The sequence below is a fragment of the Streptomyces arenae genome, assembly GCF_022343545.1.
In the GTDB taxonomy this organism is placed as follows: Bacteria; Actinomycetota; Actinomycetes; order Streptomycetales; family Streptomycetaceae; genus Streptomyces; species Streptomyces humi.
This window is the reverse complement of the sequence record NZ_JAKQYH010000018.1, coordinates 230,687-346,029: the sequence shown is the minus strand read 5'-3', so window position 1 is coordinate 346,029 and position 115,343 is coordinate 230,687. Positions and strand designations below refer to the sequence as shown.

Annotated in this window: 99 protein-coding genes and 3 tRNA genes (2 of these 102 running past the window's edge); 41 read left to right on the top strand and 61 right to left on the bottom strand. The window is 70.3% G+C overall.

Features of this window, described 5'->3' with window-relative positions:
* A protein-coding gene (locus MB828_RS10795; RefSeq protein ID WP_301647954.1) for a D-alanyl-D-alanine carboxypeptidase family protein crosses the window boundary here: on the top strand, positions 1–285 show its 3' end. The gene continues 615 nt to the left of window position 1, outside the view; the window shows 285 of its 900 coding nt (coding positions 616–900); the start codon falls outside the window, past its left edge; it ends in the stop codon at positions 283–285.
* A 111-nt stretch (positions 286–396) separates the two neighbouring features.
* On the opposite strand, the gene MB828_RS10790 is transcribed toward MB828_RS10795, so the two are convergent.
* From MB828_RS10790 to pdhA (MB828_RS10780), 3 genes are read right to left on the bottom strand one after another with little or no spacing between them, the layout of a single operon-like run.
* On the bottom strand, positions 397–1,809 hold the full coding sequence (locus MB828_RS10790; protein WP_301647953.1) for a dihydrolipoamide acetyltransferase family protein: 1,413 nt from the start codon (positions 1,807–1,809) through the stop codon (positions 397–399).
* Positions 1,810–1,819: 10 nt separating this feature from the next.
* Positions 1,820–2,797, bottom strand: a complete 978-nt coding sequence (locus MB828_RS10785; protein WP_133023643.1) for an alpha-ketoacid dehydrogenase subunit beta — start codon at positions 2,795–2,797, stop codon at positions 1,820–1,822.
* A gap of 2 nt (positions 2,798–2,799) precedes the next feature.
* Positions 2,800–4,014: a pyruvate dehydrogenase (acetyl-transferring) E1 component subunit alpha gene (gene pdhA / locus MB828_RS10780; protein WP_133023644.1), complete on the bottom strand. Its 1,215-nt coding sequence runs from the start codon at positions 4,012–4,014 to the stop codon at positions 2,800–2,802.
* 486 nt (positions 4,015–4,500) lie between these two features.
* On the opposite strand from pdhA (MB828_RS10780), the gene MB828_RS10775 reads away from it, so the two are divergent.
* Complete coding sequence (locus MB828_RS10775) at positions 4,501–5,547, top strand: phosphotransferase (RefSeq protein ID WP_301647952.1); 1,047 nt, start codon at positions 4,501–4,503, stop codon at positions 5,545–5,547.
* Between the two features lie 81 nt (positions 5,548–5,628).
* Here the strand turns inward: MB828_RS10775 and MB828_RS10770 are convergent, their stop codons facing one another.
* The gene (locus MB828_RS10770; RefSeq protein WP_133023645.1) at positions 5,629–7,206 is read right to left on the bottom strand and encodes a protein kinase domain-containing protein; all 1,578 of its coding nucleotides are present in this window, start codon (positions 7,204–7,206) and stop codon (positions 5,629–5,631) included.
* A gap of 319 nt (positions 7,207–7,525) precedes the next feature.
* On the opposite strand from MB828_RS10770, the gene MB828_RS10765 reads away from it, so the two are divergent.
* A complete protein-coding gene (locus tag MB828_RS10765; protein WP_301647951.1) occupies positions 7,526–9,178 on the top strand; it encodes a protein kinase domain-containing protein in 1,653 nt (550 codons plus the stop codon).
* A 174-nt stretch (positions 9,179–9,352) separates the two neighbouring features.
* On the opposite strand, the gene MB828_RS10760 is transcribed toward MB828_RS10765, so the two are convergent.
* The gene (locus MB828_RS10760) at positions 9,353–9,892 is read right to left on the bottom strand and encodes a bacterial proteasome activator family protein (protein WP_133023647.1); all 540 of its coding nucleotides are present in this window, start codon (positions 9,890–9,892) and stop codon (positions 9,353–9,355) included.
* 189 nt (positions 9,893–10,081) lie between these two features.
* Here MB828_RS10760 and MB828_RS10755 point away from each other — a divergent pair, with 189 nt between their 5' ends.
* Positions 10,082–10,657: a hypothetical protein gene (locus MB828_RS10755; protein WP_301647950.1), complete on the top strand. Its 576-nt coding sequence runs from the start codon at positions 10,082–10,084 to the stop codon at positions 10,655–10,657.
* A 41-nt stretch (positions 10,658–10,698) separates the two neighbouring features.
* Here MB828_RS10755 and MB828_RS10750 read toward each other — a convergent pair whose 3' ends face one another.
* The 7 genes from MB828_RS10750 to pdhA (MB828_RS10720) all read right to left on the bottom strand — a co-directional run bounded on the left by MB828_RS10750 (position 10,699) and on the right by pdhA (MB828_RS10720) (position 18,767).
* A complete protein-coding gene (locus MB828_RS10750) occupies positions 10,699–11,679 on the bottom strand; it encodes an NAD(P)H-quinone oxidoreductase (RefSeq protein WP_301647949.1) in 981 nt (326 codons plus the stop codon).
* Positions 11,680–11,742: 63 nt separating this feature from the next.
* Positions 11,743–12,840 (bottom strand): potassium channel family protein, encoded by a 1,098-nt coding sequence (locus MB828_RS10745; RefSeq protein ID WP_301647948.1) that lies wholly within the window; start codon positions 12,838–12,840, stop codon positions 11,743–11,745.
* The gene (locus MB828_RS10740; protein ID WP_301647947.1) at positions 12,837–14,264 is read right to left on the bottom strand and encodes a molybdopterin molybdotransferase MoeA; all 1,428 of its coding nucleotides are present in this window, start codon (positions 14,262–14,264) and stop codon (positions 12,837–12,839) included. Before MB828_RS10740 ends, MB828_RS10745 begins: the two co-directional genes overlap by 4 nt.
* Positions 14,261–15,169 (bottom strand): NTP transferase domain-containing protein, encoded by a 909-nt coding sequence (locus MB828_RS10735; protein ID WP_301647946.1) that lies wholly within the window; start codon positions 15,167–15,169, stop codon positions 14,261–14,263. Before MB828_RS10735 ends, MB828_RS10740 begins: the two co-directional genes overlap by 4 nt.
* Positions 15,170–15,241: 72 nt before the next feature.
* Positions 15,242–16,618, bottom strand: a complete 1,377-nt coding sequence (locus MB828_RS10730; protein WP_301647945.1) for a dihydrolipoamide acetyltransferase family protein — start codon at positions 16,616–16,618, stop codon at positions 15,242–15,244.
* Entirely contained in the window at positions 16,618–17,622 is a 1,005-nt protein-coding gene (locus MB828_RS10725; RefSeq protein ID WP_133023654.1) for an alpha-ketoacid dehydrogenase subunit beta, read from the bottom strand. Before MB828_RS10725 ends, MB828_RS10730 begins: the two co-directional genes overlap by 1 nt.
* On the bottom strand, positions 17,619–18,767 hold the full coding sequence (gene pdhA, locus MB828_RS10720; RefSeq protein ID WP_301647944.1) for a pyruvate dehydrogenase (acetyl-transferring) E1 component subunit alpha: 1,149 nt from the start codon (positions 18,765–18,767) through the stop codon (positions 17,619–17,621). The genes MB828_RS10725 and pdhA (MB828_RS10720) overlap by 4 nt, the downstream gene beginning before the upstream one ends.
* Positions 18,768–18,953: 186 nt before the next feature.
* On the opposite strand from pdhA (MB828_RS10720), the gene MB828_RS10715 reads away from it, so the two are divergent.
* Positions 18,954–19,442 (top strand): Lrp/AsnC family transcriptional regulator, encoded by a 489-nt coding sequence (locus tag MB828_RS10715; protein ID WP_133023953.1) that lies wholly within the window; start codon positions 18,954–18,956, stop codon positions 19,440–19,442.
* Between the two features lie 25 nt (positions 19,443–19,467).
* Here the strand turns inward: MB828_RS10715 and MB828_RS10710 are convergent, their stop codons facing one another.
* Positions 19,468–20,055: a TetR/AcrR family transcriptional regulator gene (locus MB828_RS10710; RefSeq protein ID WP_301647943.1), complete on the bottom strand. Its 588-nt coding sequence runs from the start codon at positions 20,053–20,055 to the stop codon at positions 19,468–19,470.
* Positions 20,052–21,566, bottom strand: a complete 1,515-nt coding sequence (locus MB828_RS10705) for a 3-hydroxyacyl-CoA dehydrogenase (RefSeq protein WP_046727657.1) — start codon at positions 21,564–21,566, stop codon at positions 20,052–20,054. The genes MB828_RS10710 and MB828_RS10705 overlap by 4 nt, the downstream gene beginning before the upstream one ends.
* A gap of 149 nt (positions 21,567–21,715) precedes the next feature.
* Here MB828_RS10705 and paaN point away from each other — a divergent pair, with 149 nt between their 5' ends.
* On the top strand, positions 21,716–23,407 hold the full coding sequence (gene paaN, locus MB828_RS10700; RefSeq protein WP_301647942.1) for a phenylacetic acid degradation protein PaaN: 1,692 nt from the start codon (positions 21,716–21,718) through the stop codon (positions 23,405–23,407).
* Positions 23,408–23,498: 91 nt separating this feature from the next.
* On the opposite strand, the gene MB828_RS10695 is transcribed toward paaN, so the two are convergent.
* From MB828_RS10695 to pepN, 4 genes are all read right to left on the bottom strand, one after another.
* Positions 23,499–24,233: a TrmH family RNA methyltransferase gene (locus MB828_RS10695; protein ID WP_301647941.1), complete on the bottom strand. Its 735-nt coding sequence runs from the start codon at positions 24,231–24,233 to the stop codon at positions 23,499–23,501.
* Complete coding sequence (locus MB828_RS10690) at positions 24,230–25,441, bottom strand: HTTM domain-containing protein (RefSeq protein WP_301647940.1); 1,212 nt, start codon at positions 25,439–25,441, stop codon at positions 24,230–24,232. The genes MB828_RS10695 and MB828_RS10690 overlap by 4 nt, the downstream gene beginning before the upstream one ends.
* The gene (locus MB828_RS10685) at positions 25,438–26,193 is read right to left on the bottom strand and encodes a DUF5819 family protein (protein WP_301647939.1); all 756 of its coding nucleotides are present in this window, start codon (positions 26,191–26,193) and stop codon (positions 25,438–25,440) included. Before MB828_RS10685 ends, MB828_RS10690 begins: the two co-directional genes overlap by 4 nt.
* 216 nt (positions 26,194–26,409) lie before the next feature.
* Positions 26,410–28,842, bottom strand: a complete 2,433-nt coding sequence (gene pepN / locus MB828_RS10680; RefSeq protein ID WP_301647938.1) for an aminopeptidase N — start codon at positions 28,840–28,842, stop codon at positions 26,410–26,412.
* Between the two features lie 160 nt (positions 28,843–29,002).
* Between pepN and MB828_RS10675 the strand changes: the two genes are divergently transcribed.
* Entirely contained in the window at positions 29,003–30,145 is a 1,143-nt protein-coding gene (locus tag MB828_RS10675; RefSeq protein ID WP_301647980.1) for an acyl-CoA dehydrogenase family protein, read from the top strand.
* Positions 30,146–30,325: 180 nt separating this feature from the next.
* On the opposite strand, the gene MB828_RS10670 is transcribed toward MB828_RS10675, so the two are convergent.
* The 3 genes from MB828_RS10670 to MB828_RS10660 form a co-directional block, all read right to left on the bottom strand.
* Positions 30,326–30,655: a rhodanese-like domain-containing protein gene (locus tag MB828_RS10670; protein WP_301647979.1), complete on the bottom strand. Its 330-nt coding sequence runs from the start codon at positions 30,653–30,655 to the stop codon at positions 30,326–30,328.
* Positions 30,656–30,693: 38 nt separating this feature from the next.
* On the bottom strand, positions 30,694–31,506 hold the full coding sequence (locus MB828_RS10665) for a hypothetical protein (protein WP_133023661.1): 813 nt from the start codon (positions 31,504–31,506) through the stop codon (positions 30,694–30,696).
* A gap of 125 nt (positions 31,507–31,631) precedes the next feature.
* Positions 31,632–33,011: a DUF2252 domain-containing protein gene (locus MB828_RS10660; protein WP_301647978.1), complete on the bottom strand. Its 1,380-nt coding sequence runs from the start codon at positions 33,009–33,011 to the stop codon at positions 31,632–31,634.
* A 581-nt stretch (positions 33,012–33,592) separates the two neighbouring features.
* Here MB828_RS10660 and MB828_RS10655 point away from each other — a divergent pair.
* On the top strand, positions 33,593–34,387 hold the full coding sequence (locus MB828_RS10655) for a hypothetical protein (protein WP_301647937.1): 795 nt from the start codon (positions 33,593–33,595) through the stop codon (positions 34,385–34,387).
* A gap of 42 nt (positions 34,388–34,429) precedes the next feature.
* Here MB828_RS10655 and MB828_RS10650 read toward each other — a convergent pair whose 3' ends face one another.
* A complete protein-coding gene (locus tag MB828_RS10650; protein ID WP_301647936.1) occupies positions 34,430–34,765 on the bottom strand; it encodes a helix-turn-helix domain-containing protein in 336 nt (111 codons plus the stop codon).
* A 355-nt stretch (positions 34,766–35,120) separates the two neighbouring features.
* Complete coding sequence (locus MB828_RS10645) at positions 35,121–36,050, bottom strand: NAD(P)H-binding protein (protein ID WP_301647935.1); 930 nt, start codon at positions 36,048–36,050, stop codon at positions 35,121–35,123.
* Between the two features lie 722 nt (positions 36,051–36,772).
* On the opposite strand from MB828_RS10645, the gene MB828_RS10640 reads away from it, so the two are divergent.
* Positions 36,773–38,050: a M23 family metallopeptidase gene (locus MB828_RS10640; protein WP_301647934.1), complete on the top strand. Its 1,278-nt coding sequence runs from the start codon at positions 36,773–36,775 to the stop codon at positions 38,048–38,050.
* 200 nt (positions 38,051–38,250) lie between these two features.
* Here MB828_RS10640 and MB828_RS10635 read toward each other — a convergent pair.
* Positions 38,251–38,334: transfer RNA gene (locus tag MB828_RS10635), tRNA-Leu, on the bottom strand.
* 405 nt (positions 38,335–38,739) lie between these two features.
* Here MB828_RS10635 and MB828_RS10630 point away from each other — a divergent pair.
* From MB828_RS10630 to pknB, 6 genes are all read left to right on the top strand, one after another.
* Entirely contained in the window at positions 38,740–39,627 is an 888-nt protein-coding gene (locus MB828_RS10630; protein ID WP_133023669.1) for an FhaA domain-containing protein, read from the top strand.
* A 10-nt stretch (positions 39,628–39,637) separates the two neighbouring features.
* Complete coding sequence (locus MB828_RS10625; protein ID WP_046727648.1) at positions 39,638–40,159, top strand: FHA domain-containing protein FhaB/FipA; 522 nt, start codon at positions 39,638–39,640, stop codon at positions 40,157–40,159.
* A gap of 98 nt (positions 40,160–40,257) precedes the next feature.
* Positions 40,258–41,817, top strand: a complete 1,560-nt coding sequence (locus tag MB828_RS10620; protein ID WP_207920633.1) for a Stp1/IreP family PP2C-type Ser/Thr phosphatase — start codon at positions 40,258–40,260, stop codon at positions 41,815–41,817.
* Positions 41,818–41,844: 27 nt separating this feature from the next.
* Positions 41,845–43,284: an FtsW/RodA/SpoVE family cell cycle protein gene (locus MB828_RS10615; RefSeq protein ID WP_046727646.1), complete on the top strand. Its 1,440-nt coding sequence runs from the start codon at positions 41,845–41,847 to the stop codon at positions 43,282–43,284.
* Positions 43,281–44,765 carry a peptidoglycan D,D-transpeptidase FtsI family protein gene (locus MB828_RS10610; RefSeq protein ID WP_301647933.1) on the top strand — a complete coding sequence of 495 codons (1,485 nt, stop codon included), beginning with the start codon at positions 43,281–43,283 and terminating at the stop codon, positions 44,763–44,765. The genes MB828_RS10615 and MB828_RS10610 overlap by 4 nt, the downstream gene beginning before the upstream one ends.
* A 169-nt stretch (positions 44,766–44,934) precedes the next feature.
* A complete protein-coding gene (pknB, locus tag MB828_RS10605) occupies positions 44,935–46,917 on the top strand; it encodes a Stk1 family PASTA domain-containing Ser/Thr kinase (RefSeq protein WP_301647932.1) in 1,983 nt (660 codons plus the stop codon).
* A 320-nt stretch (positions 46,918–47,237) separates the two neighbouring features.
* On the opposite strand, the gene MB828_RS10600 is transcribed toward pknB, so the two are convergent.
* Genes MB828_RS10600 through MB828_RS10575 form a run of 6 tightly spaced genes read right to left on the bottom strand, consistent with a single transcriptional unit; the run spans position 47,238 to position 51,407 of the window.
* Entirely contained in the window at positions 47,238–47,987 is a 750-nt protein-coding gene (locus MB828_RS10600; RefSeq protein ID WP_301647931.1) for a class E sortase, read from the bottom strand.
* 28 nt (positions 47,988–48,015) lie between these two features.
* A complete protein-coding gene (locus MB828_RS10595; RefSeq protein WP_301647930.1) occupies positions 48,016–49,065 on the bottom strand; it encodes a class E sortase in 1,050 nt (349 codons plus the stop codon).
* A complete protein-coding gene (locus MB828_RS10590; RefSeq protein ID WP_133023676.1) occupies positions 49,062–49,700 on the bottom strand; it encodes an aminodeoxychorismate/anthranilate synthase component II in 639 nt (212 codons plus the stop codon). Before MB828_RS10590 ends, MB828_RS10595 begins: the two co-directional genes overlap by 4 nt.
* The gene (locus tag MB828_RS10585) at positions 49,697–49,858 is read right to left on the bottom strand and encodes a hypothetical protein (protein WP_046727640.1); all 162 of its coding nucleotides are present in this window, start codon (positions 49,856–49,858) and stop codon (positions 49,697–49,699) included. Before MB828_RS10585 ends, MB828_RS10590 begins: the two co-directional genes overlap by 4 nt.
* A gap of 52 nt (positions 49,859–49,910) precedes the next feature.
* Positions 49,911–50,591, bottom strand: a complete 681-nt coding sequence (locus tag MB828_RS10580) for a class E sortase (protein WP_301647929.1) — start codon at positions 50,589–50,591, stop codon at positions 49,911–49,913.
* 27 nt (positions 50,592–50,618) lie between these two features.
* The gene (locus MB828_RS10575; protein ID WP_301647928.1) at positions 50,619–51,407 is read right to left on the bottom strand and encodes a DUF881 domain-containing protein; all 789 of its coding nucleotides are present in this window, start codon (positions 51,405–51,407) and stop codon (positions 50,619–50,621) included.
* A 152-nt stretch (positions 51,408–51,559) separates the two neighbouring features.
* Between MB828_RS10575 and crgA the strand changes: the two genes are divergently transcribed.
* On the top strand, positions 51,560–51,814 hold the full coding sequence (crgA, locus tag MB828_RS10570; RefSeq protein WP_046727637.1) for a cell division protein CrgA: 255 nt from the start codon (positions 51,560–51,562) through the stop codon (positions 51,812–51,814).
* Positions 51,815–52,112: 298 nt separating this feature from the next.
* Here the strand turns inward: crgA and MB828_RS10565 are convergent, their stop codons facing one another.
* Together MB828_RS10565 and MB828_RS10560 are read right to left on the bottom strand one after the other, a co-directional pair.
* Entirely contained in the window at positions 52,113–53,012 is a 900-nt protein-coding gene (locus tag MB828_RS10565) for a rhomboid family intramembrane serine protease (protein ID WP_301647927.1), read from the bottom strand.
* A gap of 95 nt (positions 53,013–53,107) precedes the next feature.
* Complete coding sequence (locus tag MB828_RS10560) at positions 53,108–53,641, bottom strand: peptidylprolyl isomerase (protein ID WP_133023680.1); 534 nt, start codon at positions 53,639–53,641, stop codon at positions 53,108–53,110.
* Positions 53,642–53,966: 325 nt separating this feature from the next.
* On the opposite strand from MB828_RS10560, the gene MB828_RS10555 reads away from it, so the two are divergent.
* Complete coding sequence (locus tag MB828_RS10555; RefSeq protein ID WP_133023681.1) at positions 53,967–54,659, top strand: DUF5324 family protein; 693 nt, start codon at positions 53,967–53,969, stop codon at positions 54,657–54,659.
* A 100-nt stretch (positions 54,660–54,759) separates the two neighbouring features.
* Here the strand turns inward: MB828_RS10555 and MB828_RS10550 are convergent.
* A tRNA-Ala gene (locus MB828_RS10550) sits at positions 54,760–54,832 on the bottom strand.
* Positions 54,833–55,016: 184 nt separating this feature from the next.
* On the opposite strand from MB828_RS10550, the gene MB828_RS10545 reads away from it, so the two are divergent.
* Positions 55,017–55,565: a helix-turn-helix domain-containing protein gene (locus MB828_RS10545; RefSeq protein ID WP_133023682.1), complete on the top strand. Its 549-nt coding sequence runs from the start codon at positions 55,017–55,019 to the stop codon at positions 55,563–55,565.
* Between the two features lie 163 nt (positions 55,566–55,728).
* Positions 55,729–57,276 (top strand): serine/threonine-protein kinase, encoded by a 1,548-nt coding sequence (locus MB828_RS10540; RefSeq protein WP_301647926.1) that lies wholly within the window; start codon positions 55,729–55,731, stop codon positions 57,274–57,276.
* On the opposite strand, the gene MB828_RS10535 is transcribed toward MB828_RS10540, so the two are convergent.
* On the bottom strand, positions 57,240–58,610 hold the full coding sequence (locus MB828_RS10535) for a hypothetical protein (RefSeq protein WP_301647925.1): 1,371 nt from the start codon (positions 58,608–58,610) through the stop codon (positions 57,240–57,242). The two genes, MB828_RS10540 and MB828_RS10535, sit on opposite strands and share 37 nt — an antisense overlap.
* Before the next feature lie 191 nt (positions 58,611–58,801).
* Positions 58,802–58,930, bottom strand: a complete 129-nt coding sequence (locus tag MB828_RS10530; protein ID WP_003999697.1) for a DLW-39 family protein — start codon at positions 58,928–58,930, stop codon at positions 58,802–58,804.
* A gap of 339 nt (positions 58,931–59,269) precedes the next feature.
* Between MB828_RS10530 and MB828_RS10525 the strand changes: the two genes are divergently transcribed.
* The 3 genes from MB828_RS10525 (at position 59,270) to MB828_RS10515 (ending at position 61,422) form a co-directional block, all read left to right on the top strand.
* Positions 59,270–59,617: a DUF6344 domain-containing protein gene (locus MB828_RS10525; RefSeq protein ID WP_133023684.1), complete on the top strand. Its 348-nt coding sequence runs from the start codon at positions 59,270–59,272 to the stop codon at positions 59,615–59,617.
* Positions 59,618–59,857: 240 nt separating this feature from the next.
* Positions 59,858–60,646, top strand: coding sequence for a GntR family transcriptional regulator (locus tag MB828_RS10520; protein ID WP_301647924.1), 789 nt, complete (start codon positions 59,858–59,860; stop codon positions 60,644–60,646).
* Positions 60,643–61,422 carry a glycosyltransferase family 2 protein gene (locus MB828_RS10515; RefSeq protein ID WP_430381356.1) on the top strand — a complete coding sequence of 260 codons (780 nt, stop codon included), beginning with the start codon at positions 60,643–60,645 and terminating at the stop codon, positions 61,420–61,422. Before MB828_RS10520 ends, MB828_RS10515 begins: the two co-directional genes overlap by 4 nt.
* Before the next feature lie 91 nt (positions 61,423–61,513).
* Here MB828_RS10515 and MB828_RS10510 read toward each other — a convergent pair whose 3' ends face one another.
* From MB828_RS10510 to MB828_RS10500, 3 genes are read right to left on the bottom strand one after another with little or no spacing between them, the layout of a single operon-like run.
* Positions 61,514–62,443 carry an FkbM family methyltransferase gene (locus MB828_RS10510; RefSeq protein WP_301647922.1) on the bottom strand — a complete coding sequence of 310 codons (930 nt, stop codon included), beginning with the start codon at positions 62,441–62,443 and terminating at the stop codon, positions 61,514–61,516.
* Between the two features lie 3 nt (positions 62,444–62,446).
* Positions 62,447–62,668 (bottom strand): ferredoxin, encoded by a 222-nt coding sequence (locus tag MB828_RS10505; RefSeq protein WP_133023688.1) that lies wholly within the window; start codon positions 62,666–62,668, stop codon positions 62,447–62,449.
* A 43-nt stretch (positions 62,669–62,711) separates the two neighbouring features.
* Entirely contained in the window at positions 62,712–63,923 is a 1,212-nt protein-coding gene (locus MB828_RS10500; RefSeq protein WP_301647921.1) for an amidohydrolase family protein, read from the bottom strand.
* Positions 63,924–64,107: 184 nt separating this feature from the next.
* On the opposite strand from MB828_RS10500, the gene MB828_RS10495 reads away from it, so the two are divergent.
* The 3 genes from MB828_RS10495 to MB828_RS10485 all read left to right on the top strand — a co-directional run bounded on the left by MB828_RS10495 (position 64,108) and on the right by MB828_RS10485 (position 69,582).
* Positions 64,108–64,557: a DoxX family membrane protein gene (locus MB828_RS10495; RefSeq protein WP_133023690.1), complete on the top strand. Its 450-nt coding sequence runs from the start codon at positions 64,108–64,110 to the stop codon at positions 64,555–64,557.
* 155 nt (positions 64,558–64,712) lie between these two features.
* Positions 64,713–65,183, top strand: a complete 471-nt coding sequence (locus tag MB828_RS10490; RefSeq protein WP_301647920.1) for a hypothetical protein — start codon at positions 64,713–64,715, stop codon at positions 65,181–65,183.
* 364 nt (positions 65,184–65,547) lie between these two features.
* The gene (locus tag MB828_RS10485) at positions 65,548–69,582 is read left to right on the top strand and encodes a WD40 repeat domain-containing protein (protein WP_301647919.1); all 4,035 of its coding nucleotides are present in this window, start codon (positions 65,548–65,550) and stop codon (positions 69,580–69,582) included.
* Between the two features lie 533 nt (positions 69,583–70,115).
* Here the strand turns inward: MB828_RS10485 and MB828_RS10480 are convergent.
* The 9 genes from MB828_RS10480 to dnaA form a co-directional block, all read right to left on the bottom strand.
* Positions 70,116–70,192: transfer RNA gene (locus MB828_RS10480), tRNA-Ile, on the bottom strand.
* A gap of 111 nt (positions 70,193–70,303) precedes the next feature.
* Entirely contained in the window at positions 70,304–71,092 is a 789-nt protein-coding gene (locus MB828_RS10475) for a DUF3566 domain-containing protein (protein WP_133023693.1), read from the bottom strand.
* A gap of 19 nt (positions 71,093–71,111) precedes the next feature.
* Positions 71,112–73,706, bottom strand: coding sequence for a DNA gyrase subunit A (gyrA, locus tag MB828_RS10470; RefSeq protein ID WP_301647918.1), 2,595 nt, complete (start codon positions 73,704–73,706; stop codon positions 71,112–71,114).
* Positions 73,707–73,748: 42 nt separating this feature from the next.
* Complete coding sequence (gyrB, locus tag MB828_RS10465) at positions 73,749–75,788, bottom strand: DNA topoisomerase (ATP-hydrolyzing) subunit B (RefSeq protein ID WP_133023959.1); 2,040 nt, start codon at positions 75,786–75,788, stop codon at positions 73,749–73,751.
* Between the two features lie 419 nt (positions 75,789–76,207).
* On the bottom strand, positions 76,208–76,741 hold the full coding sequence (locus tag MB828_RS10460; RefSeq protein ID WP_301647917.1) for a DUF721 domain-containing protein: 534 nt from the start codon (positions 76,739–76,741) through the stop codon (positions 76,208–76,210).
* The gene (gene recF / locus MB828_RS10455) at positions 76,738–77,859 is read right to left on the bottom strand and encodes a DNA replication/repair protein RecF (RefSeq protein WP_301647916.1); all 1,122 of its coding nucleotides are present in this window, start codon (positions 77,857–77,859) and stop codon (positions 76,738–76,740) included. The genes MB828_RS10460 and recF overlap by 4 nt, the downstream gene beginning before the upstream one ends.
* A 43-nt stretch (positions 77,860–77,902) precedes the next feature.
* Positions 77,903–78,778 carry a phosphogluconate dehydrogenase (NAD(+)-dependent, decarboxylating) gene (gene gnd / locus MB828_RS10450; protein WP_046727618.1) on the bottom strand — a complete coding sequence of 292 codons (876 nt, stop codon included), beginning with the start codon at positions 78,776–78,778 and terminating at the stop codon, positions 77,903–77,905.
* Positions 78,779–78,964: 186 nt separating this feature from the next.
* The gene (dnaN, locus tag MB828_RS10445) at positions 78,965–80,095 is read right to left on the bottom strand and encodes a DNA polymerase III subunit beta (protein ID WP_046727617.1); all 1,131 of its coding nucleotides are present in this window, start codon (positions 80,093–80,095) and stop codon (positions 78,965–78,967) included.
* Positions 80,096–81,043: 948 nt separating this feature from the next.
* The gene (gene dnaA / locus MB828_RS10440; RefSeq protein WP_301647915.1) at positions 81,044–83,029 is read right to left on the bottom strand and encodes a chromosomal replication initiator protein DnaA; all 1,986 of its coding nucleotides are present in this window, start codon (positions 83,027–83,029) and stop codon (positions 81,044–81,046) included.
* 373 nt (positions 83,030–83,402) lie between these two features.
* Here dnaA and rpmH point away from each other — a divergent pair, with 373 nt between their 5' ends.
* The 9 genes from rpmH to MB828_RS10395 all read left to right on the top strand — a co-directional run bounded on the left by rpmH (position 83,403) and on the right by MB828_RS10395 (position 90,391).
* Complete coding sequence (rpmH, locus tag MB828_RS10435; protein WP_015659252.1) at positions 83,403–83,540, top strand: 50S ribosomal protein L34; 138 nt, start codon at positions 83,403–83,405, stop codon at positions 83,538–83,540.
* Positions 83,541–83,560: 20 nt separating this feature from the next.
* Complete coding sequence (gene rnpA / locus MB828_RS10430; RefSeq protein ID WP_133023698.1) at positions 83,561–83,932, top strand: ribonuclease P protein component; 372 nt, start codon at positions 83,561–83,563, stop codon at positions 83,930–83,932.
* On the top strand, positions 83,929–84,291 hold the full coding sequence (gene yidD, locus MB828_RS10425; protein WP_301647914.1) for a membrane protein insertion efficiency factor YidD: 363 nt from the start codon (positions 83,929–83,931) through the stop codon (positions 84,289–84,291). Before rnpA ends, yidD begins: the two co-directional genes overlap by 4 nt.
* A 3-nt stretch (positions 84,292–84,294) precedes the next feature.
* Positions 84,295–85,587 carry a membrane protein insertase YidC gene (gene yidC, locus MB828_RS10420; protein ID WP_301647913.1) on the top strand — a complete coding sequence of 431 codons (1,293 nt, stop codon included), beginning with the start codon at positions 84,295–84,297 and terminating at the stop codon, positions 85,585–85,587.
* Between the two features lie 15 nt (positions 85,588–85,602).
* Positions 85,603–86,115 carry a protein jag gene (locus tag MB828_RS10415; RefSeq protein WP_133023701.1) on the top strand — a complete coding sequence of 171 codons (513 nt, stop codon included), beginning with the start codon at positions 85,603–85,605 and terminating at the stop codon, positions 86,113–86,115.
* Between the two features lie 117 nt (positions 86,116–86,232).
* Positions 86,233–86,952, top strand: coding sequence for a 16S rRNA (guanine(527)-N(7))-methyltransferase RsmG (gene rsmG, locus MB828_RS10410; protein ID WP_301647912.1), 720 nt, complete (start codon positions 86,233–86,235; stop codon positions 86,950–86,952).
* Positions 86,953–87,240: 288 nt separating this feature from the next.
* Positions 87,241–88,314, top strand: a complete 1,074-nt coding sequence (locus MB828_RS10405) for an AAA family ATPase (RefSeq protein WP_133023960.1) — start codon at positions 87,241–87,243, stop codon at positions 88,312–88,314.
* Entirely contained in the window at positions 88,311–89,426 is a 1,116-nt protein-coding gene (locus MB828_RS10400; RefSeq protein ID WP_301647911.1) for a ParB/RepB/Spo0J family partition protein, read from the top strand. Before MB828_RS10405 ends, MB828_RS10400 begins: the two co-directional genes overlap by 4 nt.
* Before the next feature lie 347 nt (positions 89,427–89,773).
* Entirely contained in the window at positions 89,774–90,391 is a 618-nt protein-coding gene (locus tag MB828_RS10395; protein WP_301647910.1) for a GNAT family N-acetyltransferase, read from the top strand.
* A gap of 66 nt (positions 90,392–90,457) precedes the next feature.
* Here the strand turns inward: MB828_RS10395 and trxA are convergent, their stop codons facing one another.
* The 7 genes from trxA to MB828_RS10360 all read right to left on the bottom strand — a co-directional run bounded on the left by trxA (position 90,458) and on the right by MB828_RS10360 (position 100,263).
* On the bottom strand, positions 90,458–90,790 hold the full coding sequence (gene trxA, locus MB828_RS10390; protein WP_133023705.1) for a thioredoxin: 333 nt from the start codon (positions 90,788–90,790) through the stop codon (positions 90,458–90,460).
* A gap of 47 nt (positions 90,791–90,837) precedes the next feature.
* A complete protein-coding gene (gene trxB / locus MB828_RS10385) occupies positions 90,838–91,806 on the bottom strand; it encodes a thioredoxin-disulfide reductase (protein WP_301647909.1) in 969 nt (322 codons plus the stop codon).
* Between the two features lie 192 nt (positions 91,807–91,998).
* Complete coding sequence (locus tag MB828_RS10380) at positions 91,999–92,919, bottom strand: anti-sigma factor family protein (protein WP_301647908.1); 921 nt, start codon at positions 92,917–92,919, stop codon at positions 91,999–92,001.
* On the bottom strand, positions 92,916–93,641 hold the full coding sequence (gene sigM, locus MB828_RS10375; protein ID WP_301647907.1) for an RNA polymerase sigma factor SigM: 726 nt from the start codon (positions 93,639–93,641) through the stop codon (positions 92,916–92,918). Before sigM ends, MB828_RS10380 begins: the two co-directional genes overlap by 4 nt.
* Before the next feature lie 34 nt (positions 93,642–93,675).
* A complete protein-coding gene (locus tag MB828_RS10370) occupies positions 93,676–95,397 on the bottom strand; it encodes a protein kinase family protein (RefSeq protein ID WP_301647906.1) in 1,722 nt (573 codons plus the stop codon).
* A 119-nt stretch (positions 95,398–95,516) separates the two neighbouring features.
* Positions 95,517–97,817 (bottom strand): murein biosynthesis integral membrane protein MurJ, encoded by a 2,301-nt coding sequence (gene murJ / locus MB828_RS10365; RefSeq protein WP_301647905.1) that lies wholly within the window; start codon positions 97,815–97,817, stop codon positions 95,517–95,519.
* 46 nt (positions 97,818–97,863) lie between these two features.
* Positions 97,864–100,263: a DUF6049 family protein gene (locus MB828_RS10360; protein WP_301647904.1), complete on the bottom strand. Its 2,400-nt coding sequence runs from the start codon at positions 100,261–100,263 to the stop codon at positions 97,864–97,866.
* Positions 100,264–100,550: 287 nt separating this feature from the next.
* Between MB828_RS10360 and MB828_RS10355 the strand changes: the two genes are divergently transcribed.
* A complete protein-coding gene (locus tag MB828_RS10355) occupies positions 100,551–102,017 on the top strand; it encodes a CCA tRNA nucleotidyltransferase (protein WP_301647903.1) in 1,467 nt (488 codons plus the stop codon).
* A gap of 99 nt (positions 102,018–102,116) precedes the next feature.
* On the opposite strand, the gene MB828_RS10350 is transcribed toward MB828_RS10355, so the two are convergent.
* The 3 genes from MB828_RS10350 to MB828_RS10340 all read right to left on the bottom strand — a co-directional run bounded on the left by MB828_RS10350 (position 102,117) and on the right by MB828_RS10340 (position 105,349).
* On the bottom strand, positions 102,117–103,406 hold the full coding sequence (locus MB828_RS10350) for an MFS transporter (protein ID WP_301647902.1): 1,290 nt from the start codon (positions 103,404–103,406) through the stop codon (positions 102,117–102,119).
* A 133-nt stretch (positions 103,407–103,539) separates the two neighbouring features.
* Entirely contained in the window at positions 103,540–104,622 is a 1,083-nt protein-coding gene (locus tag MB828_RS10345) for an inositol-3-phosphate synthase (RefSeq protein WP_133023714.1), read from the bottom strand.
* 43 nt (positions 104,623–104,665) lie between these two features.
* On the bottom strand, positions 104,666–105,349 hold the full coding sequence (locus MB828_RS10340) for a PadR family transcriptional regulator (RefSeq protein WP_133023715.1): 684 nt from the start codon (positions 105,347–105,349) through the stop codon (positions 104,666–104,668).
* A 753-nt stretch (positions 105,350–106,102) separates the two neighbouring features.
* Here MB828_RS10340 and MB828_RS10335 point away from each other — a divergent pair.
* Positions 106,103–108,361 carry a transglycosylase domain-containing protein gene (locus tag MB828_RS10335; protein ID WP_301647901.1) on the top strand — a complete coding sequence of 753 codons (2,259 nt, stop codon included), beginning with the start codon at positions 106,103–106,105 and terminating at the stop codon, positions 108,359–108,361.
* A gap of 131 nt (positions 108,362–108,492) precedes the next feature.
* On the top strand, positions 108,493–109,992 hold the full coding sequence (locus MB828_RS10330) for a glycosyltransferase family 87 protein (RefSeq protein ID WP_301647900.1): 1,500 nt from the start codon (positions 108,493–108,495) through the stop codon (positions 109,990–109,992).
* Between the two features lie 120 nt (positions 109,993–110,112).
* Here MB828_RS10330 and MB828_RS10325 read toward each other — a convergent pair whose 3' ends face one another.
* The 3 genes from MB828_RS10325 to MB828_RS10315 all read right to left on the bottom strand — a co-directional run bounded on the left by MB828_RS10325 (position 110,113) and on the right by MB828_RS10315 (position 112,813).
* On the bottom strand, positions 110,113–111,144 hold the full coding sequence (locus MB828_RS10325; RefSeq protein ID WP_133023718.1) for an alanine racemase: 1,032 nt from the start codon (positions 111,142–111,144) through the stop codon (positions 110,113–110,115).
* An 81-nt stretch (positions 111,145–111,225) separates the two neighbouring features.
* Positions 111,226–112,347: a peptidoglycan bridge formation glycyltransferase FemX gene (gene femX / locus MB828_RS10320; protein ID WP_133023719.1), complete on the bottom strand. Its 1,122-nt coding sequence runs from the start codon at positions 112,345–112,347 to the stop codon at positions 111,226–111,228.
* A gap of 163 nt (positions 112,348–112,510) precedes the next feature.
* A complete protein-coding gene (locus tag MB828_RS10315; protein WP_046727593.1) occupies positions 112,511–112,813 on the bottom strand; it encodes a hypothetical protein in 303 nt (100 codons plus the stop codon).
* A 264-nt stretch (positions 112,814–113,077) separates the two neighbouring features.
* On the opposite strand from MB828_RS10315, the gene rpsF reads away from it, so the two are divergent.
* The 4 genes from rpsF (at position 113,078) to rplI (ending at position 114,800) form a co-directional block, all read left to right on the top strand.
* Positions 113,078–113,368 carry a 30S ribosomal protein S6 gene (gene rpsF, locus MB828_RS10310; RefSeq protein ID WP_005482942.1) on the top strand — a complete coding sequence of 97 codons (291 nt, stop codon included), beginning with the start codon at positions 113,078–113,080 and terminating at the stop codon, positions 113,366–113,368.
* 74 nt (positions 113,369–113,442) lie between these two features.
* Complete coding sequence (locus MB828_RS10305; RefSeq protein ID WP_301647899.1) at positions 113,443–114,039, top strand: single-stranded DNA-binding protein; 597 nt, start codon at positions 113,443–113,445, stop codon at positions 114,037–114,039.
* Between the two features lie 59 nt (positions 114,040–114,098).
* Positions 114,099–114,335 (top strand): 30S ribosomal protein S18, encoded by a 237-nt coding sequence (rpsR, locus tag MB828_RS10300; protein ID WP_006381652.1) that lies wholly within the window; start codon positions 114,099–114,101, stop codon positions 114,333–114,335.
* Between the two features lie 18 nt (positions 114,336–114,353).
* A complete protein-coding gene (rplI, locus tag MB828_RS10295; RefSeq protein WP_046727591.1) occupies positions 114,354–114,800 on the top strand; it encodes a 50S ribosomal protein L9 in 447 nt (148 codons plus the stop codon).
* A 125-nt stretch (positions 114,801–114,925) separates the two neighbouring features.
* On the opposite strand, the gene MB828_RS10290 is transcribed toward rplI, so the two are convergent.
* Positions 114,926–115,343, bottom strand: the 3' end of a protein-coding gene (locus tag MB828_RS10290) for an MATE family efflux transporter (protein ID WP_301647898.1). It continues 920 nt past the right edge of the window; only the last 418 of its 1,338 coding nucleotides appear in the window; its start codon lies beyond the right edge, outside the window — the gene reads right to left on this strand; it ends in the stop codon at positions 114,926–114,928.

Genomic DNA, 115,343 nt, shown 5'->3' with positions numbered 1-115,343 from the left:
TTCCGCACGGTCGTCAAGACGAAGAAGTACACGGCGAAGACGATCACCAAGACCGGTTCCACCCGCACCATGTCGGCGTGGACCAACACCAACACGCTGCTCAGCAGCTACAGCGGTGCGATCGGCATCAAGACCGGCTCCGGCCCCGAGGCCAAGTACTGCCTGGTCTTCGCCGCCACCCGCAACGGCAAGACGGTCATCGGCACCGTCCTCGCCTCCTCGTCGATCACCCAGCGCGCCACGGACGCCACGAAGCTCCTGAACTACGGCTTCGCGACGATCTGACCCACCGGGCACCGAACCGACGAAGGCCCGCCGCAACCCGTGCGGCGGGCGAAAGGGCGAGACCGTGACCTTCAGTCACGGTCTCGCCCTTCTTTCACTTCTCGCCGGCTCTCAGCCCCACGTGATCAACCGCTTCGGCTGCTCCAGGATGGCCGCGATGTCTGCCAGGACCTTCGAGCCGAGCTCTCCGTCCACCAGCCGGTGGTCGAAGCTGAGCGCCAGGGTGGTGACCTGACGGGGCTTCACCTTGCCCTTGTGGACCCACGGCTGGAGCTTGATCGCGCCGACGGCGAGGATCGCCGCCTCGCCCGGGTTGAGGATCGGGGTGCCCGTGTCGATGCCGAAGACGCCGACGTTGGTGATGGTGACCGTGCCGCCCTGCATCGCGGCCGGCGACGTCTTGCCGTCCCGCGCGGTCGTGACCAGTTCGCCCAGCGACTCGGCCAGCTGCGGCAGCGTCTTCGCGTGGGCGTCCTTGATGTTCGGGACGATCAGCCCGCGCGGGGTGGCCGCGGCGATGCCCAGGTTGACGTAGTGCTTGAGCACGATCTCCTGGTTCGCCTCGTCCCAGGACGCGTTGATGTCCGGGTTGCGCTTGACGGCGACCAGCAGGGCCTTGGCGATGAGGAGCAGCGGGTTGACCCGCAGGCCCTGCATCTCCTTGTCCTGCTTCAGCTCCTCGACCAGCTTCATCGTGCGCGTCACGTCCACCGTCACGAACTCCGTGACGTGCGGCGCCGTGAACGCCGAGCCGACCATCGCCGCCGCCGTGGCCTTGCGGACACCCTTGATGGGGACGCGGGTCTCACGACCGGTGTCGTAGGAGGCGACGGGGGCCGCGGGAGCGACGGGGGCCGCCGGGACGGCCGCCTGCTGAGGGGCTTCCGTGGGAACGGCCGCCACCGCCGCGTGCACGTCCTCGCGGGTGATGACGCCGTCCGGACCCGACGGGGTCACCGTGGCCAGGTCCACCCCGAGGTCCTTCGCCAGCTTGCGCACCGGCGGCTTGGCCAGCGGCCGCGGGCGCTCCTGCGGGACGAGGGCGGCGGCGGGCTCGTGGGTGTGCCCGTTCAGTTCGCTCTGGACCGCCGCCTGGACCGCGGCCTCGGCGGCCGTCGGCTCCGGGCCCTTGCGCGGGCGGCGCTTCGTGGAGGAAGCGGCGACGCCGTAGCCGACGAGGACCGGCTGGCGGCCCTCCGGCTTCCGCTCCGGCTCCGGCTCCACGGCGGCGGGTTCCTCTGCCGCGGCCTCGACGGGGGCGCCGCCCGCCACGTCGACCGCGATGATCGCGGTGCCCACGTCCACCGTGGTGCCCTCGGCGAAGCGCAGCTCGCGCACCACCCCGTCGTAGGGGATGGGCAGTTCGACGGCCGCCTTGGCGGTCTCGACCTCGCACACCACCTGGCCGTCGGTGACCGTGTCACCGGGCTGGACGTACCACTTGAGGATCTCGGCCTCGGTGAGCCCCTCGCCCACGTCCGGCATCTTGAACTCGCGTACGGACGCTTCCGTCATCGTCGTCACGACCCTCTCCTCAGTACGCCAGGGCACGGTCGACGGTGTCGAGCACCCGGTCCAGGCCCGGTAGGTACTCCTCCTCCAGGCGGGCCGGCGGGTACGGCGCGTGGTAGCCGCCGACCCGGAGCACCGGGGCCTCCAGGTGGTAGAAGCAGCGCTCGGTGATGCGGGCGGCGATCTCCGCGCCGGAGCCGAAGAACACCGGTGCCTCGTGGACCACGACGAGCCGGCGGGTCTTCTCGACCGAGGCCTGGATGGCGTCGAAGTCCAGCGGGGAGACGGACCTGAGGTCCAGGATCTCCAGGGACTTGCCCTCCTCGGCGGCCGCGTCGGCGACCTCCTGGCAGAGCTTCACCATCGGGCCGTAGGCGGCGAGCGTCAGGTCGGTGCCCTCGCGGACCACACGGGCCTTGTGCAGCGGGCCGGGGATGGCCTCCGTGTCGACCTCGCCCTTGTCCCAGTAGCGGCGCTTGGGCTCGAAGAAGATCACCGGGTCGTCGCTCTGGATGGCCTGCTGCATCATCCAGTAGGCGTCCGAGGAGTTGGCCGGGGAGACGATCTTCAGGCCGGCCACGTGCGCGAACAGCGCCTCGGGGGACTCGGAGTGGTGCTCGACCGCGCCGATGCCACCGCCGTAGGGGATCCGGACGACGACCGGCATCTTGACCTTGCCCAGCGAGCGGGCGTGCATCTTCGCGAGCTGGGTGACGATCTGGTCGTAGGCCGGGAAGACGAAGCCGTCGAACTGGATCTCCACCACCGGGCGGTAGCCGCGCAGGGCGAGGCCGATCGCGGTGCCCACGATGCCGGACTCGGCGAGCGGGGTGTCGATGACACGGCTCTCGCCGAAGTCCTTCTGAAGGCCGTCGGTGACACGGAAGACGCCACCGAGCTTGCCGACGTCCTCGCCCATGACGAGGACCTTCGGGTCCGTTTCCAGGGCGCGGCGCAGCGACTCGTTGATCGCCTTGGCCAGAGCCATCTTCTCCGCCATGATCAGACCCCCTCGACGTCCGCGAACGACGCCTGGTAGGCGGCGAACTGGGCTCGTTCCTCGTCGACGAGCGCATGCCCGTCCGCGTACACGTTCTCGAAGATGGCGAAGTTGTCCGGGTCCGGCATGGCCCGTACCGCTTCGCGCACTCGCCTGCCCAACGCCTCGGACTCGGTCTCGAGTTCCGCGAAGAATCCCTCGTCCGCGTGGTTTGCGGCCTCCAGGTACCGGCGCAGGCGCAGGATCGGGTCCTTCGCCTCCCAGGCCTCGCGCTCCTCGTCGGCCCGGTACTTGGTCGGGTCGTCGGAGGTGGTGTGGGCACCCATCCGGTAGGTGTACGCCTCGACGAGCGTCGGGCCCTCGCCGCTGCGGGCCCGCTCCAGCGCCCACTTGGTGACGGCGAGGCAGGCCAGCACGTCGTTGCCGTCGACGCGGACGCCGGGGAAGCCGAAGCCCTGGGCACGCTGGTAGAGCGGGACGCGGGTCTGCTTCTCGGTCGGCTCGGAGATCGCCCACTGGTTGTTCTGGCAGAAGAACACCACCGGGGCGTTGTAGACCGCGGAGAAGGTGAACGATTCGGCGACGTCGCCCTGGCTGGACGCGCCGTCGCCGAAGTAGGCGATCACCGCGCTGTCCGCGCCGTCCTTGGCGACGCCCATCGCGTAGCCGGTGGCGTGCAGCGTCTGGGAGCCGATGACGATCGTGTACAGGTGGAAGTTGTTGCTGTTGGGGTCCCAGCCGCCGTGGTTGACGCCGCGGAACATGCCCAGCAGGTTGGTCGGGTCGACCCCGCGGCACCAGGCGACGCCGTGCTCGCGGTAGGTCGGGAAGACGTAGTCGTCCTCGCGGGTGGCGCGCCCGGAGCCGATCTGGGCGGCCTCCTGGCCGAGCAGGGAGGCCCACAGGCCCAGTTCGCCCTGGCGCTGGAGGGCGGTGGCCTCGGCGTCGAATCGGCGGGTGAGCACCATGTCGCGGTACAGGCCGCGCAGTTCGTCGGGGGTGATCCCGGCGACGTAGGCGTCGTACTCGGCGTTCCTGACCCGCTTGCCCTCGGGGGTCAGCAGCTGTACGAGCTCGGGATCGGTGCTCTTCTTCGCCGTGGTGCGAGTGGTGGTGCGGCTGGTGGTGCGCTTGGTGCCGGTCTTGCTGCCGGTGGTACCGGCCTTGCCTGCGGCGCTGCGTCGCGGTGTGCCCGCGGCACTGCTGTCCACGCTCACGTGTGCTCCTCCGTCGGTCCGGCCCCCGGGGTTGCCGGGTGAACCAGTGCGGCTCACCTGCTTCCGACACCCGTGGCACGGGGTGTGTGCCACTCGGCCGGGAACAGGCGTGACAGGTGCCCCGGCGAGCGCCCTGCAACATGCACGTTACCCAGTGCTCCACATTTCTGTGAAACCCCTCCTGACCTGCGTTTTTGCTTGGAAATCCAAGTACTTTTTGCTTGGGTTTCCTAGTAGATCGACGCGGGCCGGAAGCTAGCTGGTCAGAGCCTTGCAGGACGCCGGAGCAACGGCACGTTATCCCGCAGGACCAGGTGACGGGAAGAGTCCCGGTGAGTAACCGGCTCGGCCGCGTCGGCGCTCCCGAGCGCGAATCCGTCGCACCCGAGTTCGTCACGAGCCCTGCTGTGACCGAAAGCGACCATCGACGACTGTGTGCAACAATCCCCAGGTCACGGGCGGAATACGTGCCCTAGCATCTCCCGCGTGCCGCGCTTATCCGTACCACCCCTCGTGCCCCACGCGCCCCCTCTGGGCGCCCTGCTCCGGCTGTACGCCGCCGGTTCCGCGCTCGCCTGCGAGCCCGTCGAACAGGGCCTGCTCAACCGCGGCTACCGCCTCCGCACCACCCACGGCCGCTACTTCCTCAAGCACCACTTCGACCCGGACACCGCCGACCCGGCAGCCATCGAGCGCCGTCATCTGGCCACCCAGCGCCTCGCCGCCCTCGGCGTCCCGGTCGCCCCGCCGCTGGCCCACCGCGAGGGCCGTACGGTCGCGGTGGTCGGCGGGCACGCCTACGCGCTGCACCCCTGGATCGACGGCAGGCACCGGCACGGCGGACAGCTCACGCGCGGGGAGTGCGTGCGGCTCGGCGCGCTCCTGGGCGCCGTGCACGCCTGTCTGGAGCGTGTGATGCCGCCGAAGGGGCGCACCCGCCCCGCCACCAGCCCTCATCCCGTGGAGAGCGCCGACCCCGCCGACACCTTCGCGCTCATCGACGACCTGCTCACCCAGGTCAGCCGCCACCGCCCCGCCGACGCCTTCGACGAACTCGCCCGCCACCGGCTCCTGGAACGCCGGGCGCTCCTGGAACAGCACGCCGGCCGGCGCCCGCCGCGCGGCGGTTCGGTGGGCTGGGTGCACGGGGACTTCCACCCGTTCAACCTGCTCTACAAGGACGACGACGCCCCCGCCGCGATCGTCGACTGGGACCGGCTCGGGGTGCAGCCCCGCGCGGAGGAGGCGGTACGCGCCGCCGTGATCTTCTTCGTCCGCCCGGCGGGCGCGCTGGACCTGCGCAAGGTGCGCGCGTACGCGCGCGCGTACCGGCGCGCGGCCGGCGCCACGCCCTCGGAACTGGCGGCGGCCGTGCACCGGGTGTGGTGGGAGCGGCTCAACGACTTCTGGATGCTGCGCTGGCACTACGAGCGCGGCGACACCCGCGCGGATCCGCAGTTCCCGGCCGCCTCGGCCCTCGCCGTGTGGTGGACCAGGGAGTACGACGCGGTGTGCGACGCGTTCGTGGCGTGACGCCGGCCGGTCGCACGAGAAGGTGCCCCCCGGATCGCCGGAGGGCACCTTCTCTCAGTGACCGAAGGGGGTGGGTGTCCTTCAACCGCCGCCCACGCCCGAGATCGTGTTGCCGACGTCCCCGCCGTCGTCGCCCGTGCCCGTCGTGTCGGAGGGCTGGGTGTCCGGCGAGCTCTCCGTGTCGGTGGGCTGCGAGGCGCTCGCCGTGTCGCTCGGCTCGTCGCTCGGCTCGCTGCTCTGCTCCTGGGACTGGCTGTACGTCGGGGTCGGCGACGGCGTGTAGTGGTTGTTGTTGCCGCTGCCCGAACCGCTCGTGCCGGTCTCCGTCTCCGTGGCCGTGTTGCTGGCCTCGTCGGAGGGGCTGGAGCTGGGCGTCTCGTCCTTGGTGCTCTGCGAGACGGACGGGGACTCCGACGCCCCCGACCCGCCGCCGTCGCCGCCACCGCCCTTGTTCAGCGCCAGCGCGACGCCCGCCGCGATGGCGATCACCGCGAGGACGGCCAGGATCCACAGCTTGCCGCGCCCGCTGCCCTTGTTGCCGTTGCCCTCGAATCCGCCCTCGTCCCCGCCGCCGTAGCCGGACGGCAGGATCGGCTGCGGGATCTGCGTGGTCCCGGAGGCGGTCGGATGCGCCATCACGGTCGTACCCGCGAACCCCGCCGCCGGGGTGTGCCGGCCGTCGTGCAGGGCGACCGGGCCGGTGTTCCAGGTGCCGGTGTGGCCGCCCTGGTCGTACAGCATCTGGATGCCGTACTGGACCAGGCCGCGCATCTCCTCGGCGGTCTGGAAACGGTCGTCGGGCTCCTTGGCGAGCGAGCGCATGACCAGGCCGTCCAGTTCCGGCGGGGCCGCGCCCTCGGAGGTCTGGGACGGCGGCACCGGGATGTCCTGGACGTGCTGGTAGACCACCGACAGCGGGGTCTCGCCGATGAACGGCGGCCGCAGCGCGAGGAGTTCGTACAGCAGGCAGCCGGTGGCGTACAGGTCGGAGCGGTGGTCGACGGCCTTGCCGAGTGCCTGCTCCGGCGACAGGTACTGGGGCGTGCCCATGACCATGCCGGTCTGCGTCATCGTCGTGGACGCGCCGTGCAGGGCACGGGCGATGCCGAAGTCCATCACCTTGACGGAACCGGTCTGCGTGATGATGACGTTGGCCGGCTTGATGTCGCGGTGCACGATGCCGTGCTGGTGCGAGTAGGCCAGCGCGTCCAGCACCCCGGAGACGATGGTGAGGGCCTGCTCGGGGCCCGGCGCCTCGGCGTTGATCAGCAGGTCACGGATGGTGTGGCCCTCGACCAGCTCCATCACGATGTACGGCACCGACTGGCCGCCGACGACGTCCTCGCCGGAGTCGTACACCGCCACGATGGCATGGTGGTTGAGGCCGGCGACCGACTGTGCCTCGCGCGTGAAGCGGGCCTTGGAGACCGGGTCCTCCGCCAGGTCGGCCCGGAGCAGCTTGACCGCCACGGTGCGGCCGAGCCGTACGTCCTCGGCGGCGAACACCTCGGCCATGCCGCCCCGGCCGAGACGATGGGTCAGCCGGTACCGGCCGTCGCCGACCAGGCCCTGGTTGCCCCACATCTCCGGCGCGTCTGACATACCGCCGCCAGTCGCCTCGGGGTCGGACGGGCCCTGGGCGCTGTGCGTCTGTGCCATCGGTCCTCGCCGTCGTTTCTGCCCGCGGTGCGCGCGGTGTTGTCACGGTCTCCGTCGGCCACGCTACAGCCTCCGCGCAACCCGCAGGTCCGGGATCCGGCCCGTGGACGGACCGGTCATCAAACCCCTACCACTCGCCGTCGTGCAAATTCTGTGTACCGGGCGTACGCCCGCTGTAACGCTTCCGCGGCTCTTCTTTCGCGTACGGTCACGGAACGGGCACCGCGCTTGACGTGTCAGTGCCCTCGGGCAGACTTGGGCGGGAATGAGACATTCGATCAACAAGGGTGCCTGAGTTGCCGGGCGGGGGACGGGGAAGATGAGCCAGGACGGCACACATGGCCGTTACACGGGGCTGGCTCTGGCCGGCGGCCGCTACCAGCTGCGCGACCTGCTCGGCGAGGGCGGCATGGCCTCCGTGCACCTGGCGTACGACTCGGTCCTGGACCGGCAGGTCGCGATCAAGACCCTGCACACCGAACTCGGCCGGGAGCAGGCCTTCCGCGAGCGTTTCCGCCGCGAGGCCCAGGCAGTGGCCAAGCTCACGCACACCAACATCGTCTCCGTCTTCGACACCGGCGAGGACGCGCTCGACGGCGCCACGATGCCGTACATCGTCATGGAGTACGTGGAAGGCCGCCCGCTCGGCTCGGTGCTCGACGAGGACGTACGGCGGCACGGCGCGATGCCCGCCGACAAGGCGCTGAAGATCACCGCCGACGTGCTGGCCGCGCTGGAGATCAGCCACGAGATGGGGCTGGTCCACCGCGACATCAAGCCGGGCAACGTGATGATGACCAAGCGCGGGGTCGTCAAGGTGATGGACTTCGGCATCGCCCGTGCCATGCAGTCCGGGGTCACCTCGATGACCCAGACCGGCATGGTCGTCGGCACCCCGCAGTACCTCTCCCCGGAGCAGGCCCTCGGCCGGGGGGTGGACGCCCGCTCCGACCTGTACTCGGTCGGCATCATGCTGTTCCAGCTGGTCACCGGGCGGCTGCCGTTCGACGCGGACTCGCCGCTGGCGATCGCCTACGCGCATGTCCAGGAGGAGCCGGCCGCCGCCTCCTCGATCAACAGTTCGCTGCCCCCGGCCGTGGACGCGCTGATCGCCCGCGCCCTGAAGAAGAACCCGAACGAGCGCTTCCCGACCGCCGAGTCCATGCGCGACGAGTGCCTGCGGGTGGCCGCCTCGCTCCAGCCGGCCGCGCCCAGCATCGTGCCGGGCGTCCCGCGGACCCAGAGCGGCTCCGGGGTCGGCTCCGCGGTGTTCCCGCCGGTCGACCAGGCCACCCCGGCGCCTCCCGGGCCGGTGCAGACGCCGTACCAGCCGGCGCCCGCCCCGAATCCGTACGGCACCCCGGCACCGGCCCCGTCACCCGCCTACGGCTATCCGCAGCAGGCGGGCTACCCGGCCCCGGCCGGGTACGGCCGGCCGACGCCGTCGACCCCGCCGTACAACATGACCCCGCAGACGGTCTCCACCGGTGCGGGGGGCGCTGGCGGCGGGAAGGGCAACCGGCCGGTGGTCATCGGGTCGATCGCGGTCTCGCTGATCGCGGTGATCGGCCTGGTCGTGGCCCTGACGCTGAACAACAACGGCGACGGCGGCACGGACGACACCGGCGGCAGCGGTGGCGGTACCGCGAGCGCCACGGCCTCGCATGCCTCCGGCTATCGCGGGCCCGACACCTCGAGGACGGTCGAGACGACCGAGTGCACCGAACCCGAGGAGTCCTACAACGACCCCAAGAAGGTGCGGGTCCCGGACTTCAAGTTCAAGTACATCAAGTCGGTCAAGGCGTGCTTCCAGGCCGCGGGCTGGAAGATGAAGGTCACCCCGGTGGACGAGAACACGTACGGCGACGGCACGATCATGGACCAGTTCCCGTCCTCCGGCACGGACGTCGACCCGAAGGACGTGCCGACCATCGAGCTCAAGGTGTCCACGGGCAACCCGGCCACCGGCTGAGGCACGAGGACACAAGAGGGGCACGAGGGCGTAGGAAACGCACGAGGACATAAGAAGGGCCCGGCGGTCGCGCGCCGGGCCCTTTCGCCTGCTCGAGGTCCTGCTCCAGAGGCCTGCTCCAGAGGTCCAACTCCAGAGGTCCAACTCCAGAGGTCCAGCTCCAGAGGTCCAGCTCTAGAGGTACGGCCCGCCGGTGCGGCCGGCCTGGCCGTGCTCCTCGCCCTCGTGACCGACACCCGGCGGCAGCGCGCGGCGCATCTGCTCCAACTGGGCGCGGGCGGCCATCTGCTGGGCGAACAGGGTGGTCTGGATACCGTGGAAGAGCCCCTCCAGCCAACCCACCAACTGGGCCTGCGCGATCCGCAGTTCCGCGTCGGAGGGGGTCGAGTTGTCGGTGAACGGCAGCGAGAGCCGCTCCAGTTCCTCCACCAGCTCCGGCGCCAGCCCGTCCTCCAGCTCCTTCACGGAGCTGGCGTGGATCTCCTTGAGCCGGACCCGGCTGGCCTCGTCGAGGGGAGCCGCGCGCACCTCCTCCAGCAGCTGCTTGATCATGCTGCCGATCCGCATGACCTTGGCGGGCTGCTCCACCATCTCCGTCACCGGGATCTCGCGGGAGTCCTCGTCCCCGTTGCCGCCGCCGAGAGCCATTCCGTCCTGGCCCACGACCAGGATCTGGGGGTTCTCGGGCGACCGTTCGTTCCTCGGCATCTCCATGCCGTCATTCTCTCGCACCCGGACACCTCACCACCGTGGTGCCCCCCATCGGGGCTGATCCACCGTTCTCACGGGGCCCAGGACCGGCCGTAGACCCATCGGCCGAACCAGAAATGCCGGGTCTGCCCGTACATGTGAATCTGAGGAGCGTCGGCCCCGACGACGACTGTGCTCCAGGAGGTCACCGACGTGACTCCAAGGCCGCGAACCACCCTCGGCGGTATACGGCTCACGCCGGCCCGCCTGCTGCTCGTGCTCGCGACGGTCCTGCTGCCCTGCGGCACGGCCACCGCCCACGAGCCCGGGCCCAAGCCCTCGGACTCCACCGGCTCCCCGGCCTCCCCCGAGCCGTCCCTGGCCGGAACCGTGGCCGGTGAGGGCCGGCTGCGACCGGGGCGGCCCCAGGGACCGGCGGTGGCGGTGGAGGGTGACGACGACCAGGACGCCGTACCGGACGACGACCAGGCCGACGACCCAGAGGCCGTACCGGACGACGGCCAGGCCGACGACCCGGACGGGGCGACGGCCACGGAGCCCGCGGGGAGCGACGCCGGAAACCCGTCCGCCACCGCCGCGCAGCCGCCCCGGGACGCCGTCCTGGGCCCGGCCTCCCCGCAGCCGCCGCCCGTCCACCAGGCCATCGCCCCCGGCCAGGACGACGGCACCGAGCCCGTGCTGGACATCCTGCCGCTCGGCAGCGGCCTGGTCCTGGTCGGCCTCGGACTCGGCCTCGCCTTCATAGGACTGCGGGTGCGGCGGAGCTAGGCCCAGTCCGGCGGACCGGCCACCGGGCCCGCGGGAGCCCGCTAGCCGACGGTCAGCAGGACCTTCCCGATGTGCGTGCTGGCCTCCACCACCCGGTGTGCCTGCGCGGCCTCGGCCATCGGCAGCTCCTGGTCGACGATCGCACGGACATGGCCCTGGGGGATCAACGGCCACACGTGCTCCCGTACCGCCGCGACGATCGCCGCCTTCTCGGCGAGCGGGCGGGCACGCAGCGAGGTCGCGCTGATCGCGGCCCGCTTGCCGAGCAGCGCGCCGATGTTCAGCTCGCCCTTGACGCCACCCTGCATACCGATGATCGCGAGCCGTCCGTTGACCGCGAGGGCCTGTACGTTCCGGTCCAGGTACTTGGCGCCCATGTTGTCGAGGATGACGTCGGCGCCGGCGCCGTCGGTGGCCGCCTTCACCTCTTCGACGAAGTCCTGCTCGCGGTAGTTGACGAGGATGTCCGCACCGAGTTCGGCGCAGAAGTCCAGCTTCTCCTTGGTGCCCGCGGTGACCGCGACCTTGGCGCCGACCGCCTTGCCCAGCTGGATCGCCATGGTGCCGATGCCGCTGGAACCGCCGTGCACGAGCAGCGTCTCGCCGGGGCGCAGGTGGGAGATCATGAAGACGTTCGACCAGACCGTGCAGGCCACCTCGGGCAGCGCGGCGGCCTGCCGGAGGTCCACCCCGTCGGGGACCGGCAGCAGCTGCCCGGCCGGTACGGCGACCTGCTCTGCGTAGCCGCCGCCCGCGAGCAGCGCGCACACCTCGTCGCCGACCGACCAGCCGGAGACTCCGGCGCCGATCGCGGTGATCCGCCCTGAGCACTCGAGACCGGGATACACGGACGCGCCCGGTGGCGGCGGGTAGTAACCCTGTCGTTGCATGATGTCGGCGCGGTTGACGGCGCTGGCCGCCACCTCGACCAGCACTTCGCCATCGCCGGGCACCGGGTCGGGGACCTCGGCCCACACCAGCGCCTCGGGTCCTCCGGGTTCGGGAATCGTGATCGCATGCATGCCGGCGACGCTACTCCCCACCCGGTCCGGCCTCGACGGTGGCAGGACCGGCCGCTCGCCCGGTCAGGCGCGGGGCAGCGGCCGTATGTCCGGTGCGACCCGGGCGCCCGGGGAGGCACGGACGATGGTGATCAGGCGGTCGGTCGACTGGATGGTCCCGACGGACGGGTCGTCGTAACCGAGCACCCGGTGTCCGCGCAGGACGCTCACCACCAGGTCGGCCGTCTCGCGCGGGGTCCTGCCGACCTCGGACTTGACCGCCGGGCGCTCCACCAGGTCCAGGCCGCTGCCCTGCTGGATGAGGTCCTCTATGACCATGCCGGCGGCGGGGCTGAGCACGGAGAGGCCCAGCAGCCGGCCGGCCGCGCTGGCGCTGGTGATGACGGCGTCGGCGCCGGACTGCTTGAGCAGCGGCGCGTTCTCCTCCTCACGGACCGCCGCCACGATCTTCGCGCCCTTGTTGAGCTGCCGCGCGGTCAGGGTGACCAGGACCGCGGTGTCGTCGCGCTGGGTGGCGATGATGATCTGCCGGGCCCGCTGCACCTCGGCGCGCTTCAGCACCTCGCTGCGGGTCGCGTCCCCGATGACCCCCGCGTATCCGTCGGCGGTGGCCGCGTCGATCACCTTGGAGCTGGGGTCGACCACCACGACCTGTTCGGCCTTCAGCCCGGTCGCGCAGACGGTCTGGATCGCCGAGCGTCCCTTCGTGCCGAAGCCGACGACGACGGTGTGATCGCGCAAGGTGGACCTCCAGCGGTTCTGCCGCCACTCCTCCCGGGTGCGTTCGGTGAGGACTTCCAGCGTGGTGCCGACCAGGATGATCAGGAACAGCACGCGCAGGGGCGTGATGACGAAGATGTTGATGAGCCGGGCGCCGTCGCTGACCGGGGTGATGTCGCCGTAGCCGGTCGTGGAGAGGGTGACGGTCGCGTAGTAGAAGGCGTCGAGCAGGTCGATCGAGCTGTCCGAGGTGTCGTTGTAGCCGTCACGGTCGGCGTAGACGATCAACGCGGTGGCGACGAGCACCAGCAGCGCCATGAGCAGCCGCTTGGTGACCTGGCGGATCGGGCGCTCCACCACCTTCCTCGGCAGCTTCACCCGATGGGGCACCAGATGTTCGTCCGCCTGGCGGGCGATGGCGTCATGGCCGGGAAGTTTCACGTGAAACACACCCCGATGCCCGCGGCCGCCCACGGCAGGTCCAGAAGCTCCGTCTCCGCACCCCGCTGCGCCCCGCCCGGCGGTACGACCGCGAGCGCGTCGGCCACGGCGACCCCACGCAGCATGGCCGGGCCGTTGTAGTGCAGGGGGATCGCGGTGTCCCCGCGCAGCACGACCGGGATGAGCCGGGTGTCGTACGGGTGCCCGTGCGCCGTTTCCGCCAGTGACAGCGCGTACGGCTCGGGCGCCGGGTGGGCGGCGAGGGTGCGCAGCAGCGGTTCGGCGAGGGTGAGCAGGCCGGAGACGGCGGCCAGGGGGTTGCCGGGCAGGCCGACGAGGTGCTGGCCCTCCTTGGTGCGGGCGAGCAGCATCGGGTGGCCCGGGCGCACCTTGACGCCGTCCACGAGGAGTTCGGCCCCGAGGCGTTCCAGGGTGGGGTGGACGTGGTCGACCGGGCCGGAGGCGGTGCCGCCGGTGGTGACGATCAGGTCGGCCGTCGAGGAGGCGATCGCCTTGCGCAGGGCCCTGGCGTCGTCGCCGAGCCGGCGCACGGCGGTGACCTCGGCGCCGAGGGCGCGCAGCCAGGGCGGCAGCATCGGGCCGAGCGCGTCCCGGATGTGGCCTTCGCTCGGCAGCCCCTCGGTGAGCAACTCGTCGCCCAGGATCAGGACGTCGGCGCGGGGGCGGGGGACGACGGTGACGGTGTCGTAGCCGGCCGCCGCGGCGAGACCGAGGACGGCCGGGGTGACCAGGGTGCCGACGGGCAGCAGCTGGTCGCCGCTCCGGCACTCCTGGCCGCGCGGGCGGATGTCCTGGCCGTGCACGGTCTCGCGGGTGGCGTGCAGCCGGCCCTGGGCGTCGGTACGGCCGTGCTCGCTGCGCAGCACCGCTGTGGTGTCCGCCGGGACCCGGGCACCGGTGGCGATACGGACCGCCTCGCCGTCGGTGAGCGGCTCCGGCTGGGCGTGTCCGGCGAGCACCCCTTCCTCCCGGACGTCCCAGGGGCCGGGGCCGGCCACCGCCCAGCCGTCCATCGCGGAGGTGTCGAAGGAGGGCAGGTCGGTCAGTGCGTCCAGCGGGGCGGCCAGGGCCAGGCCGAGGGCGTCGGCCAGCGGGACGGAGAGGGGAGCGCGGCGGGCGCCGGCCCGGGCGGCGCGGGCGGCGATCTCGCGGGCCTGGGGCCAGGGGGTGGCGCGGTGGCGGTGGGCCGAGGGGTCGCCGTGGGCGGGCCGGTCGTGCGGGTGCTCGCCGTGGGGAGCGGGGGCCGCGTCCCCTCGGGGACCTCGGGAGTCCCGAGGGTCCCTGGACTCCCCGGACTCTCTGGGCTCTCGGGGCTCTCTCACGAGGGCGAGCGCCTCCTCGACGTCGAGTTCGTCGTCGGTGTCCCCGGCGGGCGCGCCGGTCCGGACGCCTGGGGCGGTCACCGGCCGGGCCCGGAGGCGGGGGGTTCGGAACCCGGGGCGCCGGCGGCCGGGTCGTCCGTGGCCTTCGTCTCCTCCGCCCAGCGCAGCGCCAGCGCGGCGGCCTTGTGGGCGGCCTCGGCGACCGCCTCTGGGCCGCCCTTGCCCTGGGCGGCCGCGTAGCCGACCAGGAACGTGGTCAGCGGGGCGGCCGGGCGGGCCACCCCGTGCGCGGCGTCCCGGGCCACGTCGAGCAGCAGGCGGAAGTCGACGTCCAGGTCGATGCCCAGCTCGTCCTTGACTGCGGAGATCCATTCATCCAACACGTGACCATGCTCCCTGATACGTGCCCTGGCGTCGGCGATGTCGTCCCAGGTGTCGCAGTCGAAGGACGCGAGGGGGTCCGGGACGCGGGTGAGGTTCAGCTCGGCGGTGAGGCGCCGCAGGGGGAGGCCGGTGAGGCCCTGGTCGCCCGTGACGAGAGCCGAGAGGGCCTGCCGCAGCGCGGCCGTGCGGTAGGCCGCCACCAGGGGCTGGTCCCTGCCGTCGGCGTCGGTGAGCAGTGCGGCGTCGGCTCCGGATTCGGTGAGGACCGACAACAGCCGCCCCACCGTGGCCTCTTCGAGGAACGGGAGGTCGGCCGAGAGTACGACCGCGTAGGCGGCGGTGCTGTGGCGCAGACCGGCGCCGAGGGCGGCGACCGGGCCGCCGCCCGGGGGGTCCTCGCGGGTCCAGCGGACCGGGCGGGAGGTGGGGCGGGGGTCCGCCACGACGACGGTCTGTTCGGCGCCGGCGCAGGCCGCGAGGACCCGGTCGAGCAGCGGGCGGCCGCCCACCCGGACGGCGGGTTTGTCAGCTCCACCGAGGCGCCGGGCGGCGCCGCCGGCCAGCACGATCGCGTCGTAGAGGGGTGGGTCGGTGGCGGTCACCTTTCGAGTATGGGGTGCGTTCTGATCACGGGGAACAGGCGGTGGGTTCCCCGTGCCCCTGAGTGGGCGGGCCTAGAGCGTTCTGAGAAGTACCGCCGGGTTCTCCACGCAGTCGGCCACGTGGCGCAGGAACCCTCCTGCCGTGCCGCCGTCGCAGACCCGGTGGTCGAAGGTGAGGGACAGCTGGACCACCTGGCGGACCGCCAACTCGCCCTCGTGCACCCACGGTTTGGGGACGATGCGGCCCACGCCCAGCATCGCCGCCTCCGGGTGGTTGATGATCGGGGTCGAGCCGTCGACGCCGAAGACGCCGTAGTTGTTCAACGTGAAGGTGCCGCCGGTGAGTTCCCCCGGTGTCAGGGTGCCGGCGTGCGCGGACTCGGTGAGGCGGGCGAACTCGGCCGTCAGGGACTCGGCGTCGCGGGTGTGGGCGTCCCGGACCACCGGCACGACCAGGCCGCGGTCCGTCTGGGCGGCGAAGCCCAGGTGGACGTGGTCGAGTCGGACGATCTCGCGGGCATCGGTGTCGACGTAGGAGTTCAGCTCCGGGTGGCGGGCCAGGGCCGCCGTGCAGATCCGGGCGAGCAGCGCGAGTAGGGAGATCTTCGGACCGGCGGCCGCGTTCATCGCGGTCCGCGCGCGCATCAGCTCGGTCGCGTCGGCGTCCACCCAGCAGGTCGCGTCGGGGATTTCCCGGCGGCTGCGGGAGAGCTTGTCGGCGACCGCGCCCCGGATGCCCTTGAGGGGCGTGCGGGTGCCCGCGGGCTTCGGCGGTGCGGCCTTGACGGCGGCGCGGGCCGCGTTGACCCGCAGGGCGTCCTCGACGTCGGCGCGCAGGATGAGTCCGTCGGGACCCGATCCGGACAGCCGGCGCAGATCCAGACCGTTCTCCCGGGCGAGACGGCGGACCAGCGGAGAGATCACCGGCACGGGCCCCTCGGCGACGGGAGCCTCGGCGAGCAGGGTCTGGGCGGCCGGGGCCTGGACGGCCTGGATCTCGGCGGCCGGGCTCTGGGTGACCTGGGTCTCGACCGCCGGGGTCCGGGCGGCCTGGGCCGGTGGTGCGGGCACACGTGCGTCGGCCGTGCCGTCGGCCCGCTCGGGGACGGCGGCGCGCACCCGCCGGCGGCGGGCCGGGGGTGTGCCCGTGCCGTAGCCCACCAGGACGTTGCCGGAGCCCTCCGCCTCGGGGACCGTGGCGGGTTCGCCGACGGCGACCGTCAGCAGCGGGGACCCGACGGGCAGTTCGGTGCCCTCCTCGCCGAAGCGTGCGGTGACCACACCGCCGTAGGGGCAGGGCACCTCGACCATCGCCTTGGCCGTCTCGACCTCGACGACCGGCTGGTCGATCGCGACGACCTCGCCGACCTGGACCAGCCAGGTGACGATCACCGCCTCGGTGAGCCCCTCCCCGAGGTCGGGCAGTTTGAACTCCAGCACCTGTGCCATCAGCCCTCGGCCTCCCATTGCAGACGCGCCACCGCGTCCAGGATGCGGTCCACACCGGGCAGGTGGTGACGCTCCAGCATCGGCGGCGGATACGGGATGTCGAACCCGGCCACGCGCAGTACCGGCGCCTCCAGGTGGTGGAAGCAGCGCTCGGTCACGCGTGCCGCGATCTCTCCGCCCGGGCCGCCGAACCCGCCCGACTCGTGCACGACGACCGCGCGCCCGGTGCGCCGTACGGAGGCGCACACCGTCTCGTCGTCGAACGGCACAAGGGAGCGCAGGTCGACGACTTCCAGGTCCCAGCCCTCCGCCTGGGCGGCCTCGGCGGCTTCGAGGCAGACCGGTACGGACGGGCCGTAGGTGATGAGTGTGGCGCTGCGCCCGGTTCGGCGCACCACCGCGCGGCCGATGGGTTCAACGTCCGCCGGGTGCTCGGGGTTCCAGGAGTCCTTGGACCAGTACAGCCGCTTGGGTTCGAGGAAGACGACCGGGTCGTCGGAGGCGATGGCCTGCCGGAGGAGGCCGTAGGCGTCGGCGACGGTGGCCGGGGTGACGACGTGCAGGCCGGGGGTGGCCATGTAGTAGGCCTCGGAGGAGTCGCTGTGGTGCTCGACGCCGCCGATGCCGCCGCCGTAGGGGATGCGGACGGTGATCGGGAGGGGCATCCGGCCCCGGGTGCGGTTGCGCATCCGGGAGACGTGGCTGATCAGTTGCTCGAACGCCGGGTAGGCGAAGGCGTCGAACTGCATCTCCACGACCGGGCGCAGCCCGTACATGGCCATGCCGACGGCGGTGCCGAGAATGCCGGCCTCGGCGAGGGGGGTGTCGGTGCAGCGGGTCTCGCCGAACTCCTTGGCGAGCCCGTCGGTGACCCGGAAGACCCCGCCGAGGGTGCCGACGTCCTCGCCCATGACGTGCACGGACGGGTCGGCGGCGAGCGCGTCGCGCAGCGCGCGGGTGAGGGCCTGGGCCATGGTGGCGGGCTTGACGGCGACGGTCGTCATCGCGGGTCGCCTTCCGGGTGGCCGTCCTGCTCAGCCTCCAGCTCGGCCCGCAGCAGCGCGCGCTGCTCGCGCAGCTGCGTGGTGGTCTCGGCGTAGACGTGGTCGAAGAGGTCCATGGGGTCGAGTTCCGGGTCGCGGTTCATGCGCTCGCGCAGGTCGGCGGCCATGGTCTCGGCGTCCTCGCGCGCCCGGCGCGTGAAGTCCTCGTCGAGCAGTCCGCGGTCGGTCAGCTCGCGCTCCAGGAGCAGGATCGGGTCGTGGTCGCGCCAGGCGTCGACCTCGGAGTCGCCGCGGTAGCGGGTGGCGTCGTCGGCGTTGGTGTGGGCGTCGATCCGGTAGGTGACCGCCTCGACCAGGGTGGGGCCGCCGCCCTCGCGCGCGTGCCGCACGGCGTCGGAGAGGACCTCGTGCACGGCGGCCGCGTCGTTGCCGTCGACCAGGCGGCCCGGCATGCCGTAGCCGACGGCCTTGTGGGCCAGGGAGGGCGCGGCGGTCTGCTTGGCGAGCGGCACGGAGATGGCGAAGCCGTTGTTCTGGACCAGGAAGACAACCGGCGCCTGCCAGACGGCGGCGAAGTTCAGCGCCTCGTGGAAGTCGCCCTCGCTGGTGCCGCCGTCGCCGACCATGGCGAGCGCCACCACGTCGTCACCCTTGAGGCGGGCCGCGTGGGCCAGGCCGACGGCGTGCGGGAGCTGGGTGGCGAGCGGGGTGGAGAGCGGGGCCACGCGGTGGGCGCCGGGGTCGTAGCCGGTGTGCCAGTCGCCGCGCAGCAGGGTGAGCGCCTCGACCGGGTCCACGCCCCGGGCGACCACGGCGAGGGTGTCGCGGTAGCTGGGGAAGAGCCAGTCGCGCTCCTGGAGGGCGAGCGCGGCGGCGACCTCGCAGGCCTCCTGGCCGGTGCTGGAGGGGTAGACGGCGAGCCGGCCCTGTTTGGTGAGAGCGGTGGCCTGTGCGTTGTAGCGGCGGCCGCGGACGAGCTGGGTGTACAGCCGGCGCAGCAGCTCCGGGTCGGCCTTGGCGGCCGCCGCCGTGCCCAGGACGCGGTACGGGCGCTCGTCGGGCAGCAGCGGCGCGGGGTCCGTCCGGGGCTGCCAGGCGGGCGGCGGCGACGGACGGTAGGCGTCGCGCTGCTCCATGACCGTCATGACGGCACCTCCTCGTGGGGGTACGGGGGACGGATCGGCTGTGACCCGTCCCACCTACCGATTGTTCGGTCGCCGACACATTTTGGCTACAGGCACCCCGAGGCTGTGGACAAACGGTTCTCCACAACCTGGAATGAACGCAGTACGTCCATGGCAGGGAGGCGGGGGGACATGGCACCTGAACAAATGGCCGAAGGCCCGCAGGACCGTGCCGCGCTGCCGCCCGCCCGGCCGCTGGACGCCATCGACCAGGACATCCTGGGGATCCTCCAGGCGGACGGCCGCGCCTCGATACGGGCGGTCGCCGAACGCGTCCACGTCTCGCGCGCCAACGCCTACGCGCGTATCAACCGTCTCGTCGAGGACGGGGTGATCCGTGGTTTCGGCGCCCGGGTGGACCACGAGCGGGCCGGTCAGGGCACCTCGGCGTACATCACGCTGAAGATCGTCCAGAACAGCTGGCGCACGGTACGCGAGCGGTTGCGGCAGCTGCCCGGCGCCTCCCACATCGCCCTGGTGGGCGGGGACTTCGACGTGCTGCTCCTGGTGCACACGCCCGACAACCGGGCCTTGCGCGAGCTGGTCCTGACCCGGCTCCAGGCCATCCCCGAGGTGCTCAGCACCCGCACGCTGCTGGTGTTCGAGGAGGAGGACCTGGACCTGGACAACGGCTGACCCCCGCCGGCGGCCGGGGGTGCCGTCAGTGGGCGCGCAGACCCGTGAAGGCCAGCCGCACGACCGCGTCGGCGACCTCGCGCTCGCTCGCGCCGTGCCCGTCCGGCCGGTACCACTCCACGATCGAGTTGACCATGCCGAAGACCAGCCGGGTCGCCAGCCGCACCTCGATGTCGCCGCGCACGTCGCCCTCGGCGGCGGCCGCCTTCAGCAGGTCGGCCACCCGGTGGTCGAAGTCCCGGCGCCGCTCCAGCGCCCACCGCTCGGTGCCGGTGTTGCCCCGCACCCGCAGCAGCAGCGTCACGTAAGGCAGTTCGGTGATCAGCACCTCGACCATGCGGCGCACGACGTGCTCCAGGCGGTCGGCGGCACCGCCCACGCGCGCGGCCTCCTCGTCGAGGATCGCGAACAGGCCGTCCAGGGCCCGGCTGACCGCGCGGCGCAGCAGTTCCTCCTTGCCGGAGACGTGGTGGTAGATCGAGGACTTGGAGATGCCGGCCGCCTTGGAGAGGTGCTCCATAGAGGTGCCGTCGTAGCCGCGCTCGTTGAACACCTGGACGGCCACCGAGAGCAGCGTCTCGGGGGTGTAGGTGTCGCGCTTGGCGGTGGTCATGAGGCGCCCTCCCGCTTCTCGGTGGCGTAGGCGTGCCGGTAGAGCGCGAGGGAGGGCGCGTAGCGGCCGCTCGGGTCGCGCAGGTGCAGGTCGTCGAGGAGGTCGTAGGCGAAGTCGCGGCCCAGGCGGCGGCTCCACTCGAAGGGGCCGAGCGGGTAGTTGACGCCCAGGCGCATCGCGGTGTCGATGTCCTCCTCGGTGGCGACTCCCTTGGCGACGGCGTCGTGCGCGAGGTCGACGATCCGGGCGACCGTGCGGGCCACGATCATGCCGGGGACGTCTCCGATGACACTGACCTGCTTGCCGAGCGCCTGGAAGAGGCCCACGGCCTCGGTGAGCGTCCGGGGCAGCGTGTCGTGCCCGGCGGACAGGGCGATCCGGGTGGCGCGGCGGTAGTCCAGGGCGAGGTCGAAGTAGACGACGTCCCGGAACTCCACCGAGGTCTGGCCGTCGGCGAGGACCAGCTGGCCGCCGCTGGGCAGCACCAGGCGGGTGCCGTGGTCCTCGTCCTCCTCGCGGACCTGGATGCCGGTCTCGCGGATCATCGCGAGCAGTTCGGCGGCCGGGCCCAGGGTGCCCTCGGCGACGACGTACGCGGGTGGCTCGGCCGGTTCTGCGGTGTGCGGTTCGGGGCGTTCCGCGCCGTCCTCGTAGTCGTACCAGCCGTGCCCCGTCTTGCGGCCGAGCCGGCCGGACTCCACGAGCCGGCGCTGGGCCAGCGAGGGCGTGAAGCGGACGTCCTGGAAGAAGGCCTGCCACACGGAGTGCGTGACGGACTCGTTGACGTCCTGGCCGATCAGGTCGGTGAGTTCGAAGGCGCCCATCCGGAAGCCGCCGCTCTCGCGCAGCACCGCGTCGATGGTGGCCGGGTCGGCGGCCTGCGCCTCGTAGACCGCGAACGCCTCGGCGTAGAAGGGCCGGGCGATCCGGTTGACGATGAAGCCGGGGGTGTCCGCGCAGGCGACCGGCGTCTTGCCCCAGGAACGGGCGGTCTCGTACGCGCGCGTGGCCGACGTGACGTCGGTGGCGAACCCGGAGACCACCTCGACCAGCGGCAGCAGCGGGGCCGGGTTGAAGAAGTGCAGGCCCACCAGACGGGAGGCGCTGCGCAGGCCGCCGCCGATCGCCGTCACCGACAGCGAGGAGGTGTTGGTGGCGAGCAGACAGTCGTCGGCGACGATGTCCTCCAGGTCCCGGAACAGCTCCTGCTTGGCCTCCAGCCGCTCCAGCACGGCCTCCACGACCAGGGCGCAGTCGGCGAACTCGGTGAGCCGCTCGGCGGGCAGCAGCCGGGCGCGGGCCGCGTCCCGGTCACCGGCCGTCATCCGGTCCCGCTCGACGAGCCGGTCGAGGCGGGCGCCGATCGCCGCGGCCGCCTCGGCGGCCCGCCCGGGGACGGTGTCGTACAGCCGGACGGGATGGCCCGCGACGAGTGCGACCTGCGCGATGCCCTGGCCCATGGTGCCGCTGCCGACGACGCCCACGGTGCTGCTGAGGTCGAGTGCTGTCATGTGCGCGATCCTCCCGCACGGGGTTTTCCACAGATGCGGCAGGCCCCCTTGTCCCGACCGATCGTTCGGTTACTCTAACCCTGTCCGGCTGTTTCTGCCCAGGTCATGAGCTCGAAGGGGAGCTCACCCGAACGAGGAGTTGGTCCCGCATGACCGCCGAACTCACCGTGCACGAGCTGATCGCCAAGCACCGGCCCACACTTGACCAGGCGCTCGAGGCGATCCGCACGCGCGCGTACTGGTCCCCGCACCCCGAGCACCCCAAGGCCTACGGCGAGCACGGCAGCCTGGACGCGGCGGCGGGCAAGGCAGCCTTCGACGCCCTCCTCGGCAACCGCGTCGACCTCGGCCAGCCCGGCACCGACGACTGGGTGGGCGGCGAGGTCTCCCCCTACGGCATCGAGCTGGGCGTGACCTACCCGCACGCCGACGTCGACACACTGCTGCCGGCCATGCGGGCCGGGCAGCGCGCGTGGCGTGACGCGGGCGCGGAGGCGCGCGCCGTGGTGTGCCTGGAGATCCTCAAGCGGATCAGCGACCGCACCCACGAGTTCGCGCACGCCGTCATGCACACCAGCGGGCAGGCGTTCATGATGGCGTTCCAGGCGGGCGGCCCGCACGCCCAGGACCGCGGCCTGGAGGCGGTGGCCTACGCGTACGCGGAGCAGGTCCGCACCCCTGACACGGCCGAGTGGAGCAAGCCGCAGGGCAAGCGCGACCCGCTCGCGCTGACGAAGACGTTCAAGCCGGTCCCGCGCGGGACCGCCCTGGTCATCGGCTGCAACACGTTCCCGACGTGGAACGGCTACCCCGGTCTGTTCGCCTCCCTCGCCACCGGCAACGCGGTCCTGGTCAAGCCCCACCCGCGCGCGGTGCTGCCGCTGGCTCTCACCGTGCAGGTGGCCCGCCAGGTCCTGGCCGAGGCCGGCTTCGACCCGAACCTGGTCGCCCTGACCGCCGAGCGCCCCGGCGAGGGCATCGCGAAGACGCTCGCCACCCGTCCCGACATCAAGATCATCGACTACACCGGGTCCACCGCCTTCGGCGACTGGCTGGAGGCCAACGCCCGGCAGGCGCAGGTGTACACGGAGAAGGCCGGCGTCAACACGGTGTTGGTGGAGTCGACCGACAACTACAAGGGGGCGCTGGCCAACCTGGCGTTCTCGCTGTCCCTCTACAGCGGCCAGATGTGCACCACCCCGCAGAACCTGCTGATCCCCCGCGACGGCATCCGCACCGACGAGGGCCCGAAGTCGTACGACGAGGTGGTCGCCGACATCGCCCGCGCGGTCGACGGCCTGCTCGGCGACGACGTCCGCGCGAATGCGCTGCTCGGCGCGATCGTCAACCCCGACGTCAAGGCCCGCCTGGAGGCCGCCGCCGGGCTCGGCGAGGTCGCCCTCGCCTCCCGGGAGATCGCCAACCCGGAGTTCCCGGACGCGGTGGTCCGCACCCCGGTGATCGTCAAGCTGGACGGGGCCAAGCCGGACGACGAGGCCGCCTACATGAGCGAGTGCTTCGGCCCGGTCTCCTTCGCGGTGGCCGTCGACTCGGCCGCCGACGCGGTGGAACTGCTGCGGCGGACGGTACGGGAGAAGGGCGCGATGACGGTCGGCGCGTACACGGTCGACGCCGACGTGGAGCGCGCCGTCGAGGAGGTCTGCCTGGAGGAGGCGGCCCAGCTGTCCCTGAACCTGGTCGGCGGGGTGTACGTGAACCAGACGGCCGCGTTCTCCGACTTCCACGGGTCGGGCGGCAACGCGGCGGCGAACGCGGCCCTGACGGACGGCGCATTCGTAGCCAACCGCTTCCGCGTGATCGAGGTACGCCGAGAGGCATGACCGCCACATCAGGCCGGTGCTCGCACTCTCGGGTGCCGGCCGTTGGTGTCGTGTGGTGCCGTCGGGGCTGAGGGCGCGCTGGCAGGGGCTCCTAGAAGGCGCTCCAGTGGTACAGGGTCATCGCCACGCTTGTTGCCAGGTTGTAGCTGCTCACCTGGGGGCGCATCGGCAGGCGGAGGAGGTGGTCGGCACGCGCGCGCAGGTCGGCCGAGAGTCCCGTGCGCTCCGAGCCGAACGCGAGGACGGCGTCGTCCGGGAGCTTCGTGCCCCGGATGTCCTCGCCCTCCGGGTCCAGCGCGTACACCGGCCCGTCCGGCAGCCCGGCCACCGCCATGCGCTCCACCGCCGTCGCGAAGTGCAGGCCCGCGCCGCCCCGCACCACCGTCGGGTGCCAGGGGTCGAGCGGGCCCGTCGTGATGACTCCCGTCGCCCCGAAGCCCGCCGCCAGGCGGATCACCGCACCCGCGTTGCCGAGGTTGCGGGGCTCGTCGAGGACCACGATCGGCGCGGTGCGCGGAGCGTACGCCAGCCTGTTCAGGTTGGCCTCGCGGGACGGTCGTACGGCCAGGGCGGCGACGCCCGTGGGATGCGGCCGCGGCACGAGCGTGGCGTACGACGCCGCGTCCACCTCGGTCAGCAGCGCGTCCAGCGCCTCCTGTACGTCCGGAGCCAGTTCGCCGGCCAGGGCCAGCGTCGCCGCCCGGTCCGTCGTGACCGCCACCGGCACCTGCGCGCCGAAGCGCAGCGCGTGCTTGAGGGCGTGGAAGCCGTCCAGCAGGACGGCCGAGCCGGCCTGCCGTGCCCAGTGGTCGAGGGGGTCGGTCATGCCCCGAAGCCTACGCGGGGCTGTTCGCCGGCCTCGGGGGAGCGCGGCACGGGCAGCGGCCGGCCCTCGCGCCGCAGCACCCGGTCACGCGCGCGTGCCGCCCAGCCGCCGAGACGGCGCAGGAAGGACGTCGGCAGGAAGACCGAGTCCGCCGCGATCATCGCGAGGGAGAAGAAGGGCAGCCCGAGGACGACCGCGATCACCGCGTGCTCGGTCATCATCGCGGCCAGCAGCACGTTCTTGACACGCCGGTTGAAGAGCGTGAACGGGAAGGCGACCTGCACCATCACGGTGCCGTAGGTCACCAGCATCACCATCGTGCCGTTGGCGGACAGCAGGTCGGCGAGAGCCGGCCAGGGTGAGAAGTAGTCCAGGTGGAGCGGGTAGTAGACGGCCGTGCCGTCCTGCCAGCGGGAACCCTGGATCTTGTACCAGCCGGCGGTGGCGTAGATCAGACAGGCCTCGGCCATGATCACGAAGACCGCGCCGTTGTGCAGGACATCGGCGATCACGTCCAGCAGGATCCGCGGCTCGGGGGTGCGCGCCCAGCGGCCCACCGCCCACCACAGGGCGGTGCCCGCCCACGTCGCCCACATGAGGGCCGGGATCAGCCAGCCGCCTCCGGTACGGCCGGTGAGGGCCGCCGCGCCCAGCACGAGTCCGCAGACCGCCCACAGGGCGGGGCCGACCCGGTCGGCGCGCACCGGCTCGCCGAGCGCGCGTGCCGTGCTCGCGCGGGCCGCCCTGCGCGCGTCCAGGGACCACACCTGGCCGCAGCGGGTGAACACCAGGTAGACGGACATCAGGTGCAGCACGTTGTCGCCGCCGTCGCCCATGAAGACGCTGCGGTTCTGAAGGGACAGCACACCCACCATGAACAGCACCGACGTGGCACGGGTGCGCCAGCCCGCCAGCAGCAGGGCACTGGAGAGCACCGCCAGGAAGTAGCAGAGCTCGAAGAAGACCCGGCCGTCGGAGACCAGCAGCGCCGTGAAGGCGTGGTTGTCGGCGGTCAGCTGCTGGGCCAGGCCGAAGCTCCAGGGGCCGTCGGGGCCGTACAGCTCCTGGCGGTGCGGGTACTCGCGCAGCAGGAACAGCAGCCAGGTGGCGGCGAAGCCGATCCGGACGACGGCCGTCTGGTACGGGCCGAGCGCCGACCCGGTCACCCGGGCGATGGCGCGGGACAGGCACAGGGCGAGACGGCTCACCGCACGCCCCCGTTCGCCTCGTCGGACGTGACCGTCCACCAGGGCAGCACCCGGTAGACGGGGGCGTCCGAGACCTTCTCGCCGCTCCAGTCCGGCGGGGGCACGTTGGTGGTGCTGGAACGCACCTCGACGCGCTGGATGGTCCCCTTCTCGCTGGTGGCGTCCTGTTCGTACATGCGCATCACGACGATCCGACGCAGGTACTGCTCGGACAGGGAGCCGCGCATGCCGATCGGGCGGTTGTCGGTGCCGTGCGTGGTGACGAAGAAGTCCCAGGCCCGGCGGAGCTCGTTCTGCACGGTGTGGCTCGGCAGCAGACTGCCGTCGATCGCCTTGCCGTCCTGGACCGAGAGGTCGTTCCAGCCGGTGGTGGTCGTGGTGCCGTCCGGCATCAGCACGTCGGCGCGCACCTGCACGGCGATGTTCTGCTGGAGCGGGTTGGGCGCGAAGAGCTTCCAGTTCTGCTCGAACTCCGGGTACACCCACTCCTCGATCGCCTTGCCGTGCTGCCTGGTCACCGTGTTCGCCGGCGCGACGCTCAGGAACACCATCCCGAGATGCACACAGACGACGACCGCGACCAGGGCCAGGGCGAGGGCCGCGCCCACCTGGTAGCGGGGCGAGAGCGCGGCGACACCGGTACGAGGGCCGGCGGGTGCGCCCACGGCGACGGGCGGTACGTCGGCGGCGACCGGGGGTGGGCCAAGGGAGCCGGCTGGGACATCGGCCGGCTCCTCGTCGTACGCGTCCATGCCCGCCCCGTTCGCCGATCCCGCCGCACTGTCCGGACGGCCGGTCCGGGACCGCCCGTGTGCCGCCGCCCGGCACTCGCACGGAACGGTACTCAGCACCGGCCGCCGGGCGCAGCCCCGGGGACGGTCCCGTGGACGTGGCAGTCACCACTCCGGAAGGTGCCACGAGCGCCCCGGCAACCGGTGCCGGGGCGCCCGGGCCGAGGTCACCGCAGGTCAGACGGTTACGGTCCGGGAGCGGAGCATCCGGCGGACGGCGTCCGAGCGTTCCAGAAGGGAGTTGCGGACCACGGGGGCCGCTTGCCGGGCGGCCTGCTGGGCCTTCTCGACATACGCGGCGTCGACGGCGAACAGCGGGAAGAGCTGGAACGTGTAGGCCATCGCCGGGATCATGCCGCCCTGGTCCAGGCCGGGGACCGCGTCGAGGTAGTACTCGGGGTAGGGGGCGAGCTGGGCGTCCTGGCCGGGGCGCCAGAAGGAGGCGGCCACCGTGCCCACCAGTTGGACGGGCACCGCGCGGTCCACGGCCAGCCGCTGCCAGACCTCGGCCTTCGCCGCGGCGTCCGGGAGAGCGGCCCGGACGGTGAGGGCACGGACCCAGGCCTCGGGGTCGGGGTCGCGTTCGAGCAGGGCGGCGGACTCGGTGGCGACGTCACCACCGAGTTCGGCCTCCCGGACGAGGACGCGCCAGCGCAGGTCGATGTCGTCGCCCGCCTGGTCACGCAGCCAGCCGAGGCTCTCCGCGTCCGCGGTGCGGGCCAGGCCGCGCAGGGCGACCTGGCGGCGGCCCGGGTCGGCGGCGAGCCGACGGCAGACCTCGGCCACGGCCTGCGTCAGGGCGGGGCGTTCGCCGGGCGGGGCCCAGAGTTCGGCGATGTTGGTGGTGAGGGTCAGACAGGGCTCGATCACCGCGTCGGACGTCTCGGCCGCGAGGACCGCGGTGAGGCAGCGTCCGGCCTCGGCGGCGGTGGCCTCGCCGGCCGTCAGCATGTCCCAGACGGTGGCGGCGGCCACGCCCCGGGAGATGGCCGTGGGCAGCAGGGCGGCGGCACGCAGGAAGGTGTCGCGGGTGGCGGCGTCGGGGCGGGCGGTGGCGAAGGTGAGGTCGTCGTCGTTGATGAGGAGCAGGTCGGCGGTGGCGGGCAGACCGCTGACGGGGGTGCGGACCTCGTTGACCTCGACGCGGACGAGCGAGGTGCGCTCCAGGGCCTCGCCGTGACGGTCGTACGCGCCGACCGCCAGGACCTGGGGGCGCGGGGTGCCGTCGGCGACCAGGGTGACGGTGTCACCGTCGTGCTCCAGGGTGAAGCGGTCGGTGCCGGCCGTCTCCAGCCAGGCCTTCCGCCAGCCGGTCAGGTCACGTCCGCTCGCCTCGGCGAGGGCGTCGATCAGGTCCTGGAGGGTGGTGGTCCCCCAGGCGTGCCGGGCGAAGTAGGCGGCCATGCCGATGCGGAAGCGGTCCTCACCGACGTAGGTCATCAGCTGGTGGAGGACGGAGGCGCCCTTGGGGTAGGTGATGTTGTCGAAGATCGACGCGGCCTGCGCGACGTCGTGGATGGGCTGGTGGATCGGGTGCGAGACCGGGCCCTGGTCGGAGAGGTAGGCCTTGAGCTTGTCGCTCGCGAGGTGGCCGGCCCAGGCGTCGGTGTGGCGGGTGGCGCCCTCGGCGGCCCAGTGGCAGGCGAACTCGGCGAAGGCCTCGTTCAGCCAGAGGTCGTCCCACCAGCGCATGGTGACGATGTTGCCGAACCACATGTGTGCCATCTCGTGCAGCAGCACCACGGCCAGCAGCTCCCGCTCTGCGGGCGTCGGTTCGGCCCGTCGCAGGAACCCGTCCGACCAGGTCACACAGCCGTAGTTCTCCATCGCGCCGCCGAACTCCGGCATGAACACCTGGTCGTACTTGCGCTGCGGGAACGGCATCGCGAAGGCCTCGGCGTAGAAGGCGAGGCCCTGCCGGGTCAGGGTGAAGATCTCGTCGGCGTCGCGTTCGAGGATGTCGGCGAGCGAACGGCGGGCGTAGATGCCGAGGTCGTGGCCGTCGGCCTCGCGGCGGATACCGTGGAAGGGGCCCGCGTTGACGACGGTGTTGTACACGGACAGCGGCGGGGTGTCCGGGAAGGTCCAGCGGCGGGCCTCGCCCTGCTCCTCGACGCGCGGACCGCCGGAGTTGCTGAGCACGGTCCAGGCGGCCGGGGCGGTGACGGTGAAGGCGTGCGGGGCCTTCAGGTCGGGCTGGTCGAAGCAGGCCCAGACGTACCGGGCCTCGTCGGGTTCGAAGCTCGTCCAGACGTAGACCTCGCCGTCGGCGGGGTCGGTCGCCCTGTGCACGCCCTCGCCGGCCGCGGTGTCGGCCTGGACGCTCTCCACGCGCAGCACGTTGTGCGCGGCGAGGCCGGGCAGCGGTATCCGGCCGTCGCCGGAGGGGGTGAGCGGGGTGCCGTTCAGGGTGGCGGCCGTGACCTCTGCCGCGCAGTCGACGAAGGTCTCGGCGCCCGGCTCGGAGCAGCTGAAGGTGATGGTGGAGACAGCGCGGATCTCCGGTCCTTCGGGCAGGGCGGTGAGGTCGATGTCCACGTCGTACCGGTCGACCGAGATCAGCGCGGCCCGGCTCTCGGCCTCGGCACGGGTCAGGCTTCGGATCCCCATGGTGTCCTCCCTCGTGTGTCCGTCCCCGTCGGCGGACAGCGGCCGACAGCGTACGACGGCGGGCACCAGCGGTCGCAGCGGTTTTAGGTTCCCTTCTTCTAGAACCTGTTCTATCTTGACGGACCGTCAGATCAGCGTGGACCGCCGGGAGGACAGGACCGTGGACTTCACCTTCACCGAGGAGCAGTTGGCGGCGGCCGAGGCGGCACGGGGGGTGTTCGCCGGGGTGGCGCCGGACGCGGCGCCGAGCCCGGCGCTCACCACCGGCGCCGTGGCCGAGGGCTTCGACCGGGAACTGTGGGACAGGCTGGCGGCCGCGGACCTGCTGAGTCTGCCGCTGGCAGCGGAGTACGGCGGTTCGGGCCAGGACGCCATCGCGCTGTGCCTGGTGCTGCGGGAGTCGGCGAAGGTGCTGGCCCGGGTGCCGTTGCTGGAACACGGCGCGGCCCTGGCGACCCTGCAGGCCTACGGGAACGAGGAGTTGCGGGACCGGCTGCTGTCACGGGCGGGGCGCGGCGAGCTGGTGCTGACCGTGGCCGCGAGCGGACGCACCGGGCACGACGCGGCGGAACTGGCGGTGACCGCGCGACGGGACGGTGCCGAGTGGGTGCTGGAGGGGGTGCAGACGGCGGTGCCATGGGCGTACGACGCCGATCTCGTCGTCGTACCCGCGCACACCGACACCGACCGGAACGTGCTGGCCCTGGTGGCGCCGGGGGCCCCGGGAGCGGACGGGGTCACGCTCGCCGAGCAGGTGTCGACCAGCGGGGAACGCCTCGGTGAGCTGCGGCTGGAGTCGGTACGGGTCGCCGCGGGGGACGTGGTGGCGGAGCCCGGGGCCTGGGAGTGGCTGCGGGAGCTGCTCGCGACGGGGACGTGTGCGCTGGCGCTCGGCATCGGTGACCGGGTGCTGCGGCTGACCAGCGATTACACCGGGAAGCGGGAGCAGTTCGGGCATCCGATCGCCACCTTCCAGGCGGTGGCCGTGCAGACCGCCGACCGGTACATCGACCTGCGGGCGATGGAGGCGACACTGTGGCAGGCGGCCTGGCGGATCGCGTCGGGAGCGGCCGGGGCGCTGCCCCTGGCGGGGGACGTGGCCGTGGCCAAGATCTGGGCGGCGGAGGGGGTGCGGCGGGTGGTGCAGACCGCGCAGCATCTGCACGGGGGGTTCGGGGCCGACACGGAGTACGTGCTGCACCGGTACCACGCCTGGGCGAAGCAGACCGAGCTGGCGCTCGGCGGGGCGGGGGCCCATGAGGAGGCGCTGGGGGATCTGCTGGCCGCCTACCCGCTGGGGTAGGGGAGGGAGACGGGTAGGGCAGAGAGCCGGATAGGCCGGATGGGGCAGAGAGACGGGGGCGGCCGGTTGTGTGTTCAGTGCCACTTGGTGGGGGCTGAGCGCGCAGTTCCCCGCGCCCCTGACGGGGCGCTCCACGGGTGCCTGGCGGGGCGCTCCCCGGGCGGCTCTTCCCGTGGCGGCTCAGAGCACGAAGCCTTCTTCGCCCGTGTCCGTCACGACCGCTCGGCCCGCCGCCTGCCAGACCTGCATGCCGCCGTCCACGTTCACCGCGTCGATGCCCTGCTGGGCCAGGTACATCGTGACCTGGGCCGAACGGCCGCCGGAGCGGCAGATGACGTGGACGCGGCCGTCCTGTGGGGCAGCCTCCGTCAGCTCGCCGTAGCGGGCCACGAACTCGCTGATCGGGATGTGCAGGGCGCCCGCGGCGTGGCCCGCCTGCCACTCGTCGTCCTCGCGGACGTCCAGCAGGAAGTCGCCGTCCTTGAGGTCCGTGACCTCGACCGTGGGCACACGCGCTGCGAAGTTCATGCTCCGACGCTACCCGACCGCTACTCCTGAACGAGCAGCGTGGCCAGTTCGGCCTCGCGCTCGGCCACGTCCTTGCGGAGCCGCTCGCCGATCTCGTCGAGGAGGGCGTCCGGGTCGTCGGGGGCCAGCCGGAGCAGACCGGCGATGGGGCCGTCCTCCAGTTCCTTGGCGACCAGGCCGAGCAGCTCCTTGCGCTGGGCGAGCCATTCGAGGCGGGCGTACAGCTCCTCGGCGCGGCTCGGCTTGCGCTCCGGCGGTACCGGGCCGGCCGCCCACTCCTCGGCCAGTTCGCGCAGCAGGGCCTCGTCACCACGGGCGTAGGCGGCGTTGACCCGGCTCAGGAACTCCTCGCGCCGCTCCTGCTCGGCGCCCTCCTGCACCAGGTCGGGGTGGGCCTTGCGGGCCAGCTCGCGGTAGAGCCGACGGGCCTCCTCGCTGGGCCGCACCCGCTGCGGGGGCCGCACCTCCTGCTCGGTGAGCATGGACACGGCCTCCGGGAACAGGCCGTCGCTGTCCATCCAGCCGTGCAGCAGCTCCTCGACGCCGGGGATGGGCATGACCCGGGCGCGGGCCTCCTCGGCGGCCCGGATGTCCGCGGGGTCGCCGGTGCGGGCGGCCTTGGCCTCCGCGATCCGCGCGTCCAGTTCCTCGAGGCGGAGGTAGAGGGGGCCGAGTTTCTGTTCGTGCAGGCGGGAGAAGTTCTCGACCTCGACACGGAAGGTCTCGACCGCGATCTCGTACTCGATCAACGCCTGCTCGGCGGCCCGCACGGCCCGCTCCAGGCGTTCCTCGGGCCGCGGTGCCTGGGACTGCTCAGCTTCCGGGGTCGTCACCCGACCAGACTAGGGCCTGTTCTCGTCGTCGGTGGCCGGGACCCACTCGGCGACCAGGTCCGTGCAGGCCACGACCAGGGTGCCGGGGCGGCAGGCGCGACGTACTTCGTCTACGCACCTCCGGGTCACACTCCCAGCTCCGCCGCGATCCGTCCCGTGCGCACCGCGGTCGCCAGGTGTTCGTGGTCCGCCTCCGTGCGGTCGGCGTAGGTGACCGCGAACGCGGCGATCGCCTCGTCCAGTTCCTCGTTCTTGCCGCAGTAGCCGGCGATCAGGCGTGGGTCGGCGCTGTGCGAGTGGGCGCGGGCCAGCAGGGCGCCGGTCATCCTGCCGTAGTCGTCGATCTGGTCGGGGGACAGGGCCGCCGGGTCGACGCTGCCCTTGCGGTTGCGGAACTGGCGGACCTGGAAGGGGCGGCCGTCCACCGTGGTCCAGCCGAGCAGGATGTCGCTGACCACCTGCATCCGCTTCTGGCCGAGCACCACCCGCCGGCCCTCGTGGTCGGCGGCCGGCGTCTCGAAGCCGGCCGTGGCGAGGTGCGGCACGAGCGCGGACGGCCGGGCCTCCTTGACCTGGAGGATCAGCGGTTCGCCGCGGTGGTCGAGGAGGAGGACGACATAGGAGCGGGTGCCGACGCTGCCGGTGCCGACGATCCGGAAGGCGACGTCGTGCGGGGCGTGCCGGGCGAGCAGCGGATGGCGGTCCTCGGAGAGCGTGCCGACGTAGTGCTCCAGGGCCGCGGTGACCGCCGCCGCCTCCGCGTCCGTGACCCGGCGCAGCACCGGCGCGGCGTCCACGAAGCGCCGGCCGCCGCCCTCGGTGGGCTCGGTGGACCGGGCCGCGAACCGGCCGCTGGTGTTGGCGCGGGCCTTCTCCGAGACCCGGCGCAGGGTGCCGAGCATGTCGTGGGCGTCGGAGTGGGAGACCAGTTCCTCGTCCGCGATGGCGTTCCACGCGTCAAGCACCGGGAGTCTGGCCAGCAGGCGCATGGTGCGGCGGTAGGCGCCGGCCGCGTCCCCCGCCGCCTTGCGGCACATGTCCTCGTCGGCGCCCGCCTCCCGGCCGGCCAGCACCAGGGAGGCGGCGAGCCGCTTGAGGTCCCACTCCCAGGGGCCGCGCACCGTCTCGTCGAAGTCGTTCAGGTCGATGACGAGGTCGCCGCGCGGGTCGCCGTACAGACCGAAGTTGGCCGCGTGGGCGTCGCCGCAGATCTGGGTGGCGATCCTGGTCATCGGGGTGCGCGCCAGGTCGTGCGCCATCAGCCCGGCCGAACCGCGCAGGAACGCGAACGGGGACGCGGCCATCCTGCCGACCCTTATCGGGACCAGCTCCGCCAGGCGGTCCCGGTTGGACTCCTCGACCGCGCTCACCGCGTCGGGCCGGGAGTCGTCCAGGTCGAGGGTGGCGTGGGCGGCACGCGGGACGGCCGAACGCAGCGCCTTGCCCTCCTCCTTGGGCGAGCCCTTCGGCGGCCACTGCGCGAAGCCCTTCGGCGCGGGCAACATGCGCACCCCCGCCGTCGTCGGCCCGTCAAGTCCGGTCACGTCGACCGCCTCCCCCGTACGCCACACCGCACCGCTCGAACATCAACTCGTGGAGACGGTACAGGCGGGGGCCGAAACCCGTCAGACCCTGTGGACAACTTCGGGATGGTTTGGGCGAGGTGGGCCGGTGTCGCCGGATGTCCACAGCCGACGAGGCCCAGCGACAAGTGATCGGTCGAAGGTGACGAGCGAAGTTATCGAGCCAATCCGGTCGCGACGGTCCCCCGCGGCCGGTCCGACGCGGGATGTGGACACTCGGCCCGGGTCGCAGTAGCGAAGTGACCGTCACGTCCTCCCCGCGGGCACGGGTCGCTCGGCCGTGCGAAACCCCGGGTGGCCGGATCACCGCATTCCGTGGCGGCCTGTTGCGCAAAGTAACGCCATGGGGGCGCGGTGGGTGACATCATCTCCGGTACTCGCTGCAGCCGACCCGCGCCGGGCCTGCGGTGAGAGGGCCGGGCGCACACGCCGACGGGGAGCCCGGCTCGCCCTCTGCTCGCCTGCGACGGTCCTCCCTGTCCATGCACGACTTGGGGCCGTTCATGACCTGGTACCACCACAGCTGGCTGTCCGGTTACGCGTTACCGGCCGTCCTGAGCGCCTCTCTCGCGTGGATCGGCCTGGTCCGGCACTCCGTCGGCAAGGGCCGGCTGACGGGCAGTTGGCGGTCCACCGGCCTGACGGTCACGGTCCTCGTGCTGACGGGTGCGGTGGGCGTCGCCGCCGGGCTGGCCCTTCCCCATCTGGCCAAGCTGCCGCCGGTGGCCGCGGGTCTGGCGACCGGGGTCACGACCATGCCCCGCAAGAGGCAGGACGACACGACCCAGCCCTACGTCAAGTTCATGACGCTCGGCATCGCCTGGTTCAGGGACCGGCTCGAGTACCGGATGCTGCTGGACGCGCACAGCTGGAGCACCGGGTTCCTGGACGGTTTCGAGAAGCCGACGCAGCTTCGCGTGTTCGTGCACGACCTCAGGAACTACCTGGTGGACCGGCATCCCGCACTCCACAAGACGGTCAACGGTCTCTTCGACACGGCCGACCGTGCCATGATCCACGCGCTCGACGTGCAGACGAAGACCGACCAGGCCCGTCGGGACGTGGACGGGTGGCTGCGGGATCCCACCGCCGAGGAGGTCTACCGGTGCCGCAGTGCTTTCGGTGAGGCCTTCAACCGCTGCGGGGACCTGTTGCTCTGCGCCTATCTGCACGGGCGCCGCACGGAGCAGGCCGAACTGGAGAGGCTGCGGGCCGACGCGCTGCCGAGCGACGCCTTCCACAGTTCGGCGCTGCCTGTGCAGAGACGCCGGTTCGGCCGCCGCCGCAACCGCGTCTAGCGACGGCGGCTCGCCGCACTCCCAGCGACGCGGCCGGCCCACTCACCGGTGTGCAGAGGCGCCGCTCTTGTGCAGGGACAGCGGCTGCGCGCCGGTCACCGGCAGGCCCTGGGCGGTCTCCGGCAGCCGAGGCGAGAACCTGATCTCCACGTCGGCGCCCAGCGCCTCCGCCGCGGCGGCCAGCGTGCGTATCGTCAGGTTCGCGTCACCGGACATGATCTGACTGACCCGGCCAGGGCTCACCCCCATGGCCTTGGCGAGGTCGGAACGCGATGTGCCGAGCCCGGCCAGCAGGCCGGCCAGGGATGCGGACGCCTGCCGTGCCAACTGGGCTCCGGCTAACTCGGCGTTGTTTTCACCACGAGCGAATATGCTCATCGTACGACCCCCAACTCAAGCTGCCTCAGCGGACGTTGGCGCTTCCCCAAGGATGCCACCTTTAGGTCTAGCTAAACACCGGATTCGCGCAGAAGCCCCTCCCGCGATGGCGTGAAACAGCCCCCGCCACCACCGCTGACCTGCACATACGATCCCCCCACCCAGCCCCCTCATGGCCGATCCCACATCACTCCAATGGAGGCCCACCCAGCCCACCCCGACACCTGACGTGTGCACTGCACGACGAAACGGACCCCGCCCCGCTTCCTCACCGGGACGGTCCTGGCGGCACTCACCTGCGCCCCTTGCACCTCCTCGACGTGGCCGATCCGTCCTGGCAGGGTGGTGAGTGGGTTCAGGCGGTGAAGAGTTCCGGGTTCTGGTGGATGAAATCGGCTACTCCTGTGGCGGGGTGGCCGGTGACCTCTGCCACGCCTGGTGCCTGGCGGTCGTAGCGGCCGGCCGCGTGCAGGCGGGCCATGGTGGAGATGTGCTGGAGCACGTGGTCCGGCAGTCCCAGCGCCCCGAGATCGTTGTCGAGCCAGTCCCGCAACGGGACGTCGATGTGGCCGACCGTGCGGTGCAAGGCTTCGGAGATCTCCGCCGTCAGAGCGACGATGTCCTGCGACCGGGGACCGGTCAGTTCATAGGTCCGGCCGATGTGCCCGGCCGGAGCGGCCAGAATCTCCTCGACGACCGCGGCCACGTCAGCGGCCGCGACCGGGGAGGTCTTCGCCTTGCCGAAGGGCCACCTGGCGATGCCGTCCCCGGCGATCGAGGAGAACACGGTCCGGAAGATCGGGTTCTCCAGGAAGACGGTCGGCCTGACCTGGACCACGGGCAGACCCGACCAGTCGAGAACCTGCTCGACCAGCCACTGCTGACGATGCTGGTGCGACTCGGAGCCGCTGGTGGCGTCCATCTCGGAGACGGTCAGCTGCGACATGTTCACGAACGCCTCCAACCCTCCGTAGTCGCGCGCCACCGTCGCTGTGGTCACGGCGGCCAGCAGGTACTCCGCCGAGACGGCCATGCCGAAATACATCCGGCCGCAACCGTCGAGGGCTTCGGCGACATCAGAGGCCCGCGTCAGATCTCCGACCACCACGTCGGCACCCGTCGCGCGCAGCGCCCGCGCACGGTCGTCGTCCCGGCGCACCAGGGCACGGACCGGGAGCCCACGGCGTCGTAGACCCTGGACCACGCTCCTGCCGACGGCCCCGACGCTACCCGCGGCACCGGTCACCAGAACGGGCCGCATGCCTGCTTGCGGGCTGTAGTCCATGGGGGCAGCCTGCGGCCCGCACGACCGGGGCGCAACCGGGGTGACGCCGGCCCTGGCGGAGGACCCGGCGGAGGACCCGGCACGAGTCCGGCGGCGCCGCGACCAGCGGCTCGGAGCCGACCAGCGGCTCGGAGCACAGCCCGCACCGCGACGCCGGACATGGATGGCATCGCCGACATGGGAGGAGTCCCCGGCTGGGGCTCCGTGCATCCGCCGCGACCGACGCCGGTTGGTACCCACGCGTCAGGGAGGGCCGCGGCGAAGCTGTGCCGGGCGCGCCAGCCGGTGCAGTGACCGGGGACGATCAGCTCGGGCGCGAGTTCGGTGAGCGCGGCCACCGTCGGGCCGACGACCGGCTCGAAGGCGTGGCCGCTCAGGTGGAAGCCGCCGATGAGGGCCGAACCTGCCGACGCCGGTCAGCCGCATGGCGTGCCGGACGACGTTCACCAACCCGGCGTGGCCGCACGCGGTGATGACGACAAGTCCACGCCCGTGGTCCGCCGGAGTGCGGTGCCGACCTCGCCCGGATCCTCATCCAGGAACAGCCGAAGGTCCCCGCCGTGCTGCACAACCTGGCCGCCTTTCTCATCGTCTTCCAGACCGCGGTGCTGTGCTTCGCCGCCGCCTACGGAAAAACACGCGGAAGATGTGGCAGGACGGCGTGGCCATGCACAACACCGCCCATGGGTCCGGAAGGGCGACACCGTGGCCTGGTGCGGCCGATGCCTGACACGACCGGGGAATCGGCGACGCCCCGCCAGGCGGGGCGGCCGGACCCTCGACCGGCGGGTGCCGCGGCGCAAGCGCTGTACCGCTTCCTCACCGCCGAGGCCGCCGACCGGGAGCATCTCGCGCCGCGCGTGGCCGCCGCCGTGGGCCGCGCACGGCTCGACGAGATCGTCGACGTCACGCTCGCGCGCATCGGAGACGTCACCCGCATACGCGACAGCCGCGACGGCCTGGTGATCGAGGGCGCCACCGGCCGAGCCCTCGCCTTCGCCGTCAGCCAGGACGGCCTGCGACTCGACGAGTTGCTGATCCGGCCGGGGGCGTACCGGCCACCGCGCCTGCGCATCCCGCCGGAGGTACGCGGAGCGTTCGGCTGGACCGTCCTGGCACTGTTGCTCGTCCTGCGCATCGAAGCGTGCTGGGAGGCGCCCTCCCGCCTCGTCTGGTGCGGGAGGGTGCTCATGGTGGTGGCCGGCTACGTCGCCCTGGAGGGCTGGTTCACGCCCGCTCGGCTCCCGTGGTGGATCCGCCGGCCCATGGAGGCCGGGGCGCTCGTCGCTCCTGCCTCCGCGTGGCGTCTGCCCGGGCTGCCCGTCTCCGGTGGCAATGCCGCCGAACCCGTCGTGGGCGTCGTCCTGGTCGGCGTCTTCGGCGCGTTGCTCGTCCGGGCACGACGTCACCGCTGGGGAACGGCCGTCTCCCGCCCCCTCGTGTTCCCCCTGCGGGGCGGCAGTTGGTACATCGCGCAGGGCGGAGGGCGCGGCCTCAACCACCATTTCGCCTTCCCCGAACAGCGGGGTGCCCTGGACATCCTCCAGGTCGGCCCCGGCGGCGCACGGGCGCGCCACCGCGCCCGAGGCGACCGCGCGGGCGGAAAGAACATGAGCCATCTCGTCTACGGGCAGCCCGTGCACGCCCCTTGCGACGGTACGGTCGTCTCCGCCGCCGGCCACATCGACGACCAGGAACCCGGCCTCATCCGCTACCAGCCCCGTTACGGCAACCACGTGTGGATCGACACGGGCGCCGAGATCGTCAAGCTGGCCCATCTGCGCCCCGGCACCGTGACCGTGGCCAAGGGCGACACCGTGCGCGCCGGACAGGTGCTCGGCGAGGTCGGCAACTCGGGCAACAGCACCGAGCCGCACCTGCACATCCACGCCGAACGCGACGGCGTCGGCCTCGACCTGGAGTTCGAGGGGGTCCCGGGCCCGCTGTGCCGGGGCCGGACCGTCCGCTCGGGGACCACACCACGCCCTTCGTCGGCGTAGGTCGATCCGGTCCCCTGGCACCGCAGCACAAACGAAGACAGGCCCCGCCCGTGAGATAGCTCACGAGGTGGGGCCTTCCACATGGCCTTGCCAAGGCCGTGCGATGCCTCACAGTCACCTGCGATCACGGCCCAACGAGAAACGGACCCTCACCGTGACTTCCGTCACTGGTGAGAGCCCGTTTCTTCGGTATCTCTCTGTGCGCGAGGGGGGAGTTGAACCCCCACGCCCTTGCGGGCACTGGAACCTGAATCCAGCGCGTCTGCCTATTCCGCCACCCGCGCATTGGGTGTGTCCTCCGGTGTCGGCCCCGTTCTCCCGGGCCTGCCCCTTCCGACATCCAGAACACTAGCACGTGGGACAGGGTGGGTTCACATCCCTTGTCCCTGGGCAGCGCTCACCTGAAGATCACGTACCCAGCAGTCGGCGTTCACGTATCAACCTCGTACCGGTCCGTGCCATCTGTCCAGGAGACGGATCGGGTCCACAGTCAGGTGCGGGACACTGGTCGTGAGCCACCTCTACGATCCTGGGAAGAAGAAGCGCCGATCCTTGACAGGAGAAGCGAACCGATCGGTTCGAAGGGGGGCCGCTCGGGGAACCGGCTGATTGCCGGGCGCGTAGATACGATCAGTGAGCAGTAGCGGTAACGGCAGGCAGTACGGGCAAGGCGACAGAGGAGGTGCCCTGTGGGAGTCCTGAAGAAGTTCGAGCAGCGTCTCGAAGGTCTGGTCAACGGCACCTTCGCCAAGGTGTTCAAGTCCGAGGTCCAGCCCGTGGAGATCGCCGGTGCGCTGCAGCGCGAGTGCGACAACAACGCGACCATCTGGAACCGCGACCGGACCGTCGTACCCAACGACTTCATCGTGGAGCTGAGCGCCCCCGACTTCGAGCGGCTCAGCCCCTACTCCGGGCAGCTCGGCGACGAGCTCGCCGGGATGGTCCGCGACTACGCCAAGCAGCAGCGCTACACCTTCATGGGGCCGATCAAGGTCAACCTGGAGAAGGCCGACGACCTCGACACCGGCCTGTACCGGGTGCGCAGCCGTACGCTCGCCTCCTCCAGCAACCAGCAGGCCCCGGACCGGGCCCCCGCGGGCGGCGCCCCGCAGCGGCCGGGCGGCTACGGCTACCCGCCGGCCGGCGGTGCCGCCGCCGCCCCGCCGATGCCGAGCGCACCGCCGCCCGGCGCCCCGCAGCGCCCCGGCGGCTACGGCTACCCACAGCCGTCGCAGCCCACGGGCCAGCGCCCCGCCGGTCCCTCGGGACCGGTCGGCGCTCCCGCGCCCGGCTCCCGTACCCGCTACTGGATCGAGATCAACGGCACCCGCCATCAGATCTCCCGCGCGACGCTCGTGCTGGGCCGCAGCACCGAGGCCGACGTGCGGATCGACGACCCCGGCGTCTCCCGCCGGCACTGCGAGATCCGGACCGGAACGCCCTCGACGATCCAGGATCTCGGGTCCACCAACGGCATCGTGGTGGACGGGCAGCACACCACCCGCGCTACGCTCCGCGACGGCTCGCGGATCGTCGTGGGCAGCAGCACCATCATTTACCGGCAAGCCGAAGGGTGAAGCGGGGGCAATGTCAGAGCTGACCCTCACGGTCATGCGGCTGGGTTTCCTGGCCGTACTGTGGCTGTTCGTGATCGTGGCCGTGCAGGTCATCCGCAGCGACCTGTTCGGTACGCGCGTCACCCAGCGCGGATCGCGTAGGGAAGAAGGCCGCCGGCAGCAGCCCGCCGCCCGGCAGCAGGCCGCGCCCCCGCAGCAGCGCGGCCAGCAGCCCGCGAGCGGCGGCCGCCGGCGCAACGCCCCCAGCAAGCTGGTCGTCAGCGAGGGCACGCTGACCGGGACGACGGTCGCCCTCCAGGGCCAGACCATCACCCTGGGCCGCGCCCACGACTCGACGATCGTGCTGGACGACGACTACGCCTCCAGCCGCCATGCCAGGATCTACCCGGACCGCGACGGCCAGTGGATCGTCGAGGACCTCGGCTCCACCAACGGCACGTACCTGGACCGGTCCCGGCTGACGACTCCGACGCCGATCCCGCTGGGCGCACCGATCCGCATCGGGAAAACCGTCATCGAGCTGCGGAAGTAGTGCTACATCATGATTAGGCGCGAGCGGAGCGAGCACGCAGCGGCGGACCGGACGCCGGCCCCTTGCGCGCTCCCGACCGGAGGGTGGGCACCGTGCGGATGTACCCGGAGCCGACGGGCGAGGTGCGCATGAGTCTGTCACTGCGCTTCGCCGCCGGATCGCACAAAGGCATGATCCGGGAGGGCAACGAGGACTCCGGTTACGCCGGTCCCCGCCTGCTCGCCATCGCCGACGGCATGGGCGGCCAGGCCGCCGGCGAGGTCGCCTCCTCCGAGGTGATCTCCACCCTGGTCACGCTCGACGACGACGTGCCCGGCTCCGACATCCTCACCTCCCTCGGCCACGCCGTGCAGCGCGCCAACGACCAGCTGCGCGCCATGGTGGAGGAGGACCCGCAGCTCGAGGGCATGGGCACCACCCTCACCGCCCTGCTGTGGACCGGCCAGCGCCTCGGCCTCGTCCACGTCGGCGACTCCCGCGCGTACCTGCTGCGTGACGGTGTGCTCACCCAGATCACCCAGGACCACACCTGGGTGCAGCGGCTCGTCGACGAGGGCCGGATCACCGAAGAGGAAGCCACCACCCACCCGCAGCGCTCCCTGCTGATGCGCGCGCTGGGCAGCGGCGAGCACGTCGAACCGGACCTCTCCATCCGCGAGGTGCGCGCCGGCGACCGCTACCTCATCTGCTCCGACGGACTCTCCGGCGTCGTCTCCCACCAGACCCTGGAGGAGACCCTCGCCAGCTACCAGGGCCCGCAGGAGACCGTGCAGGAGCTGATCCAGCTCGCGCTGCGCGGCGGCGGCCCCGACAACATCACCGTCATCATCGCGGACGTCCTCGACCTGGACACCGGCGACACCCTCGCGAGCCAGCTCTCCGACACCCCCGTGGTGGTCGGCGCCGTCGCCGAGAACCAGCAGCACCTGCACGACAACGGCTTCATGCAGACCCCGGCGGGCCGCGCCGCCAGCCTCGGCAGGCAGGGCCACGGCGGAGGCGGCGAGTTCGGTCCCCCCGGCTCCGGCGACACCACCGGCTACGTCCAGGACGGCAGCTTCGGCGACTACACCGACGACGACTTCGTGAAGCCCCGCAAGGGCCGCAGGTGGCTGAAGAGATCCTTCTACAGCGTGCTCGCCCTCGCCGTCATCGGCGGGGGCCTCTACGGCGGCTGGCGCTGGACCCAGACCCAGTACTACGTCGGCGCCAACGGCGAGCACGTCGCCCTGTACCAGGGCATCAGCCAGGACCTGGCCTGGGTGTCGTTGTCGAAGGTCGAACAGGACCACCCCGAGATCGAACTCAAGTACCTGCCGCCCTACCAGCAGAAGCAGGTCAAGGCCACCATCGCCGAGGGCGGTCTCAAGGACGCCCGGTCCAAGGTCCAGGAGCTGGCCGTGCAGGCGTCCGCCTGCAAGAAGGAGTCGGAGCGCGCCGCGTCCGAGTCGAAGACCAGCTCCAAGACCGGCCAGGGCGAGGCCGGCGGCACCACGGGAACCACCAAGACCTCTCTCACGTCCAAGGCCTCGCCAAGCCCTTCGAAATCGGCGTCCTCCACGGCGTCACCGTCCCCGTCCCCCTCAGCGACCCCCAGCCCCGGCCCCACCCTCTCGGAGGATGAGCAGAAGGTCGTCTCGCTGTGCGGTAAGCAGTAGGCAAGCCGTGAGAGGCCCCGTCACACCATGAGCAGTTCCACCAACACCTCGACACACCACACGTCCACGATCGGTGCGATCGGCGCGCCGAGCCGGCGCAACACCGAGCTCGCCCTCCTGGTGTTCGCGGTCGTCATCCCGGTCTTCGCCTACGCCAACGTGGGCCTGGCCATCGACGACAAGGTCCCCGCGGGCCTGCTGAGCTACGGCCTGGGACTCGGTCTGATGGCCGGCGTCGCCCATCTCGCCGTACGCAAGTTCGCCCCCTACGCGGACCCGCTGCTGCTGCCGCTGGCCACGCTGCTCAACGGCCTCGGACTCGTCGTCATCTGGCGGCTGGACCAGTCCAAACTGCTCCAGTCCATCAAACAGGCCGGCACCGCGGCCCCCCGCCAGCTGCTCTACACGGCGATGGGCATCGCGCTCTTCATCGTGGTGCTGATCTTCCTCAAGGACCACCGCGTCCTCCAGCGCTACACCTACATCTCCATGGTGGGCGCGCTCTTCCTGCTGCTCCTCCCGCTCGTCCCGGGCCTCGGCGCCAACATCTACGGCGCGAAGATCTGGATCTCGGTGGCCGGCTTCTCCATCCAGCCCGGTGAGTTCGCCAAGATCGTCCTGGCGATCTTCTTCGCCGGCTACCTGATGGTGAAGCGGGACGCCCTCGCGCTGGCCAGCCGCCGCTTCATCGGCCTCTACCTGCCGCGCGGCCGCGACCTCGGCCCGATCCTGGTCGTCTGGTTCATCTCCATCCTCATCCTGGTCTTCGAGACCGACCTCGGTACCTCGCTGCTGTTCTTCGGCATGTTCGTGATCATGCTGTACGTCGCCACCGAGCGGACCAGCTGGATCGTCTTCGGTCTGCTGATGTCCGGCGCCGGCGCGGTCGGCGTGGCCAGCTTCGAACCGCACGTCCAGCAGCGTGTCCAGGCCTGGCTCGACCCGATGAAGGAGTACACGCTCAGCCAGCAGGGCGTGGCCGGCCACTCCGAGCAGTCGATGCAGGCGCTGTGGGCCTTCGGCTCCGGCGGCACCCTCGGCACCGGCCTCGGCCAGGGCCACTCGGACCTCATCCGGTTCGCCGCCAACTCGGACTTCGTCCTCGCCACCTTCGGCGAGGAACTGGGCCTGGCCGGCATCATGGCGCTCCTGCTGATCTACGGCCTGATCGTGGAACGCGGTGTGCGCACCTCGCTCGCCGCCCGCGACCCGTTCGGCAAGCTGCTCGCCGTCGGCCTCTCCGGTGCCTTCGCGCTCCAGGTCTTCGTCGTCGCCGGCGGTGTCATGGGCCTCATCCCGCTGACCGGTATGACCATGCCGTTCCTGGCCTACGGCGGTTCCTCCGTCATCGCCAACTGGGCCCTCATCGGCATCCTCATCAGAATCAGCGACACGGCACGCCGCCCGGCACCCGCCCCCGCCGCCACCCCCGACGCCGAGATGACCCAGGTGGTCCGCCCGTCATGAACAAGCCCCTGCGCCGGATCGCGATCTTCTGCGGCCTCCTGGTCCTCACCCTGCTGCTGCGCGACAACTGGCTCCAGTACGTCAAGGCAGACACCCTGCGGACGGACCCGAAGAACCGCCGCGTCACCATCGCCCGCTACTCCACCCCGCGCGGCGACATCATCGTCGACGGCAACCCGATCACCGGCTCCACCGCGTCCAGCTCGTCCGGTCTCAACGACCTCAAGTACAAGCGCACCTACAAGAACGGCGCCATGTGGGCGCCGGTCACCGGCTACGCCTCACAGGCCTTCGGTGCCAACCAGCTGGAGTCCCTCGAGGACGGCATCCTCACCGGCAACGACGACCGGCTCTTCTTCCGCAACACCCTCGACATGGTCACCGGCAAGCAGAAGCAGGGCGGCAACGTCGTCACCACGCTGAACGCGGCCGCGCAGAAGGCCGCCTACAACGGTCTCAAGAGCCAGGGCGGCAAGGGCGCGGTCGTGGCCCTGGAGCCGTCCACCGGCAAGATCCTGGCGCTCGCCTCGTACCCGTCGTACGACCCCTCGGTCTTCGCCGGCAACTCGAACACCGACGCCGCCGCGTGGAAGAAGCTGCAGAAGAAGTACAACCCGAACGACCCGATGCTCAACCGGGCGCTGCGCGAGACCTACCCGCCGGGCTCCACCTTCAAGGTGGTCACCGCCGCGGCCGCGCTCCAGAACGGGCTGTACACCTCCGCGGACGAGGCCACCAAGTCGCCGTTGCCGTACGTCATGCCGGGTACCACCACCGAGCTGAAGAACGAGGGCAGCATCCCCTGCAAGAACGCGACCATGCGGATCGCGCTGCGGTACTCCTGCAACACCGTCTTCGGCAAGATCGGCGCCGACCTCGGCAACGACAAGATGCTGGCCGAGGCGAAGAAGTTCGGCTTCGACCAGGAGCAGTTCACGCCGGTCCGCTCCAGCGCCTCGGTCTTCTCCGACAAGATGAACCAGTCGCAGACCGCGCTGTCCTCGATCGGCCAGTACAACACCGCCGCGACCCCGTTGCAGATGGCCATGGTCGCCTCCGCGGTCGCCAACGACGGCAAGCTGATGAAGCCGTACATGATCGACAAGCTGCAGTCCTCGGGTGTCGACACGATCTCGCAGACCGACCCCGAGGAGATGAGCCAGCCGCTCTCCTCCGCCAACGCCCAGGTCCTCCAGTCCATGATGGAGACGGTCGTCAAGGACGGCACGGGCAAGAACGCGCAGATCAACGGCGTCACCGTGGGCGGCAAGACCGGTACCGCCCAGCACGGCGTGGAGAACAGCGAGAACCCCTACGCCTGGTTCATCTCCTACGCCAAGCTCCCCGACGGCAGCAAGCCGGTCGCGGTCGCCGTGGTGATCGAGGACGACCAGGCCAACCGTGACGACATCTCCGGCGGTGGCCTCGCGGCCCCGATCGCGAAGAGCGTGATGGAGGCGGTCATCAACTCCAAGAAGTGAGCCCGATCACGTTCGCTTCACATCGGTGCACGTTGCGATACCGGTCCTGTATCGGGTTACGGGCTTGGCCAGGTCACACAAACACAGCCGGGTACGGTAGGCCCGGACGGCAGCCTCCGGCCACACACCCGTGGCGGCCGGGACCGACGGAGAGGGCTGGTAGGTAGCTATGGAAGAGCCGCGTCGCCTCGGCGGCCGGTACGAGCTGGGCCACGTGCTCGGCCGTGGTGGCATGGCGGAGGTCTACTTCGCGCATGACACGCGGCTCGGCCGCGCGGTGGCCGTGAAGACGCTCCGCGTGGACCTCGCGCGTGATCCGTCCTTCCAGGCCCGGTTCCGCCGGGAGGCTCAGTCGGCCGCCTCGCTCAACCACCCCGCGATCGTCGCGGTCTACGACACGGGCGAGGACTACATCGACGGGGTCTCGATCCCGTACATCGTCATGGAGTACGTGGAGGGCTCGACCCTGCGCGAGCTGCTGCACTCCGGACGCAAGCTGCTGCCCGAGCGCGCGATGGAGATGACCATCGGCATCCTCCAGGGCCTGGAGTACGCGCACCGCAGCGGCATCGTCCACCGTGACATCAAGCCGGCGAACGTCATGCTGACGCGCAACGGCCAGGTCAAGGTGATGGACTTCGGCATCGCCCGCGCCATGGGCGACTCCGGCATGACCATGACCCAGACGGCCGCGGTCATCGGCACCGCCCAGTACCTCTCTCCCGAGCAGGCCAAGGGCGAGCAGGTGGACGCCCGCTCCGACCTCTATTCGACCGGTTGCCTCCTCTACGAGCTGCTGACGGTACGACCGCCCTTCGTGGGCGACTCCCCCGTGGCCGTCGCCTACCAGCACGTACGTGAGGAACCGCAGCCCCCGTCGGTGTTCGACCCTGAGATCACGCCCGAGATGGACGCGATCGTCCTGCGGGCCCTGGTCAAGGACCCGAACTACCGCTACCAGTCGGCCGACGAGATGCGCGCCGACATCGAGGCGTGCCTGGACGGCCAGCCGGTCGCGGCCACCGCCGCCATGGGCTCCGTCGGCTACGGCGGCTACCCGGACGACCAGGCGACCACGGCGCTGCGCGCGGACGCCGGCGCCACCACCATGCTGCCGCCCATGAACCCGGACGACGGCGGCTACGGCTACGACGACCGCCCGGACCGCCGCCGCCAGCAGAAGAAGAACAACACGTCGACGATCCTGCTCGTGGTCGCCGGCGTCCTGGTGCTGGTCGGCGCCATCCTGATCGGCAAGTGGGCGTTCGGGGGCGGGGCTGGCAACGACACGGTCTCCACGCCGACCTTCGTCGGGCAGACCGAGAACTCCGCCAAGAAGATGGCCGACAACATCGGTCTCGTCCTGGCGACCACCAGCAAGACCTGCGCGAACCAGCCCAAGGGCAACGTCTGCAGCCAGGACCCCCAGCCGAACGCCGACGTCAAGAAGGGTTCGACGGTCAACCTGGTCATCTCGACGGGCGCGCCGAAGGTCGCGGTAGACAACGTGATCGGCAAGAACGTCGACGCCGCGACCACGCAGCTGGAGAACAAGGGCTTCAAGGTCAAGATCACCAAGACCGTCTCCACCCAGGACGAGGGCACGGTCCTCAGCCAGAACCCCGACCCGGGCACCGAGAAGGAGAAGGGCTCGGTCATCACCCTGGAAGTGGCCAAGGCCGAGGAGAAGTCCACGGTCCCCGACGTCACCAACCAGACCTGTGACGCGGCCAAGGCGCAGATGACGGCCAACAACCTGACCGGCAACTGCACCGAGGTGGAGACCGACGACGCCAACCTGGTCGGCAAGGTCATCTCGACCGACCCCCAGAAGGGCACGCAGGTCGACAAGAACTCCACGGTGAACATCCAGATCGGCAAGGCCAAGCAGCAGACGGCCGTGCCGAGCGTGGTCACCCAGACCCTGAAGCAGGCGCGACAGACCCTGCAGGCAGCCGGCTTCACCAACATCCAGGTGAACGGCGACTCCAGCGACAACGCCATCGTCGCCAGCCAGGACCCGCAGGCGAACACCGGAGTCGACGACCCCGGCAACACGCAGATCACCCTCACCACGGTGAACGTGGGCAACGGCAACAACAACGGCGGCAACAACGGCGGCACCAACTTCTTCGGCGGCACCACCGGCTGACACCCCGCCCACACGAGTCGGCCCCCGCCCGGGTTCCCCGGACGGGGGCCGCTTCCATTCAGTGGGAGCCGGTCACGCCGGCCCGGACACAGCCTGTGGATAACTCCGCCTCGACCGAGCTACCGGATCTCGACGACCGCATCGACCAGCGCATCACCCACATCCCCGGCACGCCCGTCGATCACCGCCGTACACCGTGGGGTGCTGGAGGAGTGGAGTGCCGGGAGCCTCTGAGGATCCTGGAGTGAGCACGGCCTGACGTGAAAGGGCCCGAAGTCGCAAGGGACAGTTGCGGCTTCGGGCCTTCGTCATGCGCTCAGTCAGCCCAGTTCCTTCGGCGGAGTCCGCTTGCTGTCGACCTTCTGGACCCGGACCAGCTCGCCCCAGACGACGTAGCGGTAGCGGCTTGTGTAGACCGGGGTGCAGGTGGTCAGGGTGATGTAGTGGCCCGGCTTGGTCTTGCCGGATTCCGTCGGGACCTGGGAGAGGACCTTGACGTTGTACTTCGAGGTCTCCGGGAGGATGTCGTAGACCTTGTAGACGTACCAGTCGTCACGCGTCTCGAAGACGATCGGGTCGCCGACCTTCACCTTGTCGATGTTGTGGAACTTCGCGCCGTGGCCGTCCCGGTGCGCGGCCAGGGTGAAGTTGCCGGCCTTCCCGGTGGTGGGCAGCGTCGCCTTCGCCGGGTCCGTGTAGTAGCCGGCCACGCCGTCGTTGAGGATCTCCGTCGACGTGCCCTTCTCGACCAGCACCTCGCCGTTCTTCATGGACGGCACGTGCAGGAACCCGATGCCGTCCTTCGTGTCCAGCGCGCCGGGGCCGGTGTCCTGCTGGGCCCAGGTGTCACGCACCTTGTCGCCCTCCCGGTCCGCCTTGCGGTCCGCTATCACGTTCGTCCACCAGAGCGAGTAGACGACGAACAGGCCGAGCACCAGGCCCGCCGTGATGAGGAGTTCCCCCAGGACGCTGACCGCGGTCGCGATCCTGCCGATCGGCCGACGGCCCGGCCCGGGCCCCGCCTCCGGCGCGTCGGTCTGCTCTGCGGTGTCGTCGGCGGTCGCTGCCACTGTTCCTCTGCCCTTAGCCCTTAAGCCCTTATTCGACGAGCGCGTCTGGCTTGCCCTTGCTGCGCGGGCGTTCCTCCACCATCTTGCCCCAGACGATCAACCGGTACTTGCTGGTGAACTCCGGCGTACAGGTGGTCAGGGTGATGTACCGGCCCGCCTTGGTGAAACCCGAACCCTTCGGGACCGGGTCCAGCACGCTCACGTTGCTCGGCGACGTCACCGGCAGCATCGACGTCACCTTGTACACGAAGTACTCGTCCTGCGTCTCGACCACCACGGCGTCCCCGGCCACCAGCCTGTTGATGTACCGGAACGGCTCACCGTGGGTGTTGCGGTGCGCGGCAAGACCGAAGTTGCCGGTCTTGTCCTGCGGCATCGCGGTCTTCAGCGCACCCTCGCCGTAGTGCCCCACCATGCCCTTGTCGAGGACCTTCTTGTTGCTGACGCCCTCGGCGATCGGCGCCACCACGTCCAGCTTGGGGATGTGCAGGATGGCGAAACCCTGGCCGGGCTCGAAGACACCGGGGGCACGCTTGCCACTCGCCCAGTCCTTCTGCAGCGAGCTGGCCTCGCTGCCGGCCTGGGCGTGCGCGCGCACGTTCGTCCACCACAGCTGGTAGGTGACGAAGAGCAGCATCAGCACACCGGTGGTGATGAACACCTCGCCTATCGCCCGGCTCGCCACGACCGCCGGACTGGGCTTGCGCAGCCGCTCCCGGCGACGCGCCTCCACCCGGGACAGCGGGCGACCCGACGCCCGGTTCCCCTGCGTCTCCTGAGCCGGAGCCTCCGGTGCGCCGCCGTGACGGCCACCGCGGCGCTTGGCGGCCTTTCTGCGGGCCGCTCGGCCGCCCCCTGGGACTCCCGTGGTGGAAGAGGCTGCCGTGCCCGCAGAAGCCGATATGGGGGGCGGATCGGGGATCCGCAGGGCGACGGTCTCCTCGTCGATCGGCGGGAGGTACGCCGTCGGCTCCCCGACCGGCGGAAGAAACGCCGTCTCCCCGTGCGCGCCGGATCCCCCGTACGACTGACCCCCGTACGGGGTATCGGTCTCGCGCTCGGGGCGCAGCGCGGTCACGCCGTGGCCCTGCCCACCACCGGGGCGAGCCCCGCCGACCTCGCCACGGCCCCCTGGTCACCGCATTCCACCAGCCAGTTGGCCAGCATCAGGTGCCCGTGCTCGGTCAGCACCGACTCGGGATGGAACTGCACGCCCTCGACCGGGAGTTCACGGTGCCTGAGCCCCATGATGATCCCGTCGTGGGTGCGGGCGGTCACCTCGAGCTCGGCCGGGACCGTGGCCGGTTCCGCGGCGAGCGAGTGGTAGCGGGTCGCGGTGAACGGGGTCGGCAGGCCCGCGAAGACCCCCTTGCCCGCGTGCTCCACCAGCGAGGTCTTGCCGTGCAGCAGCTCGGGCGCCCGGTCCACCACACCGCCGTACGCCACCTGCATCGACTGCATGCCCAGGCAGACCCCGAAGACCGGGACACCGGTCGCGGCGCAGTGCCGGACCATGTCCACGCAGACGCCCGCCTCCTCGGGGGTGCCGGGGCCGGGCGACAGCAGGACGCCGTCGAAGCCGTCCTGGGCGTGCGCCGTCGACACCTCGTCGTTGCGCAGCACCTCGCACTCGGCGCCCAGCTGGTACAGGTACTGGACCAGGTTGAAGACGAAGCTGTCGTAGTTGTCGACGACGAGAATCCGCGCGCTCACTGGTTGTCCACCGTCACATCGTTGAAGGGCAGCAGTGGTTCGGCCCAGGGGAAGACGTACTGGAACAGGACGTAGACCACGGCCAGGACCAGCACGAGCGAGATCAGCGCCCTCACCCACACGTTCCCCGGCAGATGCCGCCAGATCCAGCCGTACATGCCGTCCCTTCCGTTCCGCCACGGCACCAGAATCCCGCCGTACTGCACCAGACTAACGGCGCAGCGCCGCCGGTCTGCCTGCCTCCACAGCCTGTGTGGAGTCCAGATGCGCCCAGACGATCAGCCGATGACTGTGCCCCCACTCCGGATCGCACGTGGTCAGCGTGAGATAGCGCCCCGGACGCGTATACCCCGACTTACGTGGCACAGGGTCGATCACTTCAACGTCCGTCGGAACTGTTTTGTAGGGGCCTTTGTCGATCCGATACGTGAACCAGGTCGTCCCGTCGGTCAGGACGATCGCGTCACCCTTACGGAGCTCCGGGAAGTCGAGGAACGGGTCGCCGTACGTGCGCCGATGGCCGGCGACCGCGAAGTTGCCCCGCTGGCCGAGCCGGGCGGTCCTGGCGTAGTGGGCGAGCCCCTTCTTCAGCACGTCGGTGCCGGTGCCCTCGAGGACCGGCTTGTTCCACGTGAAACCGAACCGCGGGATGTACATGATCGCGAAAGGCCTGCCGTAGTGGTACGCGGCGGGCCGGGCCGCGGCGGAGGCCCGCGCCGTGGGGCGCACCGTGGCGCCGTCCGACCACTGCCTCTGTAACTGGTCGATCTGGTCGTGCATGACGCCGTCGGCCTTCACACCGGTCCAGAACAGCACGTACGCGACGAAGAGCACGATGAGCGCGCCGACGGTGACGCAGAGCTCGCTGACGGTCCTGACGATCACGCGCACCGGCGGCTCCAGAAAGTGACGCGCTGCTTACTTCACGGGCTTCGCGTAGTGCAGGTCCACTGTGCCCGAGTAGCCCGGAAGAGTCACCGTCCCGTCCTCGGTGACTTTCCAGCCCAGGCCGTACACGTTGACGTACACCATGTAGTTCTGGATCGCCTCGGAGTCCGCGAGCGCCTGCTGCATCTTCGCCGGGTCCCCGACCGCCTGGATCTTGTACGGCGGTGAGTAGACCCGCCCCTGGAGGATCAGGGTGTTGCCGACGCAGCGCACCGCGCTGGTGGAGATCAGCCGCTGGTCCATGACCTTGATCCCCCGGGCGCCGCTCTGCCAGAGCGCGTTCACCACGGCTTGCAGGTCCTGCTGGTGGATGACCAGGTAGTCGGGCTGCGGCTCGGGATAGCCGGGGAGCTTGGCGGTGGCGTTCGGCGGGGCGTCGTTGAGCGTGACCGTGATCGCCCTGCCGGTGAGTCTCCGGGTCCCCGCGTCCTTCTCCAGGCCGGTGAGCCTGTCGTCCTGGGCCTTGGTGGAGCCGTCGTCGCGCTCGGCGAGCTTCTCGTTGCCGTCGCGGGTGCTCGCGTTGGACTCGTCGAGCTCCTTGTTCTTGCGGCTGCGCTCCTGGATCAGGTCGGACAGCTTCAGCAGGTTGTCGTCCGAGCGGATGTCGGTGCCCTTGGCCGTGTTGAAGCTGGTGAAGAAGAGGAGACCGGCGAGGGCGAAGACACCCACGGTGAGAATCCGCACCGGTCGGAAGCCTCGCCTGGAAGCCGGCCCGGAAGGCGTTGATCCGGTCGCGTTGGAGTCGGCAGAATTGCTCAACGTACCCTTATCTCCTTCGGCGCCGTAGAAGCACTACGCTAACGGACGCCCGGGGGAGCACTCAGTGAGCCCTTACTGTCCCCTTGTACGCTGCCCCGAGCCCGACCCAGTTACCTGCGCGGCCACGCAGCGCATCGACAGGAGAGACCCTCGTGCCGAAGTCACGTATCCGCAAGAAGGCCGACTACACGCCGCCCCCGGCGAAGCAGGCGACCGCCATCAAGCTGAACAGCCGTGCCTGGGTCGCGCCGGTGATGCTGGCCATGTTCCTCATCGGACTGGCCTGGATCGTCGTCTTCTACGTGACCGACGGTTCGCTCCCCATCGACAGCCTCGACAACTGGAACATCGTCGTGGGCTTCGGCTTCATCGCGGCCGGCTTCGGCGTCTCCACCCAGTGGAAGTAGCCCGGCCAACAGCTCTCCCCAGGGCTGTTCGCTGAGTTATCCACAGGCTTGATCCGCTGTCCACACCCTCCTGGGGAAAAGAACGACGATCTGTGGATAACCCATCAAGCATTGACGCCGGTACGACTACCACAACACTCGCCGCCCAACCCAGTGCCCCCTGCCTGACCTGCAGAAACGCAGGCGGATTACAGGGGGCACAGGTGTACGCGCACGTTGTGCACAAGATCGGCCACCGACTGTGGACAACGGTTCGGTATAGGTGCGGTACAAGTGCGGTGAGCCGCCGTGAACAGGCTCAGGTGAGCTGCGCGGTCCTGATGACCGTGATCACCACGGTGACCAACAGGACCAGTGCGCAGGTGCCGTACTGGACCAGGTTCCGCCGCTCGCGCGGAGCGTGCACCATCGCGTACCCGGTGATCACACCGGCGACCAGACCGCCGATGTGGGCCTGCCAGGCGATGCCGCCGCTGAACGTGAAGATGAGGTTGATCACCAGCAGGGCGATGATCGGCCGCATGTCGTAGTTGAGCCGGCGGATCAGCACGGCGGTCGCGCCGAAGAGGCCGAAGATCGCGCCGGACGCTCCGAGCGAGGGCTGGTTCTGGGCGGCGAGCAGGTAGCTGAGGGCGCTGCCGGCCAGGCCGGAGACGAAGTAGAGCGTGAGGTAGCGGGCGCGGCCGAGGGCCGCTTCCAGGGGGCCGCCGATCCACCACAGGCTGAGCATGTTGAACACGATGTGCATGTAGTTCGAGCTGTCATGCAGGAACATCGCGGTCAGCATCCGGTAGTACTGGCCCTGCGCGACGCCCTCGACGGCGCCGTACTGCGGGAACCAGGCCTGCCCGATCAGGTCGAAGCGGTTGGTGAAGCTGTCCCCGACGGAGAGCTGGACCAGGAAGATCGCGATGTTGACGCCGATCAGGATCTTGGTGAGCAGCCTGGGGTCGGCGGTGACGGTACCGCCGGCGAGGGTGCGCGGCCGGGAGGCGGCGGGCGGCGGGCCGCTCCGGCCGGCGGTGGTGCCGCGGACGCACTCGGGGCACTGGAAGCCGACGGAGGCGCTGACCATGCACTCGGGGCAGATGGGGCGCTCGCAGCGGGTGCAGTGCACGCCGGTCTCCCGGTCCGGGTGCCGGTAGCACTTGGGCAGGCTGTGCGCGCCGTGCGTGCTGCCTGCCGCCTGGTCCTCCATGGGGTCCCCTCGTTCGTCGTGAGCGACATTGTGCCCCGCACATCCTTACGGACGGGCGGGGCGTTTGGTTCCCTTCGGAGCTCCGTACCGGCCGCTCAGCCCGCGCGCTTCTCGATGACGACGGTCTCCAGGACCACGTCCTTCACCGGCCGTTTGTTGGGCCCGGTGACCGGGACGGCGGCGATGGCGTCCACGACCTTCTGGCCGGCCGCGTCGGTGACCTCGCCGAAGATGGTGTGCTTGCGGTTGAGGTGGGGGGCGGGGTTGACCGTGATGAAGAACTGGGAGCCGTTGGTCCGGGGGCCGGCGTTGGCCATGGCGAGCAGGTAGGGGCGGTCGAAGCGCAGCTCGACGTGGAACTCGTCCTCGAACTTGTAGCCGGGGCCGCCGAGGCCGTTGCCGAGCGGGTCGCCGCCCTGGATCATGAAGCCGCTCATCACCCGGTGGAAGAGGGTGCCGTCGTACAGCCGGTTCGTGGAGACCTCGCCGGTTCCCGGGTGGGTCCACTCACGCTCACCCTGCGCCAGTTCGACGAAGTTGCTGACCGTCTTCGGCGCGTGGTTCGGGAAGAGCCGGACCTCGATGTCGCCGAGGCTGGTCCTCAGGGTGGCGTACAGCTGCTCGGCCACGATCCGCCTTCCGTCGTGCTCGCGTGCGCGGGGTTCGGCCCCACGTTGGATGTGACGCGACGATCCTCGCACGCTACGGCGGCCGCGGAGCCCGCCGGCCGCTTCCTGGCGGACATCCTCACCAATCGCTTGCGGAAACCCGGCGGAGTCCCCGTCGCACGGGAGCGCGGGGAGCCGATCCGTGGCATTGTCGTCGGCAAGCCCCTCTTAGCTCTGGTTGCACCCGTATGCCCGTCCTCGCGCGCCGCTCGGCCCGTCGGCAGGCATGATCCGTAAAAGGGTGGAAAGTCGAATTACCGTACGCCACCGAGGAGGAGGAAAACCCGTGACCCGCAAAGAGAGCGTGCGCGCCGCGACCAGCTCGGCGAAGGACAGCGTGCGGCACGCCGCGGAAGTGGTGGCGCCCTACGCCGACACGGCCAAGGAGCGTGCCGCCTACTACGCGCAGGAGGCACGCGTACGGCTCGCGCCCGTGGTGTCGCAGGCCGCTGAGCAGGCCCGCGTCCAGTACGACGCCCGTCTCGTGCCCCGTCTGGAACAGGCCCGTGCCCATGTGCCGCCGATGGTGGACCAGGCCGCGCACGACGCCGCCGACCTGACGCGCAAGGCCGCCCGGCAGGCCGCCGACTACTCACGTCCGAAGATCGAGCAGGCCGTGGCGGCGGCCGGCCCGGTCCGCGAGGAGGCCACCACGCGGGGCGCCGCCGCGCTGGCCGCGCTGCGCGGCAACGTCTCGGCCGAGCAGATCGAGAAGCTGGCTCGCCGCAACGCCCGGCGCTCGGTGTACGGCCGGGTGTTCAAGGCGTTCGTGGTGGCCGGCGCGGCGGCCGGTGCTGCCTTCGCCGCCTGGAAGTGGTGGGACAAGCAGGCCAACCCGGACTGGCTGGTCGAGCCGCCCGCCGCGACGGAGGTCCCGGAGACGGGCCGCCTCGACTCGGTGGACGGGACCTCTCCGCTCGACCCCGAGGTCCAGGCCAAGGCGGCGGAGGAGGACGCGTCCCCGGACGATCAGCGCTGATTCGTCCCGCCACGGTGTTTCACGTGAAACGGCCTGTGGACACACCTGAACACGAAGAACCCCTCTGACCCGCTTTCATGCAGGTCAGAGGGGTTTTTTGTGGAGCCTAGGGGAGTCGAACCCCTGACATCCGCCATGCAAAGACGGCGCTCTACCAACTGAGCTAAGGCCCCGTACGGGAAGCGACCGGCCGAGCGGGAGGTCCGCCGGTCGGTGCCGCACACCAGAGTACCGGGTCACCCCCCGTACCTCGCAAAAAGATTGGGGGTCCCCGCGGATGACCACTCTCCGTAAGATGCTCGGCGAGGTTCGCTGTAGCGAACCGTGGTTTTTTTGGGGAAGCGATGGGGAGACGCAATGGACGCCGCACAGCAGGAAGCCACCGCCAGAGCGCGGGAGCTGCAGCGGAACTGGTACGGAGAGCCGCTGGGGGCGCTCTTCCGTAAGCTCATCGACGACCTGGGGCTCAACCAGGCTCGTCTGGCGGCGGTCCTCGGACTGTCCGCGCCCATGCTGTCGCAGCTGATGAGCGGCCAGCGGGCGAAGATCGGCAACCCGGCCGTGGTCCAGCGGGTGCAGCTGCTCCAGGACCTGGCGGCCCAGGTGGCCGACGGCAGCGTGAGCGCGGCCGAGGCGACCGAGCGCATGGACGAGATCAAGAAGTCCCAGGGGGGCTCGGTGCTCAGCAACACCACGCAGACGACGAGCGGTTCGGGAGCGCCGACGGTCAAGCGGGTCGTCCGCGAGATCCAGTCGCTGCTGCGTTCGGTGGCCGCCGCGGGCGACATCATCGACGCGGCCGACACACTCGCGTCGACCCACCCGGAGCTGGCGGAGTTCCTCCGGGTGTACGGCGCCGGCCGCACCTCGGACGCGGTCACGCACTACCAGTCGCACCAGAGCTGAGCCTCGGCCCGGTACACCGGAGGGGGTCCGGTGCACCGGGCGGGACGCGGTCCTGGCGTGGGGGTCACGCGAGAGGGGTCGTATCGCTCATCCGGGGGAAGCAAGGGGGGTAGCGGGCAAGGGGGGTTGCCGGGGGACTCGAGGGGGAGGGCAGCGGGCAGTCATGGGTGAGGTCTTCGCGGGCCGGTACGAACTGGCCGACCCGATCGGTCATGGCGGAGTGGGCGCCGTCTGGCGTGCCTGGGACCACCGGCGCAAGCGCTACGTGGCGGCCAAGGTGCTCCAGCAGAGCGACGCCCACGCGCTGCTGCGCTTCGTGCGGGAGCAGGCGCTGCGCATCGACCATCCCCATGTGCTGGCACCGGCCAGCTGGGCCGCCGACGACGACAAGGTCCTGTTCACGATGGACCTGGTCGCCGGCGGCTCGCTGGTCCACCTCGTCGGGGACTACGGTCCGCTGCCCCCGTCGTTCGTCTGCGTCCTGCTCGACCAGTTGCTCTCCGGTCTCGGGGCGGTGCACGCGGAGGGCGTGGTCCACCGGGACATCAAGCCCGCCAACATCCTGCTGGAGGCCACCGGCACCGCACGTCCGCGGCTGAGACTGTCCGACTTCGGCATCGCGATGCGGCTCGGCGAGGCCCGGCTGACCGAGACCAACCTCGTGGTCGGCACGCCGGGTTACATCGCACCTGAGCAACTCCTGGGCGCGGAGCCCGATTTCACGGCCGACCTGTTCGCCGTGGGCCTGGTCGCCCTGTATCTCCTCGAAGGCGCCAAGCCCGACGCCAAGTCGCTCGTCCAGTACTTCGCCGAACACGGCACCCCGGGTGCCCCCAAGGGCATCCCCGATCCGCTCTGGCAGGTCGTCGCCAACCTCCTCCAGCCGGACCCCCGCGCGCGCTTCCACACGGCCACCGGAGCCCGCAGGGCGCTCGCCGAGGCCAGGGAGCTCCTCCCGGAGACGGACGCGGACGACGAGTCGATCGAGATCTTCGACCAACTGGGGCCGCTACCCGAGGGATTCGGACCGTCGGGCCCGGCCAGGCCCGCGTCCGGGGTGGATGCGCGGCAGGGGGCGACGGGTACGGGCCCGAGCCCGGGTTCTGACACGAGGACGGGAACGACATACCCGACAGGCCCGGCAACGCCGTCGTATCGCGCCCCCGCCTCCACGGAGTCCCAGCCCGGGACGGGCGGCGGTCAGGGCGCTCCGCCTGTCGCCGGTACCGGTCAGGTTCCCGCCTCCATGTCCGACACCGGCAGCTTCCGCCTCCCCCCACCGCAGCCGCCGACGCCTCCTAAGCCGTACGCCGGGCAACAGCCCCAGCCACAGCCCCTCCCGCAGGAACAGCCGCAAGCACAGCCCCTGGACCGGCAGCGGGCACAGCCCCTGGACCGGTGGGAGCCCCTGGCCCAGCCGCAGTCCCCGCCCCTGCCCCTGCCCCCGTCACAGCCCCGACCGGAGCAGTCGGCCGGCGCGCCCTGGCCTCCGGCGCAGCCGCTCCCCCCGGCCCGCACACCGGATGCCGACGGGACCACCGCCACCTACACCGCCCGTGACCCCCAGAGCCCGCCGCCGGCCACCCGGACGCACGGCCGGCGTCGGCGGCGGGTGCGGCGGGCCGGTCCGCCCGCGAGGGCCGCGGTCCCGATCCTGCTGCTCGCGCTGGCCTGTTACGCCGTGGGTTTCTGGGCGTTGACCCGGGTCTGAGCGCGCCTGGCGGTCAGGGTCCACACGCCCAGGACGAGCAGCAGCGCCGTCCCCGTGCCGATCCCGGCGGCCGCGAGCGCCCGCATCGCCGGGTCGTCGTCGCCGGCCGCGCTGACGAGGTCTCCCCGGTCCACCGCCGGCGCGTCGAAGACGTCCTTCGGTACCGGTGAACCGGCGTATGCCGGGCCGGAGTTCGGGGTGCCGTCGACCCGGACCCGGAGGGTCACACCGTACGGCCCCTGCCCGAAGGTGTCCGATGTCTGCCCGGTGAGGTGGACGACGAGGTAGTAGGCGCCGGCGAAGCGGACGGCGTTCTCCTCGCCGGAGACGGCGTACCGGTTGGCGTAGGCCACGGGCGGCAGCGGGTCGAGGGAGGACGACTTCTGGGTGCCGTCGTAGCCGAGGGAGATGTCGTCGACGTAGCCGCGGACGGGGTTGTAGAGGGAGAGGTTGAGCGCGGCGCTGACGTAGCCGTGGGCGTCGCCGCTGGTGCTGCCCAGGTCCACGGTGGCGTGGAGTTGCTGTCCCCAGTCGACCGGGACGGCGTAGTAGAGGGTCTGGCCGGGGGTGATGTCGGTCCCCCAGACGCCCTCGCCGAGGGTGCGGGCCGTGCTGAAGCCGGCGCCCGCGGTGCGGCGGTGGGGGTCGCCGGTGAGCGGTCGGGGCGACGCGGAGTCCCAGGACTGTGGCGCGGTGGTGGCGCCCGCTCTGGCCAGGGCGGGTTCGGTGATGGGTGCGATCTCCAGGTCCCAGCTGCCCGGGGTGGTGGTCTTCGAGCCGGTCACGAGCCGTTCGACGACCACGTAGTAGGTGCCCGCGTCCTGGCACAGCGCCCGGCCCGCGTCCCGTCGTCCCACCGCGGTGATCGGCCGGGGGCTCAGTCCGGCGCCGAAGCGGGCGCCCTGGTAGTCGCAGGAGGTCCCGTTGGCGTTCTCGACCGAGACCGCGATGCCGTCGCTCGCGGAGACGGTGGCGTCGGCGGGCGGCACGGCGGTGACGGGCACGTAGGCCGTCTCGGCGGCGGGCAGTTCCAGGCGGTAGTAGCGCGCGCCCTTGTCCGGGAGGCTGCTGCGGTAGACGGTGCCGGGCTCCAGCGGTTCCGCGTCCGCGGTGCCGGTCGCCCCGTGGACGGTACGGGCGTGCGCGGCGAAGGCGTAACCACTGCCCCCGTCCGCCACGGCCGAGGGGGCCGGCAGCAGCGCCGTCAGCAGCACCGCGGGCGCGAGGACGGCCGGCGCCCTGCGCAGGAGCAGGAGGGCCGGGCGCGCCGTCCACCGGAGGGCACCGGCCGTCCGGTCACCCCGCCGTCCCGCCGTACGCAACCGCAGTATCACGCGCGCCCCCAGCCGTCGCTCGCCCGCCGCCGAAGTTCCGGACGCGCCCCATACTGCCCCGCGCGCCCCCGCGCCACCCGGGGATCCGTACGACCGTCCGAAACACCCGCCGTGCGGGTGTCGCCCGGGCAACGGAAAACCCCGACCGCTGCGGCGGCCGGGGTCTCAGTGTCGTCTGCTGTCGGTAGTACTCACGAACCCGTGGGCACGGAGTCAGTCGCCTCCGTCCACAGATCCTGCTCGGCGCGATCCGCCTGGATCTGGCGGTACACGAGGAGCCCGCCGATGGCGGCCAGTGCGACCAGGAGAAGCTTCTTCACCGCGCGACCTCGTCTCTTCCTTGACGTAGGGGACCTCTGGCGCCCGACTATACACACCGGCCGAGACCGATCGGTGACCTGGCGTCGGCCCCCAACTCCGGCCCGCCGCAAGGCGTTGCACAGGACGGTGCCGTTCCGATCGGAGGGTGATCACACCCCCACGGACGGTTACTTTGCTCCGCTCTCACCGGGTTTCGAAGGTTTTACGGCCTTCGTGCGTCCATACGGGTGGTGTTCATCTGAACATCGACGCGCCACGGGTCGAGGTCCCCCACTTCGCGATCCCCATACACATCATGAGGAAAGTACGCAAATCGCCCAACCCGAAAGTGAGGGGCCATGGCCGGGAACGCCAAGGTCATGAAGCTGTGGACCGCCATCGTCACCGCATTCCTCGCGCTGTTCACGGCGCTCGGATTCGTCGCCGCCACCACCGCCACCGCCGTACCGGGGACCGAGGCCCCGCGCAACAGCAGCGGTGACGACCACGACAAGGGCACCGACCGGGTGATGATCCCGGCACAGACCCACTGGCTCTGGTCCCACGCAAGGTCACTGCCCCCCACGATGAAGCAGCGCATCCGGGCCGAGGCCCACGGAAAGTCCCCCAGCTGCCGGCACCGGCCCCTCGACAGCACCGAGTCGGAGACCACGGACGACCACCCCGCCGCCCCGCTCGACTGCTGAGCCGCACGGACAGTCCAGACGCAACGGCGCAAGGGCGACTTGCGTACGTACCAGCGCCTACTGCGACTCAGACCCGCGGCCGGGAACCGGCCGCGGGCCTTCGCACACCAACCCGCGCACCATCCCCCGCGCACCATCCCCCACGCACCAACCCGCGCGCACCAACCCGCGCACCGCCCGCACCCCCGTGCGGACCCGCTCGACCCGTCGACTCCTGCTGAGGAGTCGTAGGCTGGCTCCGTGCCCAAGGCCTACGAGGAGATCGCCGACGATCTCCGCCGGTCCATCAGGGACGGCGAACGCAAGCCCGGCGCCCGGCTGCCCTCCGAGGCGGAGCTGGCCCGGCACTACGGCCGGAGCGTGCCGACGGTCCAGAACGCGCTGCGTCTGCTGAGCGCCGAGGGACTGATCGACAGACGGCACGGCAGCGGCACCTTCGTGCGCCGCCCCCGCACCCGCGCGATCCGTGACAACGGCCGGTACCAGTGGGAGAAGGACCGCGCCCGGATGCCGGAGGCGACCCGGGCCCAGACCGGAGCCACCGAGCACGACACCGGCCTGGTCCTCGACGACCTGGTCTTCTTCGCCCGTTACCGCGAGCTCACCGCGCCCAGCGACCTCGCCGACGCGTTCGGGGTGCCCGAGGGCACCGTTCTCCTGGAGCGCACCTACCGCACCCGGCACGCGGCCGAGACCGCCCCCTTCAGCCTGGTGACCTCCTACCTCGTCCGTGACCTGGTCGCGGCGAACCCGGCTCTCCTGGACGAGACCAGGGAGCCCTGGCCCGGCGGCACCCAGCACCAGCTGCACACCGTCGGCATCGAGGTCGACCGCGTCGAGGAGCGCTGCACCGCCCGCCCGCCGACGCCCGAGGAGGCCCGCGAGCTGGACCTGCCGGCCGGCACCTCGGTGATCCTGCTGCGCAAGACGTCGTACGACACCCGGGACCGCGTCGTGGACGTCACCGCGGTCACGCTCCCCGGCGACCGCACCGAACTGCTGTTCACGACCCGTCTGGAAAGGTGGTGAGCGCGGCCGTGAGCGGTCCTGTCCGGATCGTCACCGTCGTCACCGCGGTCCATGCCCCCGCGGCCCGTTTCCTGCCGGACGCCTACCGGTCCCTGTGCGGGCAGCGGCTGCCGGCCGGCTGGCAGTGGCGGTGGCTGATCCAGGAGGACGGGTACGGGGACGAGGTCCGTCCGTACGTCCCGGACGACGCCCGGGTGTCGTTCCGGCAGGGCCGTCCGGGCGGGCCGGGCGTCGCCCGCACCATCGCCCTGGCCCGCGCCGAGGGGCCGTACGTCAAGATCCTCGACGCCGACGACCAGCTGCCGGAGGGGGCACTGGCACGTGATCTGGCCGCGCTGGAGGCCGACCCCGGTATCGGCTGGTCCACCGCACGGGCCCTCGACCTGCTGCCCGACGGTACGACGGCAGGCTTCCCCGGCGACCCGGAGGAGGGACCGATCGAACGCGGCGTGGTGCTCGACTTCTGGACGGCGAACGGCTTCCGGGCCCAGGTCCACCCGGCGACCCTCTGCGTCCGCCGGGAGCTGCTGCTCGCCCTCGGCGGCTGGATGGCGTTGCCGGCCTCCGAGGACACCGGGCTGCTGCTGGCGCTGAACGCGGTGAGCCGGGGCTGGTTCTCGGCCCGGGTGGGGCTGCTGTACCGCAAGTGGGAGGGCCAGGTCACCGGCCAGTCCGCACACACCGACCCGGCGGAGCGGGAGGCCCGCATGGCGGTGGTGGCGGCCCGGGCCCGCGCACTGGCGGACTACAAGTGGCAGTACCCGCCGACGTACTAGGGCCAGGGCGAGGCCGGCTAACAGCGGTCAGGGCCGGGTCGGCGTAGGGGTCGGCCTACCAGCTGCCAGGGCGGGATCGGCGTACCAGCGGCTAGGGCAGGGTCGCCGCGTCCACCTTGGAGAACACCAGGTCGCTCTCCTGTGTCACCGGCCCCTCCCAGCGCACCGGCACCACCGGCTCGCCGTGCAGCGCGCGGGGGTAGCTGTCGGCCGCGTAGTTGTTGGCGAGCCGGTAGACGTGGTAGCCCGCGTCGGTCATGGTGCGCAGCAGGTCGTCGGCCGAGTCGCCGAGCTGGGCCATCCGCTCCGGGGTGACCTCGACGGTGATCTCGGCGTCCGGACGCAGTTTCTCCAGCAGCGGGGCGAGACCGCGTACCACCGCGCCCTCGGCGCCCTCCACGTCGATCTTGACGACCCGGGCCGTCTCGATCTCCTCCGGCAGCAGCAGTTCGGGCAGCGGCACGGCCTCGATGTCGAAGGTGGACTCGGCGGGTCCGTCCCACGGCACGATGCTGTTGGCGCCCATGTTCCGGGAGCTGACGAGCACGAAGGTGAGGGTGCGGTGGCTGTCGGAGACGGCCGCGTTGACCGCGCGGATGTTCCGGCAGTCGTTGAGCGCGCTGTGCTGCCGCAGCCGCCGGTGGAAGGCGGGGGAGGCCTCCACGGCGACCACCCGGCCCCGCGGGCCGACCAGCCGGGAGGCGAGGACGCTGAAGACGCCGATGTTGGCGCCGACGTCGACGAAGCAGTCCCCGGGCGCCAGCCGGCCGCCCAGCCAGCGGGTCATGTGCGGCTCCCACACCCCGAACAGGTACAGGTAGCGCTGGATGAGGTCCTGGGTGTCGACGGCGAACCGGTCGCCGGCGAGCGTCTCCACGACGCGCCGGCGGGGGTGGTCGCGCAGGTACGCGTTGAGCACGCGGGCGGCGCGGGCCTTGCCCCACGGACCGGGGAGGTCGCGGACGTAGCGGCGGCCGAAAGTGGCCAGGAGGTCGGTGAGATCCGTGCCGGTGCTGCTCATCCGCTAGTCAGTGACCCTCTTGCCGTCGATCCGGATCGCCTGGGACGGGCAGCGCTCGGCGATGTCCCGGAGCAGTTCGTCGTCCCCGGATTCCCCGTCCCGTCCGGACTCCGCGCGTCCGGGCAGGACGAAACCGTACCCGTCCGCGAAACCGAACACAGCGGGTGCCCGGAAGGCGCACTCACCCGACCCGTAACAGACGTCGGCATCGACGGAGACCCTCATGCCGACTCCCCTGCCCACCGGACGGCCCGCCGAACCGGCCGGGTCACGCGAAGGGCAGTTCCAGCATCCGGATGGCGTTGCCGCGCAGCAGCTTGTAGGCCACCTCGGGGTCCAGCCCGCCCACGTGTTCCTCGGCCACCCGCCGGGTCTCCGGCCAGGTCGAGTCGACGTGCGGGTAGTCCGTCTCGAAGGTCGCATTGTCCACCCCGACGGTCTCGATCGCCTCGATGCCGTGTTTGTCACGGAAGAAGCAGCAGAAGATCTGCCGGTAGTAGTACGTCGACGGCGGCTCCGGGATCAGGTCCTTCACCCCGCCCCAGGCCCGGTGCTCCTCCCAGACGTCGTCGGCGCGCTCCAGGGCGTACGGAATCCAGCCCATCTGGCCCTCGCTGTAGGCCAGCTTCAGCCGGGGGAACTTCACCAGCACCCCGGAGAACAGGAAGTCCATCATCGAGGCCATGGCGTTGTTGAAGCTCAGCGAGGCCTGCACGGCGGGCGGGGCGTCCGGGGAGGCCGCCGGCATCTGGGAGCTCGACCCGATGTGCATGTTGACGACCGTGCCGGTCTCCTCGCAGACCGCGAAGAACGGGTCCCAGTAGCCGGAGTGGATGGACGGCAGGCCGAGATAGGTGGGGATCTCGCTGAAGGTGACCGCGCGGACGCCCCGCGCCGCGTTGCGCCGGATCTCGGCGACGGCCAGGTCGACGTCCCACAGCGGGATCAGGCACAGCGGGATCAGCCGGCCGCCGCTGTCCCCGCACCACTCCTCCACCATCCAGTCGTTGTAGGCGCGGACGCAGGCCAGGGCGACCTCCTTGTCCTCGGCCTCGGCGAAGGTCTGTCCGCAGAACCGGGGGAAGGTCGGGAAGCAGAGGGAGGCCTCGACATGGTTGATGTCCATGTCCTTGAGCCGCTCCTTGGGATCCCAGCAGCCGGGGCGCATCTGCTCCCGGGTGATGCCGTCGAGCGTCATCTCGTCCCGTGAGAAGCCGACGGCCGCGATGATCCGCTTGTACGGGAAGAGCAGGCCCTCGTACTCCCACCAGTCGGTGATCTGGCCCTCGGGGTCGGTGGTGAACCGGTACTTGCCGCCGACGTAGGCGAGTTCGCCGATGCCGGCGGTGAAGGGCTTGGGCCCCTTGTCCCGGTACTTGCCCGGCAGCCACCTCTCGAAGAGGTGCGCGGGCTCGATCACGTGGTCGTCCACGCTGATCACCCTGGGCAGATCCCGGGTGCCGGTCGCGTCTTCTGCCATGCCTACCCCCTGCTGCCTGCGGAGTCCCAGAAAAATCTGACGGCCCATCAGATAAGGCGTCGGCATTCAGGCTAGGCCCGCGAGCCGGTACCAGCAAGAGCCGCCGGACCCCTTGCGACCCGCGCCGCCTTCCGCTGAACTGACGGGTCGTCAGGTACATGCGGGAATCCGGGGAGGGTGCGGAATGCGATCAGCCTTGCTGAGCGGTGCCGAATGGTTCGCGGTGCTCCGCGTCGGGCTCGGCCTGTGGTGGCTGGAGAGCTGGCGGCACAAGGACAAGAAGCAGTGGTTCGGCGGCGGGGGCATCAGGTGGGCCGCCGGTGTCGCGGAGAAACACCGCTGGCCGGTGGTCCGGCGGGGCTTCGACACCGTCGTGGCGCCCCGGCCCCGGCTGATGGCCTACGTGGTGGCGTACGCGGAGCTCGCCCTGGGCCTGGGCCTGATCGCCGGTTTCCTCACCCCGGTCGCGCTGGTGGCCGGGTGCCTGCTCAACCTGATCTACCTGGTCCTCATGATCCACGACTGGGCGGAACAGGGACAGAACCTGATGATGGCCCTGATCTCCCTGACCGGCCTGTTCGCGATCAGCTGGCAGACCTGGTCCCTGGACAACGCGCTGGGCCTGTTCGGCTGACCGGCACATCCGAGAAGAGGCCCGGGAGAAGCGCCCGAAAGGGGCGCTGGGGGTGCCCCCGGCCGAAGGCTGGGGGAGGAACTGCGCGACCAGCCACACACGACCCGCGGCGACCCACCGCCCGACCTCACGGCCCTGTCATCGAGGAGACACCAATGACCGGTCCCGCAGAACCCCCCTCGGGGGACACCCTCAGAAAACTGCACGCGGCCCGCGCCCGCAGCGCTTACGAACGCGCGGCGGCCGCCTGCCAGCACGCGGGAGTCACCCCCGACGCGGCCCAGACCGTTCCGACGACCCCCGTAGGCCGGGCCGCGAACGCACTGCGGCTCTCGGCCCGGTCCCTCACCACCCTGGACGGCGCCGAGGCGGACCCGGCGGCAGCAGCCCGCTGTGCCCGCAACGCCGCCGCCACCGCGGCACTGGCCGCAGGGATCGCCGGAGCCCTGGACGACAGCCCCGCCGCGACCACGGCCCTGCGCGCCGCCCTCACCGCGTCCCAGGCGGCCGCGGCGGCGGCCGGCGGCAGGGCGGCGGGACAGGACCCCGCGCTGAACGCGGCGGCCGACGGGGCGGAGGAGCACGCGACTGAGACGGCACGCGCGGCAGGCTGGACACGACGCTGAGGCCACCGCCGGTCACAAGGCCAAGGCCACCGCCGGTCACGACGCTGAGGACACCGCCGGTCCGACGGACCCACGTCCCGCCGGCCTGCGGCCCGCGGTCTCCCGTGCCGTTCGGCGCCGGTCCCTCCCCACGTGGGGACCGGCGCCGAACGGCGCGGGTGGTGTCGGGCGAAGGTGACCGAGAACGTGCGGTGCCGTGAACTGTCTCAGCCACTGGTGGGCTGGTCGGCCCGTCGGGCGACACCCGATTACCGCGTTGCTGCGGCGAAATCCTGCCAGCCGAGGCCCGGATCTGAGGAGGCCAGGACATCCGGCTCGGGGCTTCGCCGCAGGTCAGCCGTATAAAGTGAGTTTTCCGGTCCGGATGTCCAGCAGCGGGGGAAGTAAGGGGTGGAGCGCCTTGGGTCCCGACGCTGGGGCACGCACAGCCTTCGCGGAACGTCTCGCGTTGCTGTACAGGGAGGCCGGCAATCCTCCGCTCAAACGCGTCGCGGAGGCGGTCGACCGGCTGCATCGCGTGGACGAGCGGGGGCGGCCCGTGCGGGTCTCCGCCCAGCGGATCAGCGACTGGCGGCGGGCGAAGAACGTCCCCGCGCAGTTCGCCGCGCTCTCCGCCGTACTCCACGTCCTCATCCCGCAGGCCCGCCGCTCCCAGCCGGCGCCGGTCTCCTCCGGGCTGTACGACCTGACCCACTGGCAGAAGCTGTGGGAGCGGGCCGTGGCCGACCCGGTCGCCGATCCGCCCGTACCGGAGACGGCCGAGGAGGCCGAGGCACCGCCGGTCGACAGCGTCTGCCCGTACCGCGGTCTGGCCTCCTACCGACGTGAGGACGCCCGCTGGTTCTTCGGCCGGGAACGCAGCACCGACGCCCTGGTCGCCCAGCTCCGCTCGGCACGGACGGCCGGCGGCCTGGTCATGCTGGTCGGCGCCTCGGGCGCGGGAAAGTCCTCACTGCTGAACGCCGGTCTGGTCACCGCGTTGCAGCACGGCGCCCTGAACGGCGACGCAAGCGGCCCCCGCGAGATCCTTCAGCTCGTCCCGGGCGCGGACCCGGTGAAGGAGCTGACCCGCCGGATACCCCAGCTGGCCGAACTCGCGGACCCGGACGACCCGGACGCCGTCCGGGAAGCGGTCAGGAACTGGGCTCGGCAGCCGACCGGCGATGTTTCACGTGAAACCTCCCCCTCGCCTGCCGCCCCGCCCCGTCCGGTCCTGATCGTGGACCAGTTCGAGGAGACCTTCACCCTCTGCGCCGACGAGGCGGACCGGCGCACCTTCGTCCAGCTCCTGCACTCGGCCAGCACTTCCGCCCCTTCCGGCGGGCCGGCCCCCGCCCTGGTCGTCCTCGGTATCCGCGCCGACTTCTACGAGCAGTGCCTCGGCTACCCCGAGCTGGCCGACGCGCTCCAGCACCGGCACATGGTGCTCGGCCCGCTGACCACGGCCGAACTGCGCGAGGCCGTGACCGGTCCGGCCAAGGCGGTGGGCCTGGAACTGGAGTCGGGCCTCGCCGAACTGATCGTCCGTGAGGTGAGCGCCGACGGCCCGCGCGGCGCCCACGACGCCGGTGTCCTGCCGCTCCTCTCCCACGCCCTGCTCGCCACCTGGCAGCGCCGCAAGGGCGGCCGGCTGACCCTGGCCGGCTACCGGGCGGCCGGGGGCATCCAGGGCGCCGTCGCCGCGACCGCCGAACGCGCCTGGTCCGGGCTCGACCCGGCCGCCCGTACCGCCGCCCGACTGCTCCTGCTCCGTCTGGTGCGACTCGGCGAGGACACCCAGGCGACCCGCAGGCGCGGCACCCGCCGCCAGCTGGCCGCCGAATCCACCGACCCGAACAAGACCGAGGAGTCACTCGAAGCCCTGGTCCGGGCCCGGCTGGTGACACTGGACGCGGACACCGTGGAGATCACCCACGAGGCTTTGCTGCACGCGTGGCCCCGGCTGCGGGAGTGGCTGGACGAGGACCGCAACGGCAACCTGCTGCGCCAGCGGCTGGAGGAGGACGGCCGGGCCTGGGACGAGTCACACCACGACTCCGCGCTGCTCTACCGGGGTTCACGGCTCGAGCAGGCCCACGCCTGGGCGAAGTCGGCCGGTGACACCTCTCTGACCCGCAGCGCGGTGGAGTTCCTGGCGGCCTCGGTCCGGCTGCGCCGGCGCACGGTCTGGCTCAGCCGGGCCGCGGTGTCGGCACTGGTCGTGCTCGCGTTACTGGCCGCGGGTTCCGCGGTGATCGCCCGGCAGCAGCGGGACGACGCGGTGTTCGAGCAGGTGATCGCGGAGGCCGACCGGTTCCAGTACTCGGACCCGTCGCTCTCCGCCCAGCTGGACCTGGTCGCGCACGGCCTGCGCCGGGACGACGAGGGCGCCGGCAACCGCCTGATATCGATCGTGAACGCGCCCCTGGCCACACCTCTCCTCGGCCACACCGGCGCCGTCTACCTGACCTCCTTCAGCCCCGACGGCAAGCTCCTGGCCACCGCCGCCTACGACCGCACGGTCCGGCTGTGGGACGTCAGCGATCCGACCCGGCCCGAACCCCTGGGCGAGCCACTGCGCGGCCACACCAGCTGGGTCTCCAGCGCGGTCTTCAGCCCGGACGGCCGCACTCTGGCCAGTGCCGGAGACGACGGCACCGTACGCCTGTGGGACGTCTCCGACCCGACCCACCCCACCGCCCTGGCCGCCCCTCTGACCGGCCACGACGGAACCATCTACCTGGCCGCGTTCAGCCCGGACGGCCGTACCCTGGCCACCGCCGACGAGGACCGCACCGTACGCCTGTGGGACGTGCACGACCCACGCCGTCCGGCCTCGCTGGGCACCCTCACCGGCCACACCGAGGCCGTCCGCTCCATCGCGTTCAGCCCGGACGGCCACACGCTCGCGGCCGGCAGCGACGACAACTCGATCCTGCTCTACGACGTGTCCGACCCACGGCATCCCGGACACGTCGGCGCTCCGCTGCTCGGACACTCCATGACCGTGCACTCGGTGGCCTTCAGCCCGGACGGCCGGACCCTGGCCAGCGGCAGCAAGGACGACACCGTACGGCTGTGGGACGTCTCCGACCCGGCTCACGCCAAGGCCCTCGGCGGTCCGCTCACCGGCCACACCGGGCCCGTCTGGTCGGTGGCCTTCAGTCCCGACGGCTCCATGCTCGCGGCGGGCAGCGCGGACTCCACGGCCAGCCTGTGGAACGTCGACAACCCGGCGTTCCCCTCCCAGGTGGGCGAGCCGCTCGCGGGCAGCAGCGGCGAGATGTACGCCGTCGGCTGGAGCCCGGATGGCCACACCCTCGCCACCGGCAGCGGTGACGGCAAGGTGCGGCTCTGGTCGGTCCCGGGAGCGGACATGATCGGCGAGTCGGGGACGTTCAGCCCGGACGGACGGGTCCTGGCCACCGGGGGCGGCGACAGCCGGATGCGGCTGTGGAACATCTCGGACCCGGCCCGGCCCACGGCGCTCGGCGAGCCGTTCCGGACCGGGTGGCGGGATCTTCGCTCGATGGTGTTCACCCGCGACGGCCGCACCCTGGTCATCCTGACCGGCGAGAACAACGTCAACTGGGTGCAGCTGTGGAACGTCTCCGACCCCGCGCACCCCGCGCAGTACGGCAGACCGGTCCGGCTGGACACCCGCTACGCGGGCGCCGAGGCGCTGGCCCTGAGCCCCGACGGGCACACCGTGGCCGCCGACTACGACGACCGCACGGTGCAGCTCCTGGACATCTCCGACCCGGCCCGGCCCAGGCGCGTCGGCGAGCCCCTCAGGGGCCACACCGGGTATGTCAACGCGCTCGTCTTCAGCCCGGACGGCAGGACCCTGGCCAGCGGCAGCGCGGACGGCACGGTCCGCCTGTGGGACGTCTCCGACCCGGTCTCGGCCAGGTCCCTGGGCAGCCCCCTCACGGGACACCTGGGCCCGGTCAACACCCTGGCCTACAGCCCCGACGGGCACACCCTGGCCAGCGGCAGCGACGACGACACGGTCCGGCTCTGGGGCGTCTCCGACCCGGAGCACGCGAGGCGGCTGGGCGCGGTTCTCACCGGTCACACCGAGGCCGTGGTCTCCCTGACCTTCAGCCGGGACGGCAGGACCCTGGCCAGCGGCGGCAACGACAACACGGTCCGCCTGTGGAACGTCTCCGCCCCCGCCTCCGCCCACCCCATCGGGCAGTCGATGAGCCCCAACGCCAAGACCGGCAACTTCCTCTCCTTCGGCCCGCAGAGCGACATGCTGGGCGTCTCCAGCGGCGCCGACACGGTCCGCCTGTGGAGCCTGGACGTCGACGAGGCGGTCACCCGTATCTGCTCGGCCACCCGCAACGTGCTCACCCCGGCCAGATGGCGCGAGTACCTCCCCCGCCTCACCTACGACCCACCCTGCGACGACTGATCCGCCCACATATCAGACCGTCTCTGAGTGATCCCGATCACAACTGCTCACGACGGCTGAGAAGTTGACTCCCACCGCACAGGCCACCTTGTTACGCTGGCCACAGCCCGATCGCTGGTGCATCCCCCGTCGCCAGCGGTCGGGTTCTTCCATGCCCTCTCCACCCCTACAGGCCCCACAAGGGCTGTCTCATATCGCCCAGCCGTCGGAGGGCGAGAAGGACGGGGCAAAGGCGCTGGCGGGGAAGGGCAGTAGAGTCTCGCGGACCGGGGAGGTGAACCATGGCGGCGCTTTTCTGTTCCGCTGTCGTGGTCGGCGTCGCGTTGACAGCTTTCGCGGTCCTGCGGGAGCACGGAACGCGGCTTGCGAAGACGGCTTCCTGGTGGTGTCTGGCAGTCGCCGCGCTCCCCGGACTGGGACTCATCGGGGTCGTTCTCCAAGTGATCTTCGGATCGTGAGACTGGTGCGGGGCTACGACGCGCGCCTGATGGCGTCAAAAGACCCCCGGACCGATGGTCCGGGGGTCTTTTAGCTGGTGGGGCTAACAGGATTTGAACCTGTGGCCTCATCCTTATCAGGGATGCGCTCTAACCAACTGAGCTATAGCCCCGCCGCGCTTTGCGGTGTGTGTCCCGCGCGCTGACTCCTGAAGATTAGCGCACGACCGGGGCAGTCCCAAAATCGGTTGTCGGGGGACCGACAGGAGAGGTTTGAACCCCGGTCACTCGTCCTCGGCCAAGGTCAGCTCGACGCCGCCGACGAAACCCGCAGAGAGGTTGTAGATGAACGCGCCGAGCGTCGCCAGCGCCGTCGCGAGGACGACGTCGATGACCGCGATGATCGCCGTGAACATCAGGACGTGCGGCAGGGACAGGAACGACTGGAGGTCGAAGCCGTTCGACTCGTTGGATCCGGTCGCCTCCGAGATCGTGCCGCCGACCGTGGAGAACACGCCCATCGCGTCCAGCACCATCCACAGCACCGCGGCCGCCACGATCGAGCAGATGCCCAGCGCGATGGAGAGCAGGAAGCTGACCTTCATCACCGACCACGGGTCGGCCTTGGCGACCCGCAGCCGGGCCTTGCGGGTGCGCGGCGCGGTGCGCGCGCCGGCGCCGGTACGAGGCCGTCGTACCGCCCCCGTGGGCGTCTGCGCGGCCTCCGCCGGGTAGGCCTGCGGCGGGTGGTAAGGCCCGGCGGGCTGCTCCTGGCGGCGCTCCCCGGGCAACGGGGAAGGGGCCTGCTGCTGTGCGGTCGCCGGCTGGGCGCCCGGCGTCCCCGGTGCACCCGGGCCTCGGCTGTCGGTCACGGTTCCCCCCTGGGTTCCCTGCGCGTCCGGACCGGGCCCCTTGGCGGGCGCCTTGATCGCCTTCAGCTGGGTGGTGTGCGTGTCCGCCGGCTGCGGCTGCGGCGCGCCGCCCCCGCCGGACGCGGCGGAGCCACGGCCGCCGCCGTCCGCATCCGTACCCGTAGAGGTACCGGCCGATCCGGCGCCCGTGGCTCCGCTCACGATGACTCACTCCTCGTGCCTACTCGGCCGAGGGCGCCTCACCCTCGTCCGTGCCGCTGGTCGCGACACCCTCGGCGGACTCGTCCACGGCGTCCACGCCGTCGACTTCCTCCGCCTCGCTGCCGGCCTCGGCGTTACGTGCGATACCGACGACGGCATCGCGCTTGCCCAGGTTGATCAGTTGGACGCCCATGGTGTCACGGCCCGTCTCCCTGACCCCGCTGACTCGCGTACGAATCACACCGCCGGACAGGGTGATGGCGAGGATCTCGTCGTTCTCCTCGACGATCAGCGCGCCGACCAGCGAACCGCGGTCCTCCACGATCTTGGCGGCCTTGATGCCGAGGCCGCCGCGGCCCTGGACGCGGTACTCGTCGACACGGGTCCGCTTCGCGTACCCCCCGTCGGTGGCAGTGAACACGAACGTACCGGGTCGAACAACATTCATCGACAGAAGTTCATCGTCCGCGCGGAAACTCATGCCCTTGACACCGGAGGTGGCCCGGCCCATGGGACGCAGAGTGTCGTCGGAGGCGGTGAACCGGATCGACTGTGCCTTCTTGCTGATCAGAAGCAGATCATCGTCTGCCGAGACCAGTTCGGCACCGATCAGTTCGTCATCGGAACCGTCCTCGCGCTCCCGCAGGTTGATCGCGATGACACCGCCGGAGCGGGGCGAATCGTAATCCTTCAGAGGCGTCTTCTTGACCAGACCGGCCTTGGTGGCGAGCACCAGGTAGTCCGCCGCGTCGTAGTCGCGGATCGCGAGGATCTCGGCGATCGCCTCGTCCGGCTGGAAGGCCAGCAGGTTCGCCACGTGCTGACCGCGCGCGTCCCGGCCGGCGTCCGGCAGCTCGTACGCCTTCGCCCGGTACACCCGGCCCTTGTTGGTGAAGAACAGCAGCCAGTGGTGCGTGGTCGAGACGAAGAAGTGGTCGACGATGTCGTCTTCCTTCAGCTTCGTGCCGCGCACGCCCTTGCCGCCGCGCTTCTGCGCCCGGTAGTCGACGGTCTTGGTGCGCTTGACGTAGCCGCCGCGCGAGACCGTGACGACGATGTCCTCCTCGGCGATCAGGTCCTCGATGGACATGTCACCGTCGTAGGGCACCAGCATGGTCTTGCGGTCGTCACCGAACTTCTCCACGAGTGCGGCGAGCTCGGCGCTGACGATGGCACGCTGACGCTCCGGCGAGGCCAGGATCGCGTTGTACTCGGTGATCTTCGCCTGGAGTTCGTCGTGCTCCTGAATGATCTTCTGGCGCTCCAGGGCGGCCAGCCGGCGCAGCTGCATCTCGAGGATGGCGTTGGCCTGGATCTCGTCGATCTCCAGGAGGCCCATCAGGCCCGTACGCGCGATGTCGACCGTCTCACTGGCCCGGATGAGCGCGATGACCTCGTCGATGGCGTCCAGCGCCTTCAGCAGACCGCGCAGGATGTGGGCGCGCTCCTCGGCCTTGCGCAGCCGGAAGCGCGTCCGGCGGACGATGACCTCGATCTGGTGCGTCACCCAGTGCCGGATGAACGCGTCCAGCGACAGCGTGCGCGGCACGCCGTCGACCAGCGCCAGCATGTTGGCGCCGAAGTTGGACTGGAGGTCGGTGTGCTTGTACAGGTTGTTCAGGACGACCTTGGCGACCGCGTCCCGCTTCAGCACGATGACCAGGCGCTGGCCGGTACGCGAGGAGGTCTCGTCGCGGACGTCGGCGATGCCGCCGACCTTGCCGTCCTTCACCAGGTCGGCGATCTTCTGCGCGAGATTGTCGGGGTTGGTCTGGTACGGCAGCTCCGTGACCACCAGGCACTGGCGGTTCTGGATCTCCTCGACCTCGACGACCGCACGCATGGTGATCGAGCCGCGGCCCGTGCGGTACGCCTCCTCGATGCCCTTGCGGCCGACGACCAGCGCGCCGGTCGGGAAGTCGGGGCCCTTGATGCGCTCGATCAGCGCGTCCAGGAGCTCCTCGTGCGAGGCATCCGGATTCTCCAGGTACCACTGGGCACCGGCCGCGACCTCGCGCAGGTTGTGCGGCGGGATGTTGGTCGCCATGCCGACCGCGATACCGGCGGAGCCGTTGATCAGCAGGTTCGGGAAGCGGGCCGGCAGGACGGTCGGCTCCTGGGAGCGGCCGTCGTAGTTGTCCGTGAAGTCGACGGTCTCCTCGTCGATGTCGCGGACCATCTCCATCGACAGCGGCGCCAGCTTGCACTCGGTGTACCGCATGGCGGCCGCCGGGTCGTTGCCCGGAGAGCCGAAGTTGCCGTTGGAGTCGACCAGCGGCATCCGCATCGACCACGGCTGGGCGAGTCGCACCAGGGCGTCGTAGATCGAGGAGTCGCCGTGCGGGTGGTAGTTGCCCATGACGTCACCGACGACACGGGCGCACTTGTAGAAGCCGCGCTCGGGGCGGTAGCCGCCGTCGTACATCGCGTACAGGACGCGGCGGTGCACGGGCTTGAGTCCGTCGCGGACGTCGGGCAGCGCGCGGGACACGATGACGGACATCGCGTAGTCCAGGTATGAGCGCTGCATCTCCGTCTCGAGCCCGACGGGCTCGACGCGCATCGCCAGTTCGCCACCCTCTGCAGGGGTGACAGGAGTGTTCTCGTCGGCCATGGCTGGTGAAGATCCTTCCTGGTGCGGTCAGCTGAGACCGACTCAGATGTCGAGGAAGCGGACGTCCTTGGCGTTGCGCTGGATGAACGCGCGGCGGGCTTCGACGTCCTCGCCCATCAGGACCGAGAACAGGTCGTCGGCCTGGGCGGCGTCGTCGAGGGTGACCTGGCCGAGGACCCGGTGCTCCTGGTCCATGGTGGTCACACGCAGTTCCTCGGCGTTCATCTCGCCGAGACCCTTGAAGCGCTGGATCGAGTCCTCGCGGACGCGCTTGCCGCGCTGCCGGCCCAGCTCCAGAAGGGCGTCGCGCTCGCGGTCCGAGTAGGCGTACTCGACGTCGTCCCGGCCCCACTTGATCTTGTACAGCGGCGGGCGGGAGAGGTACACGTGCCCGGCCTCGACGAGCGGCCGCATGAAGCGGAACAGGAAGGTCAGCAGCAGGGTGGAGATGTGCTGGCCGTCGACGTCGGCGTCCGCCATCAAGATGATCTTGTGATAGCGGAGCTTCTCGATGTCGAAGTCCTCGTGCACACCCGTGCCGAACGCCGAGATCAGCGCCTGGATCTCCTGGTTCTGCAGGATCTTGTCGATCCGCGCCTTCTCGACGTTGAGGATCTTGCCCCGGATCGGGAGGATCGCCTGGTACTGCGGGTTTCGGCCGGACTTGGCCGAGCCGCCGGCGGAGTCACCCTCGACGATGAAGATCTCGCACTTGGTGGGGTCGTTCGACTGGCAGTCCGAGAGCTTGCCCGGCAGCGACGCGCTCTCCAGGAGGCCCTTGCGACGGGTGAGGTCACGCGCCTTGCGGGCCGCCACGCGCGCGGTGGCCGCCTGGATGCCCTTGCGGATGATGTCCGCGGCCTCGACCGGGTTGCGGTCCAGCCAGTCGTTCAGGTGCTCGTAGACCGCCTTCTGCACGAAGGTCTTGGCCTCCGTGTTGCCCAGCTTGGTCTTCGTCTGGCCCTCGAACTGCGGCTCGCTCAGCTTGACCGAGATGATCGCGGTCAGACCCTCGCGGATGTCGTCACCGGTGAGGTTGTCGTCCTTCTCCCGGAGCAGCTTCTTGTCGCGCGCGTACTTGTTGATCAGCGACGTCAGCGCGGCGCGGAAGCCCTCCTCGTGGGTACCGCCCTCATGCGTGTGGATGATGTTGGCGAACGAGTACACACCCTCGCTGTAGCCGCTGTTCCACTGCATGGCGACCTCGAGGGACAGGCTCTTGTCCCGGTCCTCGGCCTCCAGGTCGATCACCGTCGGGTGCACCACGTCCCCCTTGCGGGAGTTGAGGTACTTCACGAAGTCGACGATGCCGCCCTCGTAGTGGTAGGTGACCGTCTTGACCTCGGGCTTCTCGTCCGCACCGGCCTCGTCCGCGCCGGCCACGGCCTTCGCCGACTCACGCTCGTCGGTGAGCCGGATCGTCAGGCCCTTGTTGAGGAACGCCATCTCCTGGAAGCGCCGCGACAGCGTCTCGAAGGAGTACTCGGTGGTCTCGAAGATGTCCGGGTCCGCCCAGAACGTGACCGAGGTGCCGGTCTCGCTCGTCTCCTCGTGCTGCGCCAGCGGAGCCGTCGGGACGCCCAGCTTGTAGTCCTGCGTCCAGCGGTGGCCGTCGGTGCGGATCTCGACCGAGACCCGGGACGACAGGGCGTTCACGACGGAGACGCCGACGCCGTGCAGACCACCGGAGACCGCATAGCCGCCGCCGCCGAACTTGCCGCCCGCGTGCAGCACGGTCAGCACGACCTCGACGGCCGGCTTGCCCTCGGACGCCACGATGCCGACCGGGATGCCACGGCCGTTGTCGACGACGCGCACGCCGCCGTCGGCCAGGATCGTCACGTCGATGGTGTCCGCGTGGCCCGCCAGAGCCTCGTCGACGGAGTTGTCCACGACCTCGTACACAAGGTGGTGCAGACCGCGCTCGCCGGTGGAGCCGATGTACATACCGGGTCGCTTGCGGACCGCGTCCAGCCCTTCGAGGACGGTGATGGCGCTGGCGTCGTACGAGGCGGTGACCTCACCGTTCGCGCCGGCGTCGGTGGACGGGATGTTCTCGTTGGGGTTGCCGGAATCGGCCACGAAGCGCCCTTTCTGGCACTGGCACAGCACGAGCCGGGCTCCTGGGGATACCCCCGCGAGGAGGGCTGCCGGAGCGGCTGCGGCATGTTGCGTTGGTAAGCCTTGATCAGCGTTGCTCAGCTTTTCCCGGGCGGTCCCCAGGTTCGGGGCGGGATTGTCTCCCAGTCTACCGGTAGCGCCGACAGTGATGGGGGTTTGCCGGTACCTGAGTCCGCATGTGCCGCCCTGAACCCGCCTCCGCCGACTCCCGATATACGGATGGGGGCTCCAAGGGGCTCACGGAGGCACCCAGCGCTTCCGGCTGTCAACCCTTGGCTACTCCGGGGTCAGGTCGCGATTCGCAACCGCGTGCGGTTGTACGACCATCAGCCGGGACGGCCCTACGAGGGCACCGCACCCGGCTGTGAGCGTGACGCAAGTCACCCGTAGGTATCGCCGGGCCCGGTGCTCCCGGGGGCCCGCAGCGGGCCGTAGCGGCGGACTGGACCACCCGGATTCAGCACCTTGATCAGGCGGACCGTGCCGTGCCCCAGATCCTCGTTCAGCCGCGCGACCAACGCGGGCGCGAGATGACGCAGCTGGGTCGCCCAGGCCGTCGAGTCGCACTGCACCACCAGCACCCGCTCGTCCTCGTCGTACCGCTGCGGCACACAGTGCTTGGCCAGGTCCTCGCCGACGATCTGCGGCCAACGCCCCATCACACCGCCGACCGCCGCCGGCGTCTCCCAGCCCCGCTCGGTGATCAACCGGTTGATGGCGGATCCGAGCGCCATGGGGTCACGGCCGTCGGCGCGCGCGCCGGAGCGCAGACCACCGCGCCGCGCCTGCTTCTTCTGCTGCGCCGCGTCGCCACGCGCGCGTGCCGCCTCCTTCGCCGCCCTGAGCGCCACCCGCGCCAGGTCGACACCGGAGGGCTCCTGCCGGTCCCCGGAAGCGGGCCCGTCGGTGCTCATACCCGCTCCACCGTCCCGTCGGCCACCGTGTACCGCGCACCGGTGAGCAGGTGCGGCACGTCGTCGTCCACCGCGGCCGTCACCAGCACCTGCTCGCCGGGCGCGACCAGCTCGGCCAGCCGCTCCCGGCGCCTGGCGTCCAGCTCGGCGAACACGTCGTCGAGCACCAGCACCGGCTCGTTGCCCTCGGCGCGCAGCAGGTCGTACGACGCGAGGCGCAGCGCCAGCGCGTACGACCAGGACTCACCGTGCGAGGCGTACCCCTTCGCGGGCAGCTGCCCCAGCTTGAGGACCAGGTCTTCGCGGTGCGGACCCACCAGGGTCACCCCCCGCTCGATCTCCTGCTTGCGGGCGTCCGCGAGAGCCGCCATCAGCTGGGCGTACAGCTCCTCGCGCGCGTGCGCCTCACCGGGCGCCGACGGCTTGTACTCCAGCGCCACCGGGCCGCCGCCGGGCGCCAGCTGCTCGTACGCCTTGTCGGCGAGCGGCTGGATCGCCGCGATCAGGTCCAGCCGCTGGGCCAGCAGCTCGGCACCGGCCCGCGCGAGATGCTGGTCCCACACGTCGAGCGTCGACAGGTCCATGGAACGCCCGCCGTGCCGCCGGGCCAGGGCCGCCGACTTCAGCAGGGTGTTCCGCTGCTTGAGGACCCGCTCGTAGTCCGACCGCACCCCGGCCATCCGCGGGGAGCGGGCCGTGATCAGCTCGTCGAGGAAACGACGGCGCTCACCGGGGTCACCCTTGACCAGCGCGAGGTCCTCGGGCGCGAACAGCACGGTCCGTACGATGCCCAGCACGTCCCGGGGCCTGACCTGCGAGGACCTGTTGATGCGGGCGCGGTTCGACTTGCCCGGGTTCAGCTCCAGCTCGACCAGCTGCTGCCGGTCGCCCTGTCTGACCTGCGCTCGGATGATCGCGCGCTCGGCACCCATGCGGATCAGGGGCGCGTCGGTGGCCACCCGGTGACTGCCGAGGGTGGCGAGATAACCGACGGCCTCGACCAGGTTGGTCTTGCCCTGGCCGTTGGGGCCGACGAAGGCGGTGACGCCCGGATCGAGCGGGACCTCGACCCGGGCATAGGAGCGGAAGTCGGCCAGCGACAGATGCGTGACGTGCATGGGTGTTTCGCCGACCTCCCCGTGACCTGCTACTTCTTCTTCTCTACTTCGCCTCTACGGCGTGGCCGCCGAACTGGTTGCGCAGCGCGGCGATCATCTTCATCTGCGGCGAGTCCTCCTGCCGGGACGCGAACCGCGCGAACAACGAGGCGGTGATCGCGGGCAGCGGCACCGCGTTGTCTATCGCGGCCTCCACCGTCCACCGGCCCTCGCCGGAGTCCTGCGCGAAACCCTTCAGCCGGTCCAGGTGCTCGTCCTCGTCGAGGGCGTTGACCGCGAGGTCGAGCAGCCAGGAACGGATGACCGTGCCCTCCTGCCAGGAGCGGAAGACCTCGCGCACGTCCGTGACGGAGTCCACCTTCTCCAGCAGCTCCCAGCCCTCAGCGTAGGCCTGCATCATCGCGTACTCGATGCCGTTGTGGACCATCTTCGCGAAGTGGCCCGCGCCGACCTTCCCGGCGTGCACCGAACCGAAGTCGCCCTCCGGCTTCAGCGCGTCGAAGACCGGCCGGACCTTCTCGACGTGCTCGGCGTCGCCGCCGTACATCAACGCGTAGCCGTTCTCCAGGCCCCAGACACCGCCGGAGACCCCGCAGTCGACGAAGCCGATGCCCTTGGCCGCCAGCTCCTCGGCGTGCCGCTCGTCGTCCGTCCAGCGGGAGTTGCCGCCGTCGACGACCACGTCACCGGGCTCCAGGAGCGCGGCCAGCTCGTCCACGGTGGACTGGGTCGGCGCCCCGGCCGGGACCATCACCCACACCACGCGGGGCCCGCTGAGCTTGCCCACAAGCTCTTCCAGGCTGTGGACGTCGGCGAGGTCCGGGTTGCGGTCGTATCCGACGACGGTGTGGCCCGCGCGGCGGATCCGCTCGCGCATGTTGCCGCCCATCTTGCCGAGGCCGACGAGACCGAGCTCCATCAGTTGGTTCCTTAGGTTGCGGTGGGGCAGGAGAGGCACTTTCGTGCCGCGCCCGAGCCTAATCCCGGTCCTTTGCGCACAGTTGTGGGCATAGGCGCTCACCTGGGGCGACCCGCGGTGACCCACCACGCCACGGTGCCGGGTACCCACAGGGGGCACCCGGCACCGTGCACAGCTGTGGACAACTCAGCCGCTGAGTCGCACCGGCATGATCAGGTACTTGTAGGCCTCGTCCGCCTCGGCGTCCAGCGCCGGCTTGCCGCTGAGCAGCGCGGGCTTCGTGGACGTCGTGAACGACAGCTGGGCGACCGGCGAGTCGATCGCGCTCAGGCCGTCGAGCAGGAACGTCGGGTTGAAGGCGATCGAGATGTCGTCGCCGTCCAGCTGGGCGTCCACCCTTTCCACAGCCTGTGCGTCGTCGCTGGAACCGGCCTCCAGGATGAGCACCCCCTGCTCGAAGCTGAGCCGCACCGGGGTGTTCCGCTCGGCGACCAGGGCGACGCGCTTGACGGCCTCCACGAAGGGGGCGGTCTCGATCACGGCGACGGAGTTGAACTCGGTCGGGAAGAGCGTGCGGTACTTCGGCAGGTCGCCCTCGAGCAGCCGCGTGGTCGTACGACGGCCGGCACCCTCGAAACCGATCAGGCCCTCGCCCGCACCCGAGCCGGACAGGGCCAGGATGACGCTGTCGCCGCTCGTGAGGGCCTTGGCGGTGTCCAGGAGGGTCTTGGCGGGCACCAGGGCGACCGCGGAGGCCTCCGGGTTCTCCGGCTTCCACAGGAACTCACGGACCGCGAAGCGGTAGCGGTCGGTGGAGGCCAGGGTGACCGTGTCGCCCTCGATCTCGATGCGCACACCGGTGAGCACCGGCAGCGTGTCGTCACGGCCGGCGGCGATGGCCACCTGGGAGACGGCGGAGGCGAAGACCTCGCCGGGGACCGTGCCCGTGGCGTTCGGCATCTGCGGCAGCGAGGGGTACTCCTCCACCGGCAGCGTGTGCAGCGTGAACCGCGAGGATCCACAGACCACCGTCGCCCGTACACCGTCTGTGGAAATCTCCACCGGCCGGTTGGGGAGCGCACGGCAGATGTCGGCGAGCAGCCGGCCGGAGACCAGGACCGTGCCCTCCTCGTCGACCTCGGTCTCGACGCTGACCCGCGCGGAGACCTCGTAGTCGAAGCTGGACAGGCTCAGCTGGCCGTCCTCGGCCTTCAGGAGCAGGCCCGCGAGGACCGGCGCCGGCGGACGGGCCGGGAGGCTGCGTGCCGCCCAGGCGACTGCCTCCGCGAGTACGTCGCGTTCCACCCGGATCTTCACCGTAAGCCCGCCTCCTGCTGTTGCCGGGGCTTCTCGCCCTGCTGCGTCTTCGTCGTCTGTCCCGGTGTCGCCGGCCCCGGGGAGGGGAAGAACACCGGGGACCAGTCTGACGCACCGCACTGACAGCTGGTGCCTCTCGGGGTCAAGTCGTGACGAGGCGCGGTCGGCGGCCGAAGGGCGAGTTGTGCACAGGGCCCCCTTCGAAACGGATTCCGAGCTCTCTCTAGTTGTCAGTAGTAGTAGGGGCTGTGGATACCGTGGATAACCTCGTTTGCCCAGCTCAGGGCCGAGATTTTGTCCACTGCCCCTGTGGAGGGCACCGGTGGACAACTTGCCCTCTCTGTGGAGAACAGAAAGTTCTGCACACACCGTGCACAGGCCGGGTGGACTTCTCCCCAGCCCCGTCCCCAGCTTTGCGTACCTTTCCCACAGGCCGACCCGGCACCTTCATGTGACGCCTTTCACTCGACCCGGTGAGCGGGCGCGTCACGTTGCCGAACAGTGGACAGCCGTGTGGAGAAGCTGGGGAATGCTGGGGACAACTGCCCCTCAGCCTGTGGGCTACCGGTGGACAACTTCATGCACAGCCTGTGGAAGCTTTCGTCGTCCACAAGCTGTGGAGATCCGTCGTCCACGATTCCACAGCCCCCTGAGCTGCCCCGACGCCCTCCCGGCCCTCAGCCTGTGGACGACGTTCGGGACAACTTCACAGTCCCCAGGGTGTGGACGCAAGAAAGTCAGCAAATCTGTGGAGGACGGCCGTAACCAGGCCGTTAATCGAACAGCGAGCCTCGCGGCAGCGCCCCGTCAGTGGCGCGGGGAACTGCGCGACCAGCCCCCACGGACCCGCAGCAGACCACTCCCGAAGCGCCCGCGGACAGCAAAAGGCGCCCCTGGGATCCCTCCCAAGGGCGCTCTGGACGCCGTAGAACCGTCGCCCTGTTACCGCTACCCGTTCTTGATGCGGTTCGTCAGCTCCGTCACCTGGTTGTAGATCGACCGCCGCTCCGCCATCAGCGCCCGGATCTTCCGGTCGGCGTGCATCACGGTCGTGTGGTCGCGGTTGCCGAACTGCGCCCCGATCTTCGGCAGCGACAGATCCGTCAGCTCCCGGCACAGGTACATGGCGATCTGCCGTGCCGTGACCAGCTGCCGGCCCCGCGAGCTGCCGCACAGGTCCTCGACGGTGAGGCCGAAGTAGTCGGCGGTCGACGCCATGATGGCCGTCGCGGTGATCTCGGGCGTCGTGTCCTGTCCGCCCGGGATCAGGTCCTTGAGGACGATCTCCGTCAGCCCGAGGTCGACCGGCTGCCGGTTGAGCGACGCGAACGCCGTCACGCGGATCAGCGCGCCCTCGAGTTCACGGATGTTGCGGGAGATGCGGGAGGCGATGAACTCCAGTACCTCCGGCGGGGCGTTCAGCTGCTCCTGCACCGCCTTCTTGCGGAGGATCGCGATCCGCGTCTCCAGCTCCGGCGGCTGCACGTCGGTGATCAGACCCCACTCGAAACGGTTCCGCAGCCGGTCCTCCAGGGTCACCAGCTGCTTGGGCGGCCGGTCGCTGGACAGCACGATCTGCTTGTTCGCGTTGTGGAGCGTGTTGAAGGTGTGGAAGAACTCCTCCTGCGTCGACTCCTTGTCCGCGAGGAACTGGATGTCGTCGACGAGCAGGATGTCCATCTCGCGGTAGCGCTTGCGGAAGCTGTCGCCCTTGCCGTCGCGGATCGAGTTGATGAACTCGTTGGTGAACTCCTCCGAGCTCACGTACCGCACGCGCGTGCCGGGGTAGAGGCTGCGCGCGTAGTGCCCGATCGCGTGCAGCAGGTGCGTCTTGCCGAGCCCCGACTCCCCGTAGATGAAGAGCGGGTTGTAGGCCTTCGCGGGCGCCTCGGCGACGGCGACCGCGGCCGCGTGGGCGAAGCGGTTGGACGCGCCGATGACGAACGTGTCGAAGAGGTACTTGGGGTTCAGCCGGGCGGTCGGCTCGCCGGGGCCCGTGGCAGGTGCGGGCTTGGCGCCCAGCGGGCCGGGCGCGCCGCCGCCCGCCGGCAGGTCCGGGCGTCCGGTGCCGCCGCGGTGGCCCTGGCCCGGCCCGCCCGAGGGGCCGGACGGCTCACGGCGCCCGGCGTCCCGCTGGTCGTAGTCGGGGCGCTCGTAGTCCGACCGGTCGTAGTCGCCGCGCTCGTAGTCGGGGCGGTCGTAGTCCGGGCGGTCGTACTCGGGGCGGGGCGGTTCGTACTCGGCGCGCTGCTTCTCGTACGGCGGCCGGTCCATCGGCTGCTGCGGGCGGTACTCCTGGGCGTAGGAGTCGCCGTAGCCGTCCGAGCGGTAGGAGTCCTGGGCCGGTGAGGCATAGGGGTCGCGCTCGGGGAAGCCGAGCCGCGGCTGCTGCCAGCTGTACTCGTCCTGTCCAGGGCGCGGCCAGGCGCCGGGTTCGGGGCGCTGGTACTCGGAGGGGTAGGCCGGACGGGCGGTCGGCAGCTGGTCGCGCCCGGCGTCCCGGCCGCCGTCGCGGCCACCCTGGTCGGGGAGCGGCTCGGGCCGGTGCTCGGCGCGGTGCCGGCCGTACCCGCCGTCGTACTGCGGTGCCGACGGAAGCTCGGGCTCCTCGTAGCGCTGTGTCTGGAGGGGAGGCGCCGGCGGGGCCGGGGGCTCGCCCGCGGACTCGTCCACGGTGATCGCGATCCGGATCGGGCGGCCGCACTCCCGGCTCAGGCTCTCGCTGACGATCGGCGCGAGACGGCCTTCCAGTACGTTCTTCGCGAATTCGTTCGGTACGGCGAGCAGGGCGGTGTCCGCGACCAGCGCGAGCGGCTGGCAGCGCCGGATCCAGTGCTCGTCCTTCGTCTCCACACCCTGACCGCGGCCCTCACCGAGGAGCTGCTCCAGTACTCGTGGCCACACTGCGGCAAGATCGGCAGGTACGTCAGCCACAGGGCACGCTCTCTCACAGGTCCCACGAACGTGTGGTTCGAGGACGGGTCGGGATGAAAATCAGGTCGGGCGGGGATAAAGGAACGAATCGGAGTTCAGCCACGGTAGTCAGCGTGGCGGCTGCGGTTCAAGTTGTTGTCCCCAGCCTGTGGATAGTGTCTCTCCGTCACTGCTGGTTTGACCGAATGGCGTAGCCCCGCGTACCGTAACCAGGTCGAGTTGTCGATGGCTGCTGCCGCCTGCCTCCGATGGGCACAGATCGCTGAAGGTGATCGGGAAGCGGTGCACTCGGGCGTGATACGAGCTACTCGTGGGCGCACGGTGACAGCCAGGACGGCACCCGCCACACCGATTTGATTTCTGGAGCCCCCGAGTGAGCAAGCGCACCTTCCAGCCGAACAACCGTCGTCGCGCCAAGACCCACGGCTTCCGCCTGCGGATGCGCACCCGTGCCGGCCGCGCGATTCTCGCGAACCGTCGTGCAAAGGGTCGCGCCAGCCTGTCCGCCTGATCTGATCAGGTCATGACGTCGTGCTGCCTTCCGAGCATCGGCTGAGGCGGCGCGAGGACTTCGCGACCGCGGTACGACGGGGGCGCCGGGCCGGCCGCCCGTCCCTCGTCGTCCACTTTCGTAGCGGTGCCACGGACCCGCACGCGCCTGGGGAGAGCGCTCCCCCGACGCGTGCGGGTTTCGTCGTGAGCAAGGCTGTGGGTGGTGCGGTCGTGCGCAACACAGTGAAGCGCAGACTTCGCCATCTGATGCGTGACCGAGTCGCCCTTTTTCCCCCCGGTAGCCTGGTAGTCGTACGAGCGCTGCCCGGAGCGGGCGACGCCGACCACGCACAGCTGGCCCGAGACCTGGACGCCGCCGTCGAGCGGCTGCTGGGAGGGGGCGCGCGATGAAGTACCCGCTGCTGGCTCTGATCAAGCTGTACCAGTGGACGATCAGTCCGCTGCTCGGACCGGTGTGCAAGTACTACCCGTCGTGCTCCCACTACGGCTACACGGCCATCGACCGGCACGGTGCGATCAAGGGAACGGCACTGACCGCCTGGCGCATCCTGCGGTGCAACCCGTGGTCGCTCGGCGGTGTGGACCATGTTCCGCCGCGCAAGCGCCCGCGGTGGCACGAAATGCTGCGTGACGCCTGGCGTGCACGCAGGGGCGGGGAATCCGCCGCCTCGGCCACCGAAGAGAAGCCTCTCACCGAGCGCTCTTCGAGCCCGGCCGCAGAGACCTCGTCCCATGCCCAAGGAGCATGATTAGTGGACACGATTGCCAGCCTCTTCAGCTTCATCACGACACCCGTCTCATGGGTCATCGTCCAGTTCCACTCCGTGTACGGGAAGATCTTCGGTCCTGACACGGGCTGGGCCTGGGGCTTGTCCATCGTGTCCCTGGTGATCCTGATCCGCATCTGCCTGATCCCGCTCTTCGTGAAGCAGATCAAGGCGACCCGGGCCATGCAGACGCTCCAGCCCGAGATGAAGAAGATCCAGGAGCGCTACAAGAACGACAAGCAGCGCCAGTCCGAAGAGATGATGAAGCTGTACAAGGAGTCGGGTACGAACCCGCTCTCCTCGTGCCTTCCCATCCTGGCGCAGTCGCCGTTCTTCTTCGCTCTGTACCACGTGCTCAACGGCATCGCGTCGAACCAGACCATCGGCGTGATCAACGAGTCCTTGCTGGCCAGTGCCCAGAAGGCGCACATCTTCGGGGCACCGCTCGCCGCGAAGTTCACGGACGGTTCCGCGAAGGTCGAGGCGCTCGGTGCCTCTCTCACCGACGTCCGGGTCGTCACCGCGATCATGATCGTCCTGATGTCGGCGTCGCAGTTCTACACGCAGCGCCAGCTGATGACGAAGAACGTCGACACCACGGTCAAGACGCCGTTCATGCAGCAGCAGAAGATGCTGATGTACGTCTTCCCGGTCATGTTCGCCGTCTTCGGCATCAACTTCCCGGTCGGTGTCCTCGTCTACTGGCTGACCACCAACGTGTGGACCATGGGTCAGCAGATGTACGTCATCCGCAACAACCCGACCCCGGGTTCCAAGGCTCAGGCCGCCTACCTGGAGCGCCTCACCAAGCACGTCACGCACCACGGCAAGACCCGTCGGCGCAGCGAGCGCACCATCATCAAGGCCATCGTCGCCAAGGGCCGCGACCGCAACGAGTCCGAGCGCAAGTTCGTCAACGCCCTGACCAAGGCGGGTCTCGTGGCCCAGGCCGACGGCAGCGTGGTGAAGGGCGAGGCCCAGGCCCTGGCGCAGACCGAGGACGGCGTCGTGACCAGCGGTGCCGCCAGGCGTCAGCAGCCCAAGCGCCAGTCCAAGGCCCAGCGTCAGTCCGGTGGCCCGAAGGCGGCCGGCGACTCCACGGCCGATGAGTCCGACGCATCGGAGAAGACGACCTCGCTGGAGAAGTCCGACGAGCCGCAGGACGCCAAGCCGGCCGCCCCGCAGCCCCCGAAGGCCGGCTCCAACGGCCGCAGCAGGGCCCAGTCCGGTCAGCGCAAGGGCGGTCCGCAGCGCCCCAAGTCCCCGTCCAAGAAGTAAGAAGGAGCCCATCCCGTGACGGAAGGCACCACCTCCGCCGCTGCCGAGGGTGCAGACACCCTCACCCGCCTGGAGCAGGAAGGCGAGATCGCGGCGGACTACCTCGAAGGTCTGCTGGACATCGCCGACCTCGACGGCGACATCGACATGGATGTCGAAGCCGACCGCGCCTCCGTGTCGATCATCAGCGACGCGGGCGGCCGCGACCTGCAGAAGCTGGTCGGCCGTGACGGGGAGGTGCTGGAGGCGCTCCAGGAGCTGACCCGTCTGGCCGTGCACCGGGAGACCGGTGACCGCAGCCGGCTGATGCTCGACATCGCGGGCTACCGGGCCACGAAGCGCGCCGAGCTCTCCGAACTGGGTGCCAAGGCAGCCGCCGAGGTGAAGAGCACCGGCGAGCCCGTGAAGCTCAAGCCGATGACCCCGTTCGAGCGCAAGGTCGTGCACGACGCGGTCAAGTCCGCCGGACTGCGCAGCGAGTCGGAGGGCGAGGAGCCGCAGCGGTTCGTCGTCGTGCTGCCCGCCTGATCGGTCCCCCCGCTTTACCGGCCCCGTCTGTCCGCAGACGGGGCCGAACTTTGTCAGCCTGGTAGTTCTTGGTGACCGGTGCGCGGAGCACCGGCGCTGTACGGAAGGACGGTCCCCGTGACGGAGGCTGCGGAGCTCCCCCCGGCGCCTGAACAGGCGCGGGAAGTGTTCGGCGAGCGCTTCGCCGATGCGGTCCGCTACGCGGAGCTGCTCGCCGAGGCAGGCGTGCAGCGTGGTCTGATCGGCCCACGGGAAGTACCCCGCCTGTGGGAGCGGCACCTGCTGAACTGTGCGGTGCTCTCGGAGGCCGTCCCCGAAGGGGTGACGGTGTGCGATGTGGGCTCCGGTGCCGGTCTGCCGGGCATTCCCCTGGCGCTGGTCCGTGAGGACCTCAACATCACCCTGCTGGAGCCGCTGCTGCGGCGTACCAACTTCCTGACCGAGGTCGTCGAGCTGCTCGGCCTGGATCATGTGACCGTGGTCCGTGGCCGTGCCGAGGAGGTCATGGGCACGCTGCCGCCGGTGCATGTGGTGACGGCCCGTGCCGTGGCGCCGCTGGACCGGTTGGCCACCTGGGGGATTCCACTGCTGCGTCCCTACGGCGAGATGCTGGCCCTGAAGGGGGACACGGCGGAGGAGGAGCTGAAGGCCGCGGCGACCGCTCTGACCAAGCTCGGTGCGGTCTCCACGTCCGTCCTCCAGGTGGGTGAGGGAGTGGTGGACCCGCTGTCGACCGTCGTCCGGGTGGAGGTCGGGGAGAGCCCCGGAGGCGTGCGCTTCGCGGCCAAACGGGCGAAGGCGGCTCGTACGGGACGGGCTCGCCGCCGACGCGGATGACAGTGAGACGTACTCCACACAAGCTGCCAAACCTACGTCCGACGGAGTGTCGCGGCTTTTCGGCCCTGCGGGCTGTGCATCGTGTTTCACGTGAAACGTCGTTCCTTGCTGCACGGCATCATCGGCCGGGGTCGCGCTGCGGCCGAACCGCGTGATCGAAAGCCCCTCGGTTCCCTGGGAGGGGGCCCCGCTGGTGACACTCCGTCCTCCCCGCGGGGCACGGAGTTGTCCACAGAGGTGGATTTCTCCACAGAACAACAGGCCTCACTGGTTCACGACCCCGAAGACATGGGAGGCTCTGTTCATTGCGAGCCTGAAGTCGAGGAGAGTGAATCCTTGCGGTCCGACGCCAACATCGCGGGACCGATGACCGATCCGGTCCCCGGTCCCCGTACCGAGTCGCTGGGGGCGGATGTTTCACGTGAAACACCGCCTCCGATGGACGACACTCCCATCGGTCGTGCTGCCCAACTCGCGGTGGAGGCACTGGGCCGCGCCGGCGAAGGTCTGCCACGTCCGGAGCAGACCAGAGTCATCGTGGTCGCCAACCAGAAGGGGGGCGTGGGCAAGACGACGACCACCGTCAACCTTGCCGCGTCACTGGCCCTGCACGGCGGTCGCGTCCTCGTGATCGACCTCGACCCTCAGGGCAATGCCTCCACGGCGCTCGGGATCGACCACCACGCCGAAGTTCCGTCCATCTACGATGTGTTGGTCGAGAGCAAGCCGCTGGCCGAGGTGGTCCAGCCGGTGGTGGACGTCGAAGGTCTCTTCTGCGCTCCCGCCACGATCGATCTCGCCGGTGCGGAGATCGAGCTGGTGTCCCTGGTGGCACGGGAGAGCCGGCTTCAGCGGGCGATCCTGGCCTACGAGCAGCCGCTGGACTACATCCTCATCGACTGCCCGCCCTCGCTCGGGCTGCTGACGGTCAACGCGCTCGTCGCGGGCGCCGAGGTCCTCATTCCGATCCAGTGCGAGTACTACGCGCTGGAGGGGCTGGGGCAGCTGCTGCGCAATGTCGACCTGGTACGGGGGCACCTCAACCCCAACCTTCATGTGTCGACCATCCTGCTCACCATGTACGACGGCCGGACGCGTCTCGCTTCCCAGGTCGCGGACGAGGTGCGCAGCCACTTCGGCGACGAGGTGCTGCGGACGAGCATTCCCCGCTCGGTCCGTATCTCCGAGGCGCCGAGCTACGGGCAGACGGTACTGACCTACGATCCTGGATCGAGCGGTGCCCTCTCCTATCTTGAGGCGGCACGAGAGATCGCGCTGAGGGGCGCGGGGGTCAGCTATGACCCGACGCAGGCCCATATCGGCGCAGGGACCAACCCGAACATGGTGGAGGGGATTCAGTGAGCGACCGACGGAGGATTGGCCTGGGCCGTGGTCTGGGCGCACTGATCCCTGCCGCCCCGACCGAACGTACCCCCGCGCAGACCGCGGTGGAGGGCGGCGCAGCCGCATCCCCTGCCGCGGCGCCGGGGCTGACCGACCGCGGGGTCGCGGCCGCCAAGGTGACCACCCTGCCCCCTGTGGTGCAGGAGACCGAGGAGCCCTCGGTGTTCGGCACAGCCCCGGAGGCTCTCGCGCCTCCGATGGGTGCCCACTTCGCGGAGATCCCCCTCGACGAGATCACCCCGAACCCGCGTCAGCCGCGTGAGGTGTTCGACGAGGACGCCCTGCAGGAGCTGGTCACCTCCATCCAGGAGGTCGGTCTCCTCCAGCCCGTGGTCGTACGGCAGTTGGGTCCGGCGCGCTATGAGCTCATCATGGGTGAGCGGCGCTGGCGGGCCTGCCGTGAGGCCGGCCTGGAGGCGATCCCGGCGATCGTCCGGGCGACGGACGACGAGAAGCTCCTGCTGGACGCGCTGCTGGAGAACCTTCACCGTGCCCAGCTGAACCCGCTGGAAGAGGCGGCCGCCTACGACCAGTTGCTGAAGGACTTCAACTGCACGCATGACCAGCTGGCCGACCGGATCGGGCGCTCGCGTCCGCAGGTCTCCAACACGCTGCGGCTCCTGAAGCTGTCGCCGTCGGTTCAGCGCAGGGTCGCCGCGGGAGTCCTGTCGGCCGGTCACGCCCGGGCGCTGCTCTCCGTCGACGACTCGGAGGAGCAGGACCGGCTGGCTCACCGGATCGTCGCCGAGGGTCTCTCGGTGCGGGCCGTCGAGGAGATCGTGACCCTGATGGGCTCGCGGCCCCAGACGACGACCCGGGCCAAGGGTCCGCGGGCCGGCGCCCGGGTCTCTCCGGCGCTGACCGATCTCGCCACTCGGCTTTCGGACCGGTTCGAGACACGGGTGAAGGTCGACCTCGGTCAGAAGAAGGGCAAGATCACCGTCGAGTTCGCGTCGATGGAGGATCTGGAGCGGATCCTCGGCACGCTCGCCCCGGGCGAGGGGCCGGTCCTCCACCACGGGCTCCAGGACGGCGACACCGCGGGCACCGGGGAGGAGCCCGAGGACTGACCCTCGCGGGTGTTTTCCGTCCGGTCGGCGTTCTGTCGAGACCTGGTCGTTCAGAGAGCGGATCGTGTCCGGTGCCTACCGGAACACGATCCGCTCTTTGCTTTCAGGCGGTATCGATGGAATCGCTGTGTGGATACGATGCGTTCGGTATGGCGCATCCATCCGACAGCTGGCAGCACCTCTGAGTGGGAGGCGGGGGCCATGCGATCGATGAGCCGCACCGGACTGGTGGGCGCGGGCCTGGGACTGGGCGCGACCGTAGGATTTGTCGGCAGTCTCCTCAGGGAACGCAGCGCTCTGACAGCCGCTCGCGACGCCGCGGGCGAAGGAAGCGAGGAACAGCCTTCATGGGGCGTCGGCTCGTACCGCTCACGCTGGACAACCTTCAGGACCTTCCCCAGCGCTGTCGCTCGTGCGTCTTCTGGGAACTGGATCCCGTCAGCGGCGAAGCAGCGGTGAAGGCGGGCACGCCCGCGCTGGAGAAGGAATCCTGGATCTCCGCCGTACTGCTCGACTGGGGTTCCTGCGGCCGCGTGGTCTATGTCGACGACGTCCCGGTGGGCTTTGTGCTCTACGCCCCGCCGGCCTATGTCCCGCGCTCCACGGCGTTTCCCACGAGCCCGGTCTCGCCGGACGCCGTGCAGCTCATCACCGGCTTCATCATGCCCGGCTACCAGGGGCAGGGACTCGGCCGGGTGATGGTCCAGACGGTCGCCAAGGATCTGCTGCGGCGCGGTTTCAAGGCGATCGAGGCGTTCGGCGACGCCCGCTACCAGGAGCCGGCCTGTCTGCTGCCGGCCGAGCATCTGCTCGCCGTGGGCTTCAAGACGGTGCGTCAGCATCCCGTGCATCCCCGGCTGCGGTTGGAGCTGCGGACCACGCTCTCCTGGAAGGAGGACGTGGAGCTGGCGCTCGACCGGCTGCTGGGGGCGGTACAGAAGGAACCGGCGCTCCGGCCGCTCTGAAGCGGCCGCTCCAAAGCGAATGGGCCAACCCCGAGGGGTTGGCCCATTCGTGTTTCACGTGAAACATCACTCGGCGATGAAGACCTCAAGGTCACGCACGAGCGCGGCCTTCGGCTTGGCACCGACGATGGTCTTGGCGACCTCGCCGCCCTGGTACACGTTCAGGGTCGGGATCGACATGACGCCGTACTTGGCCGCCGTGTTCGGGTTCTCGTCGATGTTCAGCTTGACAATCTCGATCTTCTCGCCGTGCTCGGCGGCGATCGCCTCGAGCGACGGGGCGATCTGGCGGCACGGGCCGCACCACTCGGCCCAGAAGTCCACCAGGACGGGCTTGTCGCTCTTGAGGACGACCTCTTCGAAGTCGGCGTCGGTCACATGCTTCAGGGTGCCGGCCACGGCGGGCTCCTTTTTCTTGATGGTGCGGTGGGGCGGAAGGGGGATGATCAGACGGTGGTCTTCTCGGGCTCGGCCTTCTCCTCGTCCGCGAGGGCGGCGAGGAAACGCTCGGCGTCGAGAGCGGCGGAGCAGCCGGTGCCGGCCGCGGTGATCGCCTGGCGGTAGGTGTGGTCGACCACGTCACCGGCGGCGAACACACCCGTGATGTTGGTGTGCGTCGAGGGCGCGGCGACCTTGAGGTAGCCCTCCTCGTCGAGGTCGAGCTGGCCCTTGAAGAGCTCGGTGCGCGGGTCGTGGCCGATCGCGATGAACAGGCCGGTCACCGGCAGGTCGGAGAGCTCGCCGGTCTTGACGTTGCGCAGCTTGAGTCCGGCCAGCTTCTGCTCGCCCTGGACCTCGGCGATCTCGCTGTCCCAGGCGAACTTGATCTTCGGGTCGGCGAAGGCGCGCTCCTGCATCGCCTTGGAGGCACGCAGGGTGTCCCGGCGATGGACGATCGTCACGGACCTGGCGAACCGGGAGAGGAAGGTCGCCTCCTCCATCGCGGTGTCACCGCCGCCGATCACGGCGATGTCCTGGTCCTTGAAGAAGAACCCGTCACAGGTGGCGCACCAGGAGACTCCGCGGCCGGAGAGCGCGTCCTCGTTGGGCAGGCCGAGCTTGCGGTGCTGGGAGCCGGTGGTGACGATGACGGCCTTGGCCTTGTGGACCGTGCCGGCGGTGTCCGTGACGGTCTTGATCTCACCGGTCAGGTCGACGGAGACGACGTCGTCCGGAACCAGCTCGGCGCCGAAGCGCTCGGCCTGCGCCCGCATGTTGTCCATGAGGTCGGGACCCATGATGCCGTCGCGGAAGCCCGGGAAGTTCTCCACCTCGGTGGTGTTCATCAGCGCACCGCCCGCGGTGACGGCACCCTCGAACACGAGGGGTTTCAACGACGCGCGCGCGGTGTAGAGCGCCGCCGTGTAGCCGGCGGGCCCGGAGCCGATGATGATCACGTTACGGACGTCGCTCACGGCTTGATTCCTCGTCTCTGGTCTGTGTCAGTCGACCGGTGGGAGCTTCCCTCGGAACCTCTCACCCCACCCAACGGATCCTACGGGGCCCGCATTCCCGGTGTGTCCGGGCACACGGGCAGCCCACACCGTACGGATTTCCGCGTTGGGACAAGAGATGCGTCAAGGCACGGGAGCCGTGACGGAGAAAGCTCAGGGGCGGGTCAGGGACTCCGTCAGCAGGACCTTGCCAGGAGACGCGGGCGCCTTGCCGACACAGGTGGCGTCGACGACGAAGGCCGTCACCCGGGAGGCGTCGGAGGAGTCGGGGAGAACGAGGAGGTAGGCGCTCTTCCCCTGGTACGTCCCCTCCTTCGCACCGATGACGTCGCCGGTCTGGCCGATGCCCTGGCGGACACACTCGGGTACCGACTCCGAGGGGTCGATCCGGGTGGTGTACGGGGTGGCCGTGGTGGCCGACTCCGAAGGCTGCGACTCGACACCGAAGGGCTTCTGGGAGCCTCGTGGCAGGTTCTTCTTGGCGTCGAGCAGATCGTTGACCTGCTGCTGGAGGGTGCCCTTGGAGAAGGTCCCCGCGGAGCTGGTGGGCGTTCCCTGCGCGGTCGTCGTTCCGTCGCCTCCGAGTGACTGGAGGAAGAACGCGCCGGCCCCCAGGACGGCGGCGGTGAACACGGTGCCGAGGACGACGGTCCGGCGACGCCGGCCACGTCCACGGTCCATCCGGTCCTTCTGGCTGCGCTCCTTGTGGTCCCCCCGGCCGGGGCCGGTCGAGGCGCTCGGCCGCCCGGCGGGACGGTTCTCGGGGACCGACGCCTGACGGGGCGATGTTTCACGTGAAACATGGGCCTCAGGAGCCGTGGCGCTGAGCAGGGCCTCGGCGGCGAGCGCCGCGTCGATCCGGCTCGCCACGTCGTCCGGCATACGCACCGGGCCGGGAATGGCGCCGAGCAAGCTCTGGATCTCCTCGAGCGAGGCATGGACATCGGCGCAGAGCTCGCACGTGTCCAGGTGCTGTCGTACTTCCGCGGTCCGGGCGGGCGGGAGCAGGCCTTCGGTGAGATCGGAGATCTCCGAGACGTCCGGGTGCCCGGTCGTGTCCGTCGTCGACGTCACGCTCGTCCACCTCCGCCCTTCACTGTGGCCGAGTCGTTCGGCCCGGTGTTCCGTGGGTCTCCGTTCTGAGGCCCCGCTGCCGGTGGGACGGATGTCCCCTCCGCCCGGTTCCGTGCCGCGTCCGGGTTGTTCTCGTCACCGGTGCTTTCCGGCCGGAGATGGGTGAGCAGCGGCAGGAGTCTGGCTCTGCCGCGAGCGCAGCGGCTCTTCACCGTCCCTGTGGGCACGTCGAGGATCCGGGCCGCCTCCGCGACCGGGTAGCCCTGCATGTCGACCAGGACGAGGGCGGCGCGCTGGTCGTGCGGCAGCGTGCCGAGGGCTTCCAGGAGCTGGCGGTGCAGGTCGTTGCGCTCGGCCGGAGCGGAGGCCGATTCATGCGGCTCCAGCAGTTGCTCCAGCCGCTCGGTGTCGTCGACCGGCGAGGTCTTGCGGGAGGCGACCTTGCGGGCGCGGTCCAGGCAGGCGTTCACCGTGATCCGGTGCAGCCAGGTCGTGACGGCCGACTGGCCCCGGAAGGTGTGGGCGGCCCGGTAGGCGGACACCAGGGCGTCCTGGACGGCGTCAGCGGCCTCCTCGCGGTCCCCCAGGGTCCGCAGGGCGACCGCCCAGAGGCGGTCCCGGTGCCGCCGTACGATCTCACCGAAGGCATCGGGGTCGCCCTCCACATGCCGAGCGAGCAGATCCTGGTCGCTCACTCCGCCGTATCCGGCGCCTTCCGCCATCTGCCCCCTCCGCCTTCGGTGCCCCCGGTGAACGTCAGCCCGTGAACTTCACTTCGGTGATGGCCTGCTTGTAACCGGCCCCGGCATAGGCGCTCGAGTCGTTGCCCGAATACGGCATGGCGGTGAGCCATACGAGGACGTACTGGCTCTTCACCTTCTTGCTGACCTTCACCGTGGCGGTGTTGCCGGTAGTGGTGACACCGCCGATCTTCGTCATCGAGCCGATCGACCCCGGGCTCAGCGAGTCGGCGGCGTACAGCGCGACCGTCGTGTGATCGCCAGCGTAGCGAAGGGAGATGGTCCCCGTGGCGAGTTCCTTGGCCGAGCCGAGGTCGTAGACGATGCCCACGCCGGCCTTGTAGGGCGCGAGTTCCGGTCCGTCCGTGAAGCTCTTGGTCCGCCAGAAGGTGGAGGCGCTGCCGTCGTAGGTCAGCTTCACATCGCCCGGATGCTGTGCGCCTCCGTCGGCCACGTACTCCTGGGCGTTCTGGATCTTTATCGCGGTGACGGGCGCGGGGCTGGCGCTGTTCTTGTCGCCGTCGTCCGTCGTCTGCGTGGTGGTGTTGCCGTCGGACTTGTCGCCCTGGTCCATCAGGGCTTCCGCGAGCTGCCAACTGCCCAGGCCCAGGGCGGCGATGAGAAGGGCCGAGACGGCCCACTTCAGGGCCTTGCCGGTGCGGCTCTGGAGCGGGGGCGGCGGGGGCTGGATGGGCTGCGTCGCGCCGGGGGGCGTGGGGCGGCCGTAGGTGCCCTGCTGGTAGGTGGTGCGCTGGTACTCGGGCGGTCCCGTGAACGTCGGCTCCGGCGGGCGGATGCGGGGCATCTCACCGATCGCCTTCACCAGCTCCTCGGGCGTGGTGCACGCCGACTCGTGACGGGATGCGGTGGCGCCGTCGTTGACCAGAGCGCGCATGGCGAGTTCGGACAGGCCGCGGTGGACTCCGGCGCGCACCTGGTCGGGTGCGATCAGGCCGACGTCCTTGGGCAGTCCGGCCAGGCCGTAGGCGTCGCTCTCGTAGGGCCAGCGCTGGGTCAGCGCCGCGTACAGCAGGGCGCCGATCGCCTCGGTGTCGGTGCGCTGGGGCGTATCGGAACTGATGCCCCGCAGCGCCGCGTTCACGGCGAGCCCGCGGACGCGCCACTGGCCGGTGGAGGTACGCAGCACCGCGTTCGGATTGAGCCGGAGATGGGCCAGGCCCTCGCGGTGCGACGCCGCCATCGCGGAGGCGATCTGACTCACCATCTGGTAGGCGTCGTGCGGTTCCAGCGGACCGGCCGCGAGCAGCGCGGACAGCTCGGTGGCGTCGGGCAGCCACTCGTGCACGACGTAGACGAGGTCGTTCTCCTCGACGGCGTCCAGTACCTGCACGAACCGGGGATCGCCGAGCAGCGCGGCGGAGCGGGCCGCGGCCAGCACCGCCCGGCTGCGCGCGTGGTCCGCGGGCAGGATGTGGACACCGACGGCACGCCGGAGTTTCTCGTCGACCGCACGCCAGCTGCTGAATCCGTCCAGACGGGTGACGCACTCCTCGAGACGGTAGCGTCTGGCGAGTTTGTGACCGCTGTGCAGTTCGGGAGGTGAGGTCTTCTTCCCGGGGTCCGCGGCTGTACCGCTCCCCTGGGCCTCGTCGCTTTCCGTGTCCCGCTCCGGGTTCTGGGCCACCCCGTCGGCCGTGGACTGGTCCGCCTTGGCGGTCAGCGGCTTGTCACCGCTGTTGTCTGCCACGTCGACGGCAGCCGTGCTCCGTTCCGCCACCGTCGTTCCCTGCCTCCCCATCCGTTGCACGCTGTTCGACGCCGAAACCAATTGTGCCCACAGTCCCCCGCTATGCACGACACGCGGCGGCGAACGATGGTTGTGCGCTTACCCCTGACTCAGCGCCCCAGACGCCCGCGCACCATACCCACGAGGGAGTTGAGCTCCTCGATGCGCATGCGCCGCGCGGCCACGTAGAAGACGCCGAGCAGGACGGCTCCGCCGACCAGCAGCGCGGCGAAGGAACCGATCACACCCTGCCCCAGAGTGTGGCTGATGCCGTAGCAGGCCGCACCACTGAGGGCTGCCGCCGGCACGGAGGCGAGGCAGAGCCTGGCGTACGTACGGGTCACGCGGGAGCCGTCCAGGTCCCCACCGAGCCGCTTGCGCAGCCGCCGCCAGGCCACCCCCACGCCGATCGCGTAGGCCAGGCCGTACGAGGCGGCCATGCCGGCCACCGCCCAGCGGGCCGGGAGCAGAACGTAACAGGCGACCGAGGCGCCCGCGTTGACCGCGGCGACGATCACCGTGTTGTAGAAGGGGGTGCGGGTGTCCTCGTACGCGTAGAAGGCGCGCAGGACGACGTACTGCACCGAGTAGGGGATCAGGCCGAGGGCGAAGGCCATCAGCATGTACCCCATGTTGGTGGCGTCGTTGGTGCCGCCGGAACCGAAGATCAACGTGCACATCGGGATGCCGAGTGCCAGGAAGCCGAAGGAGATGGGGACGATCGCGACCGCGGTCGTCCTGAGGCCCTGGGAGATGTCGTCGCGGACGGCGCCCGTGTCGTTCTCCGCGGCCGAGCGGGAGATCCGCGGCAGGAGGGCGGCCATCAGGGACACCGTGATGATCGCCTGCGGCAGACCCCAGATCAGCTGGGCGTTGGCGTAGGCGGTGAGGCCGGTGCCCTTGACCGGGGAGTGCTTGCCGGCCGCGGTCGACAGCTGGGAGACGACGAGCGCGCCCGCCTGGTTGGCGAGGACGAACAGCACGGTCCACTTGGCGAGGGTGGCGGCCTTGCCGAGGCCGTGGCCCCGCCAGTCGAAGCGCAGCCGCATCCGGAAGCCGGTCTCGTGCAGGTAGGGGATCATCGCGAGGGCCTGGACCACCAGGCCGAGCAGCACACCGATGCCGAGCAGTCGCTGGCCCTCCGGCGGGATGCTCGTGACCTTCATGCCGGAGTGGGCGGCCGTGCCGTACACCCAGATGAACAGGCTGAGACTGACGATGATGACGATGTTGTTGAGGACCGGTGTCCACATCATCGCGCCGAACTTGCCCCGCGCGTTCAGGATCTGCCCCATCACCACGTGGATGCCCATGAAGAAGATCGAGGGCAGGAAGTAGCGGACGAAGGTGATGCTGACGTCGTTGGCCGCCGGGTCGCTCGCCACGGAGTCGGACAGCAGGCGGATGAGGAAGGGCGCGCCCGCGATGGTGGCCGCGGTGAGCAGGCCCAGCGCCACCATCACCAGGGTCAGCAGTCGGTTGGCGAACGCTTCGCCACCGTCCTCGTCCTCCTTCATGGCGCGTACCAGTTGGGGGACGAAGACCGAGTTCAGGCCGCCGCCGACGGTCAGGATGTAGATCATCGTGGGCAGCTGGTAGGCGACCTGGAAGGTGTCGCCGAGCAGGCCGAAGCCCAGCGCGGAGACGATCAGCGCGGAGCGGACGAATCCGGTGAGCCGGGAGACCATGGTGCCCGCCGCCATCACGGCACTCGACTTGAGCAGCCCCGCTGCCTTCCCGCCCTTCTTCGCGGGAGCGGCGGAAGCCGGGGCCGGGGCGGGGGCCTCTGCCGCCGCGACGGGCGCGGCACCGAGGTTCAGGGTCTGGTCGGTGGCCGGAGGGACCGGCGCCTGGTACTGGGGTCCGGGGCCGCCCGGCGCGGCCGCCGGACCGGGCACCGACGCGGGCCCGGACGGCAGCTGTGTGCCGCCCTGCTGCGGATCCCGGTAGCCGCTCTGCTGCTGGTCCCGGAAGAGGTGGGCGAAGGCGTCCGGCTCGTGGCGTTCCTCACCGGAGTGCGAGACCAGGTCGTCCACGCCCACGAACTGGGTCGTGCGGGGGTTGTCGCCGTACGGCAGGTACTGGTTCTGGCCCTCCGGCTCCGGTGCCGGGGTCTGGGCCCACACCTGGGGGTCGGGGGCGTACGGCGACTGGGCGGGCTGTCCGTAGAGCGGCTGCTGGGGGTAGGTGCCCGGCGGCGGCGGGGGGTGGGCGGCACGGTCGTAGAGCGCCTCGGCGACCGGGTCCTGGGCGGAGAGGTCCTGTGCCCGGTAGGGGTCCTGGTCGTAGGCGTCCTGGAGGTACATGTCAGCCGCGTGCTGCGGCGGGACCTGGCCGGGCTCCGGCGGTGGCTCGGGGTAGCCCGAGCCGGCCGCGCCCTGGCCGCGTTCACCGTCGTACGGCGCGTTCATGGTTACCCCACCTCATCGTCCCGGGCCACACCGGCCACGACATCGCTCAACGGTCCACTCTCTCACCCGTCCCGGACGGGTCGGCGCTTTCCGGTGCGGTGTCCGGTGTCGGGTCACTCGGCTGCTCCGGCTCGTCTGCCCCTGACCGGTGGCCGGACTCCTCGGGGAGACGATCGCCCCGTGTGTCGGGGTTCCCCGGTCCGGCGGTGCTCTCGGGGCCCTCGTCCTCCGGGGTGTCCGGGGCGTCCTCGCCGGCCGGGTCCGGCCCGTCGCCGTCCTCGGCCTGGCGGGTAGCCGTCCGCTTGCGGTGGGTGTACATCCGGAAGCCGGCGAGCACCAGCAGCAGCACACCGCCGCCGATGACCAGCATCACGGTGGGCGTGACCTCGGTGACCTTCACGTCGAACCGGACGGGCGAGCCGTACTCCTGGCCGTCCTCGGTGTAGAGCTGGGCGGTGACCTCGACCCGGCCGTTGGCGTTGGCCGAGGTGGAGAACTTCACGGACTGGCTGTGGCCGCCGGAGACCTCGACGCGCTGCTCGTAGTAGGGCTTGCCCCCGATCTCCAGCCGGGTGGGCATCGTGGAGGTCAGTCGCAGGACGAGGTGGTCGACGCCCTGGACCAGGTTGTTCTGGACGGTGACCGGGATGGTGGCGCTGCGCCCGGAGAGCTTGGTCTCGGACTTGTCGATGAGCTTGACCTGGCCGATGAGGTCGTCGAGCCAGGACTCCACGCCCGTGCGGAAGCTGTCCGCCTCGGTCCCGCGGCCCCGCCACGACGTGGACATCTCCCGGTTTATGGCCCGTCCGAACGGGGTCACCACCCGGGACTGGTTGCTGAGGATCACCTGGAAGTTGTCGAGCTTGTCCTGGGTGCGGGCGATCTGCTCGAAGGCCGTCCGGGGCAGTTCCTGCCTGCGCAGCGAGGAGGGGTAGGCGGACGACGACGGGATCTTCGTGGTCGCACCGGGATCGGGCTTGTCCTTGGCGGCCGCCGTGAGGTCCTGGGGCTGCGACCAGTTGCTGTCCTGGAGCGCGGTGATGGCCGTGGCCATCGCCTGTGCCTGGCTCGCCGACGGCGTCCGCTGCGGGGCGACGACGATGCTGCGCTGCTCGTCGGTCTGGGTGTTCAGCGCCAGGCTCTGGGCCAGGAACCGCTGCACCGCGAGCGTCGCCGCGTCGGCCTGCGTCAGATCGCCCTCGAACGCCGTGGACAGCCGGGCGTCCGCGACCACGGCCGTCGTGCCACCGCCGATCGGGCGGGCCGCCGAGGGCGTGTAGGACAGCCCTCCGGTCTCCTGGAGGCTGTCACTGCGGGCGATCACCTTGTCGGCGCCCGCAGAGGTGGCGACCTTGATGATCGACGGGTCGACGGCGCCGTTCACGGGCCAGGCGAAGTCGGTGTTCGGTGTGACATGGAGCACGGTCTCCACCGTGGTGGCCGCGACGTCGGTGGCGTCCTTGAGGTGGCTCAGCGAACCGGTCACGGTGGTGCCGTTGTGGGCGAGGGAGGCGAGGTCCGGGTCGGCGAAGGGGAGCGCCACGACCTCCTTGTCGGCCACCGCGCTCTGCAGGTCGGCCAGGAACTGCTTGGCCACCGCCTGATGGGTGCCGACCGTGGTGGTGTCACCGGCGCCCTGGATCCGGTAGCCGCGGGTCATCGCGTCCACGGAGGCCAGCAGATCCGGGTCGAGCACCCACGTGACGTCCAGGTCCTTGCCGAGCGCCAGCATCTGGGCCAGCCGGCCGCCGGGCGAGATCTCCTTGGCCAGGTCGTCGTTGAGGAAGACCGGGGTCTGCAGCTCGCCCGCTCCCGTCTTCGCCGTCATGTGGACGGTGGAGATCAGCGGCCAGAGGTACGTCGTCCTGGTCTTCGTGTCGGCTTCGGAGGACTGCCACGGCAGGAACGTCTGCTGGATGCCGAGCACCTGGTCCCACTGCTGTGCCGACGTCTTGCCGGACAGCGTGACCCCGAACGGGTACACGCCGTCCTGTCCCAGGTCGAGCTTGTCGACCGGCACGGAGATGCTGAAGTGCTCGGCGACGCCCGGGGCCAGCGAGTCGAAGTTTTCGCTGTACTTGCCGCCGATCTCGGTGCCGAGGCCCGACTGGAGCTCGTCGGACTGCCGGGCGGCCGTGTCGATCGCCGACCGGGTGCTGAGCAGGGAACCCACCCGCAGATCGACGCGGGCGTCCGTGACGGCCTGCTTGCCGTTGTTGGTCACCGTGCCGGAGACCGTCAGGGTGTCCCCGTCGGTGGGGGCGCTGGGGCTCAGCGAGTCCAGGGCCACGGACACCGCGTTCGACCCGGCCGCCTGGGCCGGGGCCGCGGTCGGCAGCTGCATCAGTGCGGCCAGCAGAGGCGCGGCCGCGAGCAGTGCCCCGGTGCGCCGCAGCCAGCGGCGGGCAGGTGAGGGCGTCCCCTGGAAGTCTGCCGCCTCGGCCACGCGCTCGTCCGTCCCTCGTCGTCGTCAGTGGTCGTCGGAATGTGCGTCCACGCATGGTAACGAGGCGCGCTGAGCTGAAGTGCCGCGGTCCGCTTCACAAGATCGGAGAAGAGTATCGGCCCGTCCCCTATATCCAGTATCGCGGAAAGGGTCCGGTAAGCAGCGAGCGCAGTGCTTGCACCGGTATGGAAGGGACCGCTCCGTCACCGTGTATGGACGCTCTGCGGGGAGTGCGGCGGGAATATGGAGGCGCTTCGGGCGGCCCGGGGCACGTACCCTGTGCTGTTGTGCCGAACGCCAATGAAGACACTTCCTCTGCCCTGAGCCAGGCGCAGCAGCGCGCGGTGAGCGAGCTGCTGCGGGTGGCGCCCGTCGCCGACGACCTCGCCCGCCGATTCCAGGAGGCCGGGTTCTCCCTCGCCCTGGTCGGCGGCTCGGTCCGGGACGCGCTGCTGGGCCGGCTCGGCAACGACCTGGACTTCACCACCGACGCCCGCCCCGAGGACGTACTGAAGATCGTCCGGCCCTGGGCGGACGCCGTCTGGGAAGTCGGGATCGCCTTCGGCACGGTCGGCGCGCAGAAGGACGCCCGCGTCGGCGACACCGTCCGGTCCTTCCAGATCGAGGTGACCACTTACCGCTCCGAGGCCTATGACCGCACCTCGCGCAAGCCCGAGGTGTCGTACGGGGACTCCATCGAGGAGGATCTCGTCCGGCGTGACTTCACGGTCAACGCGATGGCGGTGGCGCTGCCGGAGAAGGTGTTCATCGATCCCCACGGGGGCCGGGAGGACCTTGCCGCACGGGTGCTGCGCACCCCGGGCACGCCCGAGGAGTCCTTCTCGGACGACCCGCTGCGGATGATGCGCGCCGCCCGGTTCGCGGCCCAGCTCGACTTCGAGGTGGCCCCCGAGGTCGTGGCGGCGATGACGGACATGGCCGGCCGTCTGGAGATCGTCTCGGCCGAGCGGGTCCGGGACGAGCTGAACAAGCTGATCCTCTCCGCCCACCCCCGCAAGGGGCTGACGCTGCTCGTCGAGACCGGGCTCGCGGAGCAGGTGCTGCCCGAGCTGCCCGCGCTGCGACTGGAGAGCGACGAGCACCACCGGCACAAGGACGTCTACGACCACACGCTGATCGTCCTGGAACAGGCGATGGCGCTGGAGGAGGACGGCCCCGACCTCGTCCTGCGTCTCGCCGCCCTGCTGCACGACATCGGGAAGCCGCGTACGCGCCGCTTCGAGCAGGACGGTCGGGTCTCGTTCCACCACCATGAGGTGGTCGGCGCGAAGATGACCAAGAAGCGCATGACCGCGTTGAAGTACTCCAACGACCTCGTGAAGGACGTCTCGCGACTGGTCGAGCTCCACCTGCGCTTCCACGGCTACGGCACCGGGGAATGGACGGACTCGGCGGTCCGCCGGTACGTCCGTGACGCGGGCCCGCTGCTCGACCGCCTTCACAAGCTGACCCGGTCCGACTGCACCACCCGCAACAAGCGGAAGGCCGTGGCGCTCTCCCGTGCTTATGACGGCCTGGAGGACCGGATCGCCGAGCTCCAGGAGAAGGAGGAGCTCGACGCGATCCGTCCGGACCTGGACGGCAACCAGATCATGGAGATCCTGGGGATCCGCCCCGGTCCGGAGGTGGGTCAGGCCTATAAGCACCTGCTGGAGCTGAGGCTGGAACACGGGCCGATGGAGCACGACGACGCGGTGGCCGCCCTCAAGGAGTGGTGGGCCGAGCAGGGCTGAGTGCCCGGCCCGGGGTCATGTTTCACGTGAAACACGAACCGTCCGGGAAGCGACGGGGGCGATGTTTCACGTGAAACATCGCCCCCGAGCCGTTCCTCCTCACCGCCTCGGTTCGCGCTCTGCCCCTTGCTTCGCTTCGGCGCGGGCCATGGCTACCGCCACCGCCGCGTAGATGAACGCGACCGTGATGACGAGGGTCGCGGAGCGGCCGTCCGGTGGCAGCATCAGGGCGGCGACACCGGCGGCCCCGACGAATGCGACGTTGAAGAGGACGTCGTACACGGAGAAGATGCGGCCGCGGAAGCCGTCCTCGACCGAGGACTGCACGATGGTGTCCGTGGCGATCTTCGCTCCCTGGGTGATCAGTCCCAGCACGAAGGCGGCGACGAGCATGGGGACAGTCGTGAACGGGAGGCCCAGCGCGGGTTCCAGCACGGCGGCGGACGCGGCGCACACGACGATCCAGCGGCCGGCGCCCAGCCGCCCGGCGGCCGCCGGCGTCACCACGGCGGCCGCGAAGAAGCCGGCACCGGAGACGCCCAGCGCCAGTCCCAGCAGGGCGAGGCCGTCGTCCGGGTCGGAGGAGAGGGCGTAGCGGCACAGCATCAGCACCAGGACGAGCAGCGCGCCGTAGCAGAAGCGCATCACCGTCATGGTGAACAGAGCCCAGGCGGCCTCGCGTCGCCGGGGTGCCGCGAGATGCCGTATCGCCTCCCGCAGGTCGCGTGCGGTGGTGAGCACGGCCGCCGCCAGGCTGGGCTGAGCCGGATGCCGGTCGGGGCCGAGGAGTTCCGGTGCCATGGTCAGGGAGGCGAGGGCCGCGCAGAGATACAGGGCGGCGCCCAGCAGCACCACCGCCGCGTCGGAGTCCGAGGCGATGAGCCGAACGGCGAAGGCCAGTCCGCCACCGGCGGTCGCGGCGAGGGTGCCGGCGGTCGGGGACAGGGAGTTGGCCAGCACCAGCCGGTCGGTGTCGACCACTCGCGGGAGCGCGGCTGACAGACCCGAAAGGACGAAGCGGTTGACGGCCGTGACGCACAGGGCGGAGACGTAGAAGAGCCAGTCGGGCACCTGTCCGGCCATCAGGACCGCGGTGATCGCGGCCAGCAGCGCGCGCAGCAGATTGCCGTAGAGGAAGACCTGGCGGCGGCGCCAGCGGTCCAGCAGGACACCGGCGAAGGGGCCGACCAGGGAGTAGGGGAGCAGCAGGACCGCCATGGCCGAGGCGATCGCGCCCGGTGAGGTCTGTTTCTCCGGCGAGAAGACGACGTAGGCGGCGAGCGCGACCTGGTAGACGCCGTCGGCTCCCTGGGAGAGCAGCCGTACGGCCAGCAGGCGGCGGAAGTCCCGCAGGCGCAGCAGGACACGCAGGTCAGGGACGACGGGCATGGGGCACAGCCTCACATATGGGGGCGCACCCACGGGAAGGGTCCCCGGGTCTGGTGACCCGGGGACCCTCGGAGCCCTGGCAGGAGCGTTTTTTGCGAGCTACGGAGACGTCAGCGCTGAGCGCTGGGTCGAGCTACCGCTCGACGTCGCCGCGGATGAACTTCTCCACGTTCTCGCGGGCCTCGTCGTCGAAGTACTGGACCGGCGGGGACTTCATGAAGTAGCTCGACGCGGAGAGGATCGGGCCGCCGATACCGCGGTCCTTGGCGATCTTCGCGGCGCGCAGGGCATCGATGATGACACCCGCGGAGTTCGGGGAGTCCCAGACCTCGAGCTTGTACTCCAGGTTCAGCGGGACGTCACCGAAGGCGCGGCCCTCCAGGCGGACGTAGGCCCACTTGCGGTCGTCGAGCCAGGCGACGTAGTCGGACGGGCCGATGTGGACGTTCTTCTCGCCGAGGTCCCGGTCGGGGATCTGGGAGGTGACGGCCTGCGTCTTGGAGATCTTCTTGGACTCCAGGCGGTCGCGCTCCAGCATGTTCTTGAAGTCCATGTTGCCGCCGACGTTCAGCTGCATCGTGCGGTCCAGGACGACGCCCCGGTCCTCGAAGAGCTTCGCCATGACGCGGTGCGTGATGGTGGCGCCGACCTGCGACTTGATGTCGTCACCGACGATCGGGACACCGGCCTCGGTGAACTTGTCGGCCCACTCCTTGGTGCCGGCGATGAAGACCGGGAGGGCGTTGACGAAGGCGACCTTGGCGTCGATGGCGCACTGGGCGTAGAACTTCGCCGCTTCCTCGGAGCCGACCGGCAGGTAGCAGACGAGAACGTCGACCTGCTTCTTCTTGAGGATCTTCACGACGTCCACGGGCTCGGCCGAGGACTCCTCGATGGTCTCGCGGTAGTACTTACCGAGACCGTCCAGGGTGTGGCCGCGCCGTACCTTCACACCGGTGTTCGGGACGTCGCAGATCTTGATGGTGTTGTTCTCGGAGGCGCCGATGGCGTCCGCCAGGTCGAGACCGACCTTCTTGGCGTCCACGTCGAACGCGGCGACGAACTCGATGTCCTTGACGTGGTAGTCGCCGAACTGGACGTGCATCAGGCCGGGGACCTTGGACGCCGGGTCGGCGTCCTTGTAGTACTCGACTCCCTGCACCAGCGAGGCGGCGCAGTTGCCCACGCCGACGATGGCTACGCGAACCGAACCCATTCCGGTTGCTCCCTGTGTGTACGAGTGAGGCCCTGCACGGGACTCACGTGGCGGTGTCGCCAGGCAAATCCGGCCGAGGGGTGTCCTCGGACCGGGGCAGGTTGCCCGGCGTTCCATTGGTGGTGTTCTGCTGAGCGGACCCCCCGGAGGCGGGCCCCTTCAGGTCCCGTCCGGCCCGCTCGCTCTCGATGAGCTCGTTCAGCCAGCGCACTTCGCGCTCCACGGACTCCATCCCGTGGCGCTGGAGCTCAAGCGTGTAGTCGTCGAGGCGTTCCCGGGTGCGTGCCAGCGAGGCGCGCATCTTCTCCAGGCGTTCCTCCAGCCGGCTGCGGCGGCCCTCCAGCACGCGCATGCGTACGTCGCGCGAGGTCTGCCCGAAGAAGGCGAACCGCGCCGCGAAGTGTTCGTCCTCGTACGCGTCGGGGCCGGTCTGGGAGAGGAGCTCCTCGAAGTGCTCCTTACCTTCCGCCGTCAACCGGTAGACGATTTTCGCGCGGCGGCCGGAGAGCGGGACGGCGAGCGGATCCTCGCCGGTGTTCCCCGGTTCCTCGATCAACCAGCCGTTGGTGACCAGCGTCTTGAGGCAGGGGTAGAGCGTTCCGTAGCTGAACGCACGGAACACGCCCAGCGAGGTGTTGAGCCGTTTCCGCAGCTCATAGCCGTGCATCGGCGACTCACGGAGCAGGCCGAGCACGGCGAACTCAAGGATGCCGGAACGCCGGCTCATGTTCGCCTCCACTCGTCCGCAGGTCGCTTATCTCGCTCTGATGTATCGACTCGATACATCATGACGATAGATCGGCCTCCCTCGTGCGACAAGAGGAGCGACGGTGAACGGGATCACATCACCGTTTCGTAGGAGGCAACTTGCCTGATTTGGGGTGAACTTCGGGGCTCGGTGGGTTTTAGCGGTGCGTAGTCTGTGCGGCATGCAGACCACCGGGAACCAAGAGATGCCTGGGGGGCGTCGACGTCCCTGGTGCAGTACGGGTGAATGCAGGACCGACCACATCCGTACTTCGGGGGGACCGGAAACCAGCCGCCGTTTCCAGGCGCGCAAGGGTGCGCCTGCCCGAGGAGTAATCGTTCGATGAGCGAGCACCGTCGCAAACCGCCGCAGCCGCAGGGAGGCGGAGGCGGACGTGCCGCGGCCCGACGCGGTCAGTCCGGCCCGTCCTCCGGCCGCCGTGCGGCACCGCGAGGCGCCACCGGGTCTCCTTCCGACTCCTATGGGTCACCTTCCTATGGGTCGGACTCCCAGGGCCCGGGAGGTGAAGAGCGCCCCTACGGCAGCCGGGCCGAGGCCCGCCGGGCGGCGCAGAGAACCACAGGAGGCCGCCGCAGAGGGCCCGACAACGGAAGCTACGGTCCGGGTGGTCCTGCCGGGCCGGGGCGTGGCAGAGGACGGGCGTCAACCGCGCCCGGCAAGAAGCGCCTCATCGACTACCCGAGGGCGAACCGGTTCGGCTGGCGCCGCTGGGTGCCTTCCTGGCGGCTCGTCTCCGGGCTGTGCCTGACCTTCCTGGGCAGTCTGGTCGCGCTGGTGGGTGTCGGCTACGCCATGGTGGGCGTGCCCGACGAGAACACCGCCGCCAAGTCCCAGAACAACGTCTATTACTGGGCCAACGGCCAGCAGATGGTCGCGACGGGCACCGGTGCGAACCGGCAGAACGTCACCATCGACCAGATCCCCAAGGCCATGCAGAACGCGGTGATCTCGGCCGAGAACAAGAGCTTCTACTCGGACTCGGGTGTCGACCCCATGGGTATCGCCCGTGCTCTGGTCAACATGGCCCGGGGTGGTCAGACGCAGGGTGGTTCGACGATCACTCAGCAGTTCGTGAAGAACACCTACCTCAGCCAGGACCAGACGGTCACCCGCAAGTTCAAGGAGATGTTCATCTCCATCAAGGTGGGCACGAAGCTCACCAAGCCCCAGATCCTCCAGGGCTACCTGAACACCTCGTACTTCGGCCGTGGCGCCTACGGCATCCAGGCCGCCGCCCAGACCTACTACGGCGTCGACGCGAAGGACCTCAAGCCGAGCCAGTGCGCGGTCCTGGCCGCGCTGCTCAAGGGCGCGACGTACTACGACCCCGCGGGCAACCCGGACATCGACCCCTCGGCCACCAAGGACGCCAACTACAAGCGCTCCCACGACCGCTGGGCCTGGATCCTCGAGGAGATGCACAAGGACCAGCACCTCACCGACGCCGAGTACCAGGAAGCCGTCAAGAAGTACCCGCTGCCCCAGGGCCGCAAGGCGATCAAGGGCATGACCGGCCAGATCAGCTACCTTGCCGACACGGCCAAGAAGTACGTCCTCGCGCACTCCAGCATCACCGAGACGCAGTTCGACCAGGGCGGCTTCCAGATCTACACGACCTTCGACAAGGACAAGGTCAACGCGCTGAGCGCGGCCGTGCAGAAGATCCAGAAGGCGCGTCTGAACCCGAAGACCCGCGAGAAGGACAAGTACGTCCAGTTCGGTGCCGCCTCGGTGGTGCCCAAGGACGGTGCGATCGTCGCCCTGTACGGCGGCGCCGGCTACGAGAACAACCACTTCACCAACAACGCCGACACCTCCGGTGTCCCCGTGGGTTCGACGTGGAAGCCGTTCGTACTGGCGGCGGCCATGGCGGACGGGACGTACAAGACCGACGGTGTCGGGGTGTCGCCGCTGAGCAAGTACAACGGCGACGACAACCTCAAGGTGCGCAGGCCGGACGGCACGTACTACCTGAACAAGGACAACTCGATCTTCCGTCAGCGGAACGAGAGCGAGTACCCCTGGGGCTACATCACCCTGCGCAAGGCGATGGAGCAGTCGATCAACACCCCGTTCGTGCAGCTCGGCGTGGATGTCGGGATGACGAAGGTACGGGACATGGCCCAGGCGTCCGGGATTCTGCCGGACAGCATGTCGCAGAACCTGAACCCGTCGTTCGCCATCGGTACGTCCACCCCCAGTGCCATCCGCATGGCCGACGCGTACGCGACCTTCGCGGCCTCCGGTGAACACGTGGACCCGTACTCCGTGACCGCGGTCAAGCAGGACGGACAGGAGCTGCCCGGCTTCAGCAAGCCCAAGCTGACCAGGGCGATGGACGAGAACGTCGCGAACAACGTCACGGACGTCCTGCAGAACGTCATCCAGAACGGTACGGGTACCAACGCCAAGGCCCTGGGCCGTGCGGCGGCGGGCAAGACCGGTACCACCGACAGCAACAAGTCGGCCTGGTTCGTCGGTTACACCCAGCAGCTGTCGACGTCGGTGGCGATGTTCCGTGAGAACCCGAAGGACGCCGAGCTGCTCTCCATGAACGGCACCGCAGGCGTGCCGTCCATCCACGGTGGTGACATCCCGACCTCGGTGTGGACCGAGTACATGAAGTCCGCGCTGAAGGGCAAGAACGACCCCGGGTTCCCGGACGCCACCAAGATCGGTCAGATCGCCGACGAGCTGGGGATGCCCTCGCCGACGCCGAGCCCGAGCATCACGCCGAGCGAGACGCCCAGCGAGACGCCCAGCGCCACGCCCAGCGAGACGTTCACCTCGCCCTCGCCCAGTCCGACGGAGACCTGCCAGTTCGCCTGGAACTGCTCGACCGACGGCGGTGACACCGGAAGCACCTCGGGAACCACCTCCTCGCCGACAGCCACCGAGACGACCGGTCAGGGCAACACCAGAGGCAATGCCAACGGAGGAGGGAACCTCTTCGGCGGATCGAGCGGCTAGCCGCGCGGACTGACCGGTTGGTGACCTTTTCGCCCGCCGAAGTGTGTTTCACGTGAAACATGGGCCGCCGTACCCAGCGAGGTGCGGCGGCCCTCGGCGTATTCCTAGAGAGGTACGGCAGGATGGGCCCCATGCCCAGTGCAGAGACGACGCCCGCGGGCGTGCGTGAGCCGGAGCCGGTGCGGCCGACCAGGGAAGACGCGGTCGCCGCGGCCGGGAGTGAGCTGATCGGCGGCCCCATCGGCCGGCGTGCCCTGCTCGGGACGTCCTGGTGGACGCCCCTACGAGTCGTGGTCCTCGTCGCGGTCGGCATGTTCGCCCTGGGCCTGGTCCAGAAGGCGCCCTGCTACAACGGCGCCTGGTTCTTCGGCGCCAGTTCCCAGTACACCCACGCCTGCTACTCGGACATTCCGCACCTCTACCAGGGGCGCGGTTTCGCCGACGGTCTGGTGCCGTACTTCGACAAGCTCCCCGGTGACATGGACTACCTCGAATACCCGGTGCTGACCGGCGTGTTCATGGAGGTGGCCGCATGGCTCACGCCGGGCAGCGGCAGCATCCAGCTCCAGGAGCAGGTGTACTGGTTCGTCAACGCCGGAATGCTGATGATCTGCGCCGCCGTCATCGCGGTGTGCGTGGTGCGTACGCATCGCCGGCGCCCCTGGGACGGTCTGCTGGTCGCCCTGGCACCGGCCTTCGCGCTGACCGCGACCATCAACTGGGACCTCCTGGCGGTCGCTCTGACGGCCGCGGCGATGCTGATGTGGTCCCGGAGCCGCCCCCTCGCCTTCGGCGTCCTCCTGGGCCTTGCCACGGCCGCCAAGCTGTATCCCGTGTTCCTGCTGGGGCCGCTGTTCCTGCTGTGCTGGCGCGCCGGCAAATGGCGGGAGTTCTTCATCGCGACGGGTGGCGCGGTGGTCTCCTGGCTCGTCGTGAACCTGCCGGTGATGATCTTCGCTTTCGACGGCTGGTCGAAGTTCTACACGTTCAGCCAGGAACGGGGCGTGGACTTCGGTTCGTTCTGGCTGATCTGGGCACAGAACACGACCAGCCCGCCCAGCACCGACTTCGTGAACAACGCGGCCATGGCCCTGGTGCTGCTCTGCTTCCTGGGCATCGCCGCCCTGGCCCTGACCGCACCGCGACGGCCGCGGTTCGCCCAGCTGGCCTTCCTGGTGGTGGCGGCCTTCATCCTCACCAACAAGGTCTACTCCCCGCAGTACGTCCTGTGGCTGGTCCCGCTGGCCGTCCTCGCCCGGCCCAAGTGGCGGGACTTCCTGATCTGGCAGGCGTGCGAGGTGGCGTACTTCGTGGGGATCTGGATGTACCTCGCCTACACGACCAGCGGAGACGCCCACAAGGGGCTGCCGACCGACGGCTACCACTGGGCCATCGCCGTGCACCTGCTGGGCACGCTCTACCTGTGCGCCATGGTCGTGCGCGACATCCTCATGCCCGAGCGGGACGTGGTGCGCCGCGCCGGTGACGACGACCCCTCGGGCGGTGTGCTGGACGGAGCGGAGGACGTCTTCGTGCTCGGGGCGGCCGGCCGCCCCGCAGCCCACGCGGCCCCCTTCGAGGGGCCCCAGGTGGAATGGGGAAGCCGATCCTCCGAGACCGGTTCGCTCTGAGCGAACAGCCGGTCCGCGGCTGAGAACGGCCGTGCATGAGAAGGACTGTGCATGAGAAGGGCCGTACACGGAGTCCCGTGTACGGCCCTTCCGGCGTCCGGTCGGTGCGCCTGACCCGCGTCAGCGGTCCACGATGCGGTCGAACTGGGTGGTGGTGTGCCGCAGATGGGCCACCAGCTCCTCGCCGACCTGCGGCTCCGGCGCGTCGGAGGGCACGAAGAGGATCGACACCTGCATGTGCGGCGGCTCCGCGAACCAGCGCTGCTTGCCGCCCCAGACGAACGGGGAGAGGTTCCGGTTCACCGTGGCGAGGCCGGCCCGTGCGACGCCCTTGGCGCGCGGCATGACCCCGTGCAGGGCCTTCGGCGCCTCCAGGCCCACCCCGTGCGACGTACCGCCCGCCACGACCACCAGGAAGCCGTCCGAGGCCGACTTCTGCTGGCGGTAGCCGAACCGGTCGCCCTTGGCGACGCGGGTGACGTCCAGGACCGCCCCGCGGTACTCCGTGGCGTCGTGGTCCCCCAGCCACAGCCGCGTGCCGATCCGCGCCCGGAACCGGGTCTGCGGGAACTGCTGCTGCAGCCTGGCCAGTTCGTCGGCCTTGAGGTGGCTGACGAACATCGTGTGCAGCGGCAGCCTGGCCGCGCGCAGCCGGTCCATCCAGCCGATGACCTCCTCGACGGCGTCCGAGCCGTCGGTGCGGTCCAGCGGCAGATGGATGGCGAAGCCCTCCAGGCGGACGTTCTCTATGGCGGAGTGCAGCTGCGGCAGGTCCTGCTCGCTGATGCCGTGCCGCTTCATGGTGGACATCACCTCGATGACCACCCGGGCGCCCACCAGGCCGTACACGCCGTCGATCGACGAGACCGAGCGGATGACCCGGTCGGGGAGCGGCACCGGCTCCTCACCGCGCCGGTACGGCGTCAGCACCAGCAGGTCCCCGCCGAACCAGTCCTTGATGCGTGCGGCCTCGTACGTCGTGCCCACGGCGAGGACGTCCGAGCCCAGCCGCGTGGCCTCCTCCGCCAGGCGTTCGTGCCCGAAGCCGTAGCCGTTGCCCTTGCAGACCGGGACCAGGCCCGGGAACTGCTCCTGCACGTGCTTGTGGTGCGCCCGCCAGCGCGCGGTGTCGACGTAGAGCGTGAGCGCCATGGCCGGACCTGGGACCTTTCTGGATGGCTGGGTGCCTGAGGACTGCGTTGTGTCAGGGCTATAGAAGCACGGAGCGTGACGTCAGCGGCGCGACATGTAGATGTCGAGCGCCTTGTGGAGCAGCTTGTTGAGCGGGAAGTCCCACTCGCCCAGGTACTCGGCCGCCTGTCCACCGGTGCCCACCTTGAACTGGATCAGACCGAAGAGGTGGTCCGTCTCGTCCAGCGAGTCCGAGATACCGCGCAGGTCGTAGACGGTGGCGCCGAGCGCGTAGGCGTCCCGCAGCATCCGCCACTGCATGGCGTTCGACGGCCGCACCTCACGGCCGATGTTGTCGGAGGCGCCGTAGGAGTACCAGACGTGCCCGCCGACGATCAGCATGGTCGCCGCGGACAGGTTCACCCCGTTGTGCCGGGCGAAGTACAGCCGCATCCGGTTGGGGTCCTCGGTGTTCAGGGCCGTCCACATGCGCTGGAAGTACGACAGCGGGCGCGGCCGGAAGTGGTCGCGAACGGCCGTGATCTCGTACAGCCGCTGCCATTCCGCCAGGTCCTGGTAGCCGCCCTGGACGACCTCGACGCCGGCCTTCTCGGCCTTCTTGATGTTGCGCCGCCACAGCTGGTTGAAGTTCCTGTGGACCTCTTCCAGGGAGCGGTTCGCCAGGGGCACCTGGTAGACGTAGCGCGGCTGGACGTCGCCGAAGCCGGCGCCGCCGTCCTCACCCTGCTGCCAGCCCATCCGGCGGAGCTTGTCGGCCACCTCGAAGGCGCGCGGCTCGATGAAGTCGGCCTCGATGTCACGCAGCCGCTTCACGTCCGGGTTCTGGATGCCGGCCTTGATGGAGTTGGCCTCCCAGCGCCGGATGATCACCGGCGGGCCCATCTTCACCGAGAACGCGCCCTGGTGCTTGAGGTGGGCCAGCATCGGCTGGATCCAGTCGTCCAGATTCGGCGCGAACCAGTTGATGACCGGGCCTTCGGGCAGGTACGCCAGATAGCGCTTGATCTTGGGCAGCTGGCGGTACAGGACCAGACCGGCACCGACCATCTCACCGGTGCGCTCGTCGAACCAGCCGAGGTTCTCCGAACGCCACTCCGCCTTGACATCGGCCCAGGCCGGGACCTGCATGTGGCTAGCCGCCGGCAGGCTCTGGATGTACGCCAGATGCTGTTCGCGGCTGATGGTCCTCAGGGTCAGGCTCATGTCGGGGCGCTCCTCGGGCTGGTGTGTCCCCATGGGTACAGGGGCTCCGGCTCTCGCGCCGAAGCCTACTGCGCCTCGCCCGCGGCCCGACTGGGCGTACGGCACCAACGTCCCGGCCGTGCGCGGCCGGGACGTCCCGCTGTGGTGCGGAGGGTGCCGAGGGCTAGCCGAACAGCCCGCCGTTCGCCATCCCGATGAAGAAGCCGATGCCCGAGGCACCGAGACCCAGGATCACACCGAAGCGCTCGCGTGTGGTGATCGAGACCCACTGCCCGTACAGGCCGGTGAAGATGCCGATCAGACCGGCCCAGGAGCTGAGCAGGTGGAGGCCGTGGAAGAAGCACGTGATGAAGGCGATCAGTCCGAGCACCAGGGTCACTGCCATCAGTGAGTCCTGGAGCGGATGGCTCTTGCCGTCCGTCGCGAACAGGGATCCGGCGGTGTTGGGTCGCAATGCCTGTGCCATAGGGCACCTCCTGCGGAAGGCGGCGCATCGTAGCGCCATACACACCCGATGTGTACAGATTGCGTGCCCGGGCGCCCGGATTTCAACCGGAAGCGGGTGTGCAGGTAGTCTGTACCGTCTGCACCGGTGTCTGCCCAGGCCGTGACAGGGGATCCCCCGGGAACCCTCCGAATGTCAGTGGCCGCCGATACCGTTGCGTACGCATCACAACCCTCCTGCCACGGAACGACCGTGGCCGCTGAGTCCAAAGGAGGTGGGTTCCACATGCGTCACTACGAGGTGATGGTCATCCTCGACCCCGATCTGGAGGAGCGCGCTGTCGCCCCCCTGATCGAGAACTTCCTCTCCGTCGTCCGTGAGGGCAACGGCAAGGTGGAGAAGGTCGACACCTGGGGCCGTCGTCGTCTCTCGTACGAGATCAAGAAGAAGCCTGAGGGCATCTACTCGGTCATCGACCTGCAGGCCGAGCCTGCGGTCGTGAAGGAGCTCGACCGCCAGATGAACCTGAACGAGTCGGTCCTCCGGACCAAGGTCCTCCGCCCCGAGACCCACTGAGCTTCCCGCTCAGCTGATCTCGGGATTCGAGTAGCAGCAAGCAGCCAGCAGCAAACCCGCCGAGAGGTTCCCCCATGGCAGGCGAGACCGTCATCACGGTCGTCGGCAATCTTGTCGACGACCCCGAGCTGCGCTTCACCCCGTCCGGTGCGGCGGTCGCGAAGTTCCGCGTCGCGTCCACTCCCCGCACCTTCGACCGCCAGACGAACGAGTGGAAGGACGGCGAGAGCCTCTTCCTCACCTGCTCGGTCTGGCGGCAGGCGGCGGAGAACGTCGCCGAGTCGCTCCAGCGAGGCATGCGCGTCATCGTGCAGGGCCGGCTGAAGCAGCGGTCCTACGAGGACCGTGAGGGTGTCAAGCGCACGGTCTACGAGCTGGACGTCGAGGAAGTCGGCGCCAGCCTGCGGAACGCCACGGCCAAGGTCACCAAGACCGCCGCCGGTGGCGGTGGCCGCGGTGGCCAGGGCGGTTACGGCGGCGGTGGCGGCCAGGGTGGCGGCGGCTGGGGCGGTGGCTCCGGCGGCGGCCAGCAGGGCGGCGCTCCCAACGACGACCCCTGGGCCTCCAGCGCTCCCGCCGGTGGCGGCAACCAGGGTGGCGGCGGCTGGGGCGGTGGCTCCGGCGGCAGCGGCGGCAGCGGCGGCGGCTACTCGGACGAGCCCCCCTTCTAGGCCCTCGGGCCGAGGCGCGGGGCACACCCCAAACTTCTTGATCACACAGGAGAAACACCATGGCGAAGCCGCCTGTGCGCAAGCCTAAGAAGAAGGTCTGCGCTTTCTGCAAGGACAAGGTCCAGTACGTGGACTACAAGGACACGAACATGCTGCGGAAGTTCATTTCCGACCGCGGCAAGATCCGTGCCCGCCGCGTGACCGGCAACTGCACGCAGCACCAGCGTGACGTCGCCACGGCCGTCAAGAACAGCCGTGAGATGGCGCTGCTGCCCTACACCTCCACTGCGCGCTAAGGGAAGGGTGACCGACTAATGAAGATCATCCTGACCCATGAGGTCTCTGGCCTCGGTGCCGCCGGCGACGTCGTCGACGTCAAGGACGGCTACGCCCGCAACTACCTGATCCCGCGGAAGTTCGCGATCCGCTGGACCAAGGGTGGCGAGAAGGACGTCGAGCAGATCCGTCGTGCTCGCAAGATCCACGAGATCCAGACCATCGAGCAGGCCAACCAGGTGAAGGCCCAGCTCGAGGGCGTCAAGGTCCGTCTGGCCGTCCGTGCCGGCGACGCCGGTCGCCTCTTCGGTTCCGTCACCCAGGCCGACATCGCTTCGGCGATCAAGGCTGCCGGTGGCCCCGAGGTCGACAAGCGTCGCATCGAGGTCGCCTCGGCGATCAAGACGCTGGGCGCCCACGAGACGTCCGTCCGTCTGCACCCCGAGGTTGCCGCCAAGGTCAACATCGAGGTCGTCGCGGCCTGACGCTGCGCTCTGCTTGAGCGGTAGCTGAAAGGGGCCGCACCCGTCATGGGTGCGGCCCCTTTTGTTTCACGTGAAACGCGACAGCTTGGGCTGTTTCACGTGAAACAGGCGATGGGGCGTGCCGCTCAGCGCGTCGCGCCCGTGACGATCCAGCGGCCTGAGCGTGCCCGAAGCCACAGGGTCGTCAGCCGTACGGCCATCATCAACGTCATGGCTGCCCAGAGGGCGGTGAGCCCACCGCCGAGGGCGGGGACCAAAAGCGCCACGGGCGTGAAGACGGCGAGGGTGACGACCATGGCCCCAGCGAGGTACGGACCGTCTCCGGCGCCCATCAGAACGCCGTCCAGGACGAAGACCACACCGGAGATCGGCTGTGAGAGCGCGACGATGAGGAGCGCGGGCAGTGCGGTCTCTTTGACGGTGGGATCGCTCGTGAAGAGCGGGAGGAACAGCGGCCGGGCGGCCACCACCAGCAGACCCAGCACCACACCGGCGGCGATGCCCCACTGGACCATGCGCCGGCAGGCCGCGCGGGCACCGGCG

Coding starts and splice junctions, on each gene's coding strand:
- MB828_RS10785 (WP_133023643.1), bottom strand. CDS start 2,797: ATGGCGGAGAAGATGGCTCTGGCCAAGGCGATCAACGAGTCGCTGCGC.
- MB828_RS10770 (WP_133023645.1), bottom strand. CDS start 7,206: ATGGCACAGACGCACAGCGCCCAGGGCCCGTCCGACCCCGAGGCGACT.
- MB828_RS10765 (WP_301647951.1), top strand. CDS start 7,526: ATGAGCCAGGACGGCACACATGGCCGTTACACGGGGCTGGCTCTGGCC.
- MB828_RS10760 (WP_133023647.1), bottom strand. CDS start 9,892: ATGGAGATGCCGAGGAACGAACGGTCGCCCGAGAACCCCCAGATCCTG.
- MB828_RS10750 (WP_301647949.1), bottom strand. CDS start 11,679: ATGCATGCGATCACGATTCCCGAACCCGGAGGACCCGAGGCGCTGGTG.
- MB828_RS10730 (WP_301647945.1), bottom strand. CDS start 16,618: ATGGCACAGGTGCTGGAGTTCAAACTGCCCGACCTCGGGGAGGGGCTC.
- MB828_RS10725 (WP_133023654.1), bottom strand. CDS start 17,622: ATGACGACCGTCGCCGTCAAGCCCGCCACCATGGCCCAGGCCCTCACC.
- pdhA (WP_301647944.1), bottom strand. CDS start 18,767: ATGACGGTCATGGAGCAGCGCGACGCCTACCGTCCGTCGCCGCCGCCC.
- MB828_RS10715 (WP_133023953.1), top strand. CDS start 18,954: ATGGCCGAAGGCCCGCAGGACCGTGCCGCGCTGCCGCCCGCCCGGCCG.
- MB828_RS10710 (WP_301647943.1), bottom strand. CDS start 20,055: ATGACCACCGCCAAGCGCGACACCTACACCCCCGAGACGCTGCTCTCG.
- MB828_RS10705 (WP_046727657.1), bottom strand. CDS start 21,566: ATGACAGCACTCGACCTCAGCAGCACCGTGGGCGTCGTCGGCAGCGGC.
- paaN (WP_301647942.1), top strand. CDS start 21,716: ATGACCGCCGAACTCACCGTGCACGAGCTGATCGCCAAGCACCGGCCC.
- MB828_RS10695 (WP_301647941.1), bottom strand. CDS start 24,233: ATGACCGACCCCCTCGACCACTGGGCACGGCAGGCCGGCTCGGCCGTC.
- MB828_RS10685 (WP_301647939.1), bottom strand. CDS start 26,193: ATGGACGCGTACGACGAGGAGCCGGCCGATGTCCCAGCCGGCTCCCTT.
- pepN (WP_301647938.1), bottom strand. CDS start 28,842: ATGGGGATCCGAAGCCTGACCCGTGCCGAGGCCGAGAGCCGGGCCGCG.
- MB828_RS10660 (WP_301647978.1), bottom strand. CDS start 33,011: ATGTTGCCCGCGCCGAAGGGCTTCGCGCAGTGGCCGCCGAAGGGCTCG.
- MB828_RS10655 (WP_301647937.1), top strand. CDS start 33,593: ATGACCTGGTACCACCACAGCTGGCTGTCCGGTTACGCGTTACCGGCC.
- MB828_RS10650 (WP_301647936.1), bottom strand. CDS start 34,765: ATGAGCATATTCGCTCGTGGTGAAAACAACGCCGAGTTAGCCGGAGCC.
- MB828_RS10645 (WP_301647935.1), bottom strand. CDS start 36,050: ATGGACTACAGCCCGCAAGCAGGCATGCGGCCCGTTCTGGTGACCGGT.
- MB828_RS10640 (WP_301647934.1), top strand. CDS start 36,773: ATGCCTGACACGACCGGGGAATCGGCGACGCCCCGCCAGGCGGGGCGG.
- MB828_RS10625 (WP_046727648.1), top strand. CDS start 39,638: ATGTCAGAGCTGACCCTCACGGTCATGCGGCTGGGTTTCCTGGCCGTA.
- MB828_RS10620 (WP_207920633.1), top strand. CDS start 40,258: ATGTACCCGGAGCCGACGGGCGAGGTGCGCATGAGTCTGTCACTGCGC.
- MB828_RS10615 (WP_046727646.1), top strand. CDS start 41,845: ATGAGCAGTTCCACCAACACCTCGACACACCACACGTCCACGATCGGT.
- MB828_RS10610 (WP_301647933.1), top strand. CDS start 43,281: ATGAACAAGCCCCTGCGCCGGATCGCGATCTTCTGCGGCCTCCTGGTC.
- pknB (WP_301647932.1), top strand. CDS start 44,935: ATGGAAGAGCCGCGTCGCCTCGGCGGCCGGTACGAGCTGGGCCACGTG.
- MB828_RS10585 (WP_046727640.1), bottom strand. CDS start 49,858: ATGTACGGCTGGATCTGGCGGCATCTGCCGGGGAACGTGTGGGTGAGG.
- MB828_RS10565 (WP_301647927.1), bottom strand. CDS start 53,012: ATGGAGGACCAGGCGGCAGGCAGCACGCACGGCGCGCACAGCCTGCCC.
- MB828_RS10545 (WP_133023682.1), top strand. CDS start 55,017: ATGGACGCCGCACAGCAGGAAGCCACCGCCAGAGCGCGGGAGCTGCAG.
- MB828_RS10540 (WP_301647926.1), top strand. CDS start 55,729: ATGGGTGAGGTCTTCGCGGGCCGGTACGAACTGGCCGACCCGATCGGT.
- MB828_RS10525 (WP_133023684.1), top strand. CDS start 59,270: ATGGCCGGGAACGCCAAGGTCATGAAGCTGTGGACCGCCATCGTCACC.
- MB828_RS10510 (WP_301647922.1), bottom strand. CDS start 62,443: ATGAGCAGCACCGGCACGGATCTCACCGACCTCCTGGCCACTTTCGGC.
- MB828_RS10505 (WP_133023688.1), bottom strand. CDS start 62,668: ATGAGGGTCTCCGTCGATGCCGACGTCTGTTACGGGTCGGGTGAGTGC.
- MB828_RS10500 (WP_301647921.1), bottom strand. CDS start 63,923: ATGGCAGAAGACGCGACCGGCACCCGGGATCTGCCCAGGGTGATCAGC.
- MB828_RS10495 (WP_133023690.1), top strand. CDS start 64,108: ATGCGATCAGCCTTGCTGAGCGGTGCCGAATGGTTCGCGGTGCTCCGC.
- MB828_RS10490 (WP_301647920.1), top strand. CDS start 64,713: ATGACCGGTCCCGCAGAACCCCCCTCGGGGGACACCCTCAGAAAACTG.
- MB828_RS10485 (WP_301647919.1), top strand. CDS start 65,548: ATGTCCAGCAGCGGGGGAAGTAAGGGGTGGAGCGCCTTGGGTCCCGAC.
- gyrA (WP_301647918.1), bottom strand. CDS start 73,706: ATGGCCGACGAGAACACTCCTGTCACCCCTGCAGAGGGTGGCGAACTG.
- MB828_RS10460 (WP_301647917.1), bottom strand. CDS start 76,741: ATGAGCACCGACGGGCCCGCTTCCGGGGACCGGCAGGAGCCCTCCGGT.
- recF (WP_301647916.1), bottom strand. CDS start 77,859: ATGCACGTCACGCATCTGTCGCTGGCCGACTTCCGCTCCTATGCCCGG.
- gnd (WP_046727618.1), bottom strand. CDS start 78,778: ATGGAGCTCGGTCTCGTCGGCCTCGGCAAGATGGGCGGCAACATGCGC.
- yidD (WP_301647914.1), top strand. CDS start 83,929: ATGAAGTACCCGCTGCTGGCTCTGATCAAGCTGTACCAGTGGACGATC.
- MB828_RS10405 (WP_133023960.1), top strand. CDS start 87,241: ATGGGAGGCTCTGTTCATTGCGAGCCTGAAGTCGAGGAGAGTGAATCC.
- MB828_RS10395 (WP_301647910.1), top strand. CDS start 89,774: ATGGGGCGTCGGCTCGTACCGCTCACGCTGGACAACCTTCAGGACCTT.
- sigM (WP_301647907.1), bottom strand. CDS start 93,641: ATGGCGGAAGGCGCCGGATACGGCGGAGTGAGCGACCAGGATCTGCTC.
- murJ (WP_301647905.1), bottom strand. CDS start 97,817: ATGAACGCGCCGTACGACGGTGAACGCGGCCAGGGCGCGGCCGGCTCG.
- MB828_RS10350 (WP_301647902.1), bottom strand. CDS start 103,406: ATGCCCGTCGTCCCTGACCTGCGTGTCCTGCTGCGCCTGCGGGACTTC.
- MB828_RS10345 (WP_133023714.1), bottom strand. CDS start 104,622: ATGGGTTCGGTTCGCGTAGCCATCGTCGGCGTGGGCAACTGCGCCGCC.
- MB828_RS10340 (WP_133023715.1), bottom strand. CDS start 105,349: ATGAGCCGGCGTTCCGGCATCCTTGAGTTCGCCGTGCTCGGCCTGCTC.
- MB828_RS10330 (WP_301647900.1), top strand. CDS start 108,493: ATGCCCAGTGCAGAGACGACGCCCGCGGGCGTGCGTGAGCCGGAGCCG.
- MB828_RS10325 (WP_133023718.1), bottom strand. CDS start 111,144: ATGGCGCTCACGCTCTACGTCGACACCGCGCGCTGGCGGGCGCACCAC.
- femX (WP_133023719.1), bottom strand. CDS start 112,347: ATGAGCCTGACCCTGAGGACCATCAGCCGCGAACAGCATCTGGCGTAC.
- MB828_RS10315 (WP_046727593.1), bottom strand. CDS start 112,813: ATGGCACAGGCATTGCGACCCAACACCGCCGGATCCCTGTTCGCGACG.
- rpsF (WP_005482942.1), top strand. CDS start 113,078: ATGCGTCACTACGAGGTGATGGTCATCCTCGACCCCGATCTGGAGGAG.
- MB828_RS10305 (WP_301647899.1), top strand. CDS start 113,443: ATGGCAGGCGAGACCGTCATCACGGTCGTCGGCAATCTTGTCGACGAC.
- rpsR (WP_006381652.1), top strand. CDS start 114,099: ATGGCGAAGCCGCCTGTGCGCAAGCCTAAGAAGAAGGTCTGCGCTTTC.
- rplI (WP_046727591.1), top strand. CDS start 114,354: ATGAAGATCATCCTGACCCATGAGGTCTCTGGCCTCGGTGCCGCCGGC.